The sequence below is a fragment of the Streptomyces sp. NPDC041200 genome, from assembly GCF_055591805.1.
The window spans coordinates 583,019-697,113 of the sequence record NZ_JBVIZF010000003.1 but is presented as its reverse complement, the minus strand read 5'-3'; the positions used below and the strand labels follow the sequence as shown (position 1 = coordinate 697,113).

The window sequence follows — 114,095 nt, the reverse complement described above, 5'->3', positions numbered from 1 at the left end:
GATCGACAAGGACGGCGTCGGCTCCCTGGTCCGCGCCGCCGCCCAGGCCGGACGGGCCACCCGCCCCGACCTCAAGCTCGGCGTCTGCGGGGAGCACGGCGGCGACCCGGAGTCCGTCCACTTCTTCCACGAGGTGGGCCTGGACTACGTCTCCTGCTCCCCGTTCCGCATCCCCGTAGCCCGCCTGGAGTCGGGCCGCGCGGCGGCCAACGGGCGCTGACGGCGGGCCGATAAGGCCACCGGGGCCCGGCCGGGGATCACCCACCCTCACCCGGCAACGGCCCCGGATCTCAAAGGGGGCGGCACCTTGTGCGGAGGTGCCGCCCCCTTCACCTGCGTCAGGTGGTGTCACCGCCGGTGGGACACGCCCAGCTCGATGAGGTAGCGCTTGGTCACCCTGCCCCCGTACCGCCCGTCGATCAGGGCCGCGATACACCCCAGCAGCCCGTTCCTGGCGGCCTCCGGGAGGGCCCGGTGGCCGGAGTAGGTGCGCAGCAGGTCCAGGTAGTCCGACGTCGTGTACGTGAGGTCCTGCTCGTAGCGGCGGAAGGCCGTGGGGCCGAACCGGCCGCTTCGGGCCACCTCCGCCGCGTGGTCCGAGCCGTCGATGCCGGCGGCCTCGGGCGGGCGCAGGCCGGGTGGGGTCTCCGGGTCGAAACGCTCGTAGCAGCGCTGGACCTCGACGAAGAACTCCTCGGTGCCGCCCCGCACATGCTGGCCGCGCACCACGGCGAGCGCGCCGCCCGGGCGCAGCGCGTCGGCGGCCTTGGTGATCCGTACCGCCGGGTCGATCCAGTGGAACGCCGTCGCCGAGACGACCGCGTCGAACGGCTCCGGTGGCAGTGGCCAGCCCTCGAACTCCGCCGTCACCACCTCCACCGCTCCGGCGCCGGCCAGGTTGCGGCGGGCGACGGCGGCCATGTGCGGGCCCGCCTCGACGGCCGTGATCCGGCAGCCCCGACCGGCCAGCGGCACCGTCGCCTGCCCGGTCCCGCAGCCCACCTCCAGGACGCGGCTGCCGGGGCGGGCGCCCGCGAGTTCCGCGAGGTCGTCGTACAGCTCCGGCGGATATCCGGGCCGGGCCCGGTCGTACAGCTCCGCGTCCTCGTCGAACGTCCGGCTCAGGCGCGCGCGCCGGGACTCCTCGGGCCGGTCGTCGCGCCGTGCGGGCGTGGTGTTGTCGGGCATGCGGAGCAGGCTAGCGAGACCGTCCCGCGTCTCGTAGGGAGTAACCGCTGAGGGGACGGCTGAAGGGACGGCACCTTTGTGCGGAGGTGCCGCCCCCTCTCACTCCCCCCACGGGAGCCGTTGCCGCCCGGCATCGGATCGGGCGGCAACAAGTGCCCTGTCGCCGTCGCACACTCGTCACCCCCCACGGGAACGAGCAATACGGCCCAGAGCACCGCCTGTTGAATTACGGACGGACGTCGGTGGTGTTTCCCCGGCGCGTCCGGTTTTCCCGGAGAACAGCTTTCCTCTTGGACGGGTCGTAGCGCTGCCCCTTTCACATCTGGCCAAAAGGGCGTGGTCACTGACCGTGCCACCGTGCATACTCAACGGTGGTCGGGGGGCCGGTCACCATGTCACTTGTGAGGGTCTGGTGCTACGTGTTCATTTCAGTGAACTCGATCTGGCCCGGCTGCGGATGGCAGTCCGCCCGGACGCGCTCTGGGAGACCGTTTTAAGTTTCCACCGGTTGCGCGAGAACCGTGCCGAGACCGTATACGGGGAATGGCGCTCGGAGGCGCGTAACCGACTCAACGGCGAAGGCAGGCTGCTGGCGCCGCTCATTCCGTCGCGGGGCTATTTCCCCGACTTCCTGACGCCCGCCGAAGGCGTAATCGGGTGCGATGCCGCCATGGACGCGCTGCACGCGACCCCCGCCGAGCGCCTGCACTCCGAAATCGAGCGGCTGCCCTCCGCCCGGACCCTCCCGGGGTGGATACGCGGCCTGGCGCAGGGCGAACGGCGGCCGCTGGACCGGCTGGTGGGCGTGCTGCGCTCCTATCACGAGGCCGTCGTCGCACCGTACTGGCCGCATATCCAGGCCCGTATCGAGGCGGACAGGGCGGCCCGCGGCCGGGCCCTGCTCGACGGGGGCGCCGACGGGCTGCTGGCCTCGCTGCCGCCGACCATGCGCTGGCGGGCGCCCGTGCTGGAGGTGGACTATCCCGTCGACCGGGACCTGGAGCTGCGCGGCCGGGGGCTGTTGCTGCTGCCCTCGTTCTTCTGTCGCAGAACGCCGGTGACCTACCTCAACCCGGAGTTGACCCCGGTCCTGGTCTACCCCGTCGAGCACGCCCGGAGCGGTGTCCCGGCCCCGCCGCGGGCCGGAGTGCCAGCGGTCGCCGCGCCCGCCGCGCCGGGGCAGACCAAGTCGCTCGGCAAGCTCGTCGGGCACACCCGCTCGGCGGTGCTGCTGGAGGTCGGCGGCGGCTGTACGACGAGCGAACTCGCCCGCCGGGTCGGCGTATCGCTCGCCTCGGCCAGCCAGCACGCCAGTGTGCTGCGCGAGGCCGGGCTCGTCCACACGCTGCGCCAGGGCGGCGCCGTCCTGCACACGCTCACCCCGCTGGGCGCCGCCCTGCTGCGCGGCGGCGTCCCGGTGGCGCCGTCGCGGGGTGTGGGGCGTCAGTCGTCGATGCCGGAACGCTCGACGCCCGCGACGATGTAGCGCTGGAGGAAGAGAAAGACGACCAGCAGCGGCACGATCGACACCGCGGCCGCCACGAACAGCTCGTGGAGGTTGACGCTCTGAGCCGTGGTGAACGTCGACAGCGCGACCTGGACCGTCCACGCCTCCCGGTCCTGGCCGATGACCAGCGGCCACAGGAAGGCGTTCCAGGCGCCGATGAAGACGATCGTGCCGACCGCCGCGAAGACCGGCCGCGCGTTCGGCACCACGACCAGCCAGTACGTACGCCAGTAGCCGAGCCCGTCCACCCGCGCCGCGTCCTCCAGCTCCCTCGGGAAGCCCAGGAAGTACTGGCGGAAGATGAACGCCGCGACCGCGCTGAACAGCGTCGGGACGACGAGGCCGCGCAACGTGGAGATCCAGCCCAGCGAGCTGACCAGCACGAAGCTCGGTACGAAGGTGACCGCGGCCGGGACCATGAGGGTGCCCAGGATCCAGTAGAAGACGGCGTCGGCGTGAGCGTACGGGATGCGGGCCAGCCCGTACCCGGCGAGTGAGGCGAGCAGCACGGTGCCGAGGGTGGTGAGGACGGCGATCAGGGAGGAGTTGAGCAGCGCGTGCGCCATCGGCACGTTGGGGTCGTCGAACAGCTCGCTGACGTTCGACCAGTGCAGCTCAGTGGGGAAGAGCGTCCAGCCGGGCGAGGTGATGTCCGCCTCGCTGGACAGGCCGTTGCGTACGAGGAGATAGAACGGGATCAGGAACAGCAGCGCGAGGGCGATCAGGAGGAGCAGCCGGACCGCGCGTCCTACGGTGACCAGGGCGTCCCGTAGGTCACCTGTGTTCTGTTGGCGGGGGCGCATCAGTCCTCCTTCCGGCCCAGGCCGAACCAGCGCGCCTGGATCACCGTCACCACCGCGATGATCAGCGCCAGGATCACCGCGCCCGCGCTGCCGAGGCCCAGGTTCTGCCCCTGCCCGAGCGCCGTGTAGTAGAGGTAGACCAGCGGCGGGCGGGCGTACGGCGGATAGCCGCGCGAGTCGGCCAGCAGGTTGTAGAACTCGTCGAACGCCTGGAACGCGTTGATCACCAACAGCAGCACCACCGCGACCGATGTCGCCCGCAGCTGCGGAAACGTGATGTGCCGGAACACCTGCCACCCCGGTCGCGCCCCGTCCACGGCGGCCGCCTCGTACAGCCGCGGCGAGACGCGCTGCAGCCCGGCCAGGAACAGCACCATGTAGAAGCCCGCCTGGAGCCACAGCCGCACGGTGACGATCACCAGCCAGTACCAGGGCGGCTCTGTGGTCGACAGCCAGGCGATCTGATCGGCGCCGAACCAGCCGAGGACGGTGTTGGCCAGCCCGAACCGCACCCCGTTGAAGATCGACATCTTCCAGATCAGCGCCGCCACGACATAACTGCACGCCACGGGAAGGAAGAACACCGACCGGAAGAACGCCTGCGCCCTCGGCAGCCGGTTCACCATCAGCGCGAGGGAGAGCGAGAGGACGTAGGTCGCCGGGACGATGAAGGCCGTGAAGACCAGGAACGTCACCAGGCTGCCGGTGAACGCGTCGTCGCGCAGCATCGCCGTGTAGTTGTCGAGGCCGACGAAGCGGGTCGGCGAGACCGTGTTGTGCGCGTCGAAGAAGCTGAGGTAGGCGCTCCAGGCGAGCGGGACGTAGGTGAAGAGGGTCAGGCCGAGGGCGAAGGGGCCGACGAAGATCCAGAACCAGAGCGTGCGGTGCTGACGCCCGGTCAACCGGGTGGGCATCAGCGCTTCTTCTGCGGGTTCTGTACGCGGCGCAGCTCCGCCGCCGTCTTACGGACCACCGTCCGCAGCTCGCTCTCCGGGTTCGCGCCGCCCTTGATGACGCGGCTCAGCGCGTCCTGGTACGCCACCTTGCTCGCCGGTGTCCACAGCAGCGGCTCGGCGTGGCCGTGCTCGGTGGCGAACCGCACCGCTTCGCCCGCCGCGCCCTGCCGCAGCTTGGCGGCCTTCTGCGCGAGCGAGATCCGGGCCGGGATGTGGAAGCCGTAGGTGAGCGCGAAGTCCTCCTGGTACTCCGTCTTCTCCACCCACAGCCACTTCACGAACGCCTTCGCCAGCTCCTTGTGCTGGCTGCGGGCGCTCACCGCCGCCCCGTACGCCCCCACCGGCACCGCGGGCCTCCCGTGCGCGCCCTCCTGGGGGAACGGCAGCACCCCGAAGTCGTCCCCCAGCGCTTTCTTGACCTGCGGCAGTGCCCAGAGTCCCGACCACTGCATGGCCGTCAGCCCCTGGGTGAACGCGGCCGGGTCCGACCAGTCCGAAGGCGCCCCCAGCAGCAGCGACTTCTCCGCGTACAGCTGGCGCACCTTGCCGAGCGCGCGGGCGGCGGCCGGGTCGTCGAAGCCGACCTTTCCGTCCTCGGTGATCAGCTCCAGACCGGCGGCGTGCAGCGGCGTCCCGCCGAGGACGCCGGGGCCGCCGTCGTTGCCCAGGAACAGCCCCTTGACGTCTCTCGTGGTCAGCTTCTTCGCCGCGTCGACCAGCGCGTCCAGGGTGCGGGGCGGCTCCACCCCGGCGTCCTCCAGCATGCTGGTGCGGTAGTAGAGGAGCTGCATGTCGACCACTTGCGGGATGGCCCAGACCTTGCCCTCGTAGGTCTTGGGCGCGAGGACGGCCGGATTGATGTCGTCCTTCGCCTCCTTGAGGAGGTCCGTCAGATCGACCACCTGCCCGCCGTGGATCTGGTCCAGCGTCGGCCCGTTGACCTCGAAGACGTCCGGCCCGGATGTGGTGAGCAGGGCGGCGGCCGTCTGCTGGTCGTAGTTGCCCGGCCGCCACTGGACCTCGACGTGTGCGTCGTCGAAGGCGTCCGCGTAGCGCTTCACGGCTTGCTCGGTGCCGGGTTCGCCGTACTGGTGGTACCACTGCGACAGGGTCGGCTTGCCGTTTCCGTCGTCCCCGCCCCGCCCGGTGTTGGACCCGCACCCCGCGCCCGCCGCCCCGGCCAGGACGAGCCCGCCGCCGGTGCCGAGCAGTCTCCTACGGCTGATGGACATGTCGCCGCCCCCTCGATGTCCTTGACTCTGCGTCGCCGTCAGACTCAACGATCAATGATGGGGCGGGATTACGACAGATTGGTTGCGGCCGTATATCAGCCTTCCCGGGTGCCTTGGCTGCCTTGGCTGTCGATCTCGTCGAAGACGCGCTGGGCGGTCGCGAACGCGGAGTTGGCCGCCGGGACGCCGCAGTAGATCGCGCTCTGCAGCAGCACTTCGCCGATTTCGTCGCGGGTGAGGCCGTTGGTGAGCGCGGAGCGGATGTGCATGGCCAGTTCGGTGTCGTGGCCGTGGGCGATGAGCGCGGTGAGGGTGATGGCGCTGCGCATCCGGCGGTCCAGGCCGTCGCCGGTCCAGATCTCGCCCCAGGCGTAGCGGGTGATGAAGTCCTGGAAGCGGGCGGTGAACGGGGTCGTACGGGCCACCGCGCGGTCCACGTGGGCGTCGCCGAGGACGGCGCGGCGGACGGCCATTCCGGCGGTGTGGCGGGAGGCATCGTCGGTGGCCGTCTTCGTGTTCGTGCTCGTGTTCGTGCTCGTGTTCGTGTTCGTGAAGTGGGTGACCAGCGCGGAGGTGACCGCCTCCGGGCACTCCACCCCGGCGAGGTGGGCCGCGTGGGCGACCTCCACCAGGCTCGCGCCCTGGACCGCGTCCGCGATCTCGCGGGCGTGCGGGGGAGGGGTGGCCGGGTCGTCGCGGCCCGCGATGATCAGGGTGGGGGCGGTGATGGAGGGGAGCGCGGTGCGTACGTCGTAGTCGGCGAGGACGTCGCAGCAGGCCGCGTACCCGGCGGGGTCGGTGTCGCGCAGGTCCTGGAGCAGGGCGCGGCCGCGGGGGGTGTCGGCGAACGCGTGCGAGAACCAGAGCCCTGGGCGGCTCGCCACCATCACCTCTGTTCCTTGCTCGCGCACGAGCTTCGCCCGGTCCCGCCAGACGGGGGGCTCGGCGAAGTGGGCCGAGGAGCAGACGACTGCGAGGGATGAGATGCGGTCGGGGTGGTGCGCGGCGAGGTGGAGTCCGACGGCGCCGCCGATGGAGATCCCCGCGTAGGCGAAGCGGTCCCAGCCGTGGGCGTCGGCGCTTCGCAGCACGAGTGCGGCGAGGTCGGCGACGGTGGCGCTGCCGTCGTGGGGGAGCGCGGTGGCTGGCGAGCCGCCGTGGCCCGGGAGGTCCCAGCGCAGGGTGCGGTGGGTGCGGGCGAGGGCGGGGAGTTGGGGTTCCCAGACGGCGAGGGATGTGCCGATGGAGGGGCCGAGGATGAGGGGTGGGGCGGTGGTGGGGCCGTCCAGGGTGGTGTGGAGGTGGTGCGGGGTCATGGGGTTCGCTCTCCGGGGGGTGCGGTGGGTTGGTTGCGGCCGGTGTTTGTTCCCCACCCCGCCCCTTCCCGAACCAAGGGCGCTGCGGGGTGCGGGCGCGGGTGGGTGCGCCTGGGGTCTCGTCGCCGGGTGCGGGCCGGTGGGTGGGTTGTGCCCACCCGTTCCGCCCTGGCGGAACGATTGCCCACAACCGTCCAGCCCCTCCGGCGTTTGAGGAGCGGGGTTTGGGGCGGAGCCCCGGTTCGGGAAGGGGCGGGGTGGGGACAGGCCCGCCGCCAGGCGTTACGCATCGCGGCGTAGGGCGCGGTCTACCAGGGTGGGGGCCTCGCCCACGTAGGTGGTGGGGTCGGTCAGGTCGCGTAGGCGGCCGGGGGGCAGCGCGTCCGACAGGGCTTCGGACAGCGGCCTGCCATCCCGCGCCGCCTCCGTCAGGAGCCGCTTCGCGCCCGCGCGGCCAAGCGTCGGCGTGAGGGCCGCGATGAGCCGTTCGCTCACGATCAGGCCGTCCGTCAGGTGCAGGTTCGCGGCCATGCGGTCGGGGAAGACCCGCAGGCCGGAGGCGAGTTCCGCGGCGTCGCGGGCGCCGCCGCCCGCCAGCCGCAGCAGGTCCCGCAGGGGCTGCCACTCGGCGTGCCACGCCCCGCCGGGGCGTTCGTCCTCGGCGGCGAGCGCGCCGAGCAGCGTGGCGGCGAGGCCGGGAGCCTGGCGGGCGGCGGAGGCGATGAGGGTGGCGCGCACCGGGTTGGACTTGTGCGGCATCGCGGACGAGCCACCGCCCGACCCCTCCGCCACCTCGCCGATCTCCGTACGGGACAGGACCAGCACATCGGCGGCCATCTTGCCCAGCGCGCCGACGGTGAAGGCGAGCGTGGAGCCCAGGTCGGCGATGGGGGTGCGGAGGGTGTGCCACGGCAGGTCGGGTTCGGCGAGGCCGGTTTCCGCCGCGAAGCGGGCCAGCAGCGGGATGCCGTCGTCGAAGGCGGCCAGTGTGCCCGCCGCACCGCCCAGTTGGGCGACCGGGCGCAGGGCGGTGAGCCGGTCGCGGGCGTCCAACACCAGCGAGCGCCAGCCCGCCGCCTTGAGGCCGAAGGTGGTGGGGACGGCGTGCTGGGTGAGGGTGCGGCCCGGCATGGGCGTGGCGCGGTGGGCGGCGGCGAGCCGCGCCAGCTCCGCCGCCGTACGGTCGAGGTCGGCGACGATCAGCGGCAGGGCGCGGGCCACGACCAGCATGGTGGCGGTGTCCACGATGTCCTGGCTGGTCGCGCCCCGGTGGACGTACGCCGCGGCGTCACGGTCCGTACGGGCCACCGCCGCGGTGAGGTCGGCGACCAGCGGGATGACGGGGTTGCCGCCGGAACGGGCCCGCTGGGCGAGGTCGCGTACGTCGTACAGCCCGGCGCGCGCCGCGTCCGTCACCACGGCCGCCGCCCCGGCCGGGGCCAGCGCCCGGGCGAGGGCGGCCTCGGCGTCGAGCATGGCCTGGAGGAAGGCCGTATCGCCGGAGGCCTCCTCGACCGCCGAGCCGACCCGTGCGGGAGCCAGCAGCCCCACGTCGTCGCTACCTGAACTGCCTGAACTACCTGAACTCAAGGAAAACCGTCTCTCCCTCACCCTGCAGGCGGATGTCGAAGCGGTACGTCCCCGGCTGGGGCTCCGCCGTCGCCACCAGCGTCTCCCGCCGCGCCGGATCCAGCGCGGCGAGGAGCGGGTCGGCGGCATCCGGCCGCGCGTCCTCGGGGAGGTACAGGCGCGTGTAGAGGTGGTGCAGCAGCCCACGCGCGTGGACGCACACGCTGATGTACGGGGTGGCCGGGGCGGCCGGGCCGCCGGGGCGCAGCGTACGGGCCGTCCAGTGGCCGTCGGCGTCGGTGGCGATGCGGCCGAAGCCGGTGAAGTCGACGCCGTTGCGCCCGGCGAAGCCGCCGGTCACCGGGTCGCGGCGCATCGATCCGGGCGCGCCGGACAGCGAGCCGTCCGGGCCCGCCTGCCACAGCTCGATCAGCGCGTCCGGCACGGGCGCGCCCGCGCCGTCGTAGACCCGGCCGTGCACGGTGATGGCGTCGGGGTGGCCCACGGGGGCGAGGTCGCCGCCGCCGGGGAAGGGGAGCGCGTAGCCGTAGAAGGGGCCGACGGTGTGGGAGGGGGTGGGGGAGAGCTGGGGCATCAGCGGCCTTCCTCGATCCAGGTGGCCGACGGCCCGTCCAGCACGATGTCCCAGCGGTAGCCCAGCGACCACTCCGACTGGGACAGCGCGTGGTCATAGGTGGCCACGAGCCGCTGCCGCGCCGATTCGTCCGTCACGGACTGGAGGATCGGGTCGTAGGCGAAGAGCGGATCGCCGGGGAAGTACATCTGGGTGATGAGGCGCTGGGTGAACGCCGTACCGAAGAGGGAGAAGTGGAGGTGCGCCGGGCGCCACGCGTTCTCGTGGTTGCGCCACGGATAGGCGCCGGGCTTGATGGTGGTGAAGCGGTAGGAGCCGTCGTCGCCGGTCAACGTCCGCCCGACGCCGGTGAAATTGGGGTCGAGGGGCGCCGGGTGCTGGTCGCGGAGGTGGGCGTAACGACCGGCCGCGTTGGCCTGCCACAGCTCGATGAGCTGGCCGCGCACCGGCCGTCCGTGGCTGTCCAGCAGGCGGCCGGAGACGGTGATGCGCTCGCCGAGCGGTTCGCCCTGGTGCTGGATGGTGAGGTCGCTGTCGATGTCGGTGATGTCGGTGTGGCCGAAGACGGGCGTGTGCAGTTCGACGGTCTCGGGGTCGCCCTGCACGGCGACCAGCGGCTGCTTCGGGTGGCGCAGCACGCTGCTGCGGTACGGGGCGAAGTCGCGCGCGGGGTGGTTGGCGGCGGGGGCGCCATCGGCGCGCGCCTTGTCGTAGGCGGCGCGGCTGTCGGCGAGTTCGCGGTCGATGTCGGCTTGCGTGAGTGTCATGGGGAGCGTGCGCCTTACCTTTCGAGGACGAGTTCCCGGCCGGGGACGGGTTACCGCTCAAGGACGAGGGCGAGGCCCTGTCCGACGCCGATGCACAGGGACGCCACGCCCGTGCCCGAGCCCGCGGCGGCGAGCTGGTGGGCGACGCCTCCGGCGAGGCGGGCGCCGGAGGCACCGAGGGGGTGGCCGATGGCGATGGCGCCGCCGCGCGGGTTGACCAGGGCGGGGTCGAGGCCGGGCCATTCGGCGAGGCAGCCGAGCGCCTGGGCGGCGAAGGCCTCGTTCAGCTCCAGCGTGGTCAGATCGGCGAAGGAACGGCCCGCCTTGGCGAGGGCGCGGCGTACGGCCTCGACGGGGCCGAGGCCGAAGTACTGCGGCTCGATGCCGGTGACGGCGGAGGCGCCGATGCGGGCCAGGGGTTCGCGTCCGGTGGCCTTCAACCCCTCGTCGTCCACGAGCAGCAGGGCGGCGGCGCCGTCGTTGAGCGGGGAGGCGTTGCCCGCGGTGACCGTGCCGCCCGGCTTACGGAAGGCGGGCTTCAGCTTGGCGAGCGACTCCATCGACGTCGTGTCGCGGATGGTTTCGTCGCGGAGCAGGCCGGTGTCCGGGTACGGCAGCACCTCGGCCTCGTACGCGCCGTCCTTCCACGCCCGCGCCGCCTTCTCGTGGCTGGCGAGCGCGAAGGCGTCCTGGGCGTCGCGGGTGATGCCGTGCTTGTCGGCGATCAGTTCGGCGCCCTCGCCGAGGGCGACGGTCCACTCGGGCGGCATGTCGGGGTTCGTCATGCGCCAGCCGAGGGTGGTGGAGTACATCTGCTGATGCCCGGCGGGGAACGCGCGCTCCGGCTTTTGCAGCACCCAAGGGGCGCGTGACATGGATTCCACGCCGCCCGCGAGGGCGATATGCGCGTCGCCGGTGGCGATGGCGCGGGCCGCCTGCAGCACGGCCTCCAGACCGGAGGCGCACAGCCGGTTGACGGTCGCGCCGGGCACGGTGACCGGGAGCCCGGCGAGCAGGACGGCCATGCGGGCGACATCGCGGTTGTCCTCGCCCGCGCCGTTCGCGTTGCCGAGGTAGACGTCGTCGATACGGGCCGGGTCGAGCGCGGGCGTACGGTCGACCAGGCCGCGGATGACATGCGCGGCGAGGTCATCGGGGCGCACCCCCGCGAGCGCGCCGCCGTATTTGCCGATGGGCGTGCGGACGGCGTCGACGATGTAGACGTCACGCAGGGCGGTCATCATGCGTCCTTTCCGGCGGCCTTGAGGGCGCGCAGCGCCGCCAGTTCGTCGGGGGTCGGCGGCTCGGTGGTGGTCACGGTGTCGGCGACCGTCAGCTCCCAGCTGGTGGCGGCCCGTACCTGCTCGACGGTGACGCCCGGGTGCAGCTCGGTCAGCGTCAGTTCGGCGGTGGCCGGGTCGGGGCGCAGCACGCCGAGGTCGGTGATGACGGCGACCGGGCCCGCGCCGGGCATGCCGAGCTTGGTGCGGTCGCCGGGGCCGCTGCCGTGGCCCATGGTGGTGACGAAGTCGAGCTTCCGCACGAAGTTGCGGGTGGAGTGGCGCAGCACCATGAGCACCTGGCCGCAGTTGGAGGCGATCTCGGGGGCGCCGCCCGCGCCGGGCAGGCGGCCCTCGGGCTTGTCCGGGCCGCGGTCCACGATGGTGGTGTTGATGTTGGCGTAGCGGTCGACCTGGGCGGCGCCCAGGAACCCGACGTCGATCCGGCCGCCCTGGAGCCAGTAGTTGAACATCTCGGGCACCGGGATCACGGAGTCGGCGGTCTCCGCGAGTTCGCCGTCGCCGATGGACAGCGGGAGCCGGGTCGGCTTGGAACCGATGGTGCCGGACTCGTAGATGAGGACCAGGCCGGGGTTGACGGTGGCGCGGGCGAGGTTGGCGGCCGTGCTGGGCAGGCCGATGCCGACGAAGCAGGTCTTGGCCCCGGCCAGCGCGCGGGCCGCGTTGACCTCCATCAGCTCGTCGCGAGTGAAGTCAGGGGTGCTCGCGGTGCTCGCGGTGCTTTCGGTCATCGGACGGCAGCCTTTTCGGTACGCACGTTCTCCTCGATCCACTGCGTGAACGCCTCGCGGTCCCGGGCGATCGGGTCCCATGCCTGGTAGAAGCCGTTGTCGCGCACCGAGTACCCGGTGGCGTACGAGGGGTGTGCCCCGCCGGGGACCACCGAGACCGCGTCGATCACCCAGGTCGGCAGGACGATCCCGCCCGGCCGCGGCTCCAGCTCCTCGACGATCTCCTCGACCGTCACCAGCACCCGGTTCGCCGCGAGCGCGGCTTCCTTCTGCACCCCGGTCAGCCCCCACAGCTGGACGTTGCCCGCGCGGTCGGCCTGCTGGGCGTGGATCACCGTGACGTCCGGGTTGAGGGCGGCGACGGCGGCCAGCTCCTCACCGGTGAAGGGGCAGGTGACGGTGGAGATGGTGTCCGTACGGGTCGGGATGTCGCTGCCTCGGTAACCGCGCAGTACGGCGAAGGGCAGCTTGGACGCGCCCGCGACGTAACGGTTGGCCATGCCCGCGTGGCTGTGCTCGTCCAGCTCCAGCGGCCGTGGCCAGCCGTTCTCGACGGCGTCGCGGAACCGGTGCAGCGAGCCGACGCCGGGGTTTCCGCCCCAGGAGAAGACCAGCTTGCGGACGAGTCCGGCGCCGATGAGCTGGTCGTAGACGACGTCGGGGGTCATGCGGACGAGGGTGAGGTCGGTGATGCCCTGGCGGATGACCTCGTGCGCGGCGGCGTACGGGATCAGGTGGGTGAAACCTTCCATCGCGACGGTGTCCCCGTCGTGGATGAGGTCCGCCACGGCGTCGTGCAGGCTTCGAATGTCGGCCATCGTCACTCCGCGGTGATCGCACACGTTCGCACGCGGTTTCGGAATGCTCAGTGTGCTGACTATTTTCTTGGCGTTCCCGAACGGTCCCATCGCTCGGGGCGCTCGTCAAGGGAGTCTAGGGCGAAGATGGGCCGCTCGACACTGGTGCTTCCACAGGGCAGAATCATTCAGTACACGAACCAAAGGCGGGGCGCCGGGAGGTCAGGGCATGGGTGCGGTCGATCTCAACACTCACCCCGGGCATCTGGCCCGCCGACTTCAGCAGGCGCACTCGCTGCTGTGGGGCGCGATGGTCTCCGAGGAGACCACATCGCCGCAGTTCGCGGTGCTCAACGCGCTGGTCGAGAAGCCGGACATCGATCAGCGCACCCTGAGTGAACACGTCCACCTGGACCGTTCCACGATCGCCGACGTGGTCGCCCGGCTCGGCCGCCGAGGCCTCCTGGAGCGGGTCCGCGACCCGCGCGACGGGCGCCGCAACGTCCTCAAGCTGACTGACGAGGGCGTGCGGCTGCACCGGAAGCTGGTGACGCGGACGGCGCGGATGAACCGGGTGTTCCTGGCGCCGCTGGACGAGGGCGAGCGGGAGCTGCTGCTGCGGCTGATCGGGCGGGTGGCGGACGCGGCGGAGGAGCTGAGGTCGTAGGCCCCGGCCGCGGCCCTGTCGCGGGCTCTACGGGGTGAAACCCCTGGTCAGCCCTCCGTCGGCAGCGCGCCCAGGCCGCCCGCCACCGTGCGGGCCGCGCCCGAGAGCGAGGCCACGAACCTCGGCAGCCGCTCCGGCGTGAAGCGCGCCGACGGGCCGCCGAAGGAGAGCGCCGCGACCACCTCGCCGCCCCGCCCCCGGACCGGGACGGCCACCGAGGACAGCCCCTCCTCGTGCTCGCCGTGGCTCGCCGCGTACCCCTGGCGGGCCGTCTCCGCCGCCCAGCGGCGCAGCGTATCGGCGTGGTCCGGGCCGCTGGGGGAGCGGCGGGCGATCCGGTCCAGGAGGGCGTCGTCGGCGCCCAGGAGCAGCACCTTGGAGGGGCCGCCCGCCCACAGCGGCAGTTCGTCCCCGACCTGCACGATGTGGCGCAGCGCCTGCGGCCCCTCCTCCTGGGCGACGCAGACGCGGTGCACATCGCGCCGCACGTACAGATGCACCGTCTCCCGGTGTTCGGCGGCCAGCTCGCGCAGGGCCCGCCGGGCGGGGGCGGGCAGCCGCCAGCCCTGGTCCGCCATGCGGACCCACCGGAGGAAGGTGGGCCCGGCGGTGTAGCGGCCGTGTTCGTCGAGCCAGAGCAGTCCGTTGAGGCGCAGGGTCTGCAGGATGCGCAGGACGGTCGTCTTCGGCAGCCCGCTGGCCTCGACGATCTCGCGGATGGACAGGGCGGGGCGGTGCTCGCTGAACAGGCCGAGGACATCGATGGTCCGCTGGACGGTCCTCATGCCCCCGTTGCCGCCGCCGCTGTCACTCGCACCGCCGCTGTCGCGGTTGCCGCCGGCCCCCGTGTCCTCCGACGTCCCGCCCTTGCTCATGCCGCCACTCCTCGCCCCGGTCCGCCGGCTGGTCCACCGACGGCCCCAGTATGGGCCCAGGTCCGCTGCGCGGACCAGTGACCTCGGTGGCGCCGCGGGCGTCCGGGCACGTCAGAGCGGTACCCGGGGGCGCGGGCCGTGTCACATCGCGGATACTCGCCCGCAACCTCTTGTCGATGCTCAGCATACGTCCTATCGTCACCGTCACTCGGACCTCCGGGTCCATTCAGCGGACCAATGTCAGGAGTCACGGTGAAAGCAGCCGTTCTCACCGCACCCCGCCGCCTCCACATCGCCGATGACTGGCCGGAGCCCGTATGCGGCCCCCACGATGTCCTCGTCCAGCTCGACGGGATGGGTATCTGCGGTTCCGACCTGGCCGTCTTCGATGGCGCGCGGCAGCCTCCCGCCCTCCCCTGGGTGGTCGGCCACGAAGGCTTCGGCCGCGTCGTCGCGACCGGCGCCCAGGCCGCCGCGGACCGGGCAGCCCCCGCCCCCGGGACGCGCGTCGTCATCGAGCCCAACTACGCCTGCCTCCAGTGCCCCGACTGCGCCCGCGGACTCACCTCCGCCTGCGCAAAGCGCACCATCGTCGGCATGAACGCCCCCGGCCTCCTCGCCGAGCGCGTCGCCGTCCCCGCCCCCTTCGCCCACCCCGTCCCCGACTCCGCCCGCGCCGTCGACCTGGCGTGCGCCGAGCCGTACACGGTGGCCCGTACCGCCGTACGCCGTGGCGGCGTCACCGCCGACGACAAGACCCTCGTCGTCGGCGCGGGTGCCCAGGGGCTGCTGCTCTGCCAGGCGCTGCTGGCCATCGGTGTACGCCCGGCCGTCGTCGAACCCCATCCGGCGCGCCTGGCGCGCGCCGTGGAGCTGGGCGCCCGCGCGGCGGCCGAGGGCGAGGGCGGGTTCGGGTACGTCTTCGAGTCGTCCGGCGCCGACGCCGCGCTGCGCGCCGCGCTGGAGCGTACGGCGCCGGGCGCCACGTTCGTCCTGGTCGGGCTGGGCGCCGACCCGCTGCCGCTCACCCTCAACCAGCTCGTCCGCGCACAGCTCACCCTCCGCGGCTCGCTCATCTACGACCATCCCGGCGACTTCACCGCCGCGCTGGCCGACATCGCCTCGGGCGCGGTACGGCCCGGCGACTCGATCGACGCCCGCTTCCCGCTGGAGCGCGCGCAGGAGGCGTTCGCCGGGGCCCGTGAACGCGCGGGCAAGACCTGGATCTCGCTCACCCCCGCCGACTGAACCCCGTCCCCCTTTGGGCCCCGTCCCCCTTTGGGCCCCGTCCCCCTTTGGGCCCGTCCCCCTTTGGGCCCATCCCCTTCTTTGCCCCCCGTCCCCCCTTCGAGCCCCGTCCCCCATGGCATCTGGAGACGAAGGAGTCTCACCATGAGCACCACCGGCACGCCCGCCACCGCCGCGCCCCCACCCCTCGTCCCCGACTCCGCCCGCCCGGCCGTCAGCCGGGCCCGCTACGGGCTGCTCACCTCCCTCTTCATCATCACCGCGATCAACTACCTGGACCGCACGAACCTTTCGGTCGCCCTCCCGCACATCAAGGACGACCTCCACCTCACCGCCACCCAGCAGGGCATCCTGCTCTCCTCCTTCGGCTGGGCCTATCTGCTGCTGCAGATCCCCACCGGCCGTCTCATCGACAAGGTCGGCGCCAAGCTGGCCTTCGGGTACGCCCTGATCGGCTGGTCCCTCGCGACCGCCGCCGTCGTCCTCTCGCGCGGTTTCGGCTCGCTCGTCGGCGTCCGGGTCGCGCTCGGCGCCTTCGAGGCACCGGCGTTCCCGTCCAACAACCGGCTGGTCGTCAACTGGTTCCCGGGCAGCGAGCGCGGCCGTGCCACCGCCACGTACACCTCCGGCGAGTACATCGGGCTCGCGGTCGCCGCGCCCGTACTGTCGCTGCTCACCGTCCACTTCGGCTGGCGCTCGGTGTTCCTGGTCACCGGGGCGATCGGGCTGCTCTTCTCCGTCGTCTGGTTCCGCCGGGTGTACGACCGTCCCGAGCAGAGCCCGAAGGTGAGCACCCGGGAACTGGCTCACATCCAGCAGGCCGACGAGCGGGAGCCGTCCGACGCCGCCGAAAAGGCCTCCGAGGCGGAACTCTCCACCCTGCGCGCCGATCTGCGGGTGCTGTTCACCAACAAGCGGCTGTGGGGCATGTACATCGGGCAGTTCGCCAGCGCCTCCGTCCTCTTCTTCTTCCTCACCTGGTTCCCCAGCTATCTGGTGGAGGAGAAGGGGATGGGCATCATCAAGGCCGGGTTCTGGGCCTCCGCGCCCTACCTCGCGGCGCTGGTCGGCACGCTGGCGGGCGGCGCCTGGTCGGACCGGATGCTGAACAACGGCCGGTCCCGTACGGTCGCCCGCAAGCTTCCGGTGATGATCGGCTTCGTACTCGCCTCGATCATCGTCTGCGCGAACTTCACCGACTCCGCCCCGCTGGTGATCACCTTCATGTCGATCGCGTTCTTCGCGCAGGGGTTGATGCAGAACAGCTGGGCGCTGTTCGCGGACTCCGTTCCTCGGCGGCTCACCGGCACCGGCGGCGGCGTCTTCAACTTCATGGCCAACGCGGGCGGTGTGCTCACCCCGCTCGTCATCGGCTTCATCGTCGACGCGACCGGCTCCTTCGCCTGGGCGCTCGGTTACATCGGCATCGTCGTCGCCGTGGGGCTGGTGGCGTACGCGCTGCTCATCGACCGGGTGGAACGCATCGAGGCGTGACCCTCGTCACGGTAACTCCGCACAGCGGCTACTCATTGGTCACAGGTTCCACAGAAGTTTACCCGTGCCTTCACAATTCCCCCACATGCGGAGTCTAGGTTCTCCATATCCATTCGACGCCCACGGGGAGGGATGTCACGGTGCCCGGAATCGATGAGTGTCTGCTGGAGGCCATGAAACTGCCCGGCGCCCGGGGTGCCGCCGTGGTCGACTGGACCAGCGGTCTGGCCCTGGGCACGGTCGGGGAGTCGCCGAGCGGCGACCACGAGGCCACGGCGGCCGAGGCGGCGGAACTCGCGCGGATGGCGGCGGAATACCCGTCCTTCGCCCCCGCCGACGGCTCCGACTGGTCCGACGAGTCCGGCGGGCCCGACGACGGCACTCCCGTGCACGATCTGATCGTCAGCAACCGGGACAGCTACCACGTGCTCCAGTTCGTCCGCACCACCTTCGACAGCAGTGTCTTTCTGCATCTGTGGCTCGGCCGTACGGAGGGCAATCTCGCCCTCGCCCGCATCCGGCTGGGCGAGATGGCGCGGCAACTGGTGCTGGGGTGAGCGCCTTGCGGGCACTGACTCCCAGCCTGCCCCTGCGGCGCCCCGCGCCCACCGCCGACAGCGCCCCGGGCGACTCGCCCATGCTCCACCGGCTCGCCGCAGAGAAGGCCACCGGCTCCTTCATGCGGGAGCGGGGCACGCTGCATCTCGCAGGCGGACGTGTCATCCACGCGGAGAGCCCGGAGACGCCCGATCTCGGGCTGCTGCTCACCGCGGGCGGCGCCCTGTCCGCCGAGGAGTGGCGGCACGCCCTTGACGAAGCCGGACCCGAACAGCGGGTGGGGCGGTTTCTGGTGGACAGCGGCCGCTTCCCCGAGGGGGCGCTGGAACTGTGCCACCTCGGGGCGCTGTACGACGCGGCGTTCTTCGTCCTCGCCCCGGACGGCGGCCCGGCCCGCTTCCGGTCCGGGGTCGCCCACTGGATGGGAGCCGTACGCCCCGTGCCGGTCGGCGCGGTGCAGCGTGAGGCATCGCGCCGACGGGAGCTGCTGCACGAGATCTGGCCGGAGGGGGAGGCGGACACCGAACCGCTCGTACGGACTCCTCGCGCGCTCGACGCGAACGTGTCGCGGCGGCAGCGCGCGGTCCTCGAACACGTCGACGGGGTGTGCACGGTGGCCGACATCTCGCGCCTTCTTGGCCGTCCCGCCTTCCACACGCTCGTCGACGTCCGCCGTCTCGCCGCCGCGGGCATCGTGGCGCCGACCCGGCGGCCACCGAGGCGGCCCGGCACCGGGGCCGCCCCGCCCGCGGATACGTCCACCGGCCCCGACCTCAGCCTCCTGCGCCGCCTCAGGAACGCGTTGGACGGCCTGTGATCCGCGCGCTCAGACAGCGTGCCGAAAGGAGACAGCTCATGTCGGCCGAGGCGGAAATCCTCGACGAACTCCACCGGCTCCGGTCGCGCATGCCGCAGCTGACCGGCGCGCTCGCGGCCAGCGCCGACGGCCTCGTCCTGGCGCAGGACTCCCGGGGCGTCGAGCCGGAGGGAGTGGCCGCCCTCACCGCGGCCGCCCTGGGCATCGCCCTACGGTTCACCGACGCCACCGGACAGGGCGGCTTCCGTGAACTCCTCATCCGCAGCGACCACGGCTATCTGGCCACCTACGCCGCCGGACCGTCCGCCGTGCTGACCCTGCTGGCCGAAGGCCAGGTCAACGTCGGCCGGCTGCACCTGGAAGGACGACGCTCCAGCCGCCGCGTCAGCGAACTGCTGCAGGCCACCGCGCAGGCCACCGTCCAGCAGCCCGACGGCCCTCGCGGACAGCCACCCGCCACCACCGCCACCACCCATGCCCCCTTGCCCGTACGGCCCACCTCCCCACGCGGCGGCGGGGCCCGCACCCGCTCCCGGTACCCGAACACCGGGGAGGCCCCGACGAAGTAGCCGCACGCCCCGCACCGCACAACACCGCGACCCGAAGGGAACGACACCCGTCATGGCGAACACCGAAACAGCACTGCAGGACGCGCTTTCGTCGATCGAGGGTGCCACCGGCGCCGCCCTCGTCGACTACACCAGCGGGATGGCGCTGGGCACGCTCGGAGGCAGCGCGAACTTCGACCTGAACGTGGCGGCCGCCGGTAACACCGACGTCGTCCGCGCCAAGCTGCGCACCATGGAACACCTCGGCATCCAGGACGAGATCGAGGACATCCTCATCACTCTGGGCACCCAGTACCACCTGATCCGGCTGCTCAAGAGCCGTGGCGGCAACGGCCTCTTCCTGTACCTCGTACTGGACTCCGGACGCGCGAACCTCGCGATGGCCCGCCACCAGCTGAGAAAGATCGAGGCCGAACTGGAGGTCTGAGCGAGCGGCTCCTCAGCCGCCGACGGTCCCGATCACCACCGTGGCCTCCCGCTCCTCGCACACCTCCACGCGTGGGAGCAGCCCATCGCTCCTGACGATGTCGAGCGCGCGCGACGCCTGCCGCTCGCTCGTCTCGAACAGCAGACTGCCGCCCGGTGCCAGCCACCCCGGCGCCCCGGCGGTCACCCGGCGCAGTACGTCCAGCCCGTCCGCGCCACCGTCCAGCGCCATCCGCGCCTCATGGACGCGCGCCTCGGGCGGCAGCAGCCCGACCTCTTGGGTGGGGACGTACGGCACATTCGCCAGCAGCACATCGACCCGGCCGCGCAGTGCGGCGGCGGGCAGCGGCTCGTACAGGTCGCCCTCGTATACGGTGCCCCCCGCGGGCTCCACATTGCGGCGGGCGCAGCGCACCGCGGCCGGGTCGATGTCGGCCGCGTACCACTCGGCCCGCCCGCCCAGCTCCGCCACCAGCGCGGCCCCCAACGCGCCCGAGCCGCAGCACAGATCGACCACCACCGCGTTCGGCCGCGCCAGCGCGGCCGCCCGCTCGACCAGGAACTCCGTACGCCGTCGCGGCACGAACACCCCGGGATCCACGGATATCCGCAACCCCCGGAACTCCGCCCAGCCGAGCACGTGCTCCAGCGGCAGCCCGGCGGCGCGCCGGTCGACCATGGCGTCTGATGCGTCCGGGCCGCTCGCCGCGGAGAGGATCAACCGCGCCTCATCCTCCGCGAACACACACCCGGCGGCGCGGAGCCTGGCGACGGCGGTGGAAAAGCTGATGAGTGAAGGTGCTGACATGGAAGCCGGAAGCCTTTCGGAATCCCTGAGGACGCTCCCGACGGTCAGCTATCCCGCGTATGCGCGACCCTGAGGCGAGAGCACCCAGCCTGAACTGGCCTTGATGGGTCTCACCTCCTTGGTGCGTACGGGTGACGGCCACACTACCCGATCAGGGCCCGCCGGGCCTCGTGGATCCCCTGCCCGCGGGGGCTCACCTGAGCGCCGCGTAACGGACGCCCGTCAGCTGTTCCGAGGCCGCCCACAGCTGGCGGGACGCCTTGTCGCTGAGGGTCCACTTGGCGCGGGTCGCGCGGGTGGGGGAGCCGGGGCGGAGGCCCTGGAGGGGCGGGCCGAAGTAGTCGTCCTGCCGGACGTCGGGGGCGGTGGCCGCGTAGAGGGTAGGGAGGGCGCCGCGCTCCGGGGGCTGGGCGAAGTAGCGGTTGCCGATGTCCATGAAGCGTTCGGTGCCCCGGCGGCCCTCCATCTTCGGCGCCGCCGTCTGGAGGTTCGTGGAGGCGTAACCGGGGTGCGCGGCGGCCGCCACCAGGGGGACGCCCGCGGTGCGCAGGCGGTGGGCGAGTTCGTGGGTGAAGAGGAGGTTGGCGCTCTTGGAGCGGGCGTAGGCGGCCCAACGCCGGTATTTCCGCTGCATGGAGAGGTCGGCCGGATCGACCGTGCCCAGCAGGTGCATGAAGCTGGACACGGTGACCACCCGGGCGCCCGGCCCGGCCGCCAGCAGCTTCGGCAGCAGCAGTCCGGTGAGCGCGAAGTGGCCGAGGTGGTTGACGCCGAACTGCATCTCGAAGCCGTCGGCGGTCCTGCGGTACGGGAGGGCCATCACACCCGCGTTGTTGATCAGCAGATCGAGCCGGTCGTCCTTGTACTCGGCCGCGAAGGCCCGTACGGACGCCAGATCCGCCAGGTCCAGCGGGGCGAAACGCACCACCGCGCCCGGCACCTCCGCCCGGACGCGCTCCTCGGCGTCCTTGCCGCGCCCCGTGTCACGGCACGCCAGCACCACGTGGGCGCCGCTCCGGGCCAGTTCGAGGGCGGTGGCGTAGCCGAGGCCGCTGTTGGCGCCGGTCACCACGGCGGTGCGGCCGGTCTGGTCGGGGATGTCGCTCGCGGTCCAGCCCTTCATCACGCGCTCCTTCGCGGTCTGCGATACGCGCCGGTAGCCGTAGCGCGGGGCGACAGCCTAAGCGCGCGGCCGTAAAGGTGCGACACCACGTGCGGGGGCTCCACCGCTTCCCATGGTGCTCCGTCAGTACGTGCGCCCACGCCGGGGAGCCCCGCCTTCCACACCCCAGAACCCCTTGTCGGACCCATGAGCGAGGATCTCCCCATGACGCGATCGAACGGGGGAGGATGACCAGGACCCGGCGGTCCTCTATCTGCAGCTGCTGGTCCTGCCCCGGCCGACCGACCGCGGCGTCCGCACCTGGAACGGCTGGACGGCCGCCCGTCATCAGGAGGCCGCCGCCGCGCTCGTCGACCGCGGGCTCGCGGTCGCGGACAAGCGGGCCCGGGCCGGGCGCCAGCTCTTCCTGCCCGGTGGCTGGGCGCCCGCGCCCAAGAAGTTCTACCAGCCGATCGAGGTGTGGAAGGCGGACCTCCACGGTCTGCGGCTGGGCTACGACGGACGCGTGGAGGACCCGCTTCCGCTTCCCACCCGCACGCTGCCGGAGCTGTTCGCGGAAGGCTGGGCGCGGGTGGAGGCGCGGGAGGGCCCGCGCTGACCCGTCCGCGTGCCCGCCGGTTACTTCACCCGGGCCTCGCACACCAGCCGCCGCCGGTGGTCCACCCGGCGCTCCGGCCCGGTCAGCGTCAGCGGCACGGTGTGGCGTACGTCGGCGTCGGCGCTGGAGGACGCCAGCCGCAGCTCCAGCGCGCCCGGTTCGACGATCCGGGTGCCGTCCTGCTCCGCCGGGTACGCGGCGAGGTCGGCGTGAAAGGTGAAGTGCACCTCGGCCGACTCGCCCGGCCCGAGCGGCACCCGGGTGTAGCCGACCAGCCGCACCACCGGGCGGGCGGTGCGGGCCACCGGGTCGTGCAGATACAGCTGCACGACCTCGGTCCCGGCCCGGTCGCCGGTGTTGCGCACGGTCAGCCGTACCGTCGTCTCGCCGTCGGTCGGCACCTCGGCGGCATCGGTCTCCGGCCGCTCCCAGGCGAACGAGGTGTACGTCAGCCCGTGGCCGAAGGGGAACAGCGGGGTCGGGTCGACGGTGCTGGCCTCGCCGTGGCGGCCGAGCGGCGGCTGCAGATACGTCCACGGCTGGCCGCCGGGCGCGTACGGCACGCTCACCGGCAGCCGCCCGGACGGGCTGACCCGCCCGCCCAGCACCCCGGCCACCGCCGGACCGCCCTCCTCGCCGGGGAAGAACGCCTGCACGGCGGCGGCCAGCAGCCCCGACCAGCGGCCGAGCGCGTACGGGCGGCCGGTGAGCAGCACCAGCACCACGGGCGTACCGGTGGCCAGCAGCGTGTCGAGCAACGCGCCCTGATCGCCGGGGAGTTCGAGGTCGGCGGCGTCGCATCCCTCGCCCGAGGTGCCGCGCCCGAAGAGCCCCGAGCGGTCGCCGAGGACGGCCACGCACACCTCGGCGTCCGCCGCCATCCGGGCCGCCTGCGCCAGGCGGCTCTCGGCGGTGAGCGCCGCCGCCCCCGCCGAACCGGTCCCGGCCGGGGCGGCGGGCGCGGGGCCCGGCACGGCGCACCCCTCGGCGTGGCTGATCCGGGCGCCGGGCAGCTCGGCGCGCAGCGCGGCGAGCAGCGTCGGCACGTCCACGCCCATGGGCAGGTCGGGGTGTTCGATGCCGACGTGGCGGGGGAAGGTGTAGCAGCCGAGCATGGCGGCGGGGTCGTCGGCGAGCGGTCCGACGACGGCGACGCGGGCGGCGGGCGCCAGCGGCAGCACATCGCCGTCGTTGGCGAGCAGCACCACGGACTCCTCGGCCAGCTGCCGCGCGACGGCCCGCATCGCGGGCGGATCGAGGTCGACGCGTCGCGGAGCCTCCGGGGCGGCGGAGAGCGCCGTCGGCTGCGGCGACCAGTCCGGGTCCAGCAGCCCCAGTTCACCCTTCTGGGTGAGCACCCGGCGCAGTGCCCGGTCGACCAGGTGCTCCGGCACCTCCCCGGCCCGTACGGCGTCCCGCAGCGGGGTGCCGTAGCAGCGGACGGCGGGGAGTTCGACGTCCACGCCCGCCGCCAGCGCCAGGGCGGCGGCGCGCCCGGGGGAGTCGGCGACGCGGTGGGCCAGCTCCAGGAAGGAGACGCCGAAGTAGTCGGCGACGACGGTGCCGGTGAAGCCCCACCGTTCCCGCAGCAGTTCGGTCAGCAGCCAGGGGTTGGCGGCGGAGGGGACGCCGTCGAGGTCGTTGTAGGAGTGCATCACGGAGCGGGCCCCGCCGTCCCGCAGCGCCATCTCGAACGGCGGCAGGATCATTTCCGCCAGCTCGCGCGGGCCGATCGAGACCGGCGCGTGGTTACGGGCGCCCCGCGAGGCCGAGTAGCCCGCGAAGTGCTTGAGCGTGGCGATGATCCCGGCGGATTCGAGGCCGCGGACGTAGGCGGTGCCCACCGTCGCGACCAGATACGGGTCCTCGCCGATCGACTCCTCCGTACGCCCCCAGCGCGCGTCCCGCACCACGTCCAGCACCGGTGAGAGCCCTTGGTGGACGCCGACCGACCGCATCGAGGCGCCGATCTGCCCGGCGGCCCGCTCCACCAGCGCCGGGTCGAAGGAGGCGCCCCAGGCGAGCGGGGTGGGGAAGATGGTGGCGCGCCAGGCGGTGAACCCGGTCAGGCACTCCTCGTGGACGAGCGCCGGAATCCCGAAGCGGTTCGCGGCGGCGATACGGGCCTGGGTGCGGGCGAGCGCGGCGGCGCCCTCGGCGGGGTCGACGGGGGCGGTGCCGAAGGGGCGGGTCAGCTGGCCGAGGCCGTGCGGGAGGAGGCCGTCGAGGTCCACGTCCTCCGCCACCTCGTGCTGGAGCGGGGCGACGTCCTCGCCCTCCTCGCTCTCCGAACCCGGCCACACGCTGTACAGCTGGGCGAGCTTCTCCTCCAGCGTCATGCGGGCGAGCAGGTCGGCCGCGCGGTCCTCGGCGGGGAGGGAGGTGTCCTGCCAGGGGTGAGGCATGAAGCTCCTTGTGGTGAGCGGTGAAATGGAAGGCGGCCTACTTGCCGCCCATGCCCATCAGACCGTTGATCAGCTGGCGCCGCGCGAACAGATACACGAGGAAGATCGGGAGGATGGACAGCACGACCGCGGTGAGCACCGCCGGGGCGTCCATCCGGAACTCGCCGACGTAGTCGTACAGGCCCAGCGTCAGCATCCGGTTGCTCTTGGACTGGGTGAGGATCAGCGGGAAGAGGAACCCGTTCCAGGCGTGCAGCGCGGACATCACCCCGACCGTGGAGATCCCGGACCGGGACAGCGGTACGACCAGCTGGAGCAGCACCCGGGCCGGGCTCGCGCCGTCCAGCGCCATCGACTCGTACAGCTCCTCGTCGATGTCGCGCATCGTGCCGACCAGGATCAGCACGCTGACCGGGAGGGAGAACGCGGCCGTCGGCAGGATGACGGCGAGGAGGGTGTCGTACAGATGGAGCTTGGTGATGACCAGATAGATCGGGATGATCACCGCTTGGGAGGGGATCGCGAGCCCGAGCAGGAAGATCTGGAAGATCCGGCGGGAGGCGCGGCTGCGGGTGCGGACGACGCTGTAGCCGACGGTCACCGACAGCACGATCACGAGCGCCGCGCAGACGGCCGTGACCAGCGCGGTGTTGAGGAGGTAGTGGAGGAAGCCGGAGTCCAGCACCCGCCGGTAGTTGGCGAGGGTGGGGTGGTCGGGCAGGGCCAGCGGGCCGTCGTCGATGTAGCCGTCGCGGCTCTGGAAGGTGGCCGCGACCAGCACGTACAGCGGCAGTCCGACGATGCCCAGCCAGATGAGCGAGCCGAGCCCGGCGAGGTAATTGGGGGTCTGGGGGGTACCCCCCGGAAAACGCAGCCAGCGAGGCAGACCCCGGCGGCGGGGGCGGGGGTGAACCGCCGCCGGAGTCTTCTTCGGCGTATGGACGCCGTCTCGGGGGCGCCCGTTCCGGGGGCGTTTGGACAGCACGTCGGTCACATCCCCTCCCTGGTGCTGCGCATCGCGGCGAAGCCGGTGAGCCGTACCAGCAGCAGGGAGACGGTGGTGGCGACGATCACCAGGATGGTCGCGAGGGCGCTGGCGTAGCCGAGGTCGAACGCCTTGAAGCCGTTGCTGTACATCAGGTACGGCAGGATCGTGGTGTCGGTGCCGGGGCCGCCCTTGGTGAGGATCAGGACGGTGTCGAAGAAGGTCAGCGCGCCCACCACCATGATCACCGACGAGGTGACGATGGTGTTCCGCAGCTGCGGGAGGGTGATCGAGAAGAACTGGCGTACGGTGCCCGCCCCGTCGATCGCCGCCGCGTCGTAGAGCGAGCGCGGGACGGCGCGGGCGCCGCCCTGGTAGATCAGGGTGTGCAGCGGGATGAACTGCCACGCGGTGACGAAGAGGATCGCGCCGAACGCGCCCGTGGAGCTGCCCAGCAGATCGCCGTCCGCGAAGCCGAGGGCCGGGCCGATGTCGGCGATCAGGCCGAAGTTCGGGTCCAGCAGCGACTTCCAGACCAGCGCGAGCGCGACGGACGACCCCAGCAGCGGCAGGAAGAAGATCGCCGAGAGCACGGCCCGGTTGCGCTGCCGCCCGGCCGCCCAGACCCCCAGCAGCAGCGACAGCGGGGTCTGGACCAGCCAGGTCAGTACGGTGAGGACGAGGCTGAGCCGGATCGCCTGGTGGGTGTCGGGGTCGTCCCACAGCCGGGTCCAGTTGCTGACGCCGGTCCACCGCGGGGAGCCGATGCCGTCCCAGTCGGTGAAGGCCAGCGCGCCGACGAGGATCATGGGGGCGACGGCGAAGAAGACGAAGAACAGGGCGCCGGGCAGGGCCCAGGCGGCGCTCGGCCGCCCGACGCTCTGATGCCTTCGCGACGGGCTGGGGGCGGCGTTCGCCATCACATGCCCTTCAGGGCATCGACGAACGCGGTCGGGCTGAGCTGTCCGTTGAACAGCTTCTGGATGTTCGTGTGCAGGGCCGGCGTGTACTTGGCGGGCAGCGCCTGGTCCCAGGAGAGCGTGAAGTCCGGCGCCTCGCGCACCATGTCGTACTGGAACTTCGCGTACGCGGGGTTCTCGTGGCCGTTCAGCAGCGAGGACGCGTCGGAGGTGGTGGGGATGTCACCGTTGGCGATCAGCGCCTTGGCGTAGTCCTGTTTGGCCGCGAACTTTACGAAGTCGATCGCCGCCTGCTGCTTCTTGCCCTTCAGCTTTCCGCTGATCGACCAGTAGTTGGTCGGGTTGCCGACGACGTTCTTGGGGTCGCCGGTGCCGCCGGGGACGGACGGGAAGGTGGTCCAGCCGAGGCCCGACTTGGCGAACGCGGGCTGATTGGCCTTCTGGTTGGCGTACTCCCAGCTGCCCATCAGGTGCATCGCGGCCTTGCCCTTGGCGAAGTACGTGGACGCGCCGTCCGCCGTGTAGTTGACCGACTTGTAGTTCTTGCCGAACGCGCCGCGGTCCACCAGGTCCTTGATCGTCTGCGCCGTCTTCAGCACCGCCGGGTCGCCCCAGGCGTCCTTGCCCTCGCTCTGGACCTTCTGGAAGACCCCGGCCCCGCCGTAGCGGTCCACCAGGTACTCCACCCACATCATCTCGGTCCATGGGTCGGTACCGGCGACGACGAACGGGGTGATGCCCTTGCCCTTGAACGTGCCGATGAGCTTGATGATGTCGTTCCAGGACTTCGGGGGCTGGGCGCCCGCCTCCTTGAACACGTCCTTGTTGTAGAAGAGGATCACCGGCTGCATGCCGCGCATCGGAATGCCGTAATGCTTTCCGTTGATCGCGCCCGCGTCGAGGATCGAGGGGATGAACCCCTTCTGCAGCGACGGGTCCTTCTTCATCGCGGGACCGAGGTCGAGCAGCATGTCCTTCTCGACGAACTCGCTGATGCTGCCGCCGCCCCAGTTGAAGAACACGTCGGGGGCGTTGGGCGTGCCCATGGAGGTGCGCAGCTTGTCCGAGTACCCGTCGCCGGGCACCTGGGTGAGCTTGACCTTCACCTTCGAGGTCTTGTTGAACCGCGCGACGACATCGCGCTGCACCTTGGTCGAGGGGTCCTGGTAGACCCAGACACTGACTTCTCCGTCGCCCGACCCACCGGGCCCACTGCTTCCGCAGCCGCTGAGCGTACCCCCCAACACGAGCGCGGCTACCGCCGCGAGGCCCGTCGCACGGAGAGATGACCTTGACCGAGGTATGCGCATCACGTGCCTTCCGGAAGTAGCCCGATAATTCTCGGAAGCGGTTGCGTGGACGGTATGGGCGCCCTGATGCGGTGTCAAGGTCCCTGACAGCTACCGGTGTTGTTCCCCCACCCCGCCCCTACTCGACCGGGGGCGGAGCCCCCGACCTCCCACCGGGGCCCCGCCCCAGGCCCTGTCGGGGGGGCTTCGCCCCGGGCTCCGCTACGGGCCCGCTACGGGGGCTGCGCCCCGGGCCCCGCCACCGGGGCTCCGCCCCAGGCCCGCCAAGGGCCCGCTACGGGTGCTACGCCCCAGGCCCGCCACGGGGGCTCCGCTACGGGCCCGCTACCGGGGCTCTGCCCCAGGCCCGTCGCGGCAGCTCCGCCCCGGGCTCACCACGGGGCTGCGCCCCCGCCGGGGCTTTGCCCTCGGCCCTGCGCCCCACCCCGCGTTGGGGCTCTGCCGGGCCGATGCCCGCGGCCCCCGCCCCCGGGGGCTGTGCCCACCGGGGCCTCGCCGGAGGTGTGTCGCCGAACCCCGCCGGGGCTGCGCCCCCAGACCCTGCTGCGGGGCTCCACCCCCGGCCCCGCCGGGCTGTGCCCCTGCGCCCCGCTACGGGGCTCCGGGCCTCGCCGGGGTGAGGCCTGTGGCGCCACGGGGCTGTGCTCCTGCCCTGGGGTTTCCGGGCTCCGCCGCCAGGACGAGTTGGGCCGTGCCCCCGGTTCCGCCGGGGCCTGGGGCGGAGCCCCCGTGGGGGTGGGGGGGGCTGGGGGCGTAGCCACCAGGTTCGGGAAGGGGCGGGGTGGGGGATCAAGCCTCGGTCGGTGGGGCCGTGCTGGCGCGGACTACCAGCTGGGTCGCCAGCTCCACGCGGGGGGAGTCGATCTCCTCGCCGCGGGCCTGGCGCAGCACCGTGCGGGCCGCCAGTTTGCCCATGTCGGCCAGGGGCTGGCGGACCGTCGTCAGGGGTGGGGCCGACCAGCGGACCTCGGGGAGGTCGTCGAAGCCGATCACGCTCACATCCTCCGGCACCCGCAGCCCCCGCCGCCGCAGGGCCTCGATGGCGCCCAGGGCCATCTGGTCGCTGGAGGCGAAGACGGCGGTCGGCGGGGTGGGGGAGGCCATCAGCTGATCGCAGCCGTGGAAACCGGATTCGTGGTAGAAGTCCCCCTGTGCGACGAGAGCTTGATCGAACGGAACCCCCGCCGCCTCCAGGGCCGCCCGGTGTCCGTCCAGCCGCGCCCGGCTGCACAGCAGCCGGGGCGGTCCGGCGATGAGACCGATTCGCCGGTGGCCCAGGCTCAGCAGGTGTTCGGTGGCGGCCATGCCGCCCGCCCAGTTGGTGGCCCCGACCGTGGGGGCGTCGAGGGCGGGGGAACCGGCCGGGTCGACGACCACGATGGGGACGTTCAACCGCCGCAGCTCGGCGTGGACCATCGGCTCCAGGACGGACGTCACCAGGATCACCCCGTCCGAGGCGCGGGCCCGCAGGTTCTTCAGCCACTGCCGGGCCGAACCCGCCCGCCCGTGGATGGCGGAGACGACCGTACCGACCCCGTCCTGGTGCGCGACCTCCTCCACGCCGCGGATGATCTCCACGGCCCAGGGGCTGTCGAGGTCGTTGAAGACCAGGTCGACGAGGGCGGCGCGGTCGCCGGGGGCGGTCTGGCGGCGGCGGTAGCCATGGAGGCGTAGCAGGTCCTCGACCCGGGCCCGGGTCTCGGGGGAGACGTCCGACCGTCCGTTGACGACCCGCGAGACCGTGGGCACGGACACTCCGGCCTCCTGGGCGATGGCGGTGATCGTCACCTTGGGCCTGGTGCCGCCGTCGGGGCCCGCGCTCTCCGTAGCCATTTCCGCCTCCTCCGTTGACGGGCATCACGCCCGCCTCTAGCTTTCCGGTCGCACCCTCGGAACCTTGCAGAAGTCTTCCGGAAAACCGGATCAGACGTGAAGAGAAGAGAGGGACACTCCCATGAAGCTTCTGAGCTTACGCAGCGCCGCACTCGCCGCTTCGGCGGCGGCAGCGCTCGCCGCCACCCTCGCCGCGCCATCCCCGGCGGCCGCCGCCAACCCCACCCTGCGCGAAGTCGCCGACCGCACCGGCCGCTTCGTCGGCACCGCCGTCAACGACGGCCGCCTCGGCGACGGCACCTACGCGAACATCGCCAAGAGCGAGTTCTCCAGCGTCACCGCCGAGAACGCCATGAAATGGGGCTCGGTCGAGCCGAACCGCGGCCAGTTCAACTGGGCCGCCGCCGACCGCCTCGTCTCGTTCGCCCGGGCCAACCAGCAGAAGGTGTACGGCCACACCCTGGTCTGGCACAGCCAGATGCCGAACTGGCTGGCCAACGGCTCGTTCTCCAACACCGAGCTGCGCACCATCATGACCAACCACGTCACCACCCAGGTCGCCCGCTACAAGGGCAAGGTCCAGCGCTGGGACGTGGTCAACGAGGCGTTCAACGAGAACGGCACCCTCCGCGCGTCCAAGTTCTACAGCCAGCTCGGCCAGTCGTACATCGCCGACTCCTTCCGGGCCGCCCGCGCCGCCGACCCGAGCGCCAAACTCTTCATCAACGACTACAACACCGAGGGCACGAACGCCAAGAGCGACGGCCTCTACAACCTGGTCAAGTCGCTGAAGTCGCAGGGCGTGCCCATCGACGGCGTCGGCTTCCAGAGCCATCTGATCGTGGGTCAGGTCCCCTCCACCATGAAGGCCAACCTGCAGCGCTTCGCCGACCTCGGCGTGGAGGTCGTGATCAGCGAGCTGGACATCCGGATGACCACCCCCGCGGACGCCACCAAGCTCCAGCGGCAAGCAGCCGACTACAAGACGGTGGCCAGGACCTGCCTGGCGATCGCCCGCTGCACCGGCATCACGGTGTGGGGCTTCGGTGACCGGGACTCCTGGGTGCCGGGCACCTTCCCCGGCCAGGGCGCGGCCAATCTGTACGACACCAACTACCAGCCCAAGCCCGCCTACACCGCCTTCCGCGACGGACTCGCCGGATCGTAGGGAGGACGCGTACGCCATGAGACTCAACCCACAGGCATTACGCGGAGCTGCCCTGGGCCTGGCGGCCGCCGGTGCGCTCCTGATCGGCCTCGCAACCCCGAGCGCGGCCGCCCAAGCCACCCAAGCCGCCGCCCCCGCGGCCGCCCGCCCCGCAGCCGCCGACCCCGCGGCCGCCGACCCCGTGCTGCGCGACCTCGCCGAGGCCAAGGGCAAGTACTACGGCACCGCCGTCACCGCGTCCAAGCTGACCGGCACCTACGCCGACATCGCGGGCTCCCAGTTCAACTCCATCACCCCCGGCAACGAGATGAAGTGGGAGTCCGTCGAGCCGAGCCGCGGCACGTACAACTGGTCCGGCGCGGACAGGATCGTCGACTTCGCCGAGGCGCACGACATGGAGGTACGCGGCCACACCCTGGTCTGGCACAGCCAGCTGCCGGGCTGGCTGACGAACGGCTCCTGGACCGCCGATCAGCTGCGCACCCTCATGACCGACCACATCACCACCGAGGCCGGACGCTACAAGGGCAGGATCACCCACTGGGACGTGGTCAACGAGCCGTTCAACGAGGACGGCACCTTCCGCCAGTCGCTCTTTTACACCAAGCTCGGCCAGTCCTACATCGCGGACGCGCTGCGCGCCGCCCGCGCCGCCGACCCGGACGCCAAGCTGTATCTCAACGACTACAACACCGACGGCCTCGGCGCGAAGAGCGATGGGATGTACAACCTGGTCAAGTCGCTGAAGGCGCAAGGCGTACCGATCGACGGCGTCGGCTTCCAGGGCCATCTCATCCTCGGCCAGGTGCCGTCCACGATGAAGGCCAACCTGCAGCGCTTCGCCGACCTCGGCGTCGACGTGGCCGTCACCGAACTCGACATCCGGATGACGCTCCCGGCCACCGACGCCAAGCTCGCCCAGCAGAAGGCCGACTACCGGGCGGTCACCGACGCCTGCGTGGCCGTATCCCGCTGCAAGGGCGTCACCGCCTGGGGCTTCACCGACTCCGACTCCTGGATCCCGGACGTGTTCGAGGGCCAGGGCGCCGCCACCCCGTACGACGAGAACTACCACCCCAAACCCGCCTACTACGGCATCGCCGAATCGCTCGGCTGGACCGGCGACGGCGGCGGTGATCCCGGACCCACCGGCTGCACGGTCGGCTACACCGTCACCAGCCAGTGGAACACCGGCTTCACCGCGAATGTCACCGTCAAGAACACCGGGTCGAGCCCGGTGAGCGGCTGGCAGGTGGCCTGGGCCTACCCCTCCGGCCAGCGGGTGACCTCCGCGTGGAACGCCACCGTCACCCAGTCCGGCGCCCAGGTGACGGCCGCGAACGCCGCGTACAACGGCACGATCGGGGCCGGTGGCTCGGTGTCGTTCGGCTTCAACGGCACCTGGTCCGGCGCCAACACCGCTCCCGCCGTGTTCACCCTCAACGGCACGGCCTGCACGACCGGCTGAGCGCCGTCGCCCCACGCCTGGACGGTGCGCCCCCGCCGTCCAGGCACTCGGCACCCGCCACCCGCCACCCGCCACCCCGGAAATTCCTCTCCTCAGTTGCGAGAAGCGCTGTAAGAAGTCGCGGCTCCCGGCCATTCCCAGGTGAGAGAGCCAAGATGAGGAGACGGCGCGTGACCGACGCCCAACGCTTCCGGGACCTGTACGAGGAGTGCCACCCCCGTGTGCTGGCCTACGCATCCAGCCTGGTGGGACGGCAGGTCGGTGAGGACATCACCAGTGAGACCTTCACCGTCGCCTGGCGCCGGATGCGGGACATCCCCGCGCCGCCGCTGCCGTGGCTGCTCGGCGTGGCCCGCAATCTGACCCGTGAGCTGCGCCGTCGCGACGGCAGACAGTACGCGCTCGCCGCCGAGGAGGCACAGCGCCTGATCACCTCGGGCACCCAGGTCGGCGACGTGGCCGCCGATGTGACCGAACGCGCCGCGGCGCTGCAGGCCCTCGCCGGGCTGTCCGCCGCAGACCGCGAGTTGCTGACGCTGGTCGCCTGGCAGGGGCTCGGCCCCCGGCAGGCCGCGCGCGTCCTCGGCTGCACCACCGCCACCTTCTCGGTGCGGCTGCACCGGGCCCGGCGGCGGCTGGAGCGGGCCGTGGACGCGGTCGGGCTCTCTCGCGACGCTCACCCGACAGTGACAGTGAAGGAGCACTGACATGGCACGAAAGCGGCCCGAGGTCATGAAGACCCTGGCGGACGCGCGGCCCCCGGAGCTGGACCCCGACCAGCTGGCCGGTTCGGCGCGCGCCCGGCACGACCTGATCACCATCCTCGCCAGTACGCCGGAGGCCCCCGAACCCCGCCGGTCCGCCTCCGCCCGGCCGTTCACCTGGCGCTGGGCGCTGCCCGTCGCGGTGGCGGCGGCCGTCGTCGGGGTGGTGGTGGCCCTGCCCGAGGGCGGCCAGGGCCCCGGCGGCGCCCGCGCCTCCGCCACACCCGCCACGGACGACTCCCCCCGGCACACCCCCGAGAACGGCCGTCTCGCGCTGCTGAACGTGGCCGCCCGGGCGGACCGCGCCGCGCACGAGGGCACGTACTGGCAGACGACCACCCGCTCGGCCTGGACCGGCGTCGTCGACCACTCCGGAACGGCCTTCGCGGTCCTCACCTCCGCGACGGACCAGCAGTCCATCGGCGTACGCCCCGGTACGGAGAGCCTGTGGATCTCCGGGCTCGACGACCGCGTCGTCCCCCGCACCGAGCGCGACGCGGCGCGCTGGCGGGCCGCCGGGCGGCCGAAGGACGTGACGCTCACCGCCGAAGGGGGCGGCAAGCTGGGCCTGCGGATGGACACCGGGGACGAGAAGAAGCGGCCCACGGTGACCCGGACCAACGTGGGCGACCGGATCGCCTCGCTCGGCGCGCGCAATGTGACCTACGCGGACCTGCGGGAACTCCCCGGCGACAGCGCCAAGCTGAAGGCGAAGCTGGCCGACCTGTACGAGGAGGACCGCGGGAGCGAGATCAAGGGCCGCACCGAGTGGATGTGGCAGCAGGCGGCCGGGCTGATCCGGTTGCCGGTCAAGCCCGAGGTGCGGGCCGCCGCGTACCGCGTCATCGCGGAGCTGCCGGGCATCGCGTCGCTCGGCGAGGTGACCGACCCGACGGGCCGCGAGGGGATCGGCTTCGCCCTGCCCGCGACCGGCGGGACCGACTACGGCACGGCACGCTCGGAGCTGATCGTGGACCCGGCGACCGGCGCCCTGCTGGCCGACCAGCAGCGGGTGACCAAGCCGAACGCGAAGGCCACCGAGGCGGGGCTGACGGCGGGCACGGTGGTCGGCTACAACGCCACCGTCACGGCCGAGTGGACCGACCGGCAGCTGAAGGCTCCCCAGTGACCGGCCGGGCCGGAGCACGGCGAGGGAGACGGCTGCGCACGGCCGTCGCGGTGTGCGCGGTCGCCCTCAGCACCCTGGGCCCCCTCAGCACACCGGCGAACGCCGCGCCGGACGCGGCCGACACCCCGTGGAAGCTGCGGACGCCGATGAGCGAAACCGCCTCCCGCGAGTTCTGGGACGTCGCCTCGACCGGCGCCAAGGACACGTGGGTGGTGGGCCGGACCACGGACGGCGCCGCCGGGCCCACCCCGCTCATCCGGCACTGGAACGGCACCGCGTGGAAGGACGTGCCCGCCGCCACCACCCCCGGCGGCAAGCCCGCGCGGCTGGAGGAGGTCGCCGCCGCCGCGCCCGACGACGCCTGGGCTGCGGGCTCGCTGGACGACAACACCTCGGTCGTACTCCAGCACTGGGACGGCGAGAAGTGGCAGAGGGCCGACCACGCGCCCGCCCCCGAGGGCTCGCTGAGCTTCGCCCTCGACATCGCCGCGTTCGGTCCGAAGTCGGCCTGGCTGACCGGCTTCGACTGGAATCCGGAGAGCGGCGCCGAGGTCTCCTACCTGGAGCGCTGGACGGGCTCCAGGTGGCAGCGGGTGTCCCTCCCCGCCGCGCCCGGCGGCGGGACCGTGCGCCCCTCGGGCATCACCGGCACCGGCCCGGACGACGTCTGGGTCACCGCCGAAACCTCCACCGGCGGGGTGGCGGAGCCGCTGCTCTACCACTGGAACGGCAGCGGCTGGACGGTCCGCGAGGTGCCGGTCCCCGCCGCGTCCCCGACCGGCTGGACGGCCGGGATCCCCGTGGTCACCGGCCGCGACGCGGTCTCGGTGGTGGGCAGTACCAACGAGGACATGCCCCGGGCCACGATGGCCGCCCGCTGGACCGGCGGCCGCTGGCAGCGGCTCCCCGCCCCGCCCCTCGGCCAGATCAACGCCGCGGGCGCGGACGGCGCCGGGCGGCTGTGGATCGGCGGCTGGAGCGCGGGCAACCCCCACTCCACGCTGGCCCGCTGGACCGGCACGGAGTGGGCGACCGAGGAACTGCCCGCCGACGTCACCGAGCACAGCGAGATGTCGTCGGTGGTCGGCATCGCCGGTGTCCCCGGAACGAAGGGCGTGTTCGCCGCGGGACTGGCCGGGTGCGCGAGCGATCCCGTCCAGTGCGGCGTGCTGGTCTCACGCGACCTGCGCTGACCCCTCGTCGGCCACATCGGCGGTCCGTGTGGCGTAGGCCTGGACGGTGACCGTCTCATCGTCCAGGCACCGCCCCGTCTCCAGGTCGAAGCGCTGCTTGAGCAGCGGCGAGGCCACGAACGGCCGCCCGTCCGCCGATCCCAGCAGCCCCCGGGAGAGGACGTACGCGCCGGTGAACGGATCGCGGTTGTCGATCGCGTACGGGCGGCCCGCCCGGTCCAGGAAGACCGCCACCTGGCTGCCGTCCGGCAGCAGGGCGGCCACTCCGCGGCCCGGGATGAGGTCGGTGAGGGCGCAGACCGCGAACCAGCGCCGGTCGACGAGGAGTTCCACACGGAGGTCGATCCGCTCGGGTGCCATGGTCATCGGCTCGAAATCCCTTCGAGAGTGCGTGCGGTACGGACGGGGATGGTGGGGCCGGACAGCAGCGTCAGATCCGGCTTGACCTGGTCGCGCTCGGGTACGAAGGCGACCGTCGGGTCGGGCGATTCGGGTGCGTTGACGAAGGAGACGAACCGCCGCAGCCGCTCCGGGTCGTTGATGGTCTCGGCCCATTCGTCGCGGTAGCCCGCCACGTGGTCGGCCATCAGCGCCTCCAGCTCGGCGCACAGCCCCAGCGAGTCGTGGACCACCACGTCCCGTACGTGGTCGAGGCCGCCCTCGATCCGCTCCAGCCAGGCCGAGGTGCGCTCCAGCCGGTCCGCCGTGCGGATGTAGAACATCAGGAAGCGGTCGATGAGCCGGATCAGCCCCTCGTCGTCCAGATCCTGGGCGAGCAGATCCGCGTGGCGCGGCTCGGCGCCGCCGTTGCCGCCGACGTACAGGTTCCAGCCGTTGGAGGTGGCGATGATGCCGAAGTCCTTGCCGCGCGCCTCGGCGCATTCGCGGGCGCAGCCGGAGACGGCCGACTTCAACTTGTGCGGGGAGCGCAGGCCCCGGTAGCGCAGCTCCAGGTCGATGGCCATGCGCACCGAGTCCTGGACGCCGTAGCGGCACCAGGTCTGGCCCACACAGGACTTCACGGTGCGCAGCGCCTTGCCGTACGCGTGGCCGGACTCGAACCCGGCGTCCACCAGCTTGGACCAGATCACCGGGAGCTGGTCCACCCGGGCGCCGAAGAGGTCGATCCGCTGACCGCCGGTGATCTTCGTGTAGAGGCCGAAGTCGCGGGCGATCTCGCCGATCACGATCAGCTTCTCGGGGGTGATCTCACCGCCGGGGATGCGCGGCACGATCGAATACGATCCGTTGCGCTGGAGGTTGGCCAGGAAGTGGTCGTTCGTGTCCTGCAGGGCGGCCTGTTCGCCGTCCAGGACATAGCCGCTGGCGCCCAGCGTCGGGGCGAGCGAGGCGATGATCGAGCCGACGGCCGGTTTGCACACCTCGCAGCCGTCGCCGCCGCGCGCCTCCTCGCGGCCGTGGCCCTCCAGCAGCTGCGCGTACGTCGTGATGCGCAGGGTGCGGACGATCTCGTACAGCTCGGCGCGGGTGTAGCCGAAGCAGCCGCACAGCCCCTTGTCGACGCTGACTCCGCTCGCCTCCAGCTCGTCGTTCACGAGCGTGGTGAGCGTCTTGACGCAACTGCCGCAGCCGGTGCCCGCCTTGGTGCACTTCTTCACCTCGGGCACGGTGACGCACTCGTGATCGGTGACCGCCGAGCGGATCGAGCCCTTGGTGACGTTGTGACAGCTGCAGATGACCGCCTCGTCGGGCAGCGCGGACGGGCCGAGCGCGGCGGGCGCGCCGAGCCCCGCGGGCAGCACCAGCTGCTCGGGCGCGACGGGCGGCACGGAACCGGTCAGCGGCCGCAGCATGCCGTACGCGTCGGCGTCGCCGACCAGCACCCCGCCGAGCAGTTCGCCGCCCGCGCCGACCACCAGCTTCTTGTAGACGCCCGCGCGGGAGTCGGAGTAGACGACGTCGAGACAGCCCTCGGCGGTGCCGTGGGCGTCGCCGAAGGACGCCACGTCGACGCCGAGCAGCTTGAGCTTGGTGGAGGTGTCGGCGCCGGTGAAGCCCTCGCAGCTCACCGCGGCCAGGTCGTCGGCGACGGTCTGCGCCATCTCGTACCCGGGCGCGACCAGCCCGTACACCTTCCCGTCGGCGGTCAGCGCGCACTCGCCGATCGCGTACACCGCCGGATCGCTGGTGCGGCACCGCTCGTCGACCGCGATGCCGCCGCGCTCGCCGACGGTGAGGCCGCAGTCCCGGGCGAGCTGGTCGCGGGGGCGCACCCCGGCCGAGAAGATCACCAGGTCGGTGTCGATGGACGAGCCGTCCGAGAGCGCCATGGCGGTCACCGCGCCCTTGGAGTCGGCGGTGATCTCCTTGCCGCCGACACCGGTGTGCACGATCAGCCCCATGTCCTCGACGGTGCGGCGCAGCGCGGCGCCACCGCCGTCGTCCACCTGGAGCGCCATCAGCCGCGCGTTGAACTCCACGATGTGCGTGGTCAGCCCGAGCCCCTTGAGCGCGCCCGCCGCCTCCAGGCCGAGCAGCCCGCCGCCGACCACGGTGCCGGTCGCCCGGTCCTTGGCGTACTCCTCGATCGCCAGCAGATCGTCGACGGTGCGGTAGACGAAGCAGCCCTCGCTGTCCTTGCCGGGCACCGGCGGGACGAACGGGTACGAGCCGGTGGCCAGCACCAGCGTGTCGTACGGGACGGTCAGCCCGGAGCGCGCGGTGACCGTGCGCGCCGCGCGGTCGATGGTCTCGGCCGGGTCCCCCAGGTGCAGCTCGATGCCGTGCCGCTCCAGGAAGCCGTCCTCGACCATGGACAGGTCGTCCGCGGTCCGGCCGGAGAAGTACGAGGTCAGCTGCACCCGGTCGTACGCGGGCCGGGGCTCCTCGCACAGCACCACGACCCGGGCGCGCGTCGTCACGCCCCGGTCGGCCAGGGCCTCCAGGAAGCGCTGGCCGACCATGCCGTGCCCGACGAGCACGATCGTGGGGGCGGTCTCGGTCTTCGGTGCGCTCTTCGTCATGCCAGGAAGCGTGCGGGAGCGCTGTTTCCCGACCGCATCACCACCGTTTCCCGGACGCAACGCTGCCCTCAGCGTGCCGCCCCGGTGACTGTGAGCCCCTTACTGAAGGGTGATCGGCAGCTTCTGCGGGCTGTTGCCGACGAAGCTGCGGTGCGGCACCAGCTGATCGTCCGGGACCGCCAGGCCGAGGCCGGGGAAGCGGGTGAAGAGCGCCTCCAGCGCGATCACGGCCTCCATCCGGGCCAGCGGGGCGCCCAGGCAGAAGTGGGCGCCGTGCCCGAAGGACAGATGGCGCGCCGCCCGGGTCACCACGAAGCGGTCCGCGTCCGGTCCGTACGCCCGCTCGTCGCGCCCGGCGGCGGTGTACGAGACGAGCACGGGCGCGCCCTTCGGGATCACCGCGTCGCCGACGGGGAGGTCCCGGGTGGGGTAGCGGAACGGGAAGTAGCTCACCGGGCTGTCGTACCGCAGCGTCTCCTCGACCACGTCGTCCCAGCTCGCGGCCCCGGAGCGGACCAGTTCCAGCTGGTCGCGGTGGTTGCACAGGGCCCGCACCGCGTTGGTGATCAGGTTGAGCGTGGTCTCGTGCCCGGCGATGATCGTCAGCATCAGGGTGCCGATCAGCTCTTCCTCGCTGAGCCGGTCCCCGTCCTCCGCGCGGGTCGCGATCAGCGCGCTGGTCAGGTCGTCCCCCGGGTCCTTCATCCGGGCCGCGGCCACCTGGCCGAGAATCGCCACCATCTCGCGGTTGGCCTCCGGCACCCGCTCGGGGGCGGTGGCGGTGGAGACGATCTCGTTGGACAGCTCGTGCAGCCGGTCCTGGTGCGCCGCGTCGACGCCCAGCAGCTGGGAGATCACGCTCATCGGCAGCGGCAGCGCGAAGTGGCGGCGCAGATCGGCCACCCCGTCGGGGTCCGCGGCGGCGGCCTCGGCCAGCCGGTCCAGCAGCGTGCCGGTCAGCTCGCGCACGACCGGGCGCAGCGCCTCCATCCGGCGCGGGGTGAACGCCCGGGTCACCAGCGACCGCAGCCGCTTGTGGTCCTCGCCGTCGGCGGTGGTCATGCCCCGCACGGTGGCGAAGGTCAGCATCGGCCACCCGGCCGGGATCTCGCCGCTTTGCAGGGCGGCGAAGTGGCAGGCGTTCTTGGCCACGTCGGGATGGGTGAGGAAACCCTTCAGCTCCTCGTGCCGGGTGACGGCGTACGCCGGTACGTCACCGGGCAGCAGGACCGGGACCGCGGCCCCGCGGGCGCGTAACCCGGCGTTGACCGCGTGCTGGTCGTCGGGCTCCAGCCGGTGCGGCGTCGCGGGGTCGTCGTGCGCTACGGGGCAGCGGCCGTCGGTCATCTGCGGTCTCCTGGAGGCGAGTCGGGCGCGGCGGGCGTGTGGGGCCACTGTCGGTGCGGCGGTGTGGCCGGGGCCTCGGCGGCGAGCTGCGGTGCGGAGAACCGCGCGGGCAGCCCGGCCAGCCCCTTGGACCAGGGCGAGGTGACCCACGGAAGCTCCTCCTCCGGCACCGCGATCTCCAGATCGGGCAGCCGGTGGCGGAGCGTGTCCACGGCGGTACGGGTGATCAGCCGGGCCGGATCGCGCGCCGGGCAGGTGTGCGGGCCCGCGCCGAACGCCATGTGCGAGCGGTTGCCGACCACCGGCCGCCCGTCCTCCGGCAGCACCTCCGGATCGGCGTTCGCCCCGGCCAGCCCGAGGATCAGCATGTCCCCGGCGCGGACGTCCTGTCCGCCGAGGCGCAGATCCCGGGTGGCGTAGCGGCCGGGGAAGTTCTGGGTGGGCGGCTGGCGCCACAGCACCAGGTCGAGCGCGTCGTCCACGGTGAGGTGGCCCCGGGCCAGCGAGGAGCGGAACGCGGGATCGGTGAGCAGGATCTGCGTGGTGGAGGCGATCCAGTTCACGGTGGTCTGGTTGCCCGCGACGATGATCACCACCAGGTTGTGGAGCACCTCCTCGTCGCTCAGCCCGACCGGGTGTTCCAGCAGCCAGGAGGTGAGGTCCGCGCCCGGCCGCTGCTTCTTCCAGGCGATCAGGTCCAGCAGGATGCGGCCCATCCGCTTGTTGGCGCCGGTGGCGGCCACGGTGGGCGCGACGATGGTGGCGATCGCGTCGACCAGTCGCGGCCCGCTCTCCTCGTCAAGACCCAGCAGCTCGGTGACCACCTGCAGCGGCAGGACGCGCGCGTACTGCGCCACCAGATCCGCTCGGTGCTGATCGGCGAACCCCGCGACCAGCCGTTCCGCGGTGGCCCGCACCGTACGGATCAGCTCGTGCCCGTTCACCCGGCCCAGCGCGTCGGCCACCGCCGAGCGCATCCGGCGGTGCTGCCCGCCGTCCGCGAACAGCAGCGCGGGCCGCCAGCCCACCAGCGGCATCAGCGGCGAATCGGCCGGCACCCGGCCGTCGCGCAGCGGCGTCCAGCGGCGAGGATCGTGCGAGAAGTACTGTTCGTCGCGGGTGAGATGGAGCAGCTCACGGTGGCCGATGACGAGCCACGCCTCGATCCCGGGCGCGATCTCGACCGGCACCACATTGCCGTGGTCGCGGCGCATCCGCTCGTACAGCTCGGTCAGCGGCCCGTCCAGCGCCGTCCCGTACAGCGGCACGCGTGCCGTACGCGCGGTCGTCACGTCGCCTCCGTGACGGACTCGATGAGATGGCTCACCAGCGAGATCAGCGCCTTGACCGACGAGGTGTGCTCGCGCGCGTCACAGATGACCAGCGGGGTGTGGGGGAGCAGATCGAGCGCCGAGCGCAGATCGTCCTCGCTGTGCAGCACGCTGTCCGGGAAGGAGTTGACGGCCACCGAGAACGGCACGTCCAGGTCCTCGAGATGGCCGATGGCGTCGAAGGACGCCTCCAGGTCGCGGGTGTCGACCAGCGCGAGCGCGCCCAGGGCACCGCGCGCCAGGTCCTTCCACGCGGGGAGGAAGCGCTGCTGGCCGGGGGTGCCGAAGAGGTACAGGACCAACTCGCCGCCCAGCGTGATCCGTCCGAAGTCCAGCGCGACGGTGGTGGTGGTCTTCGTCGGCCGCACCGGCGTGTCCAGCCGGGCGCCCGCCCGGCTCATGGTCGCCTCGGTGGACAGCGGCTTGATCTCCGAGACCGTGCCGATCAGCGTGGTCTTGCCGACCCCCATCGGTCCGACGACCAGGATCTTCGCCGCGCCGGACACGCTGGGCTGCACGTACATGACCGTCGCGTCGTCGATGTCGTCGATGTAGTCGACGCCGTCCGTGCCGTTCATGCCGTGGGTGTCATCCATGTTGTCGTCCACGCCTGCCACGCCGTCCACGCCGTCCGTGTCGGGCATCGAGATCTCAGAGCTTGCTTTCAAGCCCATCGAGCACCTTCCTCAGCAAGTCCATATTGGCGCGCTCGGCCACCCGGATGGGCGGGCGCGCCACGATGTGCCCCCAGCCGATGAGATCGGCGAGCAGCACCTGCAGCACGGCGGGTGGCTGGCCGAGGTGAGCGGCGACCTCCGCCACCGACAGCAGCCCCTGACAGCAGCGGACGATCCGCCGGTACTCGGGCTGGAGAGCCGGGGGGAGCGCGCTTCCGGAGGCCTTCACCAGCGTCTCCAGCGGCAGAGCATCCCGTGAGGAACCCGCGCGCCCCCGTGTGATCACGTATGGGCGCACCGCGGCCGTGGTCCGTTCCTCCCCGGGGTCGGTCATGGCGCGCTGATCTGCTCCCGTGGCCGACTGCTCAGATGGGCGCCGATTCTCGCCACCAGCACTTGCATCTGCTGGGCCACCAGCCCGACATCCGCCTCGGTGTCGGTGGCCACCCCGAGCGAGGCGCCCTGACCGGCCGAGGTGAACAGCACGAATCCGCCGTCCGACTCGATCATCAGCTGTCTCACCCCCGCCTCCTCGCCGAACAGCAGCGACACCGTGGACTGGCTGGTCACCGTCAGCGCCGCGCAGGCCGCGGCCAGCGACTCGGCCTCGGCGACGCCCAGTTCGGGGACCTCTCCCGTCAGTCCCTCGGCGGAGCCGTGCCCCATGCGCAGACCGTCCTCCGAGACGACGACGGCATGCCGCACCCCCGCGATCTGGGTCAGGGGACGCAGCATCCATCCAACGTCGGGCAGCCTGGATATGGTTCCGGCCACTACCGGCCTCCTTCTCGATCCTCGTGATCCTCTGAGTTCCGGTCCGGGACGCGCACCCGGTCATGGCCCGCGGCCTCCGCCGCCTCGGCCCGCCCGCGGCGGGTGCCGGACACCACGCTCGCGATGGAGGCCCGGGCGGCCTCGGGGGACCACGGGTCGGGGTCCGGGGCGCCGGGGTCCGGGGCGGCTGTACGAGAGGCGTCGCGCGGTGTCGTACGGCGCCGGTTGCGGCGCTGCGGAAGGCCGCCGACGGTCGGGGCGGGGGCGTCCCCGGCCGGGTCCCGGTCGGGGCGCTCCGCCGCCACCGGCTCGATGACCACCGGCTCGGCGTCCGTCTCCGGGGCGCTGTCCAGCGGCTCGGTCAGCAGCCGGTGCGGTACGAAGACCACGACCCGGGTCCCGCCGTACGCCGAGGCGGTCGACAGCTCGACGCCGAACCCCAGCTCCCGCGACCAGCGCCCGACACAGGCGAGCCCCAGCCGTGGGACCGCTCCCAATTGGGCCAGATCCAGTCCCTCGCGCAGCTGCCCGGTGGCCTGCTCCAGGACGTCCAGCGGCATGCCGAGCCCCGCGTCGTCGATCTCGATGACCGCGCCCGCCGCCACCTCCCGGACGGAGACGGCCACCTGGGTGCGGGACGGCGAGAACACCGTCGCGTTCTCCAGCAGTTCGGCGACCGCGTGCATCAGCCCTTCGACGGCCGGTGCCACCGCGTACAGGGTCTGCCCGCCGTGCACCTCCACCCGCCCGAACTCCACGATGCGCGACTGGGCGCCGCGTACGCAGTCGAAGAGCGTCACCGGCCGGGTCTCCCGCCGGGCGGGCCAGATCCCGCACATCACCAGCAGGGTCTGCGCCTTGCGGGTCATCTGGGCGGCGGCGTGGTCGGCCTTCATCACCTCGGCCATCAGCCGCGCGTCGGCCACCTGCTGCTCCAGGCCGTCGAGGACCTGCTGCTGCACGGTCGACATGGCGTGCATGTTCCGGGCGACGGACTCGAACGACGCCTGGACGGAGTCGCGCAGCATCCGCTCGCGGCGGGCCGCCTCGTCCAGCTCCTCCCGTACGGCCGCCAGCCGGGTGATCTCCTCGGCACGCTCGGCGGAGCGGGCCCGTTCCCGCTCGGCGGTCGCGCGTTCCTGCCCGGCGACCTCCCGCTCCCGCAGCGTCGCCGCCTCGGCCCGGGCGACGGCTCGGCGCAGTCTGGAGACCCACATCAGCCCCAGGAGCAACACCAGCACCAGAGCGACGCACAAGGCCACGATGACGGCCACCGTCCCCGACAGCACCTTTGACACCTCCATCCGGGACACGGCCATGAACCGGGCAGATACTACTCATCAACTGATCAGTTGGGCCTGGTAGTTGCCAAACTCTCACCCGTGACGGATCACGCCTTCACAGCGGCCCGCAGTTGGGGTAGGGCGACCGCCTCCCGGCCCGGCCGAGCCCGCCCCATAGGCTCCCGGTCATGCCTGACATACCGCTGATGACGTTGCTCCTGCTCTGCCTGGCGGCGGGCGCGGCGGGCTGGATCGACGCCGTGGTGGGCGGCGGGGGACTGCTGCTGCTCCCCGCCCTGCTGGTCGGCCTGCCGGGCTTCCCGCCCACGTTCATCCTCGGCACCAACAAGGCGATCGCCATCTGCGGTACGACGGGCGCCGCCGTCACGTACACCCGCAAGGCCCCGGTGGATGTACGGATCGCCGTACGCATCGGCGTCGCGGCCGCCCTCGGCTCGCTCGCCGGGGCCTCTCTCGCCTCCGGTATCGACAGCGCCGTCCTGCGGCCCCTGATCATGGTCGTCCTGCTGGCGGTGCTGGCCTTCGTCCTGCTCCGCCCCGCCTTCGGTGCCGCCCCCGCCCTGGCGGGCCCGCTGTCCCGCCATCGCGTCCTCACGGCGGTGCTGGGCGTGGGGCTGGGCATCGGCTTCTACGACGGCCTGTTCGGACCGGGCACCGGCACGTTCCTGGTCATCGCGCTGGCCGCGACGCTGGGCACGGACCTGGTGACGTCCTCGGCCACCGCGAAGGTCGTCAACGTCTGCACGAACCTGGGCGCGCTGGTGACCTTCGGCTCCCAGGGCAGGGTGCTGTGGGGCCTGGCCGCGCTTCTGGCCTGTTTCAACCTGACGGGCGGCATGGTGGGCGCGCGGATGGCGCTGAAGCGCGGGACCGGCTTCGTGCGCGGGGTGCTGGTGGTGGTCGTGGTCTCGCTGGTGGTCAAGCTCGGCTACGACCAGTGGGTGGCCTGAGGCGCGGAACCGGGCGCGAGGCCGTCGAAGACGATCGCGAGCAGAGTCGCGCGCGTTGGGGCGCGTGCCGATTCTTCATTCGGGTTCGACCTTGAGCGGTACGGTCACCGTCAGCCGTTCGGGGTTCTCGGACGTCCACTCGCTGCCTCCGCCAAGCGCCCGCAGGATGTACGTCCGGCCCCCTCGTACCACTCCTCGGACGGACGGGTGATGACGACCCGGGGTCCAGGGCGCCCTTGAGGGCGTCGAGTTCGGCGTTCACCGGGCGGCGCACAGTTCGGCGAGGCGTTCCAGGGTGCTCCCCATTTGCCTCTGCCACCAGACCCGCCTGCTGTCGATTTCCGCGCGTTTGTCCTCCGGCATGCGCGAACCATCGAAGATCTCGGTCACCACTGTCGCCCCGGCCCCGTCCGGGACCAGGTCGAAGATCCACCGGTGGCCCAACTCAGCCCCGGGCGTGGAGGCATCCGGGTGCCCACGACCGGGCCTCGGCTCCCAGCCGATGCGGCGGTCCGGCTCGTACTCGACGACGTGGTTATTCATCTCGTAGTCGCCGTAGGGCTCGTAGTGCATCCGCATCACGAAGACGTCCCCGACGCCCGAGACCACGGCGTCGGAGACGCCACCGCGCAGCATCCCCGAGCCGTCCAGGTCCGGGTGCCGTCCGGGGTCGGTCAGGATCCGGAAGATGTCCCCTGCCGGGGCGCCGATGTGCCGGGACACCACCACCACGGGCTCGCCTGAAGTACTCGTCATCCCCGCTCCTCCGTCAACCGCAAAGCATGGATGTGGCCCTGGCCTGGACGCTACACCGGGAGTACGACAACGCGTGGCCGAGCACGTACGAGCCCCGCCGTACCCGGACTCCCACCGAACCGGTTCTGGGAAGGGCAGACCCCGCCACCCGGCACACCTTCCCGGTCACAGCACGAGGCGGGCCTGCTCGCGCGCCGTCGGCCCGATGAGAGGTCAGCCGAGGGCCAGGTACTCGGGTGGTGGATCGATCAGCTCGGGGTGCTCTGCCGGGTAGCGGTCCCCGTGGAGCGCCCGCATCGCCCAGTGCCAGGCTTCGTCGTGAAAGACGAGCCCGCGACAGGGCTCGTCGCGTGGCTCGTAAGGGTAATGCGCCACGGCGGTCTCCCGGGCTCGGGCCGGTGCGAGGCCGCCGTACCGCTGCATGACCCACGCGTAGCGGCGCCGCTCATCGTGTAGACACGCGACGTACTCCTCCTCGCTCCAGGTCATGTGGCAACTCTAGCCATCTGTCTCATACTGTTCGCTCGACCAGGCGCCTCGGCGGATGAGACCCGCGGGGAGCGGTGGGCGGAACCAAGGAGCGGGGATGGCAACGGGGATACGGGGCAACGGGGCCCCATCGGGGAACGGGCTGGTCGGGCACGCCGTCAACCCGTGGAAGACGGTGCGGCGCACGCTCGCGCTGGTGGTATTCGTGTGGGCTGCCGCGGCGGCCATCACCTGCACCGCCTATCTGACGCTGGGCTCGGAGGTGATCCCCATCGTGCTCGGGGTGTTCCTCTGCTTGGCCTTCGCCGTGCTGCTGATGCTTCTCCACCGCGCCGCCTGGCTGGCCGTACTGGCCGTGGTGCCCGCGCTGTTCGTCCTCGTCGGGGCCGTCCAGTACGCGCCCGAGGCGGCCCTGGAGCGGCGCGGTGTACGCGAGAGCGTGGTGATCGTGGCGGACAGCGCGGCCGGGACGGGCGGCGACAACCACCGCTTCACCCTCCGCCGTACGGACGGAAGCACGCTCAAGGAGAAGCTGGAGTACGACGGCGACACCTGGGACCCCAAGGTGGGCGAACGGCTCGATGTCATCCGTGACCCGGAGGACGTCGTGCCGATGGAGCAGGCGGAGGACGTGGACGCCGCTGGCCGGCTGGGCGGTCTGATCGCCGGCACCGTGGCCTGGACCCTGATCACGGTCCTGGCGGGTCGGCGTGGCCATGTCCGCCGCCGCCGGGGCATCGAGATGCCGGACTACATGTGAGGACGGGCCTCGCCGGTGAAGGGGGGAAGGCCACGCCGACGGACGGTGTTCAGGAGGCATGGCTGTCATCCACAAAACCACCATGCGCCCCACCAAACTGGAGCTTCTGGCGCCCTGGCTCCCCGCTCGGCCCTGGTACCTCGGCGCGGGGCGCGCGCCGGAGCTGTCCCGGGCCGGGGGTTTCCGGCTCGATGATCCGGCGGGGGAGGTGGGCATCGAGTTCATGGTGGTCGAGGACACCTCCGGGGAGCGGCCGGTCTGGTACCACCTGCCGCTCAGCTACCGTGCCGCCCCGCTCGACGGGGCCGAGCAGGCCCTGATCGGCACGTCCGAGCACGGGGTGCTGGGGCAGCGGTGGATCTACGACGGGACCCACGACCCGGTGCTCGTCGCCCAGCTCCTCGCCCTCCTCCAGGGCCGCGCCGTACCGCAGATGCAGAGCGAGTCCGACGCCCCCGATCCCTCCGTCGCGGTGGAAAGCGCGGAAGCGGTCCCGGGAGGGCCTTCCGGCGCGCCCGGCGTCACGAGCGCGCCCGACGTCACCGATGGGCCCGACGGAACGCGCCTCGCGGTCGGGGCCCTGACCCTCGACGTGACGCGCGTCCTGCGGCCGGACGGCGAGGGGGTCGGGCGGGCGGCGGCCCTCGCCCACGTCAGCGCGGGGTGGCGGCTGGTGGACGGCGGCGAGGCGCGCGGCCGGTTCGCCGCCCTGCGCAACGCCGCTTCCTGAGCGTTCAGCGCCGCGGACCGGCGGCCACCGCGTCCGTCACGACTCCGCCCGCTGAGCGGCGCTGAACGGTCCGCCGCTCCCGAACGCCGCATCGGCGAACCGCTCGCCGATGCGGCGATGGGTGGCGGCGTCCGGGTGGAGCTGGTCGGGCAGCGGCAGTTCGGCGAAGTCCGCCTCGCCGTAGAGGTCGCGTCCGTCGAGGTAGTGCAGAAACGGATCGTCGGCCGCCCGCTGCCGCACGATGCGGGCCAGCTCGTCCCGTATGACGGTGAGCGTCAGCTTCCCCGCGGCGCGCTCCGCGGGGTCACCCGTGGCCCGGAACTGGAGCCTCCCTTCACTGAGACGGGAGAAATCCGGCGCGGCGGGGCCCGGCGTGTCCTCGTGGATAGGACAGTACGTGGCGGACACGACCAGCAGCGGCGCCGTGGGATGCCCCTCGCGGAGGGTGTCGAGGAAGCCGTGCACCGCCGGGGTGAACGCGCGCAGCCGCATCAGATCGGCGTTGACCAGATTGATGCCGATCTTGACGCTCAGCAGGTCCGCGGGGGTGTCCCGCATCGCGCGGGCCGTGAACGGGTCGAGCAGGGCGCTGCCCCCCAGACCAAGGTTGATCAACTCCACTCCACCGAGCGAGGCCGCCAGCGCGGGCCACGTGGTGCTGGGGCTCTCGGCGTCGGAGCCATGGCTTATCGAACTCCCGTGGTGCAGCCACACCCTGCGCTCCCCGTCCGGCATGGCCCCGACGGGGGCGTCCGTGCGCAGGACGACCAGCTCGGTGATCTCGTTGTACGGCAGCCAGATCTCGACGTCCTTCATGCGGTCGGGCAGCCCGGAGAACCGTACGGTGCCGACCGGACCGGGCTGGGTCTCTGAGGACCAGGTGGCCATGTCGACCATCCGGACGTTGCCCCCGGTCACACTGGCCCGTCCGGCCAGGCGGCCGTCGACGTGCAGGTCGTACACCCCGTCCGGACGGGGCGGGGCACCCCGGTACGCCATCTTGGTGCGGAGCGCGTCGAGTTCGACGGCGGTCGCCCGGGTACGGAACGCCACCCGTACCCCCGAGGGCTGAGCCTCCGCCAGGGCCAACTGCCCGTCGGCGCACTGCGCGCGGGCCCGGGCGGGCAGCCGGTGCGGCAGCACCCCGTGCTCGGTGTGCTCCACGTCGAGGGCGCCGCGCAGGAGTCGCGCGGTGATGGGGGTGGTCTCGGTCAGTTGCTCGGATGCGGGTGCCATACCCTTCCTTCCTTCTCCCATAAGAGCTTAAGCATAAGCCTAAAAGCTTTAGGTAATTCCAGGGCAGGGCTCCGGCAACCTCAAATCTCCCTCTGAACTGGCGTGATCACGGTTCGTGACCGCAGCCTCCGGACAAAACTGACGACAAGGAAGCAGGAGGGATGGAAGGGGGCATTCCGATGAGGGGCATTTTCCGGCGCACCACCGAGCCCAAGCCCGAGCCCGCACCGCAGACGCTGGATCTCTACGACATCGCCTATCTGGCCGGTGGTCCGTTGCGCATGATCGAAGTCGCTGTCGTCGCGCTGCACGAGCGCGGCATGGTGCGCGTCCGCGTCTCGCGCGTGCGCACCATCGACGACGCGGTCGACCGCCCCGGCACCCACCCCTTCGAGTGCGCGGTCCTCGACCTGTGCCGACGCCGCTCCCGCGACCTGCTCTCCCTGCTCGGCGAGGTGGGGGCCGCGCCCGAAGCGGAGGAGATCGAGCGCCGCATGATCTCCTCCGGCCTGCTCAGCCGCAGGCGCTTCCTCACCCGCGCGGGCTGGCGGCACTTGGAGGCGGCCGAGCAGAGCGGGGCGTACCCCGCGTACGTCTTCAAGGGCCCCGCCGCCCTGCCGGAGGGCGTACTGCGGCGCAACGTCAGCGAGGTGATCCCGCCGACGCCCGGCCTCGGCAGCCGTCTGATCCGGCTGGGCGATGCGCTCGGTGACTGGGCGTCGGACCACGGCGGCGGCGACGGCGACGGCGGCCACTCCTGCGGTGGCGGTGGTGGTGGCGGCGACTGACATGGGTGGGGGTACTCAGGCGTTCGCCGTACGCGTCCTGACATGATCGGAACGTGAAGGCCACGGGGAAACGATGGACGCACCTCGCCCTCTACCTGGGGCTGGTGTGGGCGGCCGGGGCACTGGTGGTGCCGCGCGCCTACCGCATCGGCTTCGGCCACGGGCTCGGCATCGACGTCGAGCGGCTGCCCGCGATCGCGATCGGCGCGGCGGCCATGGTCAGCGTGCTCGCGGTCGGCGTGGCCCCGGTGGGCCATGTGGTGCGGCCGTGCCGCACGGCGGGCGGGCGGCTCGGCTGGGCCGTGACGGTCTTCCTCGGCGGCACGGTCGGCCTCGCGGCCGGAATCGGAGCATGGCGCTCTGGCGCGCTGCACGTGGGCGGGCCCGCACAGCGCGCCGCGCTGTGCGGGGTGCCGTACGCGCTGGTGGCGGCGCTGTTCATCGCGGGGGTGACGGTCCGGCTGATATCCGGTGTGGCGGTGCTCGGCGTGGTGGCGTACGGCACGGCCGTCACCCACAAGTCGCAGCAGGAGAAGGAGATGCGGGGCCTGATGGCCGGAACGTCACTGGCCCGGCAGGACCTGCTGCTCCCCGACCCGCCCGCCGGATACCGCGTGGACGAGGGCAACGGCCTGCTGACGGCCGATGGCTTCGGGGTCCACTACGTCCCGTACACGCCGAGCACGGTGGGCGGTGGGCGGCCCGATGTGGCGTTCATGGTGAGCCGTTGCACGGTGAGGGACGGCGGCGGCATCAGCGAGGCGACCCGCACCCTCGGCGGCGGGGACGTCGAGATCGTCCTGTCGGCGCACCGCGACGGCATGCGGCTCACGGTGACCGCGCGCGGCCCGAGCGGCCCGGCCGACCGGGACGAGCTACGCCGCATGCTGCACACCGCCCGCCCGGCAAGCGACGCCGAGGTGCTGCGCGCCCTACGACGCCCGGCCGCCTGACCGGCCCCGGCTCACAGCCAGCGCAGCGCGGCCTCGGCGCTGTCGCCCGGGTCGGTGTTGAACGCGATGGCCGCCTGGGGCGCGTGCCGCCGGATCAGGTTCACGACCTTCTCGAACACCGTCAGAAGCTCCTCAGGCTTGCGGATGCCGCCCCCGATGACGACGACATCCCAGGAACGTTCGGCCAGCGCCCCGACGATGGTGGACTCGGTCGACTCGTCGAGTGGGAGCAGCACCGTGGAGGTGTCGGCGCCGTGCTCGCGGAGGCGGGCCATGTCCGTGTCGACGAGCGCGAGAACGGCGTCCGCGTCCATGCCGGGTGCCAGTCGCGGGTCGAGTCCCAGAAGGAGCACAGAAGGCATGCCGTGAGCCTAGCGCGCAGGTTGGTGCGGGGCGGCGGTCAGGCACAGCAGGAGCGCCGTGGGGGAGTGGGGCAGCGTGACGGTGAGTTCGGCGCGGTCCGCCGCCCAGGTGGTCTCGGCGGCGGATTCGGCCGGGTGGAGGCGTTCGACACGGAGTGCGCGCCCCGCCAAGTGGGGGAGGGAGAGGGCCCGTTCGGGCTGATCGCCTCCCCGGCGCCAGACGGACACGTACGTCCGGTCGTCGCCCGTACGCAGCCCCAGCGCCACCCACGCGTCCGTCCAGCCCGGCAGCCCCAGCGGCCAGAAGGGGACGGCCGAGGGCAGGTCGGGGCGCACCCGCCGGTACACCGCGAGGGCGTCGCGCACGAGGTCCAGCTGACCCGGGGTCATTCGGTCGAGGTGGCCCGAGAGATGGACCCGGCCCAGCAGCGCACCGGCCAGCGTGAAGCGGATCTCGTCGTCCGCGAAGCCGGGCTGCGGGTACGCCCACACCGCGCCCTGCTCCGGCGGCACCGCCGTCGGCGCGGCGGCGGCGATGGGCGGGTAGCGCAGCGGGTCCTGCTGGTCGCTGGTGGACTGGAGCTGGGTGAGGGCGAGTGAGGAGCCGTCCATGCGCATGCCGCCCGAGGCGCAGTTCTCGATGACGAGCGCGGGGTGGCGGTCGAGCACGGCGGCCAGCCAGCGCTGATGGGCGCGGGCGTGGCCGAGCAGGCCCGCGCCGGGAGCGGCGTGGCCGTGTGCCGGGTCCCAGTCCGTGCCGGGGGCGATGCTGATGTTGTAGTCGAGCTTGAGGTAGCCGACGCCCCAGTCGCCGACGATGCGGTCGATCGTCGCGTCGAGGTGGCGGCGCGCGGCGGGGTGGCGCAGGTCGAGGTGGTGGCGGCCGTTCTCGGTGAGCCGTACGCCGTCGCGCTGGAAGAACGCGTCGTCCGGCAGCGCGGCGGCCACCGGGCTGCGGACGCCGACGACTTCGGGCTCCAGCCACAGCCCGGGGACCATGCCGAGGGAGCGGATGCGGTCGAGGACGAGCCGCAGCCCGCCGGGGAAGCGGCGGGTGGAGGGCTGCCAGGCGCCGACGCTGTCCCACCAGCCGTCGGTGTCGTCGTACCAGCCCGCGTCGATGCAGAAGTATTCGGCACCGGCCCGGGCGGCGGCGTCGATCAGGGGCAGCAGCCGCTCGGTGGTGGGGTCGCCCATCAGGGTGTTCATGTAGTCGTTGAACACGACGGGCAGGGCGGTGTGATCGGGGTGCGGGCGCCGGATGGCCCGGCGGTACGCGGTGAGATGGGCCATCGCCGCGTCGAACCCGCCCCGCGCGGCGAGCGCGAGGGCGGCCGGGACGGTGGTGAACGAGGCGCCGGGTTCGAGCCGCTCGCGCCACTGGTGCTCGGCGTCGGTGGGGCCGCCGAGCGCGACGTACGTGCCCTCGCCCCGCTCCCCGGCCTCCCACCGCCACCCCACCGGCGACTCGACCTGCCAGAGCCAGGCCCGGCCGGTGGCGCGCTCCGTGAGGGCGCCCATCGGCAGCTGGCCATCGGTGGGCCAGCTGCCGACGCTGCTGAGGACGAGGGCGACGCGGCTGGCGTTTCCGTGGGCCTCGCGCGACAGGTCCACGATGCGGTCGCGCAGCGGTACGGCGCTCCAACGGCACTCGGCCAGCCACTCGTTGCGCGCCCAGTGCACATCGAGCGCGTCGGGGGCGGGGAGGCCGCCGAGGACGAGGTGGGGGACGGCCTGGACGACGATCGGGCCGGTGCCCTCGTTCGTCAGCCGCACCTCGGAGCGCAGGACGGGCAGGCCGTCGGGGGAGGAGAAGCGGACCTCGGCGGTGAGGCCGGAGCCGGGGTCGTGGAGGTCGAGCGTCAGCCGGTGCCAGCGGCCGTCGTCGTTGTCATCCGTCCCGGTCTTGTGGCCCCGGTAGCGCAGCCGCTCGCCGAGCACGGTCTCGATGCCGCGCTGACCGGACCACGCGCTGCCGTAGCCGAGCGCCAGCACCTCGACCACCGGGGGGCCGTCGGGCTCCGGCGGCGCGGTGTCGCCCGGCGGGCCCAGCCGGACGAGCCGGAGCACCCCGTCCGGCCCGGTCGCGAACGCCGCCGTGAGCGCCGTATGGCCCCATGTGAACGTCTCCCGCACGTCAGCCCCTCTCCACCCGCGGCCGCTTGACGCGTCCCTTGACGGCCCCTGTGTGACCGGTCACAATCCTGGCGTGCATGTGACCGGTCACACAAGAGGCGGCAAGCGGCCCGGCATCCGCGACGTCGCCACCGCCGCGGGCGTCTCGTACCAGACCGTCTCCCGCGTGATCAACGACCATCCGAGCGTCAAACCGGCCACCCGGGAACGCGTCCTCGCCGCGATCGAAGCCCTCGGCTTCCGCCGCAGCGCCACCGCGCTCGCCCTGGCCAGCGGACGCACCCGGTCGGTCACCGTGCTGACCGCGAACACCACCCACTACGGCTACGCCGCCACCCTCCAGGGCATCGAGGAGGCCGCCCGCGCCGCCGGTTACACGGTCGCCATCGGCGTCCTGGAATCCGACACCGTGGCCGCCGTCCGGACCGAGGTGCGGCGGGCCGCGGACACCGGCGGCGGGCTGATCGTGATGGCGTACGACACCGCCGGGGTCCGCGCCCTGGCCGCCGTACCCGCCGAACTCCCCGTCGTGGGCGTCGTCGAGACCCCGTCCCGGCCGCCCGCCGGGCACCGCCCCTGGGTGTGGACGGACGACCGGGAGGCGGCCCGCACCGCCACCCGCCACCTGCTGGACCTCGGCCACGAGACCGTGCACTACGTCGCCATCCCGTCCAGCACCCGCCGCACCGGCCAGCGCACCGCGGGCTGGGGGGACGCGCTGCGCGCGGCCGGGGCGCCGGAGCCGCGCCCGCTGGCCGGGAGCTGGGATCCGGCCGGTGGCTACCAGGCGGGGTTGCGGCTGGCCCGCGATCCGTCCGTCACCGCGATCCTGTGCGGCAACGACGACCTCGCGCTCGGGGTGATCCGGGCGCTGCACGAGGCGGGCCGGGCGATCCCGGGCGAGGTGAGCGTTGCCGGTTTCGACGACGCCCCGCACTCCGCGTTCCTCACGCCCTCCCTGACGACCGTACGGCTCGACTTCACGGGCCTGGGCCGGGCCGCCTTCGGCCGGTTGCACGGCCTGCTGGAGGAGGCAGCGCCGGTCGCGCCGCGCCCCGTCTCCGTACCGCTGCTGATCGTCCGCGAAAGCTCCGGCCCACCGCCGGCCCCGTTACCGCCGACCCCACCCTCGGAGGCCCCCCGCGCATGAGCAGATCCAGCACGTCCAGCAGGCACCCCGGCCACCGCATACGAACGGCCGCCACCGCCACCGCCCTCGCCGCCGCGCTCCTGGCGGCGGCCGTCCCCGCCGACGCCACCACCCCCACAGCCGCGTCTGAGGCCGCCCAGAAGCTCGCCGTCGACCTGGCCGCCCCCGAGGGCCCCGTCCTGCGCGGCGCCAACGGTTCGCTGTACGGCCTGAGCGACGACGGCGTGCCGACCGACGCCGCCCTCGCACCGCTGAAGCTCACCACCGTCACCCAGAAGCCGGAGGGCGGCGCCCAGCACCCGAACGGCGACGCCGTCACCGTCTCGAAGTCGTATCTCCGCAACGGCGGTGGCGACGTCCTGGTGATGATGCAGGACATCTACGCGAAGTGGCCGTACGAGGACCTGGGCATCGAGGACTACCTCACCAAGGTCGACAAGGTCGTGCGCGACGTCGCCGACGCCCCCCACAGCGAGCGCTTCGTCTACGTCCCGTTCAACGAGCCCGATCAGATCTGGTACAAGCTCGGCGTCGCCGACCAGGCCGCGTACGAGAAGAACCGGGACCGCTTCTTCCGCGACTGGAAGACCGTCTATCACCGCATCCGCGCCCTCGACCCGGACGCCCGCATCGCGGGCCCCAACGAGTCCTCGTACCACTCCCGCCTGATGGGCGACTTCCTGACCTGGGCGAAGCAGGGGAAGGTCCTGCCCGACGTCACCACCTGGCATGAGCTGGGCCCGGACTCCCTGCGCGACTTCCAGGGCCACTACGACGACTACCGCGCCCTGGAGAAGCGCGCGGGAATCGCACCGCGCCCCATCAACATCGACGAGTACGCCAACCGCCGCGACCTGTCCGTCCCCGGGCAACTGGTCCAGTGGGTCTCCATGTTCGAGCGCAACAAGGTCTACGCCGACCAGGCGTACTGGGACGCCGCGGGCAACCTCTCCGGCAGCGTCGCCCAGGCCAACATCCCCAACGGCGCGTGGTGGTTCTTCCGCTGGTACGCCACCATGACCGGCCGGACCGTCAAGGTCACCCCGCCCACCCCGAACGCCGTCGACACCCTCCAGGGCCTCGCCTCCTACGACACCGCCAAGCGCCAGGCCCAGGTGCTGGTCGGCGGGGCGCCGGGCGACGCGGACGTGACGGTCGGCCACGTCGACCCGAAGGTCTTCGGCCGCCAGGTCACCGCCGCCGTCTCGGAGGCCGCCTGGTCCGGCTACGAGGGCGCCCACGCCGCACCCCGCACGCTGGCCCGCAAGAAGCTGACCGTCCGCCCGGACGGCTCGGTGACCGTGCCGCTCACCGGCATGGACCGCATGTCCGCGTACCGGATCGTGCTCACCCCGGCGGGCAGCGGCACCCCGCAGGCCGCGCGGATGCCGTGGCACGCGGCGTACGAGGCGGAGGACGCGGCGATCACCGCGGGCAAGGTCTACACCCAGGGCACCGTCGCCAACGCCAACGGCTACGCCGCCTCCGGCACCAAGGACGTCGGCTCGCTGAACCAGGACACCAGCGAGGTCGCCTTCACCGTGGACGTGCCCCGCACCGGCGACTACGACCTCTCCGTCCTCTACGGCAACCAGAGCGGCGGCCCGGCCACCCAGCGGCTCACGGTCGACGGCGGCGCGGCCCGCACCCTCACCTACCCCTCCACCGAGAACTGGACCTACCGCGGTCTCAAGAACACCACCGTCCGGCTCGCCGCGGGCCGCCACGAGATCGCCCTGGCCCATGACACCGCCGAGGTGACCCTCGACCGCGTCGACCTCACGGCCGCCACGCGGCCCTCCGCCGCGTACGAGGCCACGCTCGCGGACACCACCGGCAGCCCCTCCTACGACTACGGCTCGGCGAGCGGAACCGGCACCGGCGCCCTCGTCCTCGGCTCCCGGGACGCCGCGGTCTTCGACGTCTACGCACCCCGTGAGGGCTACTACACGGTGACCCCGCGCGCGACCGGCGGCCCGCTGAAGCTCACCGCGCACGGCGCGACCACGACGGCGTCCCAGCGGCTCTACCTGACCGCGGGCAACAACCGCGTCACCGCCGCCCCGGCCAAAGCCGCCCCCGTCCGGCTGCGCTCCCTGGACGTCACGGGCGCGGGCGACGACACAGGCGTGCGCGGATACGAGGCGGAGAGCGCCGCACTGTCCGGCACCGCCAAGCCCGAGTCCGGCGCGCACGCCTCGGGCGGCGCTTACGCCGGCTGGCTCGGCAACGGCGCGTCCAACACCGCCACCCTCACCGTCCAGGCCCCCTCCGCGGGCCGCTACCTGATGGCGGTCCGCTACGCCAACAACGAGCGCCGCGACAACGGCCACGCGTACAACACCGACATCGTCTCGCGCGGCGCGGACATCACGGTCGGCCAGGGGAAGCCCCGGCGCGTGATGTTCAAGAACACCTGGGGCTGGGACGACTACTGGACCCTGGCCGTCCCCGTCGACCTCGCCAAGGGCGCCAACAAGGTCACCTTCGCCAACCCGGGCGCGTACGCCCCCAACCTCGACCGGATCGACCTGGCCCCGGTCATCGGCTGACCTGACGAATCGCCCCGGTGCGGCCGTGCAGCCGCACCGGGGCGTGGGGCACCGCTTCCGGCGTCAGCGCGGACGACACCGGAGCGGCGCGCTAATCGGCGGTCGGCGCGTCCTCACCGGGGGCGGGGCAGCCCACGGTGGCGGTCACGGCGGTCAGCAGCACCACGGAGTCCTCCAGCGCGACCATCCCGTGCCGCTCGTGCGGAACGCACTCCACCTGCCCGGCGATGAGATCCGTGCGCACCCCGCTCCCGGTCAGCCGCACATGACCGTGCAGCACGTGCAGACTCGCCGCCGGGGGAGCGTTGTGCTCGTCCAGCTGACAACCGGAGACCATCGCGATCACGCTCTGCCGCAGCGGCCCGTCATGCAGGAACAGATGTGCGCTGCGCCCGTGCGGATCGGCCTTCGCCTGATCCAGATGGTGGCGGGCGAGTGCGGTGAGGTCATCCATGAGTGCCCCTCGATCGGCCTGATCTGATCGTCGCCGGGTTCCCTCAATCGTCACCGGCTAGCGTGATGCGCGCCAGTTCGCACCCCCGCGACATGGAGAGAGGCATCCGTGGCCGACTACCTGACCGTCCTGACGACCACCGACACCCCCGAGAAGGCGGAGGCACTCGCGCGCGGCGCCGTGGAAGCGCGGCTGGCGGCCTGCGCGCAGATCAGCCAGCCGGTGACCTCCGTCTACCGGTGGCAGGACGCCATCGAGACCGCCGCCGAGTGGCAGGTGCTGTTCAAGACCACCGCCGCGCGCTACGACGAGCTGGAAGCGCACATCCGCGAGGCACACGACTACGAGACGCCGGAAGTGATCGCGACGCCGATCACCCAGGGCAACGAGGACTATCTGGCGTGGGTGGTAGCGGAAACAACCATCGGATGACAGAAACCACTATCTGTCATCCGCCATCGCATCGCTGATACCCCGCTCCCGCGGCCCCAGGAACCGAGGATCGGGCCGGAACGTGGCGTCGAGCACCGCCTTGCTCGCCGCCACGGTCTCCCTCAGCCCGCCGAAGCCCCACGTCGCGTCGTGCGGCTCGTCCACCGCGACCCCGTACGCGTCGACCCCCGCCGCCCCGCACAGCGCCACCGCCCGGCGGATATGGAACCCCTGGCTCACCAGCACCGCCCGGCGCACCCCGAACACGCGCCGCGCCCGGCTGCACGAGTCCCAGGTGTCGAAGCCCGCGAAGTCACTCACGATCCGCCGGTCCGGCACACCCCGCTTCACCAGATAGGCGCGCATCGCGTTCGGCTCGTCGTAGTCGTCACGACTGTTGTCCCCGGTGACCAGCAGCGCCCGTACCTTCCTGTCCCGGTACAGCGTGACGGCCGCGTCCAGCCGGTGCGCCAGATACGGCGACGGCTCCCCGTCCCACAGCCCGGCCCCGAACACCACCCCCACCGGCGCCGACGGCACCTCCCCGCCCGCCGCCCGCACCCGCCCCTCCGTGCTCAGCCGCAGCCACGTCGCGGGCAGCAGCGCCAGCACGCTGACGAGCACAGCGACCTGGAAAACCCTCCGCCACCCCCGCCGCGTCCGCGGCAACCGCCGCCGCACCCACCTGCACATGCCCTGTCCCCCTCGGCCGCACCAGCACCATCGCGCTGAGTGACGCGCCCGAGGGGCGAGTCGGTTGCACCGGGCTATTCGGCGGCGTCGTCCCCTTCGGGCTCCCGGAGGTCAGGAAAATGTCCGTCTCCAACGCACGAGATGCACCGGCACGTGACGGCGACGGGCGGCGCCAGGTATCCGTTATCCGTTCGCATGACCCCGAACGAGCGATGTGCCCCATCCCGCATAGCCTTGGGGAGTCGTTCCGTACCAGCGAAACCAGCAGGTGATCCCAGCCGTGCCGCCGCTCCCCAAAGCCGAACTCCACCTCCACATCGAGGGCACCCTGGAGCCCGATCTCGCCTTCGCGCTCGCCGAGCGCAACGGCATCGAGCTGCCCTACGCCACCCAGGACGAGCTGCGCGCCGCGTACTCCTTCACCGACCTCCAGGACTTCCTCAACCTCTACTACGCGCTGATGGCCGTCCTCCGCACCGAGGACGACTTCGCCGACCTCACCAACGCCTACCTCGCCCGCGCCCGCGAGCAAGGCGTCCGGCACGCCGAGATCTTCTTCGACCCCCAGGCGCACACCGCCCGCGGTGTCGACATCGGCACCGTCATCCGCGGCCTCACCCGCGCCCTCGACGCCGCGCCCCAGGCCTACGGCATCACCACCCGCCTCATCATGTGCTTCCTGCGGGACGAGACCGCCGAATCGGCCCTGGCCACCTTCGAGTCCGCCCGCCCCTACCTCGACCGGATCACCGCCGTCGGCCTCGACTCGGCCGAGGTCGGCCACCCGCCGTCGAAGTTCCGCGAGGTGTACGCGCTGGCCCGCGAGGCCGGGCTGAAGTGCGTCGCCCACGCGGGCGAGGAGGGCCCGCCCGCGTACGTCTGGGAGGCCCTGGACATCCTCGGCGTCGACCGCGTCGACCACGGCGTGCGCTGCCTGGAGGACAAGACCCTGGTGGAGCGGCTTGTCGCGGACCAGGTGCCCCTCACCGTCTGCCCCCTCTCCAACGTCCGCCTCCGCGTCGTCGACCACCTCTCCGACCACCCCCTCCCCGCGATGCTGGACGCCGGTCTGCTGGTGACCGTCAACTCCGACGACCCCTCCTACTTCGGCGGCTACGCGGAGGACAACTTCACCGCCGTACGCGACGCCCTCGGCCTCGACCAGACCGCGTTGCGCACCCTGGCCCGCAATTCCTTCCAGGCCTCGTTCCTGGACGAGGAGACGCGCGCGTCATACCTCCGGGAACTCGACGCGTCTTGACCTCAACCTTGGTTCAACTTCTACGTTCGTCGCCATGGAGTACTCACACAGCGACACCGAACTGATCCGCCAGCCCATCGGCTACTGGAGCTGGGCCGCCTCCAAGGCGGTCGTGACCTACATCCGGGAAGGGCTCTCGGAATTCGGCCTCAGCCAGCCCCAGTGGTGGACGCTGAACCAGGTCGTCGACGGCGGCGAGGACGGCCGCACCCGCGACGAGGTGCGGGCCGTCCTCCAGGGCTACCTGGATGTGGGCGCCGCCCTGGAACCCGAGATCGACGCCCTCCTGTCCCGCGGCCTCCTGACCACCACCGCCCAGCGCCTCCACCTGACCCCCGAGGGCCGCGCCCTCCACGCCCGCGCGGCCGAACGCCAGCTGGCGATGCGGGAACGCATCCACGACGGCATCCCCGACGAGGACTACGTCGCCACCCTCAAGGTCCTCCAGCGCATGATCCACAACACCAACGGCCAAGCCTGGCACCACTGACCCCGGCCACCGGGCCCGGGACCACCAGCCGCCACCTGCCCGTCCGGGTTTCGCCGCCGAGTGCGGGCCGGTGGCCGGGTTGTGCCCACCCGTTCCTCCCCCAGCTACCGCTGGGATTGCCCCCCCGCACCCACACCAAACCGCCCGCGCACCCACCCCCACCGTGAACTCGTCGCAATCACCCGTCACGGCCACGCAACGGCGCCGCAACACGCCCCTGCCACAGTCACGTCATGCACGGCATGACAGCAGCATCGCCCCGCCCTCTCCCCGCCCCGACCCTGGTCGCCGTGGCGCACGGCAGCCGCGACCCGGCGGCGCTGCGCACCGTGACGGCCCTCCTGAACACGGTCCGGGCCCTGCGCCCCGACGTGCCCGTACGGCTCGGGCACATCGAGCTGAACCGGCCCCTCCTGGCGGACACCCTCGCCGCGCTCCGCGGCGAGGCCGTCCTCGTACCGCTCCTCCTCGGCCGCGGCTACCACGTCAAGGAGGACCTTCCAGCCGCCGCCGCGGCCGCCGGAAACCTCACCACACGCATCGCCGCCCCCCTCGGCCCCCACCCGCTCCTCGCCGAGGCCCTGCACGCCCGCCTGAGAGAGGCCAGCAAGCACAGCCCCCAGGCCCCCCACGCCGTCGTCCTCGCCGCCGCCGGTTCCCGCGACCCCGACGCGGCCGTCGACGCCACCGCCACCGCCACCCTGCTCAGCGCCCGGCTCGGCGGCATACCGGTCGTCCCCGCGTACGCCTCCGCCGCCACCCCCACCGTGGCCGACGCCGTACGCGCCCTCGCCCCGCACCCCGGGGATCGCCGCCACATCGCCGTGGCCTCGTACTTCACCGCCCCCGGCCGCTTCGCCACCCAGTGTGCGGACGCCGCCCCCGGCATCGCCGCGGCCCCGCTCGGCGCCCACCCGGCCGTCGCCCGGCTGGTGCTGCACCGCTACGAACAGGCCCTCTCCAGTGCTCCGCTGTCGTACCGGGCGGTTACCGTCGGTGTATGAGCCGCAGAGCAGGTCGTACGACAGATCGCAGCACAGATCGCGCCACAGATCGCACCACGGGCCGCGCCACCGACCCCACCACCGACCGCACCTCAGGCCGCCCAGCCACACCGACGACCACCCCCGGCTATGACGCGGCGGACCTGGAGCGCTGGGTCCAGGAGCCCGACAAGCGGCCCGGCCGGACCGCGTTCCAGCGGGACCGGGCGCGCGTGCTGCACTCCGCCGCGCTGCGCCGACTGGCCGGAAAGACGCAGGTCGTGCCCGCCGCCCCGGCCACCGACACGGACCTCGGCGCCTCCGCCCGCACCCCGGCCTGGGACGCCACGCCCCGCACCCGCCTGACCCACTCCCTCGAGTGCGCCCAGGTGGGCCGGGAACTCGGTGCCGCCCTCGGCTGCGATCCGGACCTGGTGGAGATGGCCTGCCTCGCCCATGACCTGGGCCATCCGCCCTTCGGTCACAACGGCGAACAGGCCCTCAACGAGGTGGCCCGCGACTGCGGCGGTTTCGAGGGGAACGCCCAGTCGCTGCGGCTGCTGGCCCGGCTCGAACCGAAGCGGTTCGTCCCCGACGAGGAGACCGGCGAACCGGTCAGCGTCGGCCTCAACCTCACCCGGGCGGCCCTGGACGCCGCCACCAAATACCCCTGGCCGCGCGGCGGACACCCCCGCGACCCGGGTTCGCCGAAGTTCGGGGTGTACGAGGACGACCTCCCGGTCTTCGACTGGTTCCGGCGCGGCGCGCCCGAGCACCGCACCCCGTTCGAGGCCCAGGTGATGGACTGGGCGGACGATGTGGCGTATTCGGTGCACGACGTCGAGGACGGCCTGCACGCGGGCCATCTCGACCCGAACAGCCTGCTCGCCGAGCCCGAGCGGCGCGAGGTGTTCGCGGTCGCCGCGTCCCGTTACGCCCCGGGCGCCGAGGCGGACGAGCTGGCCGAGGCGCTGGACCGGCTGCTCGACCAGGAGTGGTGGCCGCACGGCTATGACGGCACGTCCGTCGCCCAAGCCCGCCTCAAGGACGCCACGAGCCAGCTCATCGGCCGGTTCTGCCTCGCCGCCGAGGCCGCGACCCGGGCGGCGTACGGGACGGGCCGGTTCACCCGCTACCGCGCCGAGCTGGTGGTGCCGCGCCCGGCCCGGCTGGAGTGCGCGGTGCTCAAGGCGGTCGCGGACCGTTACGTCATCCAGCGCGCCGACCAGGAGCTGGTCCGCGCCGACCAGCGCGTGGTGATCGCCGAACTGGGCGAGGCGCTGATCGCCCGCGCCCCGGACGGGCTCGACCCGCAGTTCCGCGCCCTGTTCGACGCGGCCGACGCGGCGGGCGACGAGAAGGGGCGGCTGCGCGCGATCGTGGACCAGATCGCCGCCCTGACGGACGTCTCGGCCCGCGCGCTCCACGCCCGCCTCACGGCCCCGCGCTCCGTACGCCACGTATGACCACGAGCGGCCGCATCCGACACCACACGACTACGCACGACCAAGCACGACTACGCACGACCAAGCACGACTACGTACGACCGCATAACGACACGCCCCACGGCCCGTTCCCGCCACTCCGCACGGCCCCCTTCCCCCGCCCCGCTCGGTGCGGGAGGCTCCCCGGTGGCTCCCTTTGGCCAAAGCTCCGGCTGATGCGACTGGTCGTCGCGACCGGGGTAGAAGCAAACGCAGAGGCACCGCCCGGCAGCGAGGAGGAAAACAAGTGGTCGACGCACACCAGACGTTCGTCATCGTCGGAGGGGGTCTGGCCGGGGCGAAAGCCGCGGAAACCCTCCGTTCGGAGGGATTCACCGGCCGGGTGATCCTGATCTGTGACGAGCGCGACCACCCCTATGAGCGTCCCCCGCTCTCCAAGGGCTTCCTCACCGGCAGCCAGGAGCGCGACAGCGTCTTCGTCCACGAACCCGCCTGGTACGCGCAGGCCGACATCGAACTCCACCTCGGCCAGCCCGCCACCCACCTGGACCGTGCCGCCAAGGCCGTGACCCTCGGCGACGGGACCCGCATCCACTACGACCGGCTGCTGCTGGCCACCGGCGCCGAGCCGCGCCGCCTCGACATCCCGGGCACCGGCCTGGCGGGCGTCCACCACCTGCGCCGCCTCGCCCACGCCGAGCGGCTGAAGGGCGTCCTCACCACCCTCGGCCGGGACAACGGCCAGCTGGTCATCGCGGGCGGGGGCTGGATCGGCCTGGAGGTCGCGGCCGCCGCCCGCGGTTACGGCGCCGAGGTGACGATCGTCGAGCGCGAGTCGACCCCGCTCCACTCCGTCCTCGGCCCCGAACTGGGCGCCCTCTTCGCCGACCTCCACAGCGAGCACGGCGTCCGCTTCCACTTCGGCGCCTCGCTCACCGAGATCACCGGCCAGGACGGCATGGTGCTCGCCGCCCTCACCGACGACGGCGAGGAGCACCCCTGCCACAGCGTGCTGGCGGCCATCGGCGCCGCCCCGCGCACCGCCCTCGCCGAGGCCGCCGGGCTGGACGTGGTGGACCGGGCGTCGGGCGGCGGCATCGCCGTCGACGCCGCGCTGCGCACCAGCGACCCGGACATCTTCGCGACGGGCGACGCCGCCTCCGCCCCGCTCGCCTTCCTGGAGGGCACCCCGGTGCGCACCGCCCTCCCGCCCGGCTCCCGGCTGCGCGTCGAGCACTGGGCCAACGCGCTGAACGGCGGCCCGGCGGCCGCCCGCGCGATGCTCGGCCAGGACGTCACGTACGACCGGGTGCCGTACTTCTTCTCCGACCAGTACGACGTCGGGCTGGAGTACTCCGGCTACGCGCCGCCCGGCTCGTACGACCAGGTGCTGATCCGCGGCGACGTCGGCAAGCGGCAGTTCATCGCCTTCTGGCTGAGCGACGGCCGTCTGCTGGCGGGGATGAACGTGAACGTGTGGGACGTCACCGAGCCCATCCAGCGGCTCATCCGCAGCGGCGCCCAGCTCGACCCGGGCGCCCTCGCCGACCCGTCCGTCCCGCTCACCTCTCTCGTGCCGTAGCGCCCAAGGCCCGGGCCGGGGCCCGCCCCAAGCCGGGCACCCGTGCCCGACACCGGTGCCGGACATCCGTGCCGGACACCGGTGCCGGACATCGCTGTCGGACCCCGGCCGTAGAATTCACGCGTGGCTGGACGGATCAACGATGACGACGTAAAGGCGGTGCGGGACGCGGTCCCGATCGACGCCGTCGTATCCGAATATCTCCAGCTGCGGAACGCGGGCGGTGGCAATCTCAAGGGGCTCTGCCCCTTTCACGACGAGAAGTCACCGTCCTTCCAGATCAGCCCCAGCAAGGGGCTGTACTACTGCTTCGGCTGCCAGGAGGGCGGCGACACCGTCGACTTCGTCATGAAGATCGACCACCTCTCCTTCTCCGAGACGATCGAGCGGCTCGCCTCCCAGGCCGGGATCACCCTGCGGTACGAGCAGGGCAGCGCCACCCCCGGCCGCCAGCAGGGCGAGCGCATCCGCCTGGTCGAGGCGCACCGGGCGGCCGCGCAGTTCTACGTCGAGCAGCTGGACGGCCCCGAGGCGGAGATCGGCCGCAAGTTCCTCGCCGAGCGCGGCTTCGACCAGGCCGCCGCCCAGCATTTCGGCGTCGGCTACAGCCCGGCGGGCTGGGACCACCTCGTCCGCTTCCTGCGCGGCCGCGGCTTCACCGACCAGGAGCTCCTTCTCTCCGGCCTCGCCCAGGAGAGCCGCCGCAATCCCATCGACCGCTTCCGCGGCCGCCTCATGTGGCCCATCCGCGACATCACCGGCGAGGTCGTCGGCTTCGGCGCGCGCAAGCTGCGCGACGACGACAACGGCCCCAAGTACCTCAACACCCCCGAGACCCCGCTCTACAAGAAGTCCCACGTCCTGTACGGGATCGACCTCGCCAAGAAGGACATCGCCAAGACCAGCCGCGCCGTGGTCGTCGAGGGGTACACGGACGTCATGGCCTGCCATCTGGCCGGGGTCACCACCGCCATCGCCACCTGCGGCACCTCCTTCGGCGGCGACCACATCAAGATCCTTCGGCGGCTGCTGATGGACAACTCCGGCGCCGAGGTCGTCTTCACCTTCGACGGCGACGCGGCGGGCCAGAAGGCCGCCCTGCGCGCCTTCGAGGACGACCAGAAGTTCGCCGCCGAGACCTATATCGCGATCACCCCGGGCGGTATGGACCCCTGCGATCTGCGGCTTGCGCACGGCGACGACGCGGTCAAGGCGCTGGTCGAGAGCCGCACCCAGCTCTTCGAGTTCGCCATCCGGCAGATCATCGGCCGCCACAACCTCGACACGGCGGTGGGCCGCGCCGCCGCCCTGGACGAGGCGGCGCCGGTCGTCGCGGGCATCAAGAACGGCTCCATCCAGCACGAGTCGGCCGTCCATCTCGCGGGGCTGCTGGGCATCCTCGATACCCAGTTCGTCGTCCAGCGCGTCAGCCAGCTCGCCCGGTGGGCGCGGGACCGCGGCCGGGGCGGTGACCAGCGCCCCGACCAGCGGGGCCGCCCGCAGAACCGGCCCGGCGGACCGGGCGGTCCAGGCGGACCGGGCGGGCCGCAGGGCCCTGCGGCCCAGGCCCCGGCAGGCCCGCGGGGCCCCGCCCTGAACCTCCGCAGCCCGGCCCACCGGGTCGAGCGCGAGCTGCTGAAGCTGGCCCTCCAGCGCCCCGAGCTGGTCTCCCCGGCGTTCGACGCCTACGGCGAGGACGAGTTCACCGCCCCGCCCTACGCCGCCGTGCGCCGCGCCGTCGAGGACGCGGGCGGCGCGGAGCGCGCCGACGCCGACTATCTGCGCCGCGTCCGCGAGGTCGCGCCCGACGACACGGTCCGCGCCATGGTCACCGAGCTGGCCGTGGAGCCCCTCCACACCCGCCGCGAGGCCGACGAGGCGTACGCGGGCGAGCAGTTGGTGCGGGTCCGCCAGGCCGCCGTCAACCACCGCATCAGGGAGGTCCAGGGCACCCTGCAGCGCCTGGGCCAGCACGCCGACCCGGCCCATCTGGCCGCCGTCCAGAACGAGCTGTGGGTCCTCCAGCAGTACGCCGTGTCCCTCCAGACCCAGGGCGCCGCGGCGCTCTAGCCGTGCTGTCCCGGCACGTTGGTGACGGGCGACGGCACGGCCGTATCCGGGCCGTGGCCGGGCCGCACGGGACGTCGCGTAATCGGTCGGTCACCGGCCGCTGCGCAAAAAGTGCCCGCACGCCCCTCGTGGCGGGCGTGTGTCGTACTCCACACTGGGTGTGGTGCCTGAGTCCTCGGAGCGCGGCGGTGTTGGCCGGGTAGGCCAGGATCCCCCGCAGATCCGCTCATGATGTACGGGACGGACGGCGGCGTGGCCCGCGCATCCGTACCCGATCGTTCTGCCGCCTCAGTAGCGATCACCCTGGAGGTCGCCCCCGTGCAGACCCAGATCCTCACCGACGCGGCCTCCGCGGCGCCGCCGCAGTCCCGGGCACCGGCGGCCGTGGAGCCCCCGGAACCGCCCACGCTGCCCGGTGCGGCCCTGCCCCCGGACGCCCCGGGCGCCGCCGAGGCCCAGCGCACCGCACCGGACGCCAGGCAGGCCACAGAACCCGCCCCCGCCCCCGGCACCGGACCGGATCCCGACACCGAACCCGAAGCCGGCACCGAACCCGACTCCGAACCCGGACCTGACACCGAACCGGACGACGGCCCCGCCGAGCGCCCCGCACGCGCCGAGACCACTGGCCCCTCCTCCGACCTCTTCCGCCAATACCTGCGCGAAATCGGCCGGATTCCGCTCCTCTCCGCCGCCGAGGAGGTCGAGCTGGCCCGCCGGGTCGAGGCGGGCCTGTTCGCCGAGGAGAAGCTCGCGAACGCCCCCGACCTGGACAGCCAACTCGCCCTCGACCTCGACCGGTTGGTCGTCCTGGGCCGGATGGCCAAGCGCCGCCTGATCGAGGCCAACCTGCGCCTCGTCGTCTCCGTCGCCAAGCGCTACGTGGGCCGCGGCCTGACCATGCTGGACCTCGTCCAGGAGGGCAACCTTGGCCTGATCCGAGCGGTCGAGAAGTTCGACTACGCCCGCGGGTACAAGTTCTCGACGTACGCGACCTGGTGGATCCGCCAGGCCATGTCCCGCGCCCTCGCCGACCAGGCCCGGACCATCCGGGTCCCGGTGCATGTCGTCGAGCTGATCAACCGGGTCGTCCGGGTGCAGCGCCGGATGCTGCAGGAGCGCGGCTACGAGCCCACTCCCGAGGAGGTCGCGGTCCACCTCGACCTCACCCCGGAGCGGGTGAGCGACGTGCTGCGCCTCGCCCAGGAGCCGGTGTCGCTGCACGCGCCGGTGGGGGAGGAGGACGATGTCGCGCTCGGCGACCTCATCGAGGACGGCGACGCCGCCTCACCGGTCGAGTCCGCGGCGTTCCTGCTGCTCCGCGAGCATCTGGAGGCCGTGCTGTCGACGCTCGGGGAGCGCGAGCGCAAGGTCGTCCAGCTGCGGTACGGACTGGCCGACGGGCGCCCGCGCACCCTGGAGGAGATCGGCCGGATCTTCGGCGTGACCCGGGAACGCATCCGCCAGATCGAATCCAAGACCCTCAACAAGCTCCGCGACCACGCCTTCGCCGACCAGCTCCGCGGCTACCTGGACTAGACCGAGAGGGCTAGATCTACTGGGCTAGATCGAGAGTGGCCTAACCCCCGGCCCCGGCCCCGGCCTCGAACGCCCCCGGATGCGTCTGCTCCCGTACTGCCACGTACTGCTGCCGTACCGCCTGCCCCACCGCCAGGTCGTCGCCCGGCTCGAACACCTGGCTGGCGGCCGCGGGCCAGCGCGGCGGCTCGTGCGGGGACAGCGCCCCCTGCGCGGCGCCCAGGGCCCACGCGGCCTGCCGGGCGGCGCCCAGCGCGGCGTAGTCGGCGGGCTGCGGCACCACGATCTGCGCGCCCAGCAGCGCGGGCGCGATCGCCCGTACCGCCTGGAGATCGGCCGCGGGGCCCAGCAGGAACACCCGCCGCACCCCGACCCCGCGCCCCCGCAGGATGTCGAGCGCGTCGGCGAGCCCGCACAGCATGCCCTCGAACGCGGCCCGCGCCAGATGCTCCGGCTTCATGGACTCGCGCCGCAGCCCGGTCAGCGTCCCGGCGGTGTGCGGCAGGTACGGGGTCCGCTCGCCCTCCAGATACGGCAGCATCACCATCCCGTACGAGCCCGGGGTGGACTTCAGCGCGAGCGCCGAGAGCCCCTCCAGGTCCGTGCCCAGCAGCTCCGCCGTACCGCGCAGCGCCCGCACCGCGTTGAGCGTGTGGACGACGGGCAGATGCATCCCGGTGGCGTCGGCGTACGACAGGATCGTCCCGGTGTGGTCGGCCAGCGCCTCGTGGTGGATGGAGAAGACCGAACCCGAGGCCCCGAGCGAGATCACCGCGTCGCCGACCCCCACGCCGAGCCCGAAGGCGGCGGCCATGGTCTCGCCCGTACCGGCCGATATCAGCAGCCCCTCCGGCGTCTGCCCGGCGGGCTGGGCCGGACCGACGACCTCCGGCAGCCGCACCTGGTGCCCGAGCGCCAACTCGGCCAGATCCGGCCGCCAGCCGCCGGTCGCCGCCGACCAGTAGCCGGTGCTGGAGGCCGTGCCGCGGTCCGTCGTACGGCGCAGCGGGCGCCCGAGCAGCTGCCACACCAGCCAGTCGTGCGGCTGCAGCACCTCGGCCACCCGGCGCGCGGCGTCCGGCTCGGACCGCGCCATCCAGCGCAGCTTCGCCACCGACTGGGCGGCGGTCGGCACCGCGCCCACGGCCTGGGCCCACGCGGCGCGCCCGCCCAGCGTCTCGATCAGATCGGCGGCCGCGGACTGCACCCGCCGATCGTTGCCCATCTGCGCGGGGCGCACCAGCGCCCCGCTCCCGTCCAGCGCCAGCAGCCCGTGCTGCTGCGCCGAGACGCCGATGGCCTGGACCCCCTCCAGCAGCCCGCCCTCGGCGGCCTCCCCGAGGGAGAGCAGCCATGACTGCGGGTCCACGTCATTGGGCGAACCGCCGGAGGACGGCTCCGGGTGCGGCGCGTACCCCTGCTTGAGTACGGCACCCGTATCCGTATCGCAGACGACGATCCGTGTGCTCTCGGACGAACTGTCCAACCCGGCGACTATCCCCATGGACCAGATCATGCCACCGCGGTGGCTAGGTGTTGCTGGTGCCCCAGTCGTCCTCCTCCGCCGCGGAGCGCGAATCCCGCTGCGCGATCTTGTCCCGCAGCGGCCGCACCTTGCCGAGCGCCTTCGTGGCGGCCTCCCGGCCGCCCAGCGCGGCGGACTCGGCGGTGTTGCGGACCGCCGGGTTCTGCACAAACCGCTGCGCGCAGGCGCGCAGCTGCTCGTACCGCTCGCGGCCGGCCCGCGTGCCGAACACGTAACCAACAGCCAACCCGGTCATGAACGTCAGCCGGTAGCGCATCGACCTGCCCTTCTGGTTGTCCTATCCGTCGGACCCCGGAGTCGTGCCGCACGTCTACCCGCAGGCGCCGCAGATCACCCTCCGATCACCCACGGGCATACCGATTGGCGGAGCACCCCCCTGCTTGCGCTAATGTATGTGTCGCAGCGAACGCACGCCCTCCGGGAACCCCGGACGGGGGCGCGGTCGAGGCACACGGAGCAATCCCCTGTAGCTCAATTGGCAGAGCAGCCGGCTGTTAACCGGCAGGTTACTGGTTCGAGTCCAGTCGGGGGAGCTCGGTCCCCTGTAGCTCAATTGGCAGAGCATTCGGCTGTTAACCGGAGGGTTACTGGTTCGAGTCCAGTCGGGGGAGCAGCACGGGAGAGGACCCCTGGCGGGGTCCTTTTTCATGCCCTCATCCCCTGTTCACGCCGTGCTCACCCCTTGATCCACCCCTGATCCACGGCATGCGGGCACCCAACACCGGCCCGCCGAAGCAACAGATCGTATGAGCGGCTATGCTGCGGCAGACGGCGCGCACAGATGTGCACGACGCGCCGTTACGGGGCGGTAGCTCAGCCGGTTAGAGCAGCGGACTCATAATCCGTCGGCCGTGGGTTCGAGTCCCACCCGCCCCACCAAGAAAATGAAAATCGATCTGACCTGCGCAAACGCGATCGTAGAGGCGGATTGCGTGAGGCATTTGCCTCAGATCGGTGAGGCAAACGCGCGCCTGTGTGGCCCGGCCGATCCTCCGAGCCCCCTTGTGACCTGGGGTTTTGGGGCAACATCTGGCTGGGATCCGTGGTTGATACTCCCACGGCCCCGATTTCGCACGAGGCGATCTACCTGTCGCTCTACGACTCGCTTCGGCTCCAGGTGATCGACCGCAGTCTCACCCGGCGGCTGCAGTCGGCCAGACCCATGCGCTCCCGAAGATCGCCCGTCGACCCACAGGGCGGGGCGCCATTCGAGGCATGGTGTCCATCAGTGCCCGCCCCGCCGAGGTCGAGGGCCGCAAGGTTCCCGGCCACTGGAAGGGCGACCTCGTGATGGGCACATGGCGCAGGTTCGTATCTGGGCGGGTGAGGACACATGTCCCGTGTCGCGGCGGATCAGCCACCTGTCATCACGGTTGCAAGCCATCAGGGCGCAAGGAGACCGTGGCAGGTTCCGCGGTTCCGGGCACGGGTGTCGAGGGAACTGCGGGCTTCGGGCTGCCGGGCAGGAAGAGTGCCACGCCGAGTGTGGTGGCCACCAGGACGGCCGCCCCGACAACCAGGCTGATCCGCATCCCGGTCATGAAGTGGGCAGAGCCGGCGATCAGTGCACCGAGCAGGGCGACTCCGATCGCGCCGCCGAACTGCCGGGCGGCGCTGAGTACTCCGGATGCGAGGCCGGCCCGCTCGTGCGGCACCGACTCCAGCATCGCCGACGTCAACGGTGGGATCGCGAGTCCGCCGCCGATGCCGAGCGGCACCAGCAGGGTCAGCAGCAAGGGAGTGGGGGTGTCCCGACGGACGAGGAGCAGGCCCAGGATGCCGACCGTCTGGATGACCTGGCCCAGGATCAGTGGGAGGCGCGGCCCGTACCGGTTGGTCAGCTTACCGGCGAGGAGGTTGACCAGGATGGTGAAGGCCGTCATCGGAATGAACATCAGTCCCGCGGTGAGTGCCGAGGCTCCGCGGTGCTCCTGGAAGAAGATAGTGAAGACGAAGACCAGGCCGTAGTAGCCGAAGTTCAGGGCGAGACCCGCGCTGGTGCAGATGGCCAGCGAGGGAATGCGGAACAACGTCAGCGGAACGGCGGGATCACTCTGCCGGGATTCGACCAGGAGGAACGCGCTTCCGGCGAGCACGGCGACCAAGAAGCCGCAGATCGTCGTCGGGCTCGTCCACCCGCCCGACCCTCCGGTGATGACGGCGAACACCAGGGCCGCCAGAGCGAGTACGGCGGTGACCTGGCCGACGGGGTCCATCGAGGAGTGTCCTCGTGGGGAGCGGGGTGCCCGGAGCATGCCGACGAGTGCGAAGACGCCGACCGGCAGGTTCACGAAGAAGATCCACCGCCAGCCGAGTCCCGTGGTGAGCGCGCCGCCGACAACCGGGCCGGCCGCGACCGCCGCACCACCACCGGCGGTCCACAGTGCGATTCCGCGAGCGCGCTGGGCCGGGGAGTCGTACGCCTGGCGGACCAGGGCGAGTGAGGCAGGCATCATCACAGCGGCTCCGGCGCCCTGAATCGCCCGCGCGGTGATGAGCACAGTGAGGTTGGGGGCCAGCCCGCACAGTGCGGACATCAGGGTGAAGACGGACAGCCCGATCGTGAAGGCTCGGCTCGCGCCGATGCGGTCGGAGATGGCACCGGCCGACAGGAGGAGGGCCGCGAAGAGCAGGGTGTACGCGGTGACCACCCACTGCAGTGCGGAGACCTGGCCGCCCCACTGCTGACCGATGCTCGGCAGGGCGACGTTGACCACGGTGGTGTCCAGCGTGATGACGAAAAAGGCCAGACAGGCAACCAGCACTGTGGACCGGAGACCCGGCCGCGGCCGGTTGTCGCCTGTCTCGAGGCCGGACGGGGCACTACCCTTCACGTCGGCTGCAGGCTGCCCGCTCACAGCGCCCCTCCCAAGCGCGCAGGCGGCGACACAAGGCGGTGGAAGCCACCTGTCGCTTCGGCTACTTCACCGGGGAGTGCCACCCCCTCGTCATACACGTCACCGTTGCGGTCCATGGACCTTCCTTCCAGGTCTTGCCGGTGCTCGGTGTGCTGCGAATCCCTCGCAGCCGGAACGACCGACGACTGAGTCACTTCCAACGCGTCTGCCAGGCAGGGCAGTCGACGGGCCGGCCGGGGCACCGGCGGTGTGCGGATGCGGATGCGGAGGCCGAGCCGCCCGGGAGTGTCACGCCCCGGGCTGCCACAGCTTCCGGCAACGGCCTGCCGGCAGGGGCTCTTCCCAGTCCCGCCTCAGCGCTCTGGGACCCACCGCCAGGACCTGACTGTCCGCTCCCCTCACTCCTTGTCGAAGTCGGTGCCCCGGCTGACCGCCTCCCAGGAGGCCGCCTCCTCGCCGGCGGACTTCAGTTGGGCGGCGATGGCGTCGGCGGCGTCGTTGCCGAGGGCCAGCCGCAGCGGGGTCTGCTCGGCGGCCAAGGCGGTCAGGATCGCCGCGGCGGCCTTCTCGGGGTCTCCCGGCTGCTTGCCGTCGCTGTCCGGGAGCCCGGCGCGGACCGGGCCGACCGTCTCCTCGTACGCGTCCAGGGGTGCCGACTGGCGCAGCGCACCGCCGCCGGCGAACCCGGTCCGGAACGCCCCCGGCTCCACGACCAGCACCTTGATCCCGTGCGGGGCGACTTCCAGGGCCAGCGCCTCGGACAGCCCCTCCAGGGCGAACTTGGTGGCCGAGTAGGCGCCGACGCCGGGGAAGGAGAACCGGCCGCCCATGCTGCTCATCTGCACGACGGCGCCCGAGCCCTGGCGGCGCATGTGCGGGAGTACGGCGCGGGTGAGCGCGGCGGGGCCGAAGAAGTGCAGGTCCATCAGGTCGCGGAGTTCGCGGTCGGTGGTCTCCTCGACGGCGCCGAGCTGTCCGCGGCCGGCGTTGTTGACCAGTACGTCGATCCGCCCGTACCAGAGGATCACTTCGGCGACGACGGCGGTGATGCGGGCCGGGTCGGTGACGTCGAGGGCGACGGGGACGACGCGGCCGGGGTGCGCGGCGGCGAGTTCGTCGAGGGATTCGGGGCGGCGGACGGCGGCCACTACGGTGTCACCGGCGGCGAGGGCCGCCCGCGTGATCGCTTGCCCGAAACCGGAGTTGGCGCCGGTGATCAGCCAGACCTTGCCGGTTGCGGAGCGGGTGGGGGCGGCATCGGGGGCAGTAGCGGTGCGGGCGTTGTCGCTCATGGGGGTCTCCAGTGTGGTTCGGGGAAGCTGACCGGGCGCCGGCCCAGCGAACACGGCCGGGGCGGTTTCCCGGCGCGCGTCTCCATTACCGCCGCCGCCCGGCCCCGCCGTCCAAGACAGAGTTCAACACGCTTCATAAAGAGTGTTTATCGCCGCTGGCTATGATCTCCCCCATGGAATTACGGCAGTTGAACTATCTCGTGGCGATCGCCGAGGAGGGGAACCTCGGCCGGGCGGCGGCGCGGTTGTACGTGAGCCAGCCGGCCCTGTCGTACGCGCTGCGGAAGCTGGAGGCGGAACTCGGCGTCCCCCTCTTCGAGCGGCACCCCGGCGGCGTGACACAGACCCCTGCCGGGCGCGATGTGGTGGCCGAGGCGCGCCGGACCGTACGCCAGGCGGACCGTGTCCTCGCCGCGGCGGAACGCCACCGGTGCCAGGAGAAGGCGGTGCTCCGGGTCGGCTTCGAGGCAAGCGGCGCGGGCGAGTTGACCACCCGGGGCCGGGCCGAGTTCGCCCGCCGCAATCCGGACGTGCGGGTGGAACCGAAGCGCTTCGACTGGGGCCAGGAAGCGGCCGCTCTGCGCGACGGCCGGGTGGATGTCGCTTTCGTCTGGCTGCCTGCCGACCTCACCGACCTGCACGCCGAGGTGGTCCACACCGAGCCCCGGGTCGTCGGCCTGCCCGTCGGGCACCCGCTGGCGGGGGGAACGGGCATCGGCATCCTGGACGTCAAAGACGAGCCGCTTCTGTGGACGGAGCGGGCGCCGCGCGAATGGGTCGACTGGTGGGCGGTGAACCCCAGACCGGACGGCTCCGCACCGCACTGGGGCCCGAAGAACGACAATGTCGAGGAGATGCTGGAGCAGGTCGCCGAGGGTGCCGCGATCTGCTTCGCCCCGGCGAGCATGGCCCTGTACTACGCCCGCCCCGACCTGTCCTGGGTCCCGCTCACCGACGTCGAACCCCTTAGGGTCGCCCTGGCCTGGCACGAGGGCGCGAGCAGCCCCCTCGTAAGGGGTTTCGCCGAGGTAGTACGCGAACTCGCCGCCGCTCTGCGGGAGGACGCGAAGGAAGCGGGGACGGCGCAGGCCCGGTCCCGGGATGAGGGCGGGCGGTAAGGGCCGAAGATCGACATGTCATCGGTGGCGAGACCCTGCATCAGGCTCCCGGCACACGATCCCGAGGGCCTCCGGCGGTGGGAGGCTCTGGGCATGACCGTGCTGAGCCCGGCCGCCTACGCAGGCTCGTTCCCGACGCCCCGGTACGCCACCGACTGGAGGTCCTCGCGGTGCTACTTGGCCACCGGTCTTGTCCAAGCGCATCCCTCGAAGGCGTGAGGTAAATGCCTCACCGCGCTGGATCGAGCCGGATCAAGGAGGACACAGCGGGATCGAATCGGATGGAGATGTCCGGTTCTCCGGTAAAACCGCAGGTGAGATGGGTCACCGGTTGAGGTTCGAGTCCCACCCGCCCCACCTAGAAAATCGATCTGACCTGCGCAAACGCGATGGGAGAGGCGGATTGCGTGAGGCATTTGCCTCGGATCGGTGAGGCAAACGCGCGCCTGTGTGGCCCGGACGACCCTCCGGTCCCGCGGAAGGCCGTTTGACGAAGCTGATCTTCACTGGGCAGTTCAGGTGGAGGTGCCTGTGCTCGGCCCAGGGTAGGCACCGACTCGGCATTGCCAGGTGCCTGATTCATCAGGGTCTTCCCAGATGACTTCGTTCTGTGTCAGGCGAGGTCTAGCTGGCCGGTGGCTACCGGGAACCACTGGAAGGCCCACGGAGCAGAGCTCGACGTACGCGTCGGGGATTCTGTCGGCGAGCTGGTAGAGGATGCCCGCCTCGGTTCCGCTGACGTCGACGGAGAACCCGACACCCATACCCGAGCTGTCGGAGGCGAGTACGTCCACGTACCCTTCCACGCTCGACTTGGAGCATGTAGTGGTTGGTTCCTCTGCAAGGCCTGCCCAATGAAGGTCGTGCAGCACCTTCTCGGCGAGTCCTTCGATGTTGGACACCTCGCCTCCTTTTCAAGTCGGTACTACACCATCATCACGTGGATGTGGACCCGTCGCCCCCGAGGAGCGCAGGCGAACGCGCTCTACACCATGCTGAGCCGGGACAAGAAGGAGTCGCACCTCTTCCTTCCTCTGTCCGTCTACGAGACCGACGCCGACCGGGCCCGAGCAGGCGAACCGGAAACCGAGAAGGAGAAGCTGGACCGTGCCGTTGCGGGGCTCATTCGCGAGATCGAGAACGGTACCGAGGAACGCATGATCCTCACCGAGCTGCCGACGGATGCGGTACCAGCTGACCTCCGCGACGTCGTGGACGCCCTGCCCACCCACGGGGCGCTTGGCAGCGGCGACTCCTCCATGAACACCACGCCCCCGGTGGCTACGGACGACCGAGGCACCCACCTCTCGCACGCCGCGCCCGCTACCAACGGGCCTTCCGACACGACTCCGCCGGAGGAACCCCGCCCGTACAAGCACCTCAGCCACGCTGTTCTGCGCGACGCCATTCGCAAGGCGGCCACCGCCACCAGGGCCTGACGGCGCGAGCGGAAAGCATCTCCGAGCTGCGCGAGCTCTCCAGTGCTGCCAGCGATCGCGGGGACGCACAGCCCCGTGCGGACGAGCACATGGAGCAGCTCGAACAGAAGCTCAGCGCCACCGGCCGATTCGGTCGCCCCGTGCTGCGTGGTGATGACCGAGCCCGTGCAGAGGCCGAGTGGGGAGAGCTGCACCAGGCGCGTGACGGGACCACGGCCGAGCTTGACGCGCTCTGTGAGCGGATCCATGGCCTTCGTGCGGTCGCGGGCCCCGGACGACGAGCACGACAAGGTGAAGGCCGACCTCGCGGACTTGGAGTCCGACAAGCCCGCACGACTGCGTCATGCCGTGGGCCAGGACAACGAGCTGGCCAGGTCACGGCGAACGGAAGCGACCAGCGCCCGCAGCACTGCCCAGGGCGCCGCTCATCGGGAAACCGGTCTGCGTCGTGAACTCGGTCGTCGTCATCAGCCGGGCCAAGCGCAGGACGAAGAACAGAGGGCTTCACCGCATGCCGCAGGTTCGTACACCCAGGGCTGCCGGATGGACAACCCGATCCAGCAAGGACACGAGCTCGCCGAAGTGTTGGACACGGATCCGGTGGAGTAGCCGAAGGATGACACGTTCCACCATGCCGAGTGCCCGCTCGTACGCCGAGCTCGGCATGAGGACGGACTACCAAGCGTCGGTCAGGATTGCTCGCGGCCAGCACGTGGCCCCCTGCTCCACCCGCCACAGTGGAAGGACACCTACCCCGCCCACACCGTCCACCAGCGTTCTCCCAGCTCAAGGGCTTCCCTGGAGGAGGGCTACACCCATCGTCGAACTGTTCCCGGTCGTCGCCGATCTCGGCCGGAGCGCGGCACCGGACTTGACCGACCGGCGCGGGAAGTTGGTACGGATTACACGTCCACCCTTCGCGAACTCTTGTCCCTCGTGTTAAAGTCTCGGACGTTGTCGACTGTGCACGGCCTATGAAAGCACTGTGTTTCAAGAGTGTCACCACGGGGGATACTTCGGTCTCGCATTTATGCGGTGACGGCACGGTTGTCACTTGCCCTGGTCTTCCTCCTGCATGACCGTTAGCCGTACAACAGGAGGTGGTGATCAGTGGATTGTCTTCCCTTAGTGATCCATGCCGATTCGGCCGAGTTATCACTCAATGAATGGCTGGCGGCGGAATGGGGGCAAGTACAAGAACGACTGGACCAGGCCGGCGCGTTACTCTTCCGTGGTTTCCGTGTTCCGGATGTGAGTGCGTTCCGCGCCGCCGTGACTGCCGCCGACCCCGAGGTGCTGGACTACGAAGAGCCCTCGACGCCGCGTTCCGAAGTCGACGGCAAGGTCTTCACCTCGACCGAATACCCGAGCGATCAGCGCATTCCGCTGCACAACGAGATGTCCTACCGCAGACGCTGGCCCCGTCTCCTCTGGTTCTGGTGCGGTATTCCGGCCGCACGCGGCGGTGAGACATCCCTCGCTGACTACAGGCAGGTTCACGACCGACTGCCCGAAAAAATCCGCACCGCCTTCGCCGAAAAAGGCGTCATGTACGAGCGGCAGTTCAATACTGGTTTCGATCTGACCTGGCAGCACGTGTTCGGAACCGACGACCGGGGACTGGTCGAGGAGAAGCTGAAGCTCGACGGAGTCGAATTCCGCTGGCTGGGCGACGACCGCCTGCTGACCCGTACGACGGTGGAAGGTGTCGTCACCCATCCCCGTACGGGGACCAGGAGTTGGTTCAACCAGGCCAACCTCTTTCATCCATCGAGCCTCGACGCGGAAGTGCGCGCCGGACTCGAAGCTGCCCTCGGCGCGGACGGGCTTCCTCGCACGGCCACATTCGGTGACGGTTCGGAGATCCCGGAGGAAGTACTCGCCGACATCAGGGCCGCCATTGACGCGGAGACCGTTCTCCCGGTGTGGGAGGCCCAGGACGTACTCGTGGTGGACAACCTTTCCGTGGCCCACGGCCGCGAACCGTTCGGCGGAAACCGCCGTGTGTGCGTGGCGATGACCGGAATCATGGAATCGGCCTACAGGCAGACCAAGATGTGGGGGATCCGGTGAGCGGCAAGACCCTGGCACATTCCTTCTTCGAAACGAGCGAGGTGCATGCCGAGAAGGCGGCGGTGTGCCACGGTTCCTCGATCTGGTCATACCGGCGGCTGGCCCTGGCGGCGGGTGGCGTGGCGCAGAGCCTGCGGCGTCTGGGCGTGCGTCGGGGCGACACCGTGGCCATCCTGCTCGACCGGTCTCCCATGAGCCTGGCGGCTGCCCTCGGGGCATGGGCGGTCGGTGCCGCCTACGCCCACCTGGAGGCGAGCGACCCGGTGGCCAGGAACCTGCGGCTGCTCACGCACTCCGGAGCCCGATGGGTGATCGCGGACGAGCGGAATGCGGACACCGCCCGGCGTTCCGGGCTCGCCGTCCTCTCCGCGAACGACATCACTACCGCGCCGTACGACATCGTCGCGGACCTGGCGACGAGCGACTGCGCTTATGTGGTGTTCACCTCCGGCAGCACCGGATCTCCCAAGGCCGTCGAGGTGGAACACCGGTCTATCGTCAACTATGTCGAGGGCTTTCTGAGACGTGTGACACCGGACGGTCCCACGAGCTACGGAACTCTCACCACGTTCGCGTCGGACCTCGGAAACACCTGCTTGTTCGCGGCGCTTTCCACAGGTGCCCGTATCGACCTCTATGACAGGGAACTCGTCCTCGACCCGCCAGGATTCGCCGCGCGACTCAAGGAACATCCCGTCGAGTGCGTGAAGTTCACCCCCTCGCATCTGTCCGCGCTCGCCGCCGAGGGATCGCTGGGAGATTTTCTTCCGCGGCTCCTCCTGATACTGGGCGGAGAAAGACTTTCTCCGTCCCTCGTCGGAAAGATACACACGGCCAATCCGCGTCTCTCCGTCTTCAACCACTACGGTCCGACGGAGACGACGATCGGTGTGCTGATGCACCGGGTGACAGCCGCAGACGCGGAACGCCACCATGTGCCGCTGGGAACGCCGCTGGACGGAGTTTCGGCACGCGTCCTGGGGCCGGACGGACAGGAAGTGCTCCCCGGCGAAGAAGGCGTCCTCCATATCGGTGGCGTCTGTCTCGCGCGCGGCTACCGGGAAGATGCCGAACTCACTGAGGCCAAGTTCCGGCACACGGCCTGGGGGCGCATGTATTGCACGGACGATGTCGTCAGGGCGGACGACCATGGCTCTTGCGTCTTTCTCGGGCGTGCGGACCGGCAGGTGAAGGTGCGTGGCCACCGCGTCGAACCGGGAGAGGTCGAAAGCGCGCTGCTCGGGATTCCGGGAGTTCGCCAGGCGTGGGTGACCGCGGAGCAGGAAAGGCCGGAAGCGACAGCCGATCTCGTCGCCTACGTAGTGGGCGGTCCGAGTCCCGAGCTGGTGCTGAGAGAAACCCAGGAGGTGCTTCCCGCAGGACTGTTGCCGAGCCGTATCCACACCGTCGAAGAGATTTCGCTGACGCCCAATGGGAAGGTCGACACGGCCGCATTGCGCAACGCCGTCGCATCGTCCCGTGGTGCGTCCGACGCCTCTCCGTCAACGGTGAGGAAAGTGACTGCCGACGGGTCGGAAGAGGGCGCACCGCTCAAAGCCGCGGAAAAAATCATCGCCGACATCTGGTGCACTGTACTCGGCCGGGAACAGGTGGGCCTCGATGAGAAATTCATGGAGATCGGCGGAAACTCCTTCAAGTCCCTGATGGTTTTCGGGAGGTTACGGAAAGAATTCCCCGACCTGGCGATCGGCCAGCTCTTCGCCCACCCCACCGTCGCCGAACTGGCCTCGGCGCTCGCCGGCGACCAGGGGAAGCCCGCCCCGGCCACGGAGCCGGTGCCGCTCGGCGAGACGACGGTGGTCGAGCTGTGACCCGTAGTGACCTGGACCCCGCCGCCGACACTCGGATCGCCATCACCGGCATCGCCTTCGAACTGCCGGGCTGCTCGAACTGGGCCGAGGTCATCGACGTACTCCGCGAGGGCCGCGACCTCGTGCGCCCCATGCCGAAGGAACGAGCGATCACGACCCGGGTGCGGATTCCCGACGACGCCCGTGAAGGCGGCTGGCTGGACGACATAGCCGGCTTCGACCACCGGTACTTCGGTCTCTCCCGGGCCGAGGCCGAGCTGATCGACCCGCGCCAGCGGCGCATGCTGCGACTCGCCGTCCAGGCCGTGACCAACGCGGGGTACACGCCGGCGGAGCTTCGCGGCGGTCGTGTCGGCGTGGTCGTCGCGGCCAACGGCGGACCGCAGCCGAGCCTCTACGACCTGCTCGATCCCGCGGAGCAGGACAACGGCCTCGCCTTCACGGGCAGCCTGCAGGCCCTCGCCGCGGGCAGGATCGCCTACCACCTCGACGCGCGGGGCCCCGTGCTCAGCGTCGACACCGCGTGCTCGTCCTTCCTCGCAGCCCTCCACCAGGCGCGTGGCGCCCTGGCGCGCGGTGAGTGCGACGCGGCGCTCGTCGGCGGGTGCGAGATGGTGCTGGGCCCCCTGCCACGGCGGCGGAACACGGGTGACGAACTCGGGGTCGATTCCCCCACTGACCGCTGCAGACCCTTCGACGCGACCGCGGACGGCGTGGGTTTCGGGGAGGGTGGGGGCTTCGTACTCCTGAAGCGGCTCACGGACGCCGAACGCGACGGCGACCACGTGCACGCCGTGATTCTGGGCAGTGCCATGAACTCCGACGCGGCGCGCAGCAACGGCATCACGGCGCCGAGCCCGGTGGCGCAAACCGCCGTGATCCGCGAGGCGTGGTCGGACGCAGGCATCTCCCCGGAGTCCTTGGGCTACATCGAAGCGCACGGGACGGGCACCCGGGTCGGCGACCCGATCGAGATCCAGGGACTCGCGGGGGCGCTCGAGGGCACGCTGGCCGTGCTGCCCGTGTCCTCCGTGAAGGCCAACTTCGGGCACCTGGCGTGCATGGCGGGGCTCTCCGGTCTGGTGCGGGTCCTGGCCCAGTTCCGGGCCGGTCGCCTCTTTCCCACCGCGCACCTGAAGGAGCCCAACCCGCTGCTGAACCTCGACGGCGCACCGGTGCGGCCGGTCACCGAGACGACACCGTGGCCCCCGTCCGACGGCCCGAGGCGGGCGGGTGTCAGCGGCTTCGGCCTGAGCGGCACCAACGTGCACCTGGTGGTGCAGGAGGGGCCGCGGCAGCCCGCGACACCCCGGCGACCGGCGGTGGGCCTGCCGATGGTTCTCTCGGCGCGTGACGAGGCGGGTCTGCGGGCCCAGCTCAGGCAACTGCGCGCACAGGTCGCCACCGACCCCCAGGGGTTCGACACCGGCACGGCGTCCACCGTGCTGGCCTGGGGGCGCGAACACTTCGCACACCGCTGGGCCGACGTGTGCACGGACGGGCCCGAGCTGCTGGAACGCCTCGACCGCGCGCTGACCGCACCCCTGCCCCACTCCCGCGAACTGTCCGTGGCCCTCGTCCTCGGCGGCGCGGGCCGGGTCTCCGACGCTGACGTGGAAGCGCTCGCGCAGGTGTACGCGGGTGCCGCCAGGGTTCTCTCCGAGGCGGAGCGGATCGCCCGGGAGACCGGACGAGCGGCGCACGGGAGGCCCTCCTGGTCCTCCGCCGAGCTCGCGGTCCTGCACGGCGCCGCCCGGTACGCGGCGCTCGTGGACCTCAACGTGCCCGTTCCCACACTGCTCGCGCACGGAGCCGGCACGGCAGTCGCCCGTTGGGCCGCAGGAGAGACGGACCTGCGCGGCGCACTGGACAGGGCGTCGGAGGGAGAGCGGACGGCGGAACCCGTCAACACGGAAAAGCTGCGGGCCGTCCTGGACGGGGCGCCCGAGGGCCGGCTCACCGTTGCGGGGCACGACGGCAGCGTGCTGGAGTCGGCGCTCGGCGATGCGGCCGCCCCGCTGGACCTCGCGCAGGCGCTGGCCCGGCTCTACGCGCACGGCCACACCATCGACTGGAAGCACGGCCTAGTGGGACCGCCGCAACGCCGGATGGAACTGCCCGCGGCCCCGTTTTCGGAGGAGCCGTGCTGGCCGGCGACCCGTACGGACGACGCCGCGGACGCTTCCGAGCGGCAAATGCCGCAGGAGGGCGCGGACGCCCCCGGGCGGCATGCGTCGCACGAGCCCGCGCCGAGCCGGAAAGCGGAGTCCGTCGTCGACATGGTCCTGCGGGTGACGCGGGAGGTCCTCGGCGAGGAGGAACTCGCCCGCGACGACGACTTCTTCGCCGCGGGCGGCAATTCCATCAACGGCGTTCAGCTGGTCAACCGCCTAAACGCCGGGCTCGGCACCGAACTGGACGTGCTCGACCTGCTCGACCAGCCCACGCTCGGCGACTTCGCCGACCATGTCGCCGACCACGCTCCTCGGACGACCTCGCCGGACCCACGGGAGCAGGGCTCACCGCAGCCGGGCACCCCCGATCCGGGCAAGGAGCCGGAGACGGGTCCCGACACGGATCCGCGCGGCACGACGGACCGTACGTCCGCGTCCCTGTCCGGTCAGCAGACCGCCATCTGGGCGGCCCTGCGGCTGGCGCCGGACTCGGCGGCGTACACCGTGCCCGTGGTCTTCGAGCTGGAGGCGCCGGCCGATCCGCGGGAGCTGACGACGCGCCTGGAAGGGATACGCCGACGTCACCCCATGCTGCGCTGCTCCCTGCGGGAGAGGGCTGACGGTACGGTGGCACAAGTCGTGCACCCCGCCGACCGGCATCCCGTGCACCTGGAGACGAGCACCTGCGAAGCCGCCGACGAGGCGGCACTCATGGAAGAGGTCCGCAGGCTGGTACGACTGCCCCTGGACCCCTACGAGCGCCCACCGGGCCGGTACCACCTGCTGACGGTCACCGGAGCTGACCGGCCCCGGCAGGTCCTGGTCCTGCTCTTCCACCATCTCTTCTTCGACGGCTGGTCCTGGCGGATCCTGTTGCGGGAACTGGGCGGGGACGCGGATCAACCCGCACCGGCCCGCACCTATCTCGACTACGCCGAGGAACAGCGGGACCTGCTGGCCGGGCCGCGAGGCGCCGAACTCACCGCGTTCTGGTCCGAGTACCTTGCCCGACTGCGTCCGGCGGAACTGCCGCGGGACGCCGAGGGCGGCTACGCGGACTCCATGGCGCTGACCGGTTCCAGTCTCCCTCTCCGCATGGAGCAGGACACCGTCACCGGGCTGCGCGAGCTGGCCGCCCGGGAGCGGGTGACCCTGCACATGCTGCTGCTGGCCGCCTGGTCGGCCCTGCTGTGGAAGATCTCCGGAGCCAGGGACGTCTGTGTGGCGACTCCGGTCGCCGCTCGAGGGCCGCAGGACGAGAACGTCCTCGGCTGCTATGTGAACACGATCCTGATACGGGTGCCGCTGAAGCCCGAGGAGCCCTTCGCGGAGCTGCTCCGGACCGTCCGCGAGTCGTCCCTGAGGGCACAGGCCCACCGGGACCTGCCCACCGACCAGGTGCTCCGTCTCGCGGGACTCGCCGGCCAGACGGGCGCGGACACCATGTTCGACTTCCAGAGCGGCTTCACCCCACTGCGCCGCATCGGCGGCGACGGACCGGCCGTCCGGATGCTCGACATCGAGCCGGACGGCGCGAAGTTCGCCCTGAACCTCGGCTGGGTCGAATACGGTGACGAGCTGCAGGCAGGGCTGGAGTTCTCGACCGAACTGCTCCGCGAGGAAACAGTTCGGCGGTGGCTCGGGGACTATCACCGCATCCTCCGCGGCCTGGCCCGTGAGGGGCTGACCGCCGACCTGTTCACTCTCCTGGACTCGGCGCCCGTGGCGAGGGCACGCACCGTCCTGCCGGACTTCGCGGCACTCGACCCCGAGGGGGACGACACCGCCCGCCGGCAGTCGGCCGCCGACTTCTGACACCAATCGTCTGAGCTCGTGAACTCCGGGCTCCCCACATCCGGGACGGAAGGACGATGGCACACTCCCTCTTACAGGGTCCCCTCGCCGTACGGGACTTCTGGCTGGAACGCGCGGACGCTGTCGCGGACGCCGAGGCGGCACTCGCCGACGCCCATCTGGCGTCCGGACCACGGGCCGTCGAGGCCCGTACCCGCCCGGGTGCGAGCGCCCGGGCCGAACTGCCCGCCTCCACGGCCGCACGACTGCGGGACATCACCGGTGGCAGTCCCGAACTGGTGTGGACGGTCCTGGCCGCGGCCACCGCACTGGTCCTGCACCGCTTCGGCGCGCCGACGTCCGTGGCCGTGCGCCTCGGCGAACCGTTCGGAACCGGGCTGCCCGTGCTCCTCGAAGTGAACACCGAACTGAGCTTCAGACAGTGGCTGGGCACGGTTCGCGGCGCTCTCGCCGAGGTGCTGGACCACGTTCCGGCCCCCAACCAAGAGGTCCGCCTGCCCGACGGCCCCCTGCGGGTCGTCGTCGGGGACACCGAGGCCTCGCAGGGGGTGGCGGTCCACTTCGACGGCGAGCGCGTGACCGTCACCAGCGGCGTGGATCTCGCCGCCGGGGGCGAGGACCTGGCCGCCGGCATCGCCATGGCGATGAGTACGGGACTGTCGGACCCGGGCCTCGCGCTGGCCGACATCGGGCTGCTGACCCGGGACGTCCGCCACCGCGTCCTGGAGGAGTTCAACTCAGGTCGGCCGCCCGAACCGGGCCCGGACTACCGTGACCTGCTGCTCGCGCAGGCCCGGGCGCACCCTGAGGCGATCGCCGTGGACGACGGCATCCGGTCGGTCACCTACGGCGAGCTGTGCCGCCTGGCGACGGGCATTGCCCTGGAGCTACGGGCCGCGGGCGTCGTCGCGGACACCCCTGTAGCGCTGAGCGCCCCCAGAGACACCTGGTTCGTGGTCATGGCCGTTGGCATCCTCTTCTCCGGCGGCGCCTACATGCCGATCGACCCGACGCTTCCCACGCTGCGCCGGCAGCAGATGCTGTCGTCGGTCCGCGTGCTGGTGGGCGCGCCCACCGAGGCGGCGCCGGTGTCGTGCACGGTGCTGGAGCCGCGAGGACTGACCCAGCGGGCTCGGGCGTTCGACTGCTCACCGGAACGTTCGGCGCGGTTGCTCGGGCCGCCGCCGGGGAGGCGGGACCTCGCCTATGTGATCTACACCTCCGGATCCACGGGCCTGCCCAAGGGCGCCTGCATCGAACACGGTTCGTTCCTCGCCCTGATGGCCTTCCGGGTGGCCGACTGCGGGCTGCGTCCGGGCGTGGAACTGCCCCAGACCGCACCGATGTCCTTCGACATCTCGGTGTGGCAGATGTTCAGCCCCCTGACCGCCGGAGCCACCGTGCACGTCGTGTCCGAGGAGACGGTCAGGGATCCGGCCGCGCTGGTGGACCTGATGGTCCGGCACCGCTTCGAGTACGTGGAACTCGTCCCGACGGTGATCGCACTGCTGCTCGACCACCTCGCCGACCGTCCTGAGCAGGCGAAGACCCTGCGCGGGCGACTGCGCGGGGTGATCTCCACGGGCGAGGTGCTCAGTGTGGAACTCGCCCGCCGCTGGGCGGCGTCGATGCCGACCGTTCCGCTCCTGAACGCCTATGGACCCGCCGAGTGCACGGACGACGTCACCCAGGGCGCGATCGACCCCGGCAGCGGAGCTCATGCCGCCGTGGGCCGTCCGCTGCCGCACGCCCGGATCTATGTGCTGGACGACGATCTGGAACCGGTGCCGGTAGGGGTGACCGGCACCATCCATGTCGGTGGCGTCTCGGTCGGCCGGGGATACCTCGACGACGCCCGGCGTACCGCCGCCCACTTCCTGCCGGACCCGCACGACCCGAAGCCGGGCGGCCGCATGTACTGCACGGGAGACCGCGGGCGATGGCGGGACGACGGCGTCCTCGAATGCCTCGGGCGCCAGGACACCCAGGTCAAGCTGCGTGGACGGCGGGTGGAACTGGGCGAGATCGAGCGCACCCTCGAGGCCCACCCGGATGTCGCGGCGGCCGCCGTGCAGGTCGTACTCCGGGGCGCGGCAGAGCGACTCGTCGCCTTCGTGGTTCCGGGGCAGCGCCAGGACTCCGGCGGACTCGCCCGTGACGTGGTCGGTTTCGCGTCCGCCCGACTGCCCGCCTACATGGTCCCCTCCGAAGTCCACGCCCTTGGGGACCTTCCCCTGACCCGCAACGGCAAGGTGGACCGGAAGGCGCTCACAGCACTCGCCGAAGCGGACCGGACCCCATCGGCGTCGCTGCCGGGAAGCCCCCGCGTCGCGCCGCGCGACGACACCGAACAGCGCCTGTGCCGGCTGTGGGAGAAGGCACTCAGGGTGCCCGTCGGAGTCCGGGACGACTTCTTCGAGCTGGGCGGCGACTCGATCGTGAGCATCAGGGTCGTCCAGGAGGCCGCGCGCCAGGGCATCGTGCTGCGCCCCCGGCACTTCTACACGCACCGCACCATCGAGGAGCTCGCACGTCTGGCCACCGGCTCCCTCACCGCGCACGAGGCCGAACCCGTCGGCGCGGTCGCTCCGCTGACCCCCGTCCAACGCTGGTTCTTCGCACAGGACTTCGCCGAGGCGCAGCACTGGAACCAGTCGTACGTGCTCGCCGCCGCGGAGCCTGTGGACGCCGACACCGTGGAGCGCGCCCTCCACCACGTGGTCGAGCGCCACGATCAGCTTCGCGTCCGGTTCACCGAGCACGACGGCGAGCTGCGGCAGGTCATGTCCGAGCCGCCGCGGGATCTGCTGTGGCGGTACGACGGGGAGGGACCGGCCGGCCGCACGGCCGCCGAACTCGCGGACGCCGCGCACGCCTCGCTGTCGCTCGACGAGGGACCTGTGCTGCGGGCCGTGCTCCTCGACGAGCGCCGGCTCCTCCTCACCGCCCATCACCTCGTTGTGGACCAGGTGTCATGGGACGTGCTGCTGTCCGAACTGGAGATCCTTTGCTCGGGCGGCACACCGGAGGCGCTCGGGCCGCGCGGAGCGGGCTACTTCGCCTGGGCCCGCCGCCTGGCCAGGACCGAGTCACCGGCGGCGACGGCCCCCGGCATCCCGGAGCAGGCACCGTGGGCGGTGCTCACCACGGCCGACACGGTGGCGAATCTGTACGGCGACCGGGCCCACGTCCGGTTCATGCTGGAACCCGACGTCACGGCCAGGCTGGTGAAGAGGGCCTCCTGGGAGAGCGAGCGAGGCGTGCCCGCCGCGTTGCTCACGGGGCTGGGCAGGGCCCTGTCGGCCGTCCACGCGCGCGGGACGCTGCCCGTCGAGGTGGAGCGTCATGGCCGTACGGTGACCGACGAGAGCATCGACGTCTCGCGCACGGTCGGCTGGTTCACCGTGCTGGACGGGGTGGAACTGCCCGTCGCGCCGGACGTGACATGCGCCGACACCGCGACGGCGCTCGACGCGGCCCGTCCCGCGTACGACACACACCACGCCGTCAGCTTCAACTACCTGGGGACACTGGAGGAAACCTCCGGCGACGGGCTCTTCCGCGTCACGGAGGACCTGGGAGAGCGGCGTTCGCCGCGTGGCCACCGGCCCTACGAACTGGAAATCAACGCGTTCATCGCGGACGGCGCGCTGACCGTGGACATCGAGCATGTACCCGGGCGGCACGACCAGGGCGAACTGGACGCGCTGCTCACGCGGTGGCGTACCTTCCTGGCCGGGTTCGCGGGCGCACCCGAAGACGACGCCGTGGCCGAAACGGCCCTGGACGTCGGGGCACTGCACCCGCTCACCCCCACCCAGCACGCCTTCTTCGCCCGTGACCTGCCCGACCACCACCACTGGAACCACGGCGTGCTCTTCGACGTGGCCCCAGACGAGAGCGAGGAGAGGACCGCGCGCATCCTCTCGGATCTTCTGCGCCGTCATGCCGCACTCCGCACGCGGTTCGTACGGACCCCGCACGGGACGATGCAGGGGGCGGCCGAGAACGTGGACGTCCCCCTGGACGTCCACGACCTGCGCGGACACGACCCGGAGGCCGCCACGGCACGGATGCACGACCTCGCGACGCGGCTGCACACCTCGCTGGACCTCCACCTCGGGCCGGTCCTGCGCGCGGCACTGTTCCGCAGGGACGGCGCGGCGGACCAGCTGCTGCTCGTGATCCATCACGCCGTGATCGACCTCTACTCGTGGAACGTGCTCGCCGAGGACCTGACCCGCCTGCTGGCCGGCGAGACACCGGAAGCCCTGGACCCCCCGGGCTCCTCGTACCACACATGGGCCTCCGCACTCGCGGCTCATGTACGGCGGGCACCCGAGAGCCTCGGCCTGCGTCACTGGCGGAAACTCGCGCGTGCCGACCGGGTGCCGTGGTGGCCCCACGACGACCGTGGCACCGAGGAGCACACCCAGGTGGTGTGGAGGGAACTGGGCCGGGAGGACACCCGCCAGTATCTCGAGGCCGCCCGGAGAAGAGGACGCCCGCTGTTCGCCTGTCTGCTGGCCGACTTCGCCGAGGCCGGCGCCCGGTGGCTCGGCGAGGACAAGGGGGACCTGCTCGTCGAACTCGGCGGGCACGGCCGGGAAGACCTCTTCGCGGAACTGGATCTCAGCCGGACCGTCGGCTGGTTCACCACGTCGTATCCGCTGCTTCTGCCGCTGCCGGGCGACGCTGGGCCAAGCGTCCACCTGGAACGGGTGGCACACAGGCTCCAGGAGGTGCCGCAGCGCGGTCTCGGCTTCGAGGCACTGCGCCATCTCCATCCGGATCCCGCCATCCGACAGGAACTGGCGGCGCTGCCCATCCCCTCCGTGCGCTACGACTTCGATGGCGAGCTGGAGCACCTCGACGCCGTCTCCACCGAGGGGACCGGACAGTGGAAGCCGCCCGCCGCCGAGCGGGCGTATCTGCTCGACATCAACACGTCCATCACCGCCCGCCGGCTCCAGATCCGCTGGCAGTTCAGCAGCAGGGCCATTCCCGGCCACCGGGTGCGGGAGCTGGCATACCACTACACCCAGACACTGCGGGGAAACGCGAAATGACGTCGGAGAAAACCAGGGGCGGCCCACGCCTGTTGTGGGAATCGATCCGCCCGGTCGGACGCACGGTCGCCGGAGGCTTCGCCGTCCTCGCCGTCGCCCTCGGCTGCTCCCTGGCGGGCCCATTGGTGGTCCGTGCCTACGTCGACGGGGCGACAGGAGGCGACACGTCCTCCCACCTCGTGACGCTGGCCCTGGCCTACCTGGGGATCGCGGCCCTGGGCGTCGGCGCGAACACGCTGGCGGGATATCTCGCGGCGCGATCGGGCTGGGGCGTCGCGGACCTGATCCGTCGTCGGCTGTTCCACCACGTGGTCGTCGACCGGCCGGTGCTCGAGGCGGAGAGGAGGTCGGCGGGTGAGGTCCTGGAATCCGTCGAGGGCAACTCCGACGTGATCGGGGAGACGCTGGCCGAGGCCGGGTTCCGCGTGATCGGCAATTTGGGACTGGCCCTCGGCACGGTGCTGGTCATCATGACGGTCGCGCCCGCGGCCGGTGCGGGCGTCGCGGTACTGCTGGTCATCATCACCCTCGTCCTGGCGAGGCTGACACGGCTCGCCGTACGCCGCTGGGAGGGGGCCCGCACGCGGAAGGCCGAGGCGTTCGGCTTCATCGGCGACGCCCTGACCGCACGGGACGACCTGCTGACGCTCGGCGAGTCCCGGTGGGCCGTCACCAGGACCCGTGGCCTGCTCGCCGACCTGCTGGTGCGCGAGCGCCGGGCCTACATCGGCGGACGCGCCTTCTGGCCCTTCACCCAGCTCTTCTTCGCTCTCAGCTTCGGCGTCACCTTCGCCTTCGGACTGCGCGCGCTCGGAGCGGGCGACATCAGCGTCGGCACCCTGGCCATGATCTACCTCTACATCGACCGGCTCGGCGAACCCCTGGAGGACCTGTCCTCGCAGATGGACCAGGTACAGCGCATGCTGGCCTCGCTGTCGCTCGCGGCACGGATGCTGAACGAGCACCAGCCCGGCGAGACGACGGCACCGGTCCACGAGAGGTTGCCCGAGGGGCCGCCGGCCGTGCGATTCGACGACGTCTCCTTCGCGTACAGCCCCGGTACGCAGGTTCTGCGCGAGGTGTCCTTCACGGTGCAGCCGGGGGAGGCGATCGGCATCGTGGGCCGCACCGGCTCGGGCAAGAGCACCCTGGTCAACCTGCTGTGCGGCCTGGCCGAACCGCAGCAGGGGCGGGTACTCATCGGCGGCGTCGCCGCCTCGCGCATCGCCCCGCGGGACATGGCCTCCCGGGTCTCCGTCCTCGGCCAGCACCCGCACCTGTTCTCCGCGTCGGTGCGGGACAACCTGACCCTCTTCGACGACGGCATTCCCGACGAAGCGGTGTGGACGGTCCTCGACGACCTCGGCTACGGCGACTGGGTCCGTGGCCTGCCGCAAGGGCTCGACACGCTGGTCGGCGCCGGAGGACGCACGCTGTCCGAGGGCGAGGCACAGGTGCTCGCCGGGGCGCGGGCGCTCGCCCGCCCCTCGTCGCTGTTGATCATCGATGAGGGGACGTCACGGTTGGACCCGGAGACCGAGGGGGTCTGGTCACGGGTGGTCGACCGTGCGCGCACGGACCGGACGGTCGTGATGGTGGCCCACCGGCTCGCCACCCTGCGAAGCGTCGACCGGATCGTGGAGATGGGAGATGGCGCGGTCGTGGCGATCCGCTCCGGGGGCACGGGCGGCCCCGACGCCGTTCAGGATATGGAGTCGGGGGTGCTCTCGTGACGACCTTCAAGGAACCGTTCGCGCGTTTTCTGCTGTCCGTGGGACGCCGGCATCCAGGGCTCTACCTCGCCAGCACGGTGGTGTGGACATTCGTCCACGGACTGCCCCTGCTGGTGGGCCTGGGCGTCGAGGCGCTCCTCGACAAGTCCGTCGACTCGCCCACCGCCGGCTCCACGTGGTGGCTGCTCGCCTTGGTCGTCGGTGTCATGGCCGCAAGGGCGGTCGTCCTGGTGGTGGGCCTGGGCCTGGACTTCACTCTCATCTTCAGGACGAGTGCCCACCTCAAGACGGAGGCGCTGACCGGGGTCGTGGGCCGCTCACGGGCCCGGGGCCCGCGGCTGGAGGAGGGCGACCAGCTCAACCGGCTGCGCGAGGACACCGACGAGATAGCCGAGTTCCTGGGCTGGACCGCGGACCTCTTCTACCGCACCGTTCTGCTGCTCTTCGCGCTCGCCGTCCTGCTGAGCACCGACGTGGTGGTCACACTCTCGCTGCTGCCCCTCATCGGCGCCGTATGGGTGAGCACCGTGCTCAAGCGCAGAGTCGGCGCCCTGCAGGAGCAGACCCGCGCGCTGCAGGGCCGGATCGCCGGAAGCTTCACCGACCTGCTGGGAGGCATTCGCGACATCCGGCTCGCGGGCACGGTGCACGGACGCGTCGAGGCCCTCTCCCGCCGGTTCACCGAGCGCCGTAAGGTGCAGGCCAGGCAACAGATCGCCGCCGACCTGCTCTCCGGCCTGTTCCAGAACATGGTCACCATCGGTACGGCGATCGTGCTGACGGTGGTGGCCGGCCGCATGGCCCGCGGGGACTTCTCCGTCGGCCAGCTCGCACTGTTCCTCACCTACACGAGCTGGCTGAGCGAGCAGGTGTTCTTCTTCGGCCGGGCCATGGCCCGCGCCGAGCAGGGCCGGGTGTCCTACGACCGGCTCCGGGAACTCGCCGACGGCGAACCGGCCTCGCCCCCGGCCCACTCGTCCCCGCTCACCGAACTGCGCGTCGAACAGCTGGCCTGCGACGGCCGTTTCGGCCCGGTGTCCTTCACCGCGGCCGCCGGCAATCTGGTGGTCGTCACCGGCGAGGTGGGTGGCGGCAAGAGCGCGTTCGTCCAGGCCCTGCTCGCCCTGGCGCCCGGCACGGACGGCCGCGTGCTGTGGAACGGACAGGACGTCACCGGGGACGCCGGCTGGTGGCGGGCACCGCGTGTGGCGTACGCCGGCCAGTCGGCCCGCTTCGTACGGGGCACCGTCTGCGACAACCTCCTGCTCGGTGGTACGACCGCGGACCCCGACCGGTTGCAGGAGGTGCTGAGCGCGGTGCGCCTCGGAACCGGGCCGGGGTCCGCCGAACTGCCCGACGGGCTGGACACGGAGATCGGTTCCGGCGGGGCCAGCGGGCTGTCCGGCGGGCAGCGCCAGCGGCTGGCCCTGGCGCGCATGCTGTGCCGCCCCGCCGAGATGTACGTCGTCGACGACTGCGACTCCTCCCTCGACGCGGAGACGGCACGCCGGATCTGGGCCGATCTTCCCCGGCGGTGGCCGGCCGTCTGGATCGTCGTGTCGCACAACCCCGAACTGCTGGCGGCGGCCGATCAGGTCGTCCGGCTCGACCGTGTGCGGGTGGAGTCATGACGTACCAGGTGGTCGTCGACGCCGCCGGACGGCACTCCGTGTGGCGCCTGGCCAAGCGGGTGCCACCGGGCTGGCGTGCCACGGGCTTTCACGGAACGCGCTCGGAATGCCTCGATCACATCGCGCGGGAATGGGCCGACATCCGGCCGCAGGACGGCGCCGGGAGCGGGACGGCGTGACCCGGGGGAGAGCGGACGCGCCACCCGCCGGCCGTCCGGTCCCCATCGAAGAGCTACCACGTGGTCAGGAGGCATCACCATGACGAATGAACCACCGCCGAGCCCCGAGGAGTCCCTGCTCGCCGAAGTCTGGAGGGATGTGCTCGGCGTCCGGGACGTCCGGCCCGAGGACGACTTCTTCTCCCTGGGCGGCGACTCCCTGGTCGCTCTCAAAGCGGTGGCAGAGGCGGAGGCCCGAGGCCTTCCGCTCACCCTGCTGCAGCTCTTCAGGAACCCGACGCTGCGAGGCGCGTGTCGCGCGCTGACCGAGGCGGGAGCGCAGGAGGGCTCCCGGCCCCGGGCGGGCTCCGAACAGCCCGAGTGGAACCTCCTCAGCCCCGAGGACCGGGCGCAACTACCGCCGGACGCCGAGTCCGCCTGGCCCGCGACCCGGCTGCAGCTCGGCATGGTCTACGAGAGCCTGAAGTCCCAGGGCGCCGTCTACGTCGACTCCATCGCACGGGACGTGCTGCTGCCGCTCGACCCGGGGCTGCTGGAACGGGCCCTGGAGGCGATGGCCCGGCGCCACCCTGCTCTGCGGACCCGCTTCGACCTCACCCGGTTCGACGTACCGATGGCAATGGTTTCCCGCGACGCCCGGCTGGGACTGAGCGCGTCGCTCTCCGACCTCGGCGAGCCGTTCGACCCGGAGACCGGCCCCCTCATCCGCGTGCACGCGGCGGCGAAGCCCGGTGACACCCCTGCCTTCCGCCTTTCGTATTCCTTCCACCACGCGATCATGGACGGCTGGAGCGAGTCCGTCTTCGTCTCCGAACTCGTACGTCTGTACGCGGGCCTGCTGCGCCACGAGGAGGTGGGGCTGCCCGTACCGGCGCGCTACGAGGAGTACGTACGGCTGGAGCGGGAGGCCGTCGACGACCCTGCCGCGCGCGCGTTCTTCACGGAGCGCTACGACATCGGCGGTGCACCGCGGCACACCCCGGACGCCGTGCACGACAAGCATTCGGTGCCCGTACCGCAGGCGGTCGCACGGCGGTGGGAGGACCTCTCGCGCCGGTGGGGCGTGCCGATGAAGAGCCTGGCCGTGGCCATCTACTGCGCTGCGGTCGCAGAGGTGTGGGAGGTTTCGGCTCCTGTCGTGGGGCTCTCCGTGAGCGGAAGACCGGAGACCGAGGGCGGAGACCTGACGATCGGGCTGTTCCTCAACCACCTTCCCCTCCGGCTCGAACTCGCCGGACTCGACTGGCAGGAGGCCGTCCGCGCGGCGCTCGCCGCGGAGACCGAACTGCTGCCGTACCGCCGGTTCCCCTACGCGGAGATCAGAGAGGCCCTTGGGGGCGATCCCTTCGAGGTCGCCCTCAGCTACGTCCATTTCCACCTGCGGGACGACCTCCTGGAGTCCGGTCTGGTGGGAGCGGAGGAGGAAACGCACGACCACACGAGCTTGCCGGTCCGGGTGGAACTGTTCAACGACCCGCAAGGCCTGGGCATGGGCTTCGACGTCACCGCGGACTCGGCGCGCTACGGGGAGGGATTCGCCCGGCGGCTGGGGGATGCCCTGCTGGCCGCTGCCGTACGGCTGGCGACGCGGCCCCGGTCCTCGGTCCTGTCCGACGTAGTGGCAACCGACTGAAGGGACCTCTCGTATGCGACCCACCACCTTGATAACCCTGCCGTTCGCGGGCGCCGGGGCCGGGTTCTTCCGCTCTTGGAGTGACGTCGCCCGGCACGTCGACATCCTTCCCCTCCAACTCCCCGGCCGCGAGGAGCGCTACGTCGAGCCACCGCACATAGACGTCCACGAGGCCGTTGACGAGCTGTTTCCCGAGGTTGCCGAGCAGGTGGAGAAGGGCGCCCCGGTGGCGGTGTTCGGCCACAGTCTCGGCGCCGTACTGGCCTTCGAACTCGCCCACCGCCTCACCGAAGAGGGCCATGCCGATGTGCGGCGGCTCTTCGTCAGCGGCTCGCCCGCCCCCTGGGCCGGACGGACGATCCTGGCCTCCGGACTGCCCGACGACGCATTCCTGGGACGGGTACGCGAGTTCGCCGGTTACGACCATCCCGCGCTCGCCGACACCCAATTGCGCCAGCTGCTGCTGCCGACCCTGCGGGCAGATGTGGAGATGCACGAGAACTACACCTCCCCACCCACCCGCGCCCGCCTTCCGGTGCCCGTCACCGCCCTGCGAGGAAGGGCGGACCACCTGGTGTCCGCGGCCGAGACACGCCAGTGGGAGCAGGTGACCAGCGGCGGTTTCCGGCACGTCGAGACCGAGGGCGGCCACATGTACCTCGCGGACGACACCACCGGCTGCGTGCGGCTGCTCGAAGCCGAACTGACAGCGGCCGTGGGCGGTGAGGCATGCGTCTAAGGGGCAGGACCGCGCTCATCACCGGAGCGGCTCGCGGGCTCGGGCGAGCCTGCGCCACGATGTTCGCCCGGGAGGGAGCCGACCTGGTGCTCCTCGACATCGGTACGGACGCCCCCGGGGTTCCCTATCCGCTGGGCACGACCGGTCAGCTCGAGCACACCGCGGCGCTCTGCCGGCAACAGGGTGCCGCCGTACTGGCCCTGACGGCGGACGTGCGGGACGGGGAAGCGCTCGCGGAGGCGTTCGCGGCCGCCACGGACCGGTTCGGCGCGGTCGACGCGCTGGTCAACAACGCCGGGATCGCAGCCCCCTCGGGCAAGGCGGTGCACGAGATCACCGAAGCCGAATGGGCCCTCATGCTCGATGTCGACCTCTCCGGCACCTGGCGCATGACGCGCCTGGTGGCGGGGCCCATGCTCGAGCGGCGTTCCGGGAGCATCATCAACATTGCCTCGACAGCGGGACTGGTCGGGTACCGGCACTTCGCCGGCTACGTGGCCGCCAAACACGGACTAGTCGGGCTGACGAAGGCGGCGGCGCTCGATTTCGCCCCCATGAAGGTGAGGGTGAACGCCATCTGCCCCGGGTCGGTCCGTGACGACAGCGGTGTGGAGGGGCGAATGCTCTCCGAGATAGCCCGCTGCCTGGACGTCCCGGTCTCCGAGCACGAGGCGGCCTTCGTCCAGGCGCAGCCGATGAACGCCCTGATCGAGCCGGACGACGTGGCCGCCACCGCCGTCTGGCTCGCCAGTGACGAGACCCGCCAGATCACCGGCGCGACGCTCACCGTCGACGGCGGATTCACCGCCCGCTGAGACAGCCCGAGAGGAGTCGATCCGTGTCCCTGCACCGGAGCATGTCACCGGACTGCCACTCCGTCCGCGTCCGGCTCGTCGAGGGATCCGCGGCGGGGGCGCGGTCGCCGGTGGACGCGGACGCCGTCGCCCGGCGCCTCGCACCCCATGCCCGCCTGTGGCGGGAGGAACTGCCCACCCCTTCCCACGACGCGCGGACCGCGGACCGCGTCGAGCGTGAACTCGCCCGCCCGCTGTACCACGGCGGACCCGGCGTCCGCGCCGTACTGCTGGGCCTCGGCGACGGCAGCGCCGAGTTGGTCCTCGTCGCCCGACGGGATGTGTACGACCCCGACGCCCTCTGCCGACTGGCCCGCTACGGGGCGGACGGCACCGGGACGCCACCCGTGCCCGGGACCCCGGTCGCCGTGGAGGTCCCTGAGCACACCGGACCGGGCCTGCCGGACTGGGCGTTGGGAGGGTGGCCTCCCGCCACGGAGGCGGGGACCGGCCCGGTCACCGTCGAGGAGCGGCTCGCCGACGGGTCCCCCGGTACGGATGAGACCTGGCTCGCCGCGTTGGCCCTGGTGATCGCCCGCTACGGTGGCGATCCGGCCCCCGCGGTGGGCATCGCCCGGGAACGAGTGCGCTCCCGGCACCTGGAGGGCGGCAAGGGGACCAGACGCGAACTGGTCTCCCGGGCCCGGCGTCATCTCCGGGACACCGACCCGCGCCGGGACGCACCACCGGCAGCCGTCGGCCTGCGCCTCGGCATCCCCACGGCGGATGGGGTCGACTACCGCCCCTGTCCCGGCCCGCCCTTCCCGCTCACCATCGGAGTGCGTCCCGAGGGTGCCCTGTACGCGGAGTTCCGTCCGCGAGACTTCGCCGAGCCGGTCGTACGGCAGTTGCTGCATCATCTGGTCACGGCCCACGGATGGGTGTGCCGGGCCGAGGACACGGCCCCCACCGCCACCGCGGAGATACTCGACGCAGCCGAGCGGCGGCGGCTGGCGGATTTGGGAACGACGGCACCGGCGCCCCGCACAGCCCGCCCGCGTCGTATCGACACCCTCTTCGCCGAGTCCATGGCCCGCCGGCCCGACGCCCCGGCCGTATCGGACGGCACCCGGCGGCTCACCTACCGGGAACTGGGCGAACGGGCCCGGACGCTCGCCCTGGGCCTGCGCGCACGAGGGATCCGGCGCGGCGACCGCGTGGGTGTCTGCCTGCCGCGCTCGGTCGATCTCGTCGCGGTGCTGCTCGCCGTACTGGAAGCCGGAGCGGTCTTCGTACCGCTCGATCCGGGTCACCCGCCGGAGCGGGCGGCGTTGATCGCGGAGGACACGGAATGGCGCCTCGTCATCACGGACCGGGACGATCTGCCCGGCCTGGACACGGTGCGTCCCGAGGAACTGGAGGCGACCGGCAGCCCCGACGAGCCGCCGCGCGACGAGCCGCTTCCCGAGGACCCCGCCTACATCATCCACACCTCCGGCTCCACGGGCCGTCCCAAGGGAGTGGAGGTACCGCACGCCAACGTCGTCAGCCTCATCGAGGCCACGGAGAAGGAGTACGGACTCGGCGCGGACGACGTGTGGACGTGCTTCCACTCGGTCGCCTTCGACTTCTCGGTGTGGGAAATCTGGGGCTGCCTGCTCACCGGCGGCCACCTGGTCATGGTGCGCTTCGACGTCTCCCGTTCCCCCGAGGACTTCCACCGGCTGCTCGACGAGGAGCGGGTGACGGTCCTGAGCCAGACCCCGTCCGCGTTCTCCCAGCTTCTGCCCGTCGTCGGCGCGCGCACGGCGTCGCTGGCCGTGCGTCTGGTCGTCTTCGGCGGCGAGGCGCTGGACAGCCGCCTGGTGCTGCCCTGGCTCGACACCTACCCCGAGACGCGCTGCCGCCTCGTCAATATGTACGGCATCACCGAGACCACCGTGCATGTGACGGCGCAGACCGTCACCAGGAGCACGGCCCTGTCCGGGGCGCGTTCGGTGGGGCGCCCGTTGCCGGGTTGGCACGTCTATGTGATGGACCCACAGGCTCGGCTGCTGCCTCCGGGCGCGGCGGGCGAACTCGTCGTGGGCGGTGCGGGTGTCGCCCTCGGCTATGTGAACCGGCCCGAGCTGACGGCCGAGCGCTTCCTGCCGGATCCCTTCGCCGGCGGGCGGATGTACCGCAGCGGGGATCTCGGAAGGATGCTCCCCGACGGCACTCTGGAACACCTTGGGCGCATCGACAGCCAGGTCAAGATACGCGGGTTCCGCATCGAGCTGGACGAGATCCGCTCCGTGCTCCTGGACGACCCCGCCGTCGAGGCCGCCGCGGCCGTGGTGCGTCGCGCGGTCCCGAACGACCCGATGACCGCGCGCATCGACGCCTATGTCGTCCTGAGGAACGGCACGGAGCCCGAGGCGGCGCGGAACCCGACAGGAGAAGTACGCCGACGAGCCGCGCGTCTCCTGCCCGACTACATGGTCCCGGCCACGGTCACTGCCGTGCCCGAGGTGCCGTTGACTCCCAACGGCAAGCTCGATGCCGCCCGGCTGCCCAAGCCGTCCTCGGCGGTCTCGCCCACCGGCCCCGGACAGGCGCCGCACGGCGCAGACGGCGATCTGGTGGCCGCGCTGACCGAGGTGTGGACCGAACTGCTGGGTACGCGGGTGGCCCCGGAGGACAACTTTTTCGAGCTGGGGGGCAATTCACTGCTGGTCGTGCGCATGGCCACCGTCCTGCGCGAGCGCGGTCTGCCCGACCTGGCTCCGCGGGCTCTGTACCTCAATCCCTCGGTAGGCGAGCTGGCGGCGGCGCTGCGCGCCCCCGGTACATGAGACCGGACGCACACCAGCCGCTCCCCGCGAGCTTCGCGACCCCACAACCCACCGCACAGGCCGACACAGAGATGAGGGTCGATGTGAACACAAGCACCTCGCACGGAGTTGCGGAGGATTCGGGCGCTGCGGCGTCGTTACGCGGAGGTCCTCCGGCGAGGCCACTGGTCGTCGTCTATGACGAGGGTGCGGCGCACCCGAGCGAGATAGGAGCGGGGCTCGCCGAGGTGGCACCCCTGATCTTCGTGATCGCGCCCAGCGAGCACGCCCGGTCCCGGCAGCCGCTGCTGGCCCAGTTCGGCAAGACCGTCGACGCCTCGTCGGTCGATGACGTGGCCGACGAGCTGGCCGGGGAGCGACCGGGGGGCATCGTGACCTTCGCCGAGCGCACCCTGCGGCTGACGACCGTACTCGCGCAGCGGCTCGGTCTGCCCTTCCACAGCCCGCGGACCACCAAGCTGCTGACCGACAAGTTCCAGCAGCGCACCGTGCTCCGGGAGGCCGGAGTGGATTCCGTGCGGTTCCATCGCGTGGCCGAGCCCGGCGCATGGCCGCAGGCCCTGGCCTCGGTGGGTCTCCCCGCCGTCCTCAAACCCGCACATGGCGGCAGCAGCAGGAACACGTATCTGGTGCGGGACGAGGCCACCGGCCGGCGGCTGGTGGAGGAACTGCTGGCGGAGGGGTGCCCGGGCTTCGAGGAGGGTGGGGCGCTGGTCCTGGAGGAGTACCTGGTGGGGCGGCCCTCCGAGCCGTTCGGTGACTACGTTTCGGTGGAGAGCGTCGTCCAGGACGGGGAGATCCGCCATCTCGCCATCACCGGGAAGATGCCGGTGCTGCCGCCCTTCCGGGAGTCAGGGGACTTCTGGCCGTCCGCCCTGGACGGTGCCGACCAGCAGGCGGTGCGGGAACTGACCGCTCGGGCGCTACAGGCCGTCGGCATGACCTCGGGCCTGACCCATACCGAGATCAAGATGACGGCGGAGGGCCCCCGGATCATCGAGGTCAACGGCCGTCTCGGCGGGGACATCAACGAGATGGCCGGCTTCGTCCTCGGCCTGAGTCTGACGGAGATGGCCGGCCGCATCGCCCTCGGGCTCCCGGTGACCGTGCCCGCGACACCGGATGACAGGGTGTACTTCCACGTCTTCCACTCCGGCCCGACGGTGCCCTGTGAGCTGGTCGCCTTCGAGGGGGCCGAACGGCTGCGCGCACTCCCCGGGGTCTCCGTGTACCGGCCGTACGTCAGGCCCGGCACGAGCTTTCCCGGGGGTACGCACACCCAGGAACTCGACGTGGCCATGGGCACGGTCGCCGGCCATGCCGAACTCGCGGCAAAGGTCGACGAGATGGCCGGGTGCCTGCGCTTCCACGTGGCCTTCCCGGGCGATGACACCGTGCACATCCTCAACGGGCACGAACTCGGGCGTCTGTGAGGGGCGGGGACGGAAGGTGCAGCAGGCATCGGAACACGGAACCCGCCAGTGGGCCTACGACGGCCGACGTTACCGTCCGTACCGGTTCTCGGCGGATATAGAACAGCGGATCAGACAGCTCAACGTGCTGGACAACTGGCACGGGCTGCTCGGCTGGACCCGGGACATCCTGCTGGTGGCCGTGTCGGCACTGCTGTGCACCGGGGTGAGCTGGTGTTTCTACCCCCTGGCGCTCGTGTTGATCGGTTCACGACAGCGGGCCCTGTCCAACCTGCTCCACGAGAGTGCGCACAACATACTCGCCGCCAACCGGGTGCTGAACCTGTTACTGGGAACGGTCCTCACGGCCTACCCGATCCTTCAGCTCCACTACGCCTACAAGCAGACACATGTCGCGGAGCACCACCCCCAGCTGGGAAACCCGGACCGCGATCCCGATCTGCGTTACTTCATCGAACGCCAGGTCTACGACCGACAGTCGGAGAGAAGACTGTGGTGGAGGCTGGTGGTACTCCCCGTCCTCGGGGCCTCGACATGGTCGTATCTACGCTATCTGCTGCGTAACCGTTTCGGCGGGCGTAAGGCCGCGGCCGCGGCGGGAGCCCGCCCGGGCGGAGCCGTCCGGGTCGCCCGGGAGCGCCGTGACCTGGTGGCGTTCCTCGTTTTCTGGGCCGTCGTCGTCGGCGTGACCGCGGCCACGGGCTCCTGGCTGCTCGTCGTGCTGTTCTGGCTGGTGCCCTACCTGACCACCTTTCAGGTGATCGGCTGGTACATCGAGTTGTCCGAGCACACGCCCCTGGTACGTGAATCCAATGTCAGCCTCTACATGACGCGCAACCGGATCAGCCGTGGCCTGGAGCTGTTCCTCACCGGTACGTACGCCGATCACCGCCACCTGGACCACCACTTGGACCCGCGCACGCCTTACTGGAACCTCGAGAAGGCGCGGCGCATCAGGCTCGAGGACCTCCGGTACGCCGCGGTGGACCGCGGTTTCGGCGGACTCTTCCACCGTGGTCCCGACGGCCAGCCCAGCGCGCTGGCGGACATCATCAGATCACTGGCCCGTCCGGCGCCCGGTCCGACGGACGAATGAGCCCGCTCGGTCGTTCGTCTCCGCGCTCCGCGACCTGTGTGACCCGCCCGGGAGGGAAAGTGAACGAGCTCCGCGACCAGTCCTCATCCTTCGCCCCGACCACTTTGGAGTTGGAGGTCCGCAGTTACTCACACATGTGGCCTGTGGTGTTCGGCGGTGCCGTGGGAAGCCGCCTGACCGGCCGTGACGGGAGTCCTACCTGGATTTCTTCATCGGAGCCGGCACCCTCAACTACGGCCATAACCACCCGGTGCTCGAACGTGCCCTGATGAGCTACCTGGAGCATGACGGCATCGTCCACAGCCTGAACGTGATGACCGAGGCGATGGCCGACTTCCTCTCGGGCGTCCAGGAGAAGCTCCTCGCCCCCCCCGCAACCTCGACTACAAGGTCCGGTTTCCTGGTCCCACCGGGGCCAACAGCGCCGAGCCTGCGAGCCACAGGCCGGTGGCGTGGGGACGCCGGGATACGCGCGCGTACCGGCGGGTCCACCAACTGGCCGCCGCCAGCGTGCCGAGGCGAAGAGGAACAGGCCGAGCATGGCGAAGAGGGCGATGAGGCCTCCTCGGGCCGCGTCGCCCGGGCTCTTCGTCTCCTCGGTGACACTGAAGGCCGCGTCCCAGCCCCAGAAGAAGAAGACCGCGAGGACCATGCCGGCGAAGGTGATTGCCGACCCACACGTAGCCGTTGCCGCAGTTAGGCCGGACGCGGCGATGGCGACGCCGTCGACGACACCGAGGGAACGGCGCAGGGCGGGGCGGGGCCCGGCGGACGGGCTCGGCGGGGAGGACTGGGGCGGTGCGGACGACATGGAGCGCTCCTCGGGGTACGGGAGGCGAGGGAAGGGCCGCGCGGGAATTCTGCGGGGACTTGGTGCGAGGCCGACGCTGACGGAGACGCCGACAGGGAGGAAGCCCGGCATGCCGACCCGAGTTCCGCAGGAGCGCAAACGCCGACGGCCCACCCGCTCAGGGCCCCTGCTGTCGGAGGACTTGATCGTGGAGACCGCCCTGCGACTGATCGGCGAGCACGGTCCCGACGCGCATGGCGTGCGTCGGCTCGGCGCGGCACTCGGCTGCGACCCGACCGCTCTGTACCGCTATTTCCACGGCACCGACGACTTGGTGCTCGCCATCGCCGACCGGATCATCGGCGACGCGATGGCGGGGTTCGTCCCCGGGGACGACTGGGTGGCATCGCTGCGCGAGATGGCCCTGCGGGTCCGCGCCGGATACCTGGCCCATCCCCGGGCGGCCGCCATGGCCGCGCACCGGGTGACCCGGCGCAAGCATGAGATCCAGGCCGTGGAGACAGGTGTCGGACTGCTGGTGTCCGCAGGCTTCGAGCCGGCCCGCGCCGCACGGCTCTATCTGGCCTTCCTCGACACGGTTCTCAGCCACGCGGCGACGGACGCGGCCTTCCAGGCACTCCCGTGGCAGCAGCGCGAGGCCGATCACCGCAGGTGGCGGGACGTATACCAGGGCCTGGACCCGGTGACGTACCCGGCGCTCACCGCGGTACGCGATGAGCTGCCCGGGATGGCGGACAGCTCCTTCGAGGAGGCGGTGGACCTGCTGCTGGAGGCGTTGGCGGCCCGCGCCCCGGCAAGGCCGGGTTCAGGCCGCTGAGGTCGGGACGCGTTCGGGACACAAGGACGTCGGCCGCGGGAGTCCCCCCGCTCCCCTTTGCGCGCTTCTGACCTGCGGAAACGTCGCTCCGTGAATGCGTATACGGTCGCACGACGACCCGCACCCCGGGGTGGTGCGGTCAGCGGCTGTTCCGACGCGGTGTTCCGTTCGGTCTGCGGCGACGGGCTGCGCAACACCTTCCGCGGGTAGGCTGGCTTGATCAGGCAAGGTCGGCGGGGACGAGGCATGGGCGGGGTCGACAAGACGCGGAGTGGCGGGGCTGAGCGGGCGACCTCGCGGGATGTCGCCCGGCTTGCCGGGGTGTCGCACACGGCCGTGTCCTTCGTCTTCAACGGGCGTGCCCAGGGCAACCTCTCCGCCGAGACGCAGGAGAAGATCCGCAAGGCAGCCGCACAGCTCGGCTACCGGCCGAACGCGGTCGCCCGAGGCCTGCGCCGACGTCGTACCGCCGTGATCGGTCTGGTCACGGACGAGATCGCCACGTCGCCGTTCGCCGGGCGGCTGCTGCGCGGGGCCATGGACACGGCGTGGAACAGTGAGCATCTGGTGCTCACCGTCGACTCCGGGCAGGACCCGGTCACCGAGGACGCGGCCGTCGCCGAACTGCTCGACCGGAGGGTCGACGGGATCATCTACGCCGCGCTGTCGTTGCGCCGCGCCCGAGTCCCCGAAGGGCTGCACCGCACGTTCGCCGTGCTCGCCAACTGCCTCTCCGAGGACGGCTCCCTCCCGGCCGTCATCCCCGCCGAGCGGGCCGGTGGGCGCAGCGCCGCGCGCGTCCTCCTCGACGCGGGCCACCGTCGTGTCGCCCTGGTGGGTGGCCTGGACGACATCGCCACCGCGGAGCGCCTGCGTGGCTTCCGGGACGCGCTGCGGATGGTGGGGCTGACCGCCGAGAAGGACTGGATCATGCGGACGGGAGGGGAGATCGCCGCCGGGTACGAGGGGGCATTGCGGTTGCTGGACCATGTTCCCGCGGACCGGCGGCCCACGGGGATCGTCTGTTACAACGACCGGGTCGCCGCGGGCGTCCTCCATGCCGCCGCGCGTCTGGGCCTCGACGTGCCCGCCGATCTGTCCGTCGTCGGCTACGACGACCAGGAGCACATGGCTGCTTTCCTCAGCCCGCCCCTCACCACGATCGCTCTGCCGCACCGTGCGATGGGAGAGACGGCCGCCCGCCTGCTCCTGGACGCGATCGCCAGCGGGACCGCGCCGCCCGTCACCACCCGGCGGCTGGAGTGCCCCGTCGTCATGCGGGGCTCCGTGGGACCAGCGCCCAGCCCGTGACCTCGACGTCCGTCCCCGACACGGTCAGCTCCGGGACGTCGTCGTCCCGTCGGTACACCCGTTCCGTGGCCATCGCCCGGTCGCCCGCGAACAGTTCCAGAAGGGAGCCGTCCACGAGGATCCGTACGGTGAGGGTCTCGCCCCGCGGGGTCGGCAGGACCAGGGGGGCCGTGCCGTCCGGGCGGGAGCGTGGCCAGGCCGTGCGGTCCAGGGTTACCGCGCCGGACGCCGGGTCGAGCCGCACGGTCAGTTCGCCTCCGGACGCGGACCGCAGCAGACTTAACGTCGCCGCCGACCGGGCGGTCACCAGCAGGTCGTACGAGAGGGGGAGCGGCCAGTGCGGTCCGGGTGTGGCGGTGAACGGGACGCTCGCTCGCAGCAGTTCGAGCTCCGCGGCCGGTACGACCCGCAGCGTGCCGTCCTCATGCGTATCCACCACGCGTGGTGCCGTGAGAACTCCGGACCAGCCCACGCGGTCCACCTCCTCGCGAGGGCGTGACTCCCAGGACCAGCCCCAGAGCAGGGCGCGGCCGGACTCCGTGTCCTGGAGGACGGAGGGGGCGTAGAAGTCGCGGCCGAGGTCCAGGGGGCCGCCCGTGCCGGCTCCGAACCTCAACCCCCCGTCCTTCTCCTCCATCAGCTGCCCTGTCAGGTACCGGGTGTTCAGCGGGTCGCCGTCCCACAGCGCCACCGCCAGCACCCAGTCGCCCCCGGCGGTCTCCCACATCTGCGGGCACTCCCAGCCGCTCGCCCGCGTACCGAAGGCGCGGGCCGCCGCCGCGTCGCGGCCGTCCAGCAAGACCCCGGCGAACCGCCACGCGTACAGGTCCTCACAGTCGTACACCAAAACGGACGGGGTGCCGTCGGCGTGGCCCGCGCCCACCAGCGCCCAGCGGCGTTCGGCGAAGCGGAAGACGAAGGGGTCCCGGAACATCGTCACGTCCATGCCGGGTGGCGGGCCGGCGACCACCGGCACCGGCAGTTGCTTCCACTCCTCCAGGCCATCGTCCTCGGCCACGGCGAGACAGATCGTGCTCAGGCCCTGGTGGTCGCGGTCGATCCCGGAGTACACCGCTGTCGGCACACCACCGTCGTCCACCACGCAGCCGGACCAGCAGCCCGCTTCGTCCGGGCCGCCGGGCGTCGGCCGCAGGGCGATCCCGTGGTCGTCCCAGTGGGCGAGGTCGGGACTGGAGGCGTGGCCCCAGTGGACGTTCGCGTGGACGGGGGCGTCGGGGTTGTGCTGGTAGAAGAGGTGGTAGCGACCGCCCCAGCGGAACGGCCCGTTCGGGTCGTTCATCCAGTTGGCCGGTGGGCGGACCCGGAAGCGCGGGCTGTGGGCGTCGGCCGGCCGGCTCACGGAACTCAACGGTTGACTCCTGAGGATGTGATGCCCTCGCGCAGAGGGCGCTGGCCGACGACGAACACGACGACGGCGGGGATCATGGAGAGGACGACTCCGGCGAGGACGACGGAGATCGAGCCGGTGCCGAGGTTGCCCTGAAGGGAGACCAGACCCAGCGGCAGCGTGAGGTTCTCGGTGGAGGTTTCGAGGACCAGCGGCCGGAAGAACTCGTTCCAGTGGTAGTTGAAGGCCAGTACGCCGACGATGGCGAGACCGGGGGCCGCCAAGGGGGCGTACACGGACCGGAAGACGCGCCACGGGCCCGCGCCGTCGATCATCGCCGCCTCGCCCAGGTCCTTCGGCATGCCCAGGAAGTACTGGCGCATCAGGAAGGTGCCGAAGGCCGTCGGGAAGGCCGGGATGATGAGGCCGAGCAGAGTGTCGGTCAGACCCATCGCCTTCAGCTCCAGGAAGACCGGGACGATCGTGACCTGCAAGGGCACCATCATCGTGGCCAGGACCAGCGCGAACAGTGGCTTCTTGAAGCGGAATTCGAGGCGGGCGAAGGCATAGCCCGCCAGGCCCGCGGTGATCATCTGGCCGACCGCGATCAGCGCGGTCACCAGGGTGGAGTTCAGCGCGTACAGCCAGACGTCGATCTGGTCGAAAACCCCACGGTAGGCGTCGACGGTGGGGTCCGTGGGAATGATCTTCGGCGGCAGGTCGAAGGACTCCGCCGGTGTGCGCAGCGACGTGGACACCGTCCAGATGACCGGGCCGAGCGTCAACAGGGCGCACAGCGCCAGACCGGCGATCCGGGCCCAGGGCGCGAGGCCGTGCCGTACGCGCGACACGGCGGGGCTCGGGAGGGGTCCCGACGCGGAACCCGGCAGGGAACTCGTACTCATTTCGGCTCACCCGGCTCACTGGTAGTGGACAAAGCGCCGGCTGAGCCGGAACTGGAGGGCGGTGACCGCCATGATCAGGACGAAGAGCAGGACACCCACGGCGGACGCCTCGCCGAAGCGGAGCTGCTCGAAGGCCGTCTCGTAGATGACCATCACGACCGTGCGGGTGGAGTCGCCGGGACCGCCGGCCGTGAGAACGTACGGCTGCTCGAATACCTGGAGGGCGTTGATGATGCCGACCACGGACGCCACGAGCAGCGTGGGCGACAGCAGCGGCAGGGTGATGGCGAGGTGCTTGCGCAGGCCGCTCGCGCCGTCCAGCGAGGCCGCCTCGTGCACCTCCTTCGGAATGTTGTTCAGGCCGCCGACGAACAGCAGGAACGAGAAGCCGAACTGCTGCCAGACGTATGCCAGGACCACGGCCGCCATCGCCCCGTTCTCCGAGGTCAGCCAGGGGACCGAGGGGATGCCGACCGTGCCCAGCAGCCAGTTCACGGGGCCGAAGTCCTGATTGAACAGGTACTTCATCACCACCGAGATGGACGCGGCGGACAGCACCAGGGGGAAGAAGAACGCCGAACGGAACACTGACCGCAGCCACTTGGGCATCCGGCCGTTCACCGTGATCGCCAGCACGAGCGCGATCAGCAGCTGTAGCGCGACCGCGAGCACCATGAAGACGAGCGTGTTGCGGAAGGAGACGAGGACCGTGGAATCGGTCAGGATCTTGCGGTAGTTGGCCGCTCCTGCCCATCGCGGGTCCTCGATCACGTCCCACTGGAAGAGGCTGAGGACGACCGAGCCGACGATCGGTAGGACCGTGAAGACGACGATGCCGACGACGGTGGGCGCGAGGAAGAGCCCGGCGAGCAGGCGGGTGCCCCGGCCGCGGGCGGTGGTGGCCGCGCGCTCGGACGCCTTGCGGCTCTGACGGGTCTTGCTGCTACGGACGGACTCCGGTCGTACGGGCCTGATCTCGGTGTTCGTCATACCTCACGCTCCATGGCCTGCTCCAGGTCCCCCTGCAACCGGCGCAGCGCGGGGCGCACCGCGCGGGGGCTCGCGAGGGCGGTTCCGGTGTGCTTGATCAGCAGCTGCTCGACTTCGTTGACCTGCGGCGGGGCCGGGATCGGGCCGGTGGTGGGGATCTTGTCGAGGGTGTCGTAGAAGACCTGCCAGTGGGCCGGGCCGGTCTTCCGGTAGCGGGCCTCGTCGACCATGGAGCGGCGGGCCGGGGTGGTCTGGTTGGCTGCGAAGAGCTGGGTCATCACGTCCTTGCGGACGGTGTGCTTGATGAACTCCCAGGCCTCGTCCTGCTTCTTCGACGTGCGCAGCAGTGCGTACCCGGCGGCGCCGAACTGGTGACGTCGCGTGCGCCAGCGCGGGAAATACCGGACGTCGTAGTCGGTCGGCTTCATGCCCGCGAGGTGCAGGCCGCCCGCCCAGAAGCCGCCCGCGGGCGTGACGCCGACGCGGCCGGTGGAGAACACGCCGACGAGGTTCCGGCCGTCGCCGCCCTCCGGGCGGGTGCACAGGTCCTCCTGGATGAGGGAGGCGAGGTAGTCGTACACCTCCGCGACGCGGTCGGAGTCGGCCTGGGGTGTCGTCCATCGGTAGCCGCCGCCCCGGCCGCGCCGCTGCGCCTCGGGGTAGAAGGAGTTCCAGAGCCACTCACCCCCGGGGGCCTTGGACTCGGCAAGGAGGTTGGTTCCGTTGGCGAAGAGCCAGGGGACCACTCCGCCCCACAGGCGGTTGGTCCAGAAGTAGGGGGTGAACCGCGCGCCGTTGCCGCGCTTCATCGCGCGCAGCAGCGTGGTGAAGTCGTCGCGGGTCCAGTCGGCGTCGGGGAGGCCGCCGCCCGCCCGCTCCAGGACCCGGTTGTTGACGTACATGTCGGCCGCGTTGAACTCGACCGGCAGCTGGTAGAGGCTCCCCTCGTACATCATCGACTCGACCAGCGAGGGATGGACATCGGCGAAGTACGGGCGCAGCTCGGCCGCGTCCCGCTTCGCCCACCTGTCCAGCGGTACGCCGAGCCGTTGGGCGAAGAGCTGCACGCCCTCGGTGGCGACGTACACGAGGTCGGGTGCGGTGCCCGCGGCGATCTGGGTGAGGATCTTGGAGAAGAAGTCCGACCAGTCGTAGGCCTGTACGGCGTTGATACGGATCTTGATGTCGGGGTGGGCCTCGCGGAACCCGTCGCGCAGGGCGCGCTGGGCCTCGGGGTTGAAGGCGGATCCGAGGGTGGCGATGACGAGCGAGCCGTCGTCGCGGCCGGGGATGTCGGCGGCGGTGAGGCGGTCCCAGCCGGCCGCGACGCCGGCGAGAGCGGCGGCTCCGGCGCCGTACGTCCCGTAGCGCATCAGGCCCCGGCGGGAGAGGAGCGAGTCGGTCATGGGCGAGCCTAACTCGTGTTAGCCACAGTTGGTTCCCTGATGATGAGAATCCCGTTACGGCCCTGTCAAGGGATGTGTGCGGCTGGGAAGTCACCTGAACCAACTGTGTGCGAAGGCTTGACCTTTAACGAGTTAGGTATACGGTCCGGTCCACATGAGGCGCGTCCCGACGACGACGTCGGGGAAGGGAGTCGCACGATGCGTGGCATGTCGAGGAGTTCGCTGGGTCCGAGCAGGACTCTGTCCAGGCGGTCGCTGCTGGCGGCCTCTGCCGCCGGCGCCGCCGGTGCTCTGCTGCCGGTCCCCGCGAGACCTGCGGAGGCGGTGCCCGGCGAAGCGACGGCCGCGTGCACGGGCAGCTACCGCGCCGAGTATCACTTCACGGTCCCCGACCAGTGGATGAACGACCCCCAGCGCCCGATCTGGATCAACGGCGAGTACCACTACTACTACCTCTACAACCCCGACTACTCGACGGGCGGCACGACGGCAGGCACCACCTGGCGCCTGGCCACCAGCACCGACCTCGTCTCCTTCACCGACAAGGGCGTCGCCGTGCCGAAGAACACGACCCCCAACGGCGATGTCTGGTCCGGCTCGGCGGTGGTCGACACGGACGGTACGGCGGGCTTCGGCGCGGGCGCGGTGATCGTCCTCGCCACCATGGCGCCCGACGAGGTCACCCAGGCGCAGTACCTGTACTACTCGACGGACGGCGGCCGCACCTTCACGAACCACGGCACCGCCCCGGTCCTCCCCAACCCCGGCGTACGGGACTTCCGCGACCCCAAGGTGATTCGCGACGAGGAGCGCGGGCGGTGGGTGATGACGCTCGCCGAGAACGACAAAGTGGGCTTCTACCACTCCGCCGACCTCAAGGCGTGGACGTACGTCGGCGGCTTCATCAAGGGTGGCATCGGCGTCCTGGAGTGCCCCGACCTGTTCCGCATCAGGGCGGAGGACGGGGCCTGGAAGTGGGTACTGGGCGTCAGCGCCAATGGCAAGGGCTCCGGGCTGCCGAGCACGTTCGCGTACTGGACGGGCTCCTTCGACGGCACGACCTTCACCGCCGACGCGTCCGATCCCCAGTGGCTGGACCACGGCTGGGACTGGTACGCGGCGGTCACCTTCGACAAACGCGACGCGAACGGGGCCCTGGACCCGGCCGCACGGTACGCGATCGGCTGGATGAACCACTGGGACTACGCGAACACCACCCCCACGACCGAGTGCGACGGCTTCAACGGCACCGACTCGATCGTCCGCGAGGTGCGGCTGAAGCGTACGTCGTCGGGTACGTACTACCTGGCGTCCCAGCCGGTGGCGGCCCTGGACGACCATGTGTCGCGGACGGTGAACCTCGGCGACATCACCGTCGACGGCACGCGACTGCTCGACTACACGGGTACGGCGTACGAGCTGACCTGCGAGATCACCTGGGATCAACTGGTCGGAGCCGGGATGCAGTTGCGGCGGTCTCCGGACGGTGGCCGGCACATCGACGCGGGGATCTACGGCGGCTACGCCTTCGTCAACCGCGGTTACACCATCAGCCCCGACACCTCCGGCCGCTGGCAGGAGAGCCGTACGCCCTTCGACCTGTCCGCCCGCACGGTACGCCTGCGCATCCTCGTCGACCGTTCGTCCGTCGAGATGTTCGTCGGCGACGGCCGGTACGTGCACTCGACCGAGGCCTTCCCCGACCCGTCCGACACAGGGCTGGCCCTGTTCACGATCGACGGGCAGGCGGTCTTCCGCAACACCGTGATCCGGGAATTCACGGTCTGATCCGACGTGAGGTGGCCGGGGCCGGCCGCGCTTGCCTCGCACGGGCGGCACGGCCCGGAGGAGTGGGATCAACTGGGTGACGTCATCGCGCCCCGGGACTTCGTCTCGTCTTGGAGCCCCCTTCACCGCCCGGACGTGGGAGCCGTCGACCGCAGCCCGGGAGGAAATCAAGGCGTTCGCGCCGCGGAGCTCGGCGAGCAGGACCTCCACCGCGAAGATTGTTTGTTGGAGGATCAGTCTGTCTGCTCGCCAAGCAGCGCCAGGGTCTCCCGCAGTCGCATGCACGCCCAGTTGTACTGCTCAGTGTCGGTGTGTGCCCGGAAGGTCGTCTCGATGATCTGGATCAGGGCGAGGTGAAGGTTGTACAGCCGCCGACGGGTCCGCTCGGCGGTGGTGAACGGCCGGTGGCCGTAGCCGCGGATGAAAGCCGTGGCGTCCCCGTAAGCGCTCGACACACTCCCGGTGAAGCCGAACTCCATCAGCGGATCGCCGTAGAACGCCCGCTCGTGGTCGAGGATCGCCACGATCCGGCCGTCGCGCACCATGCAGTTGCCGGGCCACAGGTCCCACTCGACGAACCGGGGCTCGGTCACCTCGTCAAGCGAATCGGCATGGGCGGCCACGACTTCGCGGATCACGTCGTAGTCGTGGGGGAGGTCGACGCCGCGCCGCTGGCCGTCTCCCAGCAGCTCCTCGACCATCCGCAGGAAGGCCGCGCGCCACGTGCTGTCGCCCGGCCCGGCCAGCGGGCCGAAGGCGGCGCCGCGGATGGTGTTGAGTTCGCGGGTGATCGCGCCGAGCGCTTCGCCGTACGTGTTGATCTCCGTCTCGGTCAGGGTGGCCCTGATGGCGTCGAGGTTGTCCGCGTCTACGTACGTCATGAAGAAGTAGTCGACGTCGCACACTTCATGGCTCTGATCGGCGAAGTCGACCTCCGGCACGGGAACCTTCGTGTGCTCCCGGATCAGCCGCAGCGCCTCCAGTTCGGTGGCCATGGCCCCACGCTCGTAGGTCATGACCTCGACATCCGGCGGCGGCGCGATCTTGAGGACGACGTGCGCGCCGGAGCGCAACCGAATCCGGTAGGCCACGTTGAACCAACCGCCGCTCAGTTCGCTGACCCAGTCCTCGCCCCCGTCGCACACCTCGTCCGGGCCGTAGGCGCGGGCGACCATGGTGCGAAGCGCCTCAACGGACTGCCGGTTCTTTGTGATGCTCTCCATCAATCCTCCGCCCCGAGCACGATCGGACGGTAGCACCAGGACTGAGTTGTGCACTCGGGTCTGCAGGGACGCTTCGGACGGGGAAGCCGAGGTGCGGGGCGAGCCGGTCCCAGGTCTGGGTGGTGACCCGCCCGAGGACCACCGCGGGAACTGCTCGTGCCATACCGGGCCGAGGGTGCTGTTGGTGGCGTGGCCACGCGCTCGCATCTGCTGCAGTCAGCCGGTGCGGCGGGAGCGGGCCAGAGCCAGCCCGCCCAGGGCCGTGCCGATCAGCCCCACCAGCATGGCCACGTAGGCCCCGCCCAGCCCGTTGCCGGTGCCCAGACCACCGTCGGCGGTGGCCGCGACCAGCACACCGAGGGCCATGCTGATCAGCCCCGCCACCATGGCCACCATGGCCCCGAGTGATCCGTTGGCAGCGCCGAGACGACCGGTGGGGCGGGCCAGCGCCAGCCAGGCGACGACCACGCCGGCCAGCCCCAGCAGCGCGCCCGTGGTCGCCCCGAGTCGCCCGAGGCTGAAGTCGTAGAACCTGGCGGCGACCGGCTGGACCGAGGCGTGCGCGGCCGCCGGTGCGGCAAGCCCGATGCCTCCGAGCAGGGCGGCCGCAGCGGCGGCAAGCAGGCGACGAACAGACATTGGTGTGCTCCTTCTCTTCCTGCGACTGAGGGTCGCCTGAGCATGTCTGCCGGACCCACCCCCGGTCGTCCGGCGGACGCGGACACTCCGCGCTGCCACCGATGCCGCATCCGGCTACGACGGATACCGCAGGAGGCGCGACGGTACTGCGTGTGCGGTAGTCGGCCGCTCGCCCACGAGGCGGACTCGCCCACGGCGGCAGCCAGCTAGGGTGCGCGCATGAGTGCAGGTGAGACCGGCGTCCGGGCCCGTGTCGGAGACTGGGGTATCGCTGTCGGCGTGGCGGCCGCGCTGCTGGTTACCGGGCTGTCCGGGCAGCGTTCCGCCACGCATCTCGACTCGCTCGGGTGCGCACTGCTGACGGCCGGCGGGCTGGCGCTGGCCGCGCGCCGTCAGGCTCCGGTTGCCGTCCTGGCCGTCACCGGGCTGTGCGCGGTGGGTTACCAGGCAGTCGGCTTCGATGTGCCCGTTGTCGCGTACCTGTTCGCGGTGTACGCAGCCGTGCGGGCGGGACACCGCACTGTAACGGTGGCGGCGAGCGTGACCATGCTGGCCATGCTCCCGCTCGCAGCACTGGCCTCGGGCCAGCACGACACGGGCGAGGCGTTCGCGCAGGCCCGAGGCGCCCTCGAAATTGCCTGGCTGATCGCGGCAGGCGCCGCGGGGGAAGCGCTGCGGCAGGCCGAGCGGCGGGCGGACGAGGCCGAACGCACCCGGGAGGAGACCGCGCGGCGTCGCGCCGACGAGGAGCGGCTGCACATCGCACGGGAGTTGCACGATTCGCTCACCCACCAGATCTCGATCATCAAGGTGCAGGCCGAAGTCGTCGTCCACGTGGCCCGCAAGCGTGGCGAACAGGTGCCGGAGGCCCTGCTGGCGATCCAGGAGGCCGGTCGTGAAGCGAGCCGGGAGCTGCGCGCGACGCTGGAGGCGCTGCGTGACGACGACACGGCCCCGCCGCCTGGGCTCGACGACGTCCCGGAACTGGTGAAGCGAGCAAGTAAGGCCGGCCTGGAGGCGACGCTGACGATGGACGGACAGCGGCACGATGTGTCGGCCGCGGTGGGCCGGACCGTCTACCGGATCGTTCAGGAGTCGCTGACCAACATCGCCCGTCACGCGGACGCCAGCACGGCGTGGGTCCAGATCGACTGCCGTCCGGACGTCCTCGCGATACGCATCGATGACGATGGCAAGGCCACATCAGTCACCGCGCCGACGCCCGGCGTCGGGCTGCTCGGGATGCGCGAACGCGTCACCGCTCTCGGCGGCCGGCTGCGGGCGGAACCGCGCGGCGAGGGCGGCTTCACCGTCCAGGCTGAACTCCCCCTTGACCGAACGTCATGATCCGTGTCCTGCTGGTCGACGACCAGCCACTGATTCGCAGCGGATTCCGCGCGCTCCTCGATCTGGAAGACGACATCGAGGTGGTGGCCGAGGCCGCCGACGGCAGCGAGGGCCTGGAGCTCGCCCAAGAGCACCTGCCCGACGTCGCGCTCGTCGACATTCAGATGCCGGTCATCGACGGCATCGAGGCGACGCGGCGCATCGCCGCGGACCCGGCCCTGGCCGGGGTGCACGTCGTCATCCTGACCAATTACGGCTTGGACGAATACGTCTTCAACGCGCTGCGTGCCGGCGCTGCCGGATTCCTGGTCAAGGACATCGTGCCAGAAGACTTTCTCCACGCCGTACGGGTCGCCGCGCGTGGCGATGCCCTGCTCGCACCCTCGATCACCCGCAAGCTGATCAACCGGTACGTCACCCAGCCGCTCCCCACTGACACCGGCACGGGGCTGGAAGAGCTGACCAGCCGCGAACGCGAGGCTGTCGTTCTGGTTGCGCAGGGACTGTCCAACGACGAGATCGCTGGCCGTCTGGTGATCAGCCCGCTGACCGCGAAAACGCACATCAATCGGGCCATGGCCAAGCTCCGTGCCCGTGACCGAGCCCAGCTCGTGGTCCTCGCCTACGAATCCGGCCTGGTAGCCCCACGCAACTCTTGACATCGCCGGGCCGGTACGCGCCCGCCTGCCAATGGTCGTCGGATGTTTTGGCCGGGGTGCTGTTGTTTCTCGTGAACATCGAACACGGTGGAGTTCGAGTGTCTCCCAAAGAACTGAACAACCGCTGTCGGTTACTTGTGTACAGAGTCACGGCCCGGGGGCTGCCCTCGTCTTTCGCCCGCCGCGCCCCAGAGCGGAGTGTCCGTCGATCCAGT

The 114,095-nt window shown here is 71.5% G+C and carries 96 protein-coding genes, 3 tRNA genes and 2 pseudogenes (1 of these 101 cut by a window edge); 55 read left to right on the top strand and 46 right to left on the bottom strand.

Features of this window, described 5'->3' with window-relative positions; all coding sequences use genetic code 11:
* On the top strand, positions 1–220 hold the 3' portion of the coding sequence (gene ppdK / locus ACZ6CL_RS12900; RefSeq protein WP_468934903.1) for a pyruvate, phosphate dikinase. The gene continues 2,507 nt to the left of window position 1, outside the view; the window shows 220 of its 2,727 coding nt (coding positions 2,508–2,727); its start codon lies off the left edge, out of view; the stop codon is at positions 218–220.
* A gap of 128 nt (positions 221–348) precedes the next feature.
* Here the strand turns inward: ppdK and ACZ6CL_RS12895 are convergent, their stop codons facing one another.
* Positions 349–1,188 carry a class I SAM-dependent methyltransferase gene (locus tag ACZ6CL_RS12895; RefSeq protein WP_468934900.1) on the bottom strand — a complete coding sequence of 280 codons (840 nt, stop codon included), beginning with the start codon at positions 1,186–1,188 and terminating at the stop codon, positions 349–351.
* Between the two features lie 412 nt (positions 1,189–1,600).
* Here ACZ6CL_RS12895 and ACZ6CL_RS12890 point away from each other — a divergent pair, with 412 nt between their 5' ends.
* Positions 1,601–2,674 carry an ArsR/SmtB family transcription factor gene (locus ACZ6CL_RS12890; RefSeq protein ID WP_468934897.1) on the top strand — a complete coding sequence of 358 codons (1,074 nt, stop codon included), beginning with the start codon at positions 1,601–1,603 and terminating at the stop codon, positions 2,672–2,674.
* Here ACZ6CL_RS12890 and ACZ6CL_RS12885 read toward each other — a convergent pair.
* From ACZ6CL_RS12885 to ACZ6CL_RS12840, 10 genes are all read right to left on the bottom strand, one after another.
* Positions 2,632–3,498 (bottom strand): carbohydrate ABC transporter permease, encoded by an 867-nt coding sequence (locus ACZ6CL_RS12885; RefSeq protein ID WP_468934894.1) that lies wholly within the window; start codon positions 3,496–3,498, stop codon positions 2,632–2,634. The two genes, ACZ6CL_RS12890 and ACZ6CL_RS12885, sit on opposite strands and share 43 nt — an antisense overlap.
* On the bottom strand, positions 3,498–4,412 hold the full coding sequence (locus tag ACZ6CL_RS12880; protein ID WP_468934891.1) for a carbohydrate ABC transporter permease: 915 nt from the start codon (positions 4,410–4,412) through the stop codon (positions 3,498–3,500). Before ACZ6CL_RS12880 ends, ACZ6CL_RS12885 begins: the two co-directional genes overlap by 1 nt.
* Positions 4,412–5,686 (bottom strand): ABC transporter substrate-binding protein, encoded by a 1,275-nt coding sequence (locus ACZ6CL_RS12875; RefSeq protein WP_468934888.1) that lies wholly within the window; start codon positions 5,684–5,686, stop codon positions 4,412–4,414. Before ACZ6CL_RS12875 ends, ACZ6CL_RS12880 begins: the two co-directional genes overlap by 1 nt.
* 95 nt (positions 5,687–5,781) lie before the next feature.
* Positions 5,782–7,002 carry a bifunctional 3-oxoadipate enol-lactonase/4-carboxymuconolactone decarboxylase PcaDC gene (gene pcaDC, locus ACZ6CL_RS12870; RefSeq protein WP_468934885.1) on the bottom strand — a complete coding sequence of 407 codons (1,221 nt, stop codon included), beginning with the start codon at positions 7,000–7,002 and terminating at the stop codon, positions 5,782–5,784.
* 282 nt (positions 7,003–7,284) lie between these two features.
* On the bottom strand, positions 7,285–8,553 hold the full coding sequence (pcaB, locus tag ACZ6CL_RS12865) for a 3-carboxy-cis,cis-muconate cycloisomerase (protein WP_468934882.1): 1,269 nt from the start codon (positions 8,551–8,553) through the stop codon (positions 7,285–7,287).
* Positions 8,554–8,578: 25 nt separating this feature from the next.
* A complete protein-coding gene (gene pcaG / locus ACZ6CL_RS12860; RefSeq protein WP_468934879.1) occupies positions 8,579–9,166 on the bottom strand; it encodes a protocatechuate 3,4-dioxygenase subunit alpha in 588 nt (195 codons plus the stop codon).
* The gene (gene pcaH, locus ACZ6CL_RS12855; protein WP_468934876.1) at positions 9,166–9,933 is read right to left on the bottom strand and encodes a protocatechuate 3,4-dioxygenase subunit beta; all 768 of its coding nucleotides are present in this window, start codon (positions 9,931–9,933) and stop codon (positions 9,166–9,168) included. The genes pcaG and pcaH overlap by 1 nt, the downstream gene beginning before the upstream one ends.
* Positions 9,934–9,983: 50 nt before the next feature.
* A complete protein-coding gene (locus ACZ6CL_RS12850) occupies positions 9,984–11,177 on the bottom strand; it encodes a thiolase family protein (protein WP_468934874.1) in 1,194 nt (397 codons plus the stop codon).
* Positions 11,174–11,965 carry a CoA-transferase subunit beta gene (locus tag ACZ6CL_RS12845; protein ID WP_468934871.1) on the bottom strand — a complete coding sequence of 264 codons (792 nt, stop codon included), beginning with the start codon at positions 11,963–11,965 and terminating at the stop codon, positions 11,174–11,176. The genes ACZ6CL_RS12850 and ACZ6CL_RS12845 overlap by 4 nt, the downstream gene beginning before the upstream one ends.
* The gene (locus tag ACZ6CL_RS12840) at positions 11,962–12,783 is read right to left on the bottom strand and encodes a CoA transferase subunit A (protein ID WP_450873535.1); all 822 of its coding nucleotides are present in this window, start codon (positions 12,781–12,783) and stop codon (positions 11,962–11,964) included. The genes ACZ6CL_RS12845 and ACZ6CL_RS12840 overlap by 4 nt, the downstream gene beginning before the upstream one ends.
* A 208-nt stretch (positions 12,784–12,991) precedes the next feature.
* Here ACZ6CL_RS12840 and ACZ6CL_RS12835 point away from each other — a divergent pair, with 208 nt between their 5' ends.
* Positions 12,992–13,429, top strand: a complete 438-nt coding sequence (locus ACZ6CL_RS12835; protein WP_391169512.1) for a MarR family winged helix-turn-helix transcriptional regulator — start codon at positions 12,992–12,994, stop codon at positions 13,427–13,429.
* A 47-nt stretch (positions 13,430–13,476) separates the two neighbouring features.
* Here ACZ6CL_RS12835 and ACZ6CL_RS12830 read toward each other — a convergent pair whose 3' ends face one another.
* The gene (locus tag ACZ6CL_RS12830) at positions 13,477–14,304 is read right to left on the bottom strand and encodes an IclR family transcriptional regulator (RefSeq protein ID WP_468934867.1); all 828 of its coding nucleotides are present in this window, start codon (positions 14,302–14,304) and stop codon (positions 13,477–13,479) included.
* 252 nt (positions 14,305–14,556) lie between these two features.
* Between ACZ6CL_RS12830 and ACZ6CL_RS12825 the strand changes: the two genes are divergently transcribed.
* The 6 genes from ACZ6CL_RS12825 (at position 14,557) to ACZ6CL_RS12800 (ending at position 19,417) form a co-directional block, all read left to right on the top strand.
* On the top strand, positions 14,557–15,552 hold the full coding sequence (locus ACZ6CL_RS12825) for a zinc-dependent alcohol dehydrogenase (RefSeq protein ID WP_468934866.1): 996 nt from the start codon (positions 14,557–14,559) through the stop codon (positions 15,550–15,552).
* Positions 15,553–15,696: 144 nt separating this feature from the next.
* Positions 15,697–17,046, top strand: coding sequence for an MFS transporter (locus ACZ6CL_RS12820; RefSeq protein ID WP_468934864.1), 1,350 nt, complete (start codon positions 15,697–15,699; stop codon positions 17,044–17,046).
* Between the two features lie 140 nt (positions 17,047–17,186).
* Positions 17,187–17,603: a hypothetical protein gene (locus ACZ6CL_RS12815; protein WP_468934863.1), complete on the top strand. Its 417-nt coding sequence runs from the start codon at positions 17,187–17,189 to the stop codon at positions 17,601–17,603.
* Positions 17,604–17,683: 80 nt separating this feature from the next.
* Positions 17,684–18,421 (top strand): transcriptional regulator, encoded by a 738-nt coding sequence (locus tag ACZ6CL_RS12810; RefSeq protein ID WP_468935230.1) that lies wholly within the window; start codon positions 17,684–17,686, stop codon positions 18,419–18,421.
* Between the two features lie 38 nt (positions 18,422–18,459).
* Positions 18,460–18,990 carry a roadblock/LC7 domain-containing protein gene (locus tag ACZ6CL_RS12805; RefSeq protein ID WP_468934860.1) on the top strand — a complete coding sequence of 177 codons (531 nt, stop codon included), beginning with the start codon at positions 18,460–18,462 and terminating at the stop codon, positions 18,988–18,990.
* Between the two features lie 52 nt (positions 18,991–19,042).
* A complete protein-coding gene (locus tag ACZ6CL_RS12800; protein WP_468934858.1) occupies positions 19,043–19,417 on the top strand; it encodes a roadblock/LC7 domain-containing protein in 375 nt (124 codons plus the stop codon).
* A gap of 12 nt (positions 19,418–19,429) precedes the next feature.
* On the opposite strand, the gene ACZ6CL_RS12795 is transcribed toward ACZ6CL_RS12800, so the two are convergent.
* Both ACZ6CL_RS12795 and ACZ6CL_RS12790 read right to left on the bottom strand, forming a co-directional pair.
* Positions 19,430–20,224 carry a putative protein N(5)-glutamine methyltransferase gene (locus tag ACZ6CL_RS12795; protein WP_468934856.1) on the bottom strand — a complete coding sequence of 265 codons (795 nt, stop codon included), beginning with the start codon at positions 20,222–20,224 and terminating at the stop codon, positions 19,430–19,432.
* Positions 20,225–20,417: 193 nt separating this feature from the next.
* Positions 20,418–21,347 carry an oxidoreductase gene (locus ACZ6CL_RS12790; protein WP_468934854.1) on the bottom strand — a complete coding sequence of 310 codons (930 nt, stop codon included), beginning with the start codon at positions 21,345–21,347 and terminating at the stop codon, positions 20,418–20,420.
* Positions 21,348–21,804: 457 nt separating this feature from the next.
* On the opposite strand from ACZ6CL_RS12790, the gene ACZ6CL_RS12785 reads away from it, so the two are divergent.
* On the top strand, positions 21,805–21,945 hold the full coding sequence (locus tag ACZ6CL_RS12785) for a hypothetical protein (RefSeq protein ID WP_468934852.1): 141 nt from the start codon (positions 21,805–21,807) through the stop codon (positions 21,943–21,945).
* Between the two features lie 20 nt (positions 21,946–21,965).
* Here the strand turns inward: ACZ6CL_RS12785 and ACZ6CL_RS12780 are convergent, their stop codons facing one another.
* The 5 genes from ACZ6CL_RS12780 to ACZ6CL_RS12760 all read right to left on the bottom strand — a co-directional run bounded on the left by ACZ6CL_RS12780 (position 21,966) and on the right by ACZ6CL_RS12760 (position 29,398).
* Positions 21,966–24,350, bottom strand: a complete 2,385-nt coding sequence (locus ACZ6CL_RS12780) for a beta-xylosidase/alpha-l-arabinosidase (RefSeq protein ID WP_468934850.1) — start codon at positions 24,348–24,350, stop codon at positions 21,966–21,968.
* A 37-nt stretch (positions 24,351–24,387) separates the two neighbouring features.
* On the bottom strand, positions 24,388–25,236 hold the full coding sequence (locus tag ACZ6CL_RS12775; protein ID WP_468935228.1) for a carbohydrate ABC transporter permease: 849 nt from the start codon (positions 25,234–25,236) through the stop codon (positions 24,388–24,390).
* Between the two features lie 104 nt (positions 25,237–25,340).
* On the bottom strand, positions 25,341–26,255 hold the full coding sequence (locus tag ACZ6CL_RS12770; protein WP_468934848.1) for a carbohydrate ABC transporter permease: 915 nt from the start codon (positions 26,253–26,255) through the stop codon (positions 25,341–25,343).
* The gene (locus ACZ6CL_RS12765) at positions 26,255–27,565 is read right to left on the bottom strand and encodes an ABC transporter substrate-binding protein (RefSeq protein WP_468934846.1); all 1,311 of its coding nucleotides are present in this window, start codon (positions 27,563–27,565) and stop codon (positions 26,255–26,257) included. Before ACZ6CL_RS12765 ends, ACZ6CL_RS12770 begins: the two co-directional genes overlap by 1 nt.
* 789 nt (positions 27,566–28,354) lie before the next feature.
* A complete protein-coding gene (locus tag ACZ6CL_RS12760) occupies positions 28,355–29,398 on the bottom strand; it encodes a LacI family DNA-binding transcriptional regulator (RefSeq protein ID WP_468934845.1) in 1,044 nt (347 codons plus the stop codon).
* Between the two features lie 121 nt (positions 29,399–29,519).
* Between ACZ6CL_RS12760 and ACZ6CL_RS12755 the strand changes: the two genes are divergently transcribed.
* The 5 genes from ACZ6CL_RS12755 to ACZ6CL_RS12735 all read left to right on the top strand — a co-directional run bounded on the left by ACZ6CL_RS12755 (position 29,520) and on the right by ACZ6CL_RS12735 (position 35,120).
* The gene (locus ACZ6CL_RS12755) at positions 29,520–30,566 is read left to right on the top strand and encodes an endo-1,4-beta-xylanase (protein ID WP_468934843.1); all 1,047 of its coding nucleotides are present in this window, start codon (positions 29,520–29,522) and stop codon (positions 30,564–30,566) included.
* 16 nt (positions 30,567–30,582) lie between these two features.
* The gene (locus tag ACZ6CL_RS12750; RefSeq protein ID WP_468934841.1) at positions 30,583–32,034 is read left to right on the top strand and encodes a glycoside hydrolase family 10 protein; all 1,452 of its coding nucleotides are present in this window, start codon (positions 30,583–30,585) and stop codon (positions 32,032–32,034) included.
* A 170-nt stretch (positions 32,035–32,204) separates the two neighbouring features.
* The gene (locus ACZ6CL_RS12745) at positions 32,205–32,741 is read left to right on the top strand and encodes an RNA polymerase sigma factor (RefSeq protein ID WP_468934839.1); all 537 of its coding nucleotides are present in this window, start codon (positions 32,205–32,207) and stop codon (positions 32,739–32,741) included.
* Between the two features lies 1 nt (position 32,742).
* Entirely contained in the window at positions 32,743–33,927 is a 1,185-nt protein-coding gene (locus ACZ6CL_RS12740) for a CU044_5270 family protein (protein ID WP_468934838.1), read from the top strand.
* Positions 33,924–35,120: a hypothetical protein gene (locus ACZ6CL_RS12735; protein ID WP_468934835.1), complete on the top strand. Its 1,197-nt coding sequence runs from the start codon at positions 33,924–33,926 to the stop codon at positions 35,118–35,120. Before ACZ6CL_RS12740 ends, ACZ6CL_RS12735 begins: the two co-directional genes overlap by 4 nt.
* Here ACZ6CL_RS12735 and nirD read toward each other — a convergent pair.
* The 8 genes from nirD to ACZ6CL_RS12695 form a co-directional block, all read right to left on the bottom strand.
* Positions 35,103–35,486: a nitrite reductase small subunit NirD gene (gene nirD, locus ACZ6CL_RS12730; RefSeq protein WP_468934833.1), complete on the bottom strand. Its 384-nt coding sequence runs from the start codon at positions 35,484–35,486 to the stop codon at positions 35,103–35,105. The genes ACZ6CL_RS12735 and nirD overlap by 18 nt on opposite strands.
* Positions 35,483–38,104 (bottom strand): nitrite reductase large subunit NirB, encoded by a 2,622-nt coding sequence (gene nirB, locus ACZ6CL_RS12725; RefSeq protein WP_468934831.1) that lies wholly within the window; start codon positions 38,102–38,104, stop codon positions 35,483–35,485. Before nirB ends, nirD begins: the two co-directional genes overlap by 4 nt.
* 99 nt (positions 38,105–38,203) lie before the next feature.
* Entirely contained in the window at positions 38,204–39,451 is a 1,248-nt protein-coding gene (locus tag ACZ6CL_RS12720) for a cytochrome P450 family protein (RefSeq protein WP_468934829.1), read from the bottom strand.
* Positions 39,448–40,743: a cytochrome P450 gene (locus tag ACZ6CL_RS12715; protein WP_468934828.1), complete on the bottom strand. Its 1,296-nt coding sequence runs from the start codon at positions 40,741–40,743 to the stop codon at positions 39,448–39,450. Before ACZ6CL_RS12715 ends, ACZ6CL_RS12720 begins: the two co-directional genes overlap by 4 nt.
* A complete protein-coding gene (locus ACZ6CL_RS12710; protein WP_468934826.1) occupies positions 40,740–41,450 on the bottom strand; it encodes a GTP-binding protein in 711 nt (236 codons plus the stop codon). Before ACZ6CL_RS12710 ends, ACZ6CL_RS12715 begins: the two co-directional genes overlap by 4 nt.
* Positions 41,434–41,793, bottom strand: a complete 360-nt coding sequence (locus ACZ6CL_RS12705) for a DUF742 domain-containing protein (protein ID WP_468934824.1) — start codon at positions 41,791–41,793, stop codon at positions 41,434–41,436. Before ACZ6CL_RS12705 ends, ACZ6CL_RS12710 begins: the two co-directional genes overlap by 17 nt.
* On the bottom strand, positions 41,790–42,233 hold the full coding sequence (locus tag ACZ6CL_RS12700) for a roadblock/LC7 domain-containing protein (protein WP_468934822.1): 444 nt from the start codon (positions 42,231–42,233) through the stop codon (positions 41,790–41,792). The genes ACZ6CL_RS12705 and ACZ6CL_RS12700 overlap by 4 nt, the downstream gene beginning before the upstream one ends.
* Positions 42,233–43,552: an ATP-binding protein gene (locus ACZ6CL_RS12695; RefSeq protein WP_468934820.1), complete on the bottom strand. Its 1,320-nt coding sequence runs from the start codon at positions 43,550–43,552 to the stop codon at positions 42,233–42,235. The genes ACZ6CL_RS12700 and ACZ6CL_RS12695 overlap by 1 nt, the downstream gene beginning before the upstream one ends.
* Positions 43,553–43,704: 152 nt before the next feature.
* On the opposite strand from ACZ6CL_RS12695, the gene ACZ6CL_RS12690 reads away from it, so the two are divergent.
* A complete protein-coding gene (locus tag ACZ6CL_RS12690; protein WP_468934819.1) occupies positions 43,705–44,487 on the top strand; it encodes a sulfite exporter TauE/SafE family protein in 783 nt (260 codons plus the stop codon).
* A gap of 258 nt (positions 44,488–44,745) precedes the next feature.
* Here ACZ6CL_RS12690 and ACZ6CL_RS12685 read toward each other — a convergent pair whose 3' ends face one another.
* Both ACZ6CL_RS12685 and ACZ6CL_RS12680 read right to left on the bottom strand, forming a co-directional pair.
* The gene (locus ACZ6CL_RS12685; RefSeq protein WP_468934817.1) at positions 44,746–45,243 is read right to left on the bottom strand and encodes an SRPBCC family protein; all 498 of its coding nucleotides are present in this window, start codon (positions 45,241–45,243) and stop codon (positions 44,746–44,748) included.
* A 213-nt stretch (positions 45,244–45,456) separates the two neighbouring features.
* On the bottom strand, positions 45,457–45,732 hold the full coding sequence (locus ACZ6CL_RS12680) for a hypothetical protein (protein WP_468934815.1): 276 nt from the start codon (positions 45,730–45,732) through the stop codon (positions 45,457–45,459).
* A gap of 97 nt (positions 45,733–45,829) precedes the next feature.
* On the opposite strand from ACZ6CL_RS12680, the gene ACZ6CL_RS12675 reads away from it, so the two are divergent.
* On the top strand, positions 45,830–46,492 hold the full coding sequence (locus tag ACZ6CL_RS12675; RefSeq protein ID WP_468934813.1) for a hypothetical protein: 663 nt from the start codon (positions 45,830–45,832) through the stop codon (positions 46,490–46,492).
* A 58-nt stretch (positions 46,493–46,550) separates the two neighbouring features.
* Complete coding sequence (locus ACZ6CL_RS12670) at positions 46,551–47,222, top strand: maltokinase N-terminal cap-like domain-containing protein (RefSeq protein ID WP_468934810.1); 672 nt, start codon at positions 46,551–46,553, stop codon at positions 47,220–47,222.
* A gap of 36 nt (positions 47,223–47,258) precedes the next feature.
* On the opposite strand, the gene ACZ6CL_RS12665 is transcribed toward ACZ6CL_RS12670, so the two are convergent.
* Positions 47,259–48,458: a GDSL-type esterase/lipase family protein gene (locus tag ACZ6CL_RS12665; RefSeq protein ID WP_468934807.1), complete on the bottom strand. Its 1,200-nt coding sequence runs from the start codon at positions 48,456–48,458 to the stop codon at positions 47,259–47,261.
* Between the two features lie 179 nt (positions 48,459–48,637).
* Between ACZ6CL_RS12665 and ACZ6CL_RS12660 the strand changes: the two genes are divergently transcribed.
* A complete protein-coding gene (locus ACZ6CL_RS12660; RefSeq protein WP_468934805.1) occupies positions 48,638–49,246 on the top strand; it encodes a TIGR04222 domain-containing membrane protein in 609 nt (202 codons plus the stop codon).
* Between the two features lie 53 nt (positions 49,247–49,299).
* Complete coding sequence (locus tag ACZ6CL_RS12655) at positions 49,300–50,199, top strand: hypothetical protein (RefSeq protein ID WP_468934804.1); 900 nt, start codon at positions 49,300–49,302, stop codon at positions 50,197–50,199.
* An 11-nt stretch (positions 50,200–50,210) separates the two neighbouring features.
* Here the strand turns inward: ACZ6CL_RS12655 and ACZ6CL_RS12650 are convergent, their stop codons facing one another.
* Both ACZ6CL_RS12650 and ACZ6CL_RS12645 read right to left on the bottom strand, forming a co-directional pair.
* Positions 50,211–50,561 carry a hypothetical protein gene (locus ACZ6CL_RS12650; RefSeq protein WP_468934801.1) on the bottom strand — a complete coding sequence of 117 codons (351 nt, stop codon included), beginning with the start codon at positions 50,559–50,561 and terminating at the stop codon, positions 50,211–50,213.
* Between the two features lie 9 nt (positions 50,562–50,570).
* Positions 50,571–52,697 (bottom strand): alpha-galactosidase, encoded by a 2,127-nt coding sequence (locus ACZ6CL_RS12645; protein ID WP_468934799.1) that lies wholly within the window; start codon positions 52,695–52,697, stop codon positions 50,571–50,573.
* A 73-nt stretch (positions 52,698–52,770) separates the two neighbouring features.
* Here ACZ6CL_RS12645 and ACZ6CL_RS12640 point away from each other — a divergent pair, with 73 nt between their 5' ends.
* A complete protein-coding gene (locus ACZ6CL_RS12640; RefSeq protein WP_468934797.1) occupies positions 52,771–53,847 on the top strand; it encodes a LacI family DNA-binding transcriptional regulator in 1,077 nt (358 codons plus the stop codon).
* A complete protein-coding gene (locus tag ACZ6CL_RS12635) occupies positions 53,844–56,399 on the top strand; it encodes a CBM35 domain-containing protein (protein WP_468934794.1) in 2,556 nt (851 codons plus the stop codon). The genes ACZ6CL_RS12640 and ACZ6CL_RS12635 overlap by 4 nt, the downstream gene beginning before the upstream one ends.
* A 91-nt stretch (positions 56,400–56,490) precedes the next feature.
* On the opposite strand, the gene ACZ6CL_RS12630 is transcribed toward ACZ6CL_RS12635, so the two are convergent.
* Complete coding sequence (locus tag ACZ6CL_RS12630; RefSeq protein ID WP_468934792.1) at positions 56,491–56,853, bottom strand: cupin domain-containing protein; 363 nt, start codon at positions 56,851–56,853, stop codon at positions 56,491–56,493.
* A 108-nt stretch (positions 56,854–56,961) separates the two neighbouring features.
* Between ACZ6CL_RS12630 and cutA the strand changes: the two genes are divergently transcribed.
* The gene (gene cutA / locus ACZ6CL_RS12625) at positions 56,962–57,285 is read left to right on the top strand and encodes a divalent-cation tolerance protein CutA (protein WP_468934789.1); all 324 of its coding nucleotides are present in this window, start codon (positions 56,962–56,964) and stop codon (positions 57,283–57,285) included.
* 9 nt (positions 57,286–57,294) lie between these two features.
* Here the strand turns inward: cutA and ACZ6CL_RS12620 are convergent, their stop codons facing one another.
* Positions 57,295–57,978, bottom strand: coding sequence for a SanA/YdcF family protein (locus ACZ6CL_RS12620; protein ID WP_468934787.1), 684 nt, complete (start codon positions 57,976–57,978; stop codon positions 57,295–57,297).
* Positions 57,979–58,258: 280 nt separating this feature from the next.
* Here ACZ6CL_RS12620 and ACZ6CL_RS12615 point away from each other — a divergent pair, with 280 nt between their 5' ends.
* The 7 genes from ACZ6CL_RS12615 to ACZ6CL_RS12585 all read left to right on the top strand — a co-directional run bounded on the left by ACZ6CL_RS12615 (position 58,259) and on the right by ACZ6CL_RS12585 (position 67,348).
* The gene (locus ACZ6CL_RS12615; RefSeq protein WP_468934784.1) at positions 58,259–59,239 is read left to right on the top strand and encodes an adenosine deaminase; all 981 of its coding nucleotides are present in this window, start codon (positions 58,259–58,261) and stop codon (positions 59,237–59,239) included.
* Positions 59,240–59,273: 34 nt separating this feature from the next.
* Positions 59,274–59,729 (top strand): MarR family winged helix-turn-helix transcriptional regulator, encoded by a 456-nt coding sequence (locus ACZ6CL_RS12610; RefSeq protein WP_468934781.1) that lies wholly within the window; start codon positions 59,274–59,276, stop codon positions 59,727–59,729.
* A gap of 233 nt (positions 59,730–59,962) precedes the next feature.
* Entirely contained in the window at positions 59,963–60,733 is a 771-nt protein-coding gene (locus tag ACZ6CL_RS12605; protein WP_468934779.1) for a sirohydrochlorin chelatase, read from the top strand.
* The gene (locus tag ACZ6CL_RS12600) at positions 60,730–62,178 is read left to right on the top strand and encodes a deoxyguanosinetriphosphate triphosphohydrolase (RefSeq protein WP_468934777.1); all 1,449 of its coding nucleotides are present in this window, start codon (positions 60,730–60,732) and stop codon (positions 62,176–62,178) included. Before ACZ6CL_RS12605 ends, ACZ6CL_RS12600 begins: the two co-directional genes overlap by 4 nt.
* A gap of 265 nt (positions 62,179–62,443) precedes the next feature.
* Entirely contained in the window at positions 62,444–63,739 is a 1,296-nt protein-coding gene (locus ACZ6CL_RS12595) for an NAD(P)/FAD-dependent oxidoreductase (protein WP_468934776.1), read from the top strand.
* Between the two features lie 123 nt (positions 63,740–63,862).
* Positions 63,863–65,809 carry a DNA primase gene (gene dnaG / locus ACZ6CL_RS12590; RefSeq protein WP_468934773.1) on the top strand — a complete coding sequence of 649 codons (1,947 nt, stop codon included), beginning with the start codon at positions 63,863–63,865 and terminating at the stop codon, positions 65,807–65,809.
* Positions 65,810–66,037: 228 nt separating this feature from the next.
* Positions 66,038–67,348, top strand: a complete 1,311-nt coding sequence (locus ACZ6CL_RS12585) for an RNA polymerase sigma factor (RefSeq protein ID WP_468934771.1) — start codon at positions 66,038–66,040, stop codon at positions 67,346–67,348.
* Positions 67,349–67,388: 40 nt separating this feature from the next.
* Here ACZ6CL_RS12585 and ACZ6CL_RS12580 read toward each other — a convergent pair whose 3' ends face one another.
* Positions 67,389–68,852: an FGGY family carbohydrate kinase gene (locus tag ACZ6CL_RS12580; protein ID WP_468934769.1), complete on the bottom strand. Its 1,464-nt coding sequence runs from the start codon at positions 68,850–68,852 to the stop codon at positions 67,389–67,391.
* Between the two features lie 25 nt (positions 68,853–68,877).
* Positions 68,878–69,150 (bottom strand): YtxH domain-containing protein, encoded by a 273-nt coding sequence (locus ACZ6CL_RS12575; RefSeq protein ID WP_468934767.1) that lies wholly within the window; start codon positions 69,148–69,150, stop codon positions 68,878–68,880.
* A gap of 204 nt (positions 69,151–69,354) precedes the next feature.
* Here ACZ6CL_RS12575 and ACZ6CL_RS12570 point away from each other — a divergent pair.
* The 3 genes from ACZ6CL_RS12570 (at position 69,355) to ACZ6CL_RS12560 (ending at position 69,773) form a co-directional block, all read left to right on the top strand.
* A tRNA-Asn gene (locus tag ACZ6CL_RS12570) sits at positions 69,355–69,427 on the top strand.
* A gap of 5 nt (positions 69,428–69,432) precedes the next feature.
* A tRNA-Asn gene (locus ACZ6CL_RS12565) sits at positions 69,433–69,505 on the top strand.
* A 191-nt stretch (positions 69,506–69,696) separates the two neighbouring features.
* Positions 69,697–69,773, top strand: a tRNA-Ile gene (locus ACZ6CL_RS12560).
* A 488-nt stretch (positions 69,774–70,261) separates the two neighbouring features.
* On the opposite strand, the gene ACZ6CL_RS12555 is transcribed toward ACZ6CL_RS12560, so the two are convergent.
* Entirely contained in the window at positions 70,262–71,659 is a 1,398-nt protein-coding gene (locus ACZ6CL_RS12555; RefSeq protein ID WP_468934765.1) for an MFS transporter, read from the bottom strand.
* Positions 71,660–72,150: 491 nt separating this feature from the next.
* A complete protein-coding gene (locus tag ACZ6CL_RS12550; RefSeq protein WP_468934763.1) occupies positions 72,151–73,044 on the bottom strand; it encodes an oxidoreductase in 894 nt (297 codons plus the stop codon).
* 173 nt (positions 73,045–73,217) lie between these two features.
* On the opposite strand from ACZ6CL_RS12550, the gene ACZ6CL_RS12545 reads away from it, so the two are divergent.
* Positions 73,218–74,162 carry a LysR family transcriptional regulator gene (locus tag ACZ6CL_RS12545; RefSeq protein WP_468934760.1) on the top strand — a complete coding sequence of 315 codons (945 nt, stop codon included), beginning with the start codon at positions 73,218–73,220 and terminating at the stop codon, positions 74,160–74,162.
* Between the two features lie 515 nt (positions 74,163–74,677).
* On the opposite strand, the gene ACZ6CL_RS12540 is transcribed toward ACZ6CL_RS12545, so the two are convergent.
* Positions 74,678–75,064, bottom strand: a complete 387-nt coding sequence (locus tag ACZ6CL_RS12540; RefSeq protein WP_468934758.1) for a hypothetical protein — start codon at positions 75,062–75,064, stop codon at positions 74,678–74,680.
* Positions 75,065–75,106: 42 nt separating this feature from the next.
* On the opposite strand from ACZ6CL_RS12540, the gene ACZ6CL_RS12535 reads away from it, so the two are divergent.
* From ACZ6CL_RS12535 to ACZ6CL_RS12460, 16 genes and pseudogenes are all read left to right on the top strand, one after another.
* Entirely contained in the window at positions 75,107–75,601 is a 495-nt protein-coding gene (locus ACZ6CL_RS12535) for a hypothetical protein (RefSeq protein ID WP_468934755.1), read from the top strand.
* Between the two features lie 246 nt (positions 75,602–75,847).
* Positions 75,848–76,210: a hypothetical protein gene (locus tag ACZ6CL_RS12530; RefSeq protein WP_468934752.1), complete on the top strand. Its 363-nt coding sequence runs from the start codon at positions 75,848–75,850 to the stop codon at positions 76,208–76,210.
* Between the two features lie 519 nt (positions 76,211–76,729).
* Complete coding sequence (locus ACZ6CL_RS12525) at positions 76,730–77,674, top strand: TauD/TfdA family dioxygenase (RefSeq protein ID WP_468934749.1); 945 nt, start codon at positions 76,730–76,732, stop codon at positions 77,672–77,674.
* On the top strand, positions 77,671–79,506 hold the full coding sequence (locus tag ACZ6CL_RS12520) for a non-ribosomal peptide synthetase (protein WP_468934746.1): 1,836 nt from the start codon (positions 77,671–77,673) through the stop codon (positions 79,504–79,506). The genes ACZ6CL_RS12525 and ACZ6CL_RS12520 overlap by 4 nt, the downstream gene beginning before the upstream one ends.
* Positions 79,503–83,495, top strand: coding sequence for a beta-ketoacyl synthase N-terminal-like domain-containing protein (locus tag ACZ6CL_RS12515; protein WP_468934742.1), 3,993 nt, complete (start codon positions 79,503–79,505; stop codon positions 83,493–83,495). Before ACZ6CL_RS12520 ends, ACZ6CL_RS12515 begins: the two co-directional genes overlap by 4 nt.
* A 56-nt stretch (positions 83,496–83,551) precedes the next feature.
* Entirely contained in the window at positions 83,552–88,564 is a 5,013-nt protein-coding gene (locus ACZ6CL_RS12510; RefSeq protein WP_468934739.1) for an amino acid adenylation domain-containing protein, read from the top strand.
* The gene (locus tag ACZ6CL_RS12505) at positions 88,561–90,297 is read left to right on the top strand and encodes an ABC transporter ATP-binding protein (protein WP_468934736.1); all 1,737 of its coding nucleotides are present in this window, start codon (positions 88,561–88,563) and stop codon (positions 90,295–90,297) included. The genes ACZ6CL_RS12510 and ACZ6CL_RS12505 overlap by 4 nt, the downstream gene beginning before the upstream one ends.
* Positions 90,294–91,928: an ATP-binding cassette domain-containing protein gene (locus tag ACZ6CL_RS12500; protein ID WP_468934733.1), complete on the top strand. Its 1,635-nt coding sequence runs from the start codon at positions 90,294–90,296 to the stop codon at positions 91,926–91,928. The genes ACZ6CL_RS12505 and ACZ6CL_RS12500 overlap by 4 nt, the downstream gene beginning before the upstream one ends.
* Positions 91,925–92,107: an MbtH family NRPS accessory protein gene (locus ACZ6CL_RS12495; RefSeq protein WP_468934730.1), complete on the top strand. Its 183-nt coding sequence runs from the start codon at positions 91,925–91,927 to the stop codon at positions 92,105–92,107. The genes ACZ6CL_RS12500 and ACZ6CL_RS12495 overlap by 4 nt, the downstream gene beginning before the upstream one ends.
* A gap of 79 nt (positions 92,108–92,186) precedes the next feature.
* Complete coding sequence (locus ACZ6CL_RS12490) at positions 92,187–93,740, top strand: condensation domain-containing protein (protein WP_468934728.1); 1,554 nt, start codon at positions 92,187–92,189, stop codon at positions 93,738–93,740.
* Positions 93,741–93,753: 13 nt separating this feature from the next.
* A complete protein-coding gene (locus ACZ6CL_RS12485; RefSeq protein ID WP_468934726.1) occupies positions 93,754–94,479 on the top strand; it encodes a thioesterase II family protein in 726 nt (241 codons plus the stop codon).
* Positions 94,470–95,294, top strand: a complete 825-nt coding sequence (locus tag ACZ6CL_RS12480; RefSeq protein WP_468934723.1) for an SDR family oxidoreductase — start codon at positions 94,470–94,472, stop codon at positions 95,292–95,294. Before ACZ6CL_RS12485 ends, ACZ6CL_RS12480 begins: the two co-directional genes overlap by 10 nt.
* Before the next feature lie 23 nt (positions 95,295–95,317).
* Positions 95,318–98,107 (top strand): non-ribosomal peptide synthetase, encoded by a 2,790-nt coding sequence (locus ACZ6CL_RS12475; protein WP_468934720.1) that lies wholly within the window; start codon positions 95,318–95,320, stop codon positions 98,105–98,107.
* A 227-nt stretch (positions 98,108–98,334) separates the two neighbouring features.
* Positions 98,335–99,540, top strand: a complete 1,206-nt coding sequence (locus ACZ6CL_RS12470) for an ATP-grasp domain-containing protein (RefSeq protein ID WP_468934718.1) — start codon at positions 98,335–98,337, stop codon at positions 99,538–99,540.
* A 16-nt stretch (positions 99,541–99,556) separates the two neighbouring features.
* Positions 99,557–100,636: a fatty acid desaturase gene (locus ACZ6CL_RS12465; protein WP_468934715.1), complete on the top strand. Its 1,080-nt coding sequence runs from the start codon at positions 99,557–99,559 to the stop codon at positions 100,634–100,636.
* A gap of 134 nt (positions 100,637–100,770) precedes the next feature.
* Positions 100,771–101,071 (top strand): annotated as a pseudogene (locus ACZ6CL_RS12460) (diaminobutyrate--2-oxoglutarate transaminase); the annotation flags it as partial.
* Positions 101,072–101,135: 64 nt separating this feature from the next.
* Here the strand turns inward: ACZ6CL_RS12460 and ACZ6CL_RS12455 are convergent.
* A pseudogene (locus ACZ6CL_RS12455) lies at positions 101,136–101,447 on the bottom strand (hypothetical protein); the annotation flags it as partial.
* A gap of 109 nt (positions 101,448–101,556) precedes the next feature.
* Between ACZ6CL_RS12455 and ACZ6CL_RS12450 the strand changes: the two are divergent.
* Positions 101,557–102,264, top strand: coding sequence for a TetR/AcrR family transcriptional regulator (locus ACZ6CL_RS12450; RefSeq protein ID WP_468934712.1), 708 nt, complete (start codon positions 101,557–101,559; stop codon positions 102,262–102,264).
* Positions 102,265–102,510: 246 nt separating this feature from the next.
* The gene (locus tag ACZ6CL_RS12445) at positions 102,511–103,575 is read left to right on the top strand and encodes a LacI family DNA-binding transcriptional regulator (RefSeq protein WP_468934710.1); all 1,065 of its coding nucleotides are present in this window, start codon (positions 102,511–102,513) and stop codon (positions 103,573–103,575) included.
* Here the strand turns inward: ACZ6CL_RS12445 and ACZ6CL_RS12440 are convergent.
* From ACZ6CL_RS12440 to ACZ6CL_RS12425, 4 genes are read right to left on the bottom strand one after another with little or no spacing between them, the layout of a single operon-like run.
* Positions 103,538–104,935 carry a glycoside hydrolase family 32 protein gene (locus ACZ6CL_RS12440; protein WP_468935227.1) on the bottom strand — a complete coding sequence of 466 codons (1,398 nt, stop codon included), beginning with the start codon at positions 104,933–104,935 and terminating at the stop codon, positions 103,538–103,540. The two genes, ACZ6CL_RS12445 and ACZ6CL_RS12440, sit on opposite strands and share 38 nt — an antisense overlap.
* Before the next feature lie 5 nt (positions 104,936–104,940).
* Positions 104,941–105,828 (bottom strand): carbohydrate ABC transporter permease, encoded by an 888-nt coding sequence (locus ACZ6CL_RS12435; protein WP_468934707.1) that lies wholly within the window; start codon positions 105,826–105,828, stop codon positions 104,941–104,943.
* 15 nt (positions 105,829–105,843) lie between these two features.
* The gene (locus ACZ6CL_RS12430) at positions 105,844–106,818 is read right to left on the bottom strand and encodes a carbohydrate ABC transporter permease (RefSeq protein WP_468934704.1); all 975 of its coding nucleotides are present in this window, start codon (positions 106,816–106,818) and stop codon (positions 105,844–105,846) included.
* The gene (locus ACZ6CL_RS12425) at positions 106,815–108,224 is read right to left on the bottom strand and encodes an extracellular solute-binding protein (RefSeq protein WP_468934702.1); all 1,410 of its coding nucleotides are present in this window, start codon (positions 108,222–108,224) and stop codon (positions 106,815–106,817) included. Before ACZ6CL_RS12425 ends, ACZ6CL_RS12430 begins: the two co-directional genes overlap by 4 nt.
* A gap of 207 nt (positions 108,225–108,431) precedes the next feature.
* On the opposite strand from ACZ6CL_RS12425, the gene ACZ6CL_RS12420 reads away from it, so the two are divergent.
* Positions 108,432–110,012 carry a glycoside hydrolase family 32 protein gene (locus ACZ6CL_RS12420; protein WP_468934700.1) on the top strand — a complete coding sequence of 527 codons (1,581 nt, stop codon included), beginning with the start codon at positions 108,432–108,434 and terminating at the stop codon, positions 110,010–110,012.
* Positions 110,013–110,245: 233 nt separating this feature from the next.
* Here ACZ6CL_RS12420 and ACZ6CL_RS12415 read toward each other — a convergent pair whose 3' ends face one another.
* Together ACZ6CL_RS12415 and ACZ6CL_RS12410 are read right to left on the bottom strand one after the other, a co-directional pair.
* The gene (locus tag ACZ6CL_RS12415) at positions 110,246–111,235 is read right to left on the bottom strand and encodes a phosphotransferase family protein (protein ID WP_468934697.1); all 990 of its coding nucleotides are present in this window, start codon (positions 111,233–111,235) and stop codon (positions 110,246–110,248) included.
* A 216-nt stretch (positions 111,236–111,451) separates the two neighbouring features.
* Positions 111,452–111,874: a DUF6223 family protein gene (locus tag ACZ6CL_RS12410; protein WP_468934694.1), complete on the bottom strand. Its 423-nt coding sequence runs from the start codon at positions 111,872–111,874 to the stop codon at positions 111,452–111,454.
* A 219-nt stretch (positions 111,875–112,093) separates the two neighbouring features.
* Between ACZ6CL_RS12410 and ACZ6CL_RS12405 the strand changes: the two genes are divergently transcribed.
* Both ACZ6CL_RS12405 and ACZ6CL_RS12400 read left to right on the top strand, forming a co-directional pair.
* Positions 112,094–113,221, top strand: coding sequence for a sensor histidine kinase (locus tag ACZ6CL_RS12405; RefSeq protein WP_468934692.1), 1,128 nt, complete (start codon positions 112,094–112,096; stop codon positions 113,219–113,221).
* Positions 113,218–113,880, top strand: a complete 663-nt coding sequence (locus tag ACZ6CL_RS12400; RefSeq protein ID WP_468934690.1) for a response regulator — start codon at positions 113,218–113,220, stop codon at positions 113,878–113,880. Before ACZ6CL_RS12405 ends, ACZ6CL_RS12400 begins: the two co-directional genes overlap by 4 nt.
* Positions 113,881–114,095: the final 215 nt, after the last annotated feature.

What these genes read in the sequence shown, in the direction of transcription:
- ACZ6CL_RS12895 (WP_468934900.1), bottom strand. Translation starts at nt 1,188, where the DNA reads ATGCCCGACAACACCACGCCCGCACGGCGCGACGACCGGCCCGAGGAG.
- ACZ6CL_RS12885 (WP_468934894.1), bottom strand. Translation starts at nt 3,498, where the DNA reads ATGCGCCCCCGCCAACAGAACACAGGTGACCTACGGGACGCCCTGGTC.
- ACZ6CL_RS12880 (WP_468934891.1), bottom strand. Translation starts at nt 4,412, where the DNA reads ATGCCCACCCGGTTGACCGGGCGTCAGCACCGCACGCTCTGGTTCTGG.
- ACZ6CL_RS12875 (WP_468934888.1), bottom strand. Translation starts at nt 5,686, where the DNA reads ATGTCCATCAGCCGTAGGAGACTGCTCGGCACCGGCGGCGGGCTCGTC.
- pcaDC (WP_468934885.1), bottom strand. Translation starts at nt 7,002, where the DNA reads ATGACCCCGCACCACCTCCACACCACCCTGGACGGCCCCACCACCGCC.
- pcaG (WP_468934879.1), bottom strand. Translation starts at nt 9,166, where the DNA reads ATGCCCCAGCTCTCCCCCACCCCCTCCCACACCGTCGGCCCCTTCTAC.
- pcaH (WP_468934876.1), bottom strand. Translation starts at nt 9,933, where the DNA reads ATGACACTCACGCAAGCCGACATCGACCGCGAACTCGCCGACAGCCGC.
- ACZ6CL_RS12850 (WP_468934874.1), bottom strand. Translation starts at nt 11,177, where the DNA reads ATGATGACCGCCCTGCGTGACGTCTACATCGTCGACGCCGTCCGCACG.
- ACZ6CL_RS12845 (WP_468934871.1), bottom strand. Translation starts at nt 11,965, where the DNA reads ATGACCGAAAGCACCGCGAGCACCGCGAGCACCCCTGACTTCACTCGC.
- ACZ6CL_RS12840 (WP_450873535.1), bottom strand. Translation starts at nt 12,783, where the DNA reads ATGGCCGACATTCGAAGCCTGCACGACGCCGTGGCGGACCTCATCCAC.
- ACZ6CL_RS12835 (WP_391169512.1), top strand. Translation starts at nt 12,992, where the DNA reads ATGGGTGCGGTCGATCTCAACACTCACCCCGGGCATCTGGCCCGCCGA.
- ACZ6CL_RS12830 (WP_468934867.1), bottom strand. Translation starts at nt 14,304, where the DNA reads ATGAGCAAGGGCGGGACGTCGGAGGACACGGGGGCCGGCGGCAACCGC.
- ACZ6CL_RS12820 (WP_468934864.1), top strand. Translation starts at nt 15,697, where the DNA reads ATGAGCACCACCGGCACGCCCGCCACCGCCGCGCCCCCACCCCTCGTC.
- ACZ6CL_RS12810 (WP_468935230.1), top strand. Translation starts at nt 17,684, where the DNA reads ATGCTCCACCGGCTCGCCGCAGAGAAGGCCACCGGCTCCTTCATGCGG.
- ACZ6CL_RS12805 (WP_468934860.1), top strand. Translation starts at nt 18,460, where the DNA reads ATGTCGGCCGAGGCGGAAATCCTCGACGAACTCCACCGGCTCCGGTCG.
- ACZ6CL_RS12800 (WP_468934858.1), top strand. Translation starts at nt 19,043, where the DNA reads ATGGCGAACACCGAAACAGCACTGCAGGACGCGCTTTCGTCGATCGAG.
- ACZ6CL_RS12795 (WP_468934856.1), bottom strand. Translation starts at nt 20,224, where the DNA reads ATGTCAGCACCTTCACTCATCAGCTTTTCCACCGCCGTCGCCAGGCTC.
- ACZ6CL_RS12790 (WP_468934854.1), bottom strand. Translation starts at nt 21,347, where the DNA reads ATGAAGGGCTGGACCGCGAGCGACATCCCCGACCAGACCGGCCGCACC.
- ACZ6CL_RS12780 (WP_468934850.1), bottom strand. Translation starts at nt 24,350, where the DNA reads ATGCCTCACCCCTGGCAGGACACCTCCCTCCCCGCCGAGGACCGCGCG.
- ACZ6CL_RS12770 (WP_468934848.1), bottom strand. Translation starts at nt 26,255, where the DNA reads ATGGCGAACGCCGCCCCCAGCCCGTCGCGAAGGCATCAGAGCGTCGGG.
- ACZ6CL_RS12765 (WP_468934846.1), bottom strand. Translation starts at nt 27,565, where the DNA reads ATGCGCATACCTCGGTCAAGGTCATCTCTCCGTGCGACGGGCCTCGCG.
- ACZ6CL_RS12760 (WP_468934845.1), bottom strand. Translation starts at nt 29,398, where the DNA reads ATGGCTACGGAGAGCGCGGGCCCCGACGGCGGCACCAGGCCCAAGGTG.
- ACZ6CL_RS12755 (WP_468934843.1), top strand. Translation starts at nt 29,520, where the DNA reads ATGAAGCTTCTGAGCTTACGCAGCGCCGCACTCGCCGCTTCGGCGGCG.
- ACZ6CL_RS12750 (WP_468934841.1), top strand. Translation starts at nt 30,583, where the DNA reads ATGAGACTCAACCCACAGGCATTACGCGGAGCTGCCCTGGGCCTGGCG.
- ACZ6CL_RS12740 (WP_468934838.1), top strand. Translation starts at nt 32,743, where the DNA reads ATGGCACGAAAGCGGCCCGAGGTCATGAAGACCCTGGCGGACGCGCGG.
- nirD (WP_468934833.1), bottom strand. Translation starts at nt 35,486, where the DNA reads ATGACCATGGCACCCGAGCGGATCGACCTCCGTGTGGAACTCCTCGTC.
- nirB (WP_468934831.1), bottom strand. Translation starts at nt 38,104, where the DNA reads ATGACGAAGAGCGCACCGAAGACCGAGACCGCCCCCACGATCGTGCTC.
- ACZ6CL_RS12720 (WP_468934829.1), bottom strand. Translation starts at nt 39,451, where the DNA reads ATGACCGACGGCCGCTGCCCCGTAGCGCACGACGACCCCGCGACGCCG.
- ACZ6CL_RS12705 (WP_468934824.1), bottom strand. Translation starts at nt 41,793, where the DNA reads ATGACCGACCCCGGGGAGGAACGGACCACGGCCGCGGTGCGCCCATAC.
- ACZ6CL_RS12695 (WP_468934820.1), bottom strand. Translation starts at nt 43,552, where the DNA reads ATGGCCGTGTCCCGGATGGAGGTGTCAAAGGTGCTGTCGGGGACGGTG.
- ACZ6CL_RS12690 (WP_468934819.1), top strand. Translation starts at nt 43,705, where the DNA reads ATGCCTGACATACCGCTGATGACGTTGCTCCTGCTCTGCCTGGCGGCG.
- ACZ6CL_RS12685 (WP_468934817.1), bottom strand. Translation starts at nt 45,243, where the DNA reads ATGACGAGTACTTCAGGCGAGCCCGTGGTGGTGGTGTCCCGGCACATC.
- ACZ6CL_RS12680 (WP_468934815.1), bottom strand. Translation starts at nt 45,732, where the DNA reads ATGACCTGGAGCGAGGAGGAGTACGTCGCGTGTCTACACGATGAGCGG.
- ACZ6CL_RS12675 (WP_468934813.1), top strand. Translation starts at nt 45,830, where the DNA reads ATGGCAACGGGGATACGGGGCAACGGGGCCCCATCGGGGAACGGGCTG.
- ACZ6CL_RS12670 (WP_468934810.1), top strand. Translation starts at nt 46,551, where the DNA reads ATGGCTGTCATCCACAAAACCACCATGCGCCCCACCAAACTGGAGCTT.
- ACZ6CL_RS12665 (WP_468934807.1), bottom strand. Translation starts at nt 48,458, where the DNA reads ATGGCACCCGCATCCGAGCAACTGACCGAGACCACCCCCATCACCGCG.
- ACZ6CL_RS12660 (WP_468934805.1), top strand. Translation starts at nt 48,638, where the DNA reads ATGAGGGGCATTTTCCGGCGCACCACCGAGCCCAAGCCCGAGCCCGCA.
- ACZ6CL_RS12650 (WP_468934801.1), bottom strand. Translation starts at nt 50,561, where the DNA reads ATGCCTTCTGTGCTCCTTCTGGGACTCGACCCGCGACTGGCACCCGGC.
- ACZ6CL_RS12635 (WP_468934794.1), top strand. Translation starts at nt 53,844, where the DNA reads ATGAGCAGATCCAGCACGTCCAGCAGGCACCCCGGCCACCGCATACGA.
- ACZ6CL_RS12630 (WP_468934792.1), bottom strand. Translation starts at nt 56,853, where the DNA reads ATGGATGACCTCACCGCACTCGCCCGCCACCATCTGGATCAGGCGAAG.
- ACZ6CL_RS12620 (WP_468934787.1), bottom strand. Translation starts at nt 57,978, where the DNA reads ATGTGCAGGTGGGTGCGGCGGCGGTTGCCGCGGACGCGGCGGGGGTGG.
- ACZ6CL_RS12610 (WP_468934781.1), top strand. Translation starts at nt 59,274, where the DNA reads ATGGAGTACTCACACAGCGACACCGAACTGATCCGCCAGCCCATCGGC.
- ACZ6CL_RS12605 (WP_468934779.1), top strand. Translation starts at nt 59,963, where the DNA reads ATGCACGGCATGACAGCAGCATCGCCCCGCCCTCTCCCCGCCCCGACC.
- ACZ6CL_RS12600 (WP_468934777.1), top strand. Translation starts at nt 60,730, where the DNA reads ATGAGCCGCAGAGCAGGTCGTACGACAGATCGCAGCACAGATCGCGCC.
- ACZ6CL_RS12585 (WP_468934771.1), top strand. Translation starts at nt 66,038, where the DNA reads ATGATGTACGGGACGGACGGCGGCGTGGCCCGCGCATCCGTACCCGAT.
- ACZ6CL_RS12580 (WP_468934769.1), bottom strand. Translation starts at nt 68,852, where the DNA reads ATGGGGATAGTCGCCGGGTTGGACAGTTCGTCCGAGAGCACACGGATC.
- ACZ6CL_RS12575 (WP_468934767.1), bottom strand. Translation starts at nt 69,150, where the DNA reads ATGCGCTACCGGCTGACGTTCATGACCGGGTTGGCTGTTGGTTACGTG.
- ACZ6CL_RS12550 (WP_468934763.1), bottom strand. Translation starts at nt 73,044, where the DNA reads ATGAGCGACAACGCCCGCACCGCTACTGCCCCCGATGCCGCCCCCACC.
- ACZ6CL_RS12545 (WP_468934760.1), top strand. Translation starts at nt 73,218, where the DNA reads ATGGAATTACGGCAGTTGAACTATCTCGTGGCGATCGCCGAGGAGGGG.
- ACZ6CL_RS12535 (WP_468934755.1), top strand. Translation starts at nt 75,107, where the DNA reads ATGTGGACCCGTCGCCCCCGAGGAGCGCAGGCGAACGCGCTCTACACC.
- ACZ6CL_RS12530 (WP_468934752.1), top strand. Translation starts at nt 75,848, where the DNA reads ATGGCCTTCGTGCGGTCGCGGGCCCCGGACGACGAGCACGACAAGGTG.
- ACZ6CL_RS12510 (WP_468934739.1), top strand. Translation starts at nt 83,552, where the DNA reads ATGGCACACTCCCTCTTACAGGGTCCCCTCGCCGTACGGGACTTCTGG.
- ACZ6CL_RS12505 (WP_468934736.1), top strand. Translation starts at nt 88,561, where the DNA reads ATGACGTCGGAGAAAACCAGGGGCGGCCCACGCCTGTTGTGGGAATCG.
- ACZ6CL_RS12495 (WP_468934730.1), top strand. Translation starts at nt 91,925, where the DNA reads ATGACGTACCAGGTGGTCGTCGACGCCGCCGGACGGCACTCCGTGTGG.
- ACZ6CL_RS12490 (WP_468934728.1), top strand. Translation starts at nt 92,187, where the DNA reads ATGACGAATGAACCACCGCCGAGCCCCGAGGAGTCCCTGCTCGCCGAA.
- ACZ6CL_RS12485 (WP_468934726.1), top strand. Translation starts at nt 93,754, where the DNA reads ATGCGACCCACCACCTTGATAACCCTGCCGTTCGCGGGCGCCGGGGCC.
- ACZ6CL_RS12480 (WP_468934723.1), top strand. Translation starts at nt 94,470, where the DNA reads ATGCGTCTAAGGGGCAGGACCGCGCTCATCACCGGAGCGGCTCGCGGG.
- ACZ6CL_RS12450 (WP_468934712.1), top strand. Translation starts at nt 101,557, where the DNA reads ATGCCGACCCGAGTTCCGCAGGAGCGCAAACGCCGACGGCCCACCCGC.
- ACZ6CL_RS12445 (WP_468934710.1), top strand. Translation starts at nt 102,511, where the DNA reads ATGGGCGGGGTCGACAAGACGCGGAGTGGCGGGGCTGAGCGGGCGACC.
- ACZ6CL_RS12435 (WP_468934707.1), bottom strand. Translation starts at nt 105,828, where the DNA reads ATGAGTACGAGTTCCCTGCCGGGTTCCGCGTCGGGACCCCTCCCGAGC.
- ACZ6CL_RS12430 (WP_468934704.1), bottom strand. Translation starts at nt 106,818, where the DNA reads ATGACGAACACCGAGATCAGGCCCGTACGACCGGAGTCCGTCCGTAGC.
- ACZ6CL_RS12425 (WP_468934702.1), bottom strand. Translation starts at nt 108,224, where the DNA reads ATGACCGACTCGCTCCTCTCCCGCCGGGGCCTGATGCGCTACGGGACG.
- ACZ6CL_RS12420 (WP_468934700.1), top strand. Translation starts at nt 108,432, where the DNA reads ATGTCGAGGAGTTCGCTGGGTCCGAGCAGGACTCTGTCCAGGCGGTCG.
- ACZ6CL_RS12415 (WP_468934697.1), bottom strand. Translation starts at nt 111,235, where the DNA reads ATGGAGAGCATCACAAAGAACCGGCAGTCCGTTGAGGCGCTTCGCACC.
- ACZ6CL_RS12410 (WP_468934694.1), bottom strand. Translation starts at nt 111,874, where the DNA reads ATGTCTGTTCGTCGCCTGCTTGCCGCCGCTGCGGCCGCCCTGCTCGGA.
- ACZ6CL_RS12405 (WP_468934692.1), top strand. Translation starts at nt 112,094, where the DNA reads ATGAGTGCAGGTGAGACCGGCGTCCGGGCCCGTGTCGGAGACTGGGGT.
- ACZ6CL_RS12400 (WP_468934690.1), top strand. Translation starts at nt 113,218, where the DNA reads ATGATCCGTGTCCTGCTGGTCGACGACCAGCCACTGATTCGCAGCGGA.